Raw genomic sequence first — 113,310 nt, 5'->3', positions numbered from 1 at the left:
AACTGGTCCTCCCACTCCGGGGGATAGACCTCGGCCTCCTCCACCGCCCACTCCTTGATCCGGCGGCTGACCTCCGCCACGCGCGCCGGGTCGGGCTCCGGTACGGGGTGGTGGTAGAGGCCCGGAATGGGCGTGCCCTCCGCCGGCGCCTCGGGCTCCGGTTCGGCCGCCGGCTCCTCGCGCGGGGCCAGACGCAGCCCGGCCGTGCCCAGCCCGCTGGGGCCGCGCAGGATCCGCTCCAGGGCCAGGTTCGACTGCCTCGCGGGGGCGGCGCCCTCCCCCGCGTCCACCGCCTCCGGCTCGGCAGGGGCTTCGGCATCGGCTGCGGCAGCGACGTCCGTATCCGTACCGGCATCAACATCGGCGGGGGGTGTGCGGGCGGCAGCGCCGAAGCGGGCCGCGACATGGAACAGGCTCGACTGCAAAGGAGTGGTCCGCAGCGGAAAGATCCCGGGATCGGGCATTCGTGACTCCTTGGTGAGGTGGGTGTGCTGTCCCGGGGCCCCGGCGTGCTGCCCTGCACGGGGAGGTCCGGGCGTGACGACCGCCGGACGGGCCTAGTCGCGTCTGCGGGCCCGCCGCGCGTTCGCCGGCACGCCGAGCGCGCCGGGCACCAGGATGGCGGCGCGGGAGTGGGTGGGGAAAAGGTATGAATTGGCCGCCTGCGCACTGGGCCCCTCGGGCCGCGCCGGCAGCTCCGGCTCGCGCTCCCCCGCTGTCCGGCCGGCGTCACGATGCCCACCTCGCCGTAACGGTTCTTCCGTCACCGCCACCGCACCGGGACGGCCCGGAACCCCGACGCATCGAGAAACAACGGTCATCGGGCGAGCTCTCCTTCAGGCGATCGACGTGCGTGGTGCGGATCGGCGAATGAGAAAAGCGAGTACATATATCTGGTAAGCGGGAACGAATATCTGAGAATCCGCCGAGATCCCTGGAAACACTAACGGCCGATACGCCTGACTCGCCCAGGAGGCCGGGCGAGTTACCACGATGCAGTGATCTCGCTCCGCACCGGGTTTAGCGAGCCGACCGACGGCATTCGGACTATCTGCCCGGGGCCATGTTTGACGTGCGCCGCTGTCGATTTCCGCCCCACTCTCAACTCCTGCACCGCACAGCCGAATCAGCACCTCGGCAGACGCCACTCAAGCACCACGGGGACCAATAAGGATCACGCCATATCGGGAAGCCGTGACCTCCTCGGGAAGCCACGGCGAGAGGGAGCGTCGCGGGGCGGCGTCTTTTGCGAGACGCTCGGCCCGGCGGAGCACGTACCCGGCAGTGGTGACGGGGCGGGACGCCGGGGGAAGCACCGAAGCACCCGACCCTCGCGCATCACCTGAGGAAGGCGGGCTGTGATGAGCGATTCCGTTACGCATACCGCGGGACGGTCCCGGCACGGGACGACGGACCGGCTCTCGGCGGTCGAGTTGACCGTCAATGGCCGGGTGCGGCGGCTGACGGTGGATCCACGGACCACGCTGCTCGACGCGTTGCGCGAACACCTGGGCCTCAGCGGCACCAAGAAGGGGTGTGACCACGGGCAGTGCGGCGCCTGCACCGTGCTGGTCAACGGCCGGCGCATCAACTCCTGTCTGACCCTCGCCGTCATGCACGAGGGCGACGAGGTGGTGACGATCGAGGAGCTGGGCACCCCCGATGACCTGCATCCCCTGCAGCGTGCCTTCATCGAGCGGGACGGCTTCCAGTGCGGCTACTGCACTCCCGGACAGATCTGTTCGGCCGTCGGCATGCTCACCGAAGTGGCGGCGGGCTGGCCCAGCCACGCCACCGAGGCCACCACCACCGCAACTACCGCCGCGTCGCGCATCGCGCTGACCGACGAGGAGATCCGCGAGCGGATGAGCGGCAACATCTGCCGGTGCGCCGCCTACCCCAACATCGTCGCGGCCGTGCGCAGTGCGGCGGAAGGAGACGCGGGATGAGGGCCTTCACCTACGAACGCGCGAAGGACGCACGGGCCGCCGTGACCGCGGGGTCCCGCACCGGCGCGAAGTTCATCAGCGGCGGCACCAACCTGCTGGACCTGATGAAGCTCGACATCGAGCGGCCCGGTCATCTGGTGGACATCAGCCGGCTTCCGCTGCGGGACATCGAGGATCTGCGGGACGGCGGGCTGCGCATCGGCGCCCAGGCGACCAACTCCGAAGTGGCCGCCGATGCCCGCGTACGCAACCGCTATCCGGTGCTGTCACAGGCCCTGGTGTCCGGCGCCTCGGGCCAGTTGCGCAACAAGGCGTCCACCGGGGGCAACCTGCTGCAGCGCACGCGCTGCCCCTACTTCTACGACACCGCGGCGAGCTGCAACAAACGGCTTCCCGGCTCCGGTTGCGCGGCGATCGGCGGCTTCAACCGGATACACGCGATCCTCGGCGCCGGCGATTCCTGCATCGCCACCCACCCCTCGGACATGGCGGTCGCGATGACCGCGCTGGGAGCGCGGATCGCACTGCTCGGCCCCGATCATTCGGTACGCCACGTCGACATCACGGACCTCTACCGGCTGCCCGGCGACACACCGCACATCGAAACCGTGCTGCGCCCGGGCGAGATGATCACAAGCGTTCTCCTGCCGTCTCCCCCGCCGGGCCGGCAGCTCTACCGCAAGGTGCGCGACCGGGCGTCCTACGAGTTCGCCCTTGTGTCGGTGGCAGCGGTGATGTCGGTGAAACACGGCACCGTCCGTGCGGCGCGGGTGGCGTTCGGCGGTGTGGCGGCCAAGCCGTGGCGGTCGGTCGAGGCGGAGGCCGCGCTGACCGGGCGGCCGGCCACGATGGCCACGTACCGGGCCGCCGCCGGGGCCGCGCTGCGTGACGCGGTCGGGCGGGGACACAACGACTTCAAGATCGAGCTGGCCGAGCGCACCCTGTGCCGCACCTTGGCGCAGCTGGCCCGTCGAGCGGAGGAGGCGGGATGACCGGGCAGCAGATGTCCGGGCGGGGAATGGCCGGGCAAGGGACCATCGGGCGGGCCGTGAGCCGCGTCGACGGCCCGCTGAAGGTCACCGGCCGGGCCACCTACGCCTACGAGCACGGCCCGGACGACGCACCGCTCTACGGATTCATCGTCGGCGCGACGATCGGCAAGGGCCGCATCACCCGCATCGAGAGCAGGAGCGCCGAGCGCGCTCCCGGCGTCCGCCTGGTGATGACCCATCACAACGCACCGGAGCAGGGCCCGCGCGACGAGTCCGTTCCGTACGAGTACTGGCGTGCGCAGCCGATGCTGACGGGGCCCGACGTCCACCACTACGGCGAGCCGGTGGCGCTGGTCGTCGCCGCCACCTTCGAGCAGGCACGCGCGGCGGCGGGGCTCGTCGAGGTGACGTACGCGGCCAGGCCCGGGCGTTATGACTTCACCGCGCTGAAGGACGACACGTACACCCCGAAGATGGTCAACGCCGGCCTCCCCACCGACACCGCGGTGGGCGACTTCGACGCCGGCTTCCGCTCCGCGGCGGTGACGGTCGACCAGCGCTACACCACGCCGTACGGGTTCTCCATGCCGATGGAGCCGCACGCCTGCCTGGCGGTGCCGCGGGGCGAGGACCTGACCGTCCACGTCAGCTGCCAGATCGTCGACGCGGCGCAGGCCTCGGTCGCCCGCACGCTCCGGCTCGACCCGGCACGGGTCCACATCGTCTCCCCGTACGTCGGCGGCGGGTTCGGTTCCAAGCTGGGCGTCCATGCCGAGACGATCCTCGCGGCGCTCGCCGCCCGTGCGTTGCGCCGGCCGGTCAAGGTCGCACTGACCCGGCAGCAGATCTTCCACCTCGTCGGCCTGCGCCCCACCTCGCACCAGCGGGTCCGGCTGGGCGCGGCGCGGGACGGCCGGCTGGTGGCGCTCGCCCACGACGTCACGATGCACACCAACCCCGACATGGAGTACGCCGAGCAGACCGCCGCCACCACCCGCAGCCTCTACGCCGCGCCGCACCGGCTGACGAGCCACCGGCTGACGCCGCTGGACCTGCCGCGGGGCGAGGACGTCCGCGCGCCGGGCGACGCACCGGGCCTGCTGGCGGTGGAATCGGCGATGGACGAGCTGGCCGACGCGCTCGGGATGGACCCGGTCGAGCTGCGGATCCGCAACGAACCCACCGTCGATCCCGAGCGGGGCGTCCCGTACAGCGACCGGCACCTGGTCGAGTGTCTGCGCGAGGGCGCGCGCCGGTTCGGCTGGGACCGCCGCCCCGCCCGGCCGGCGAGCGTACGCGACGGGCAATGGCTGGTCGGTTACGGCGTGGCCGCCGCCATCCGCGGGCACTTCCAGTCGCCGACGACCGTGCGGGTCCGGCTGGCCGCGGACGGCACGGCCACCGTGCAGTCGGACATGACCGATATCGGGACGGGCACCTACACGATCCTGACGCAGGTCGCGGCCGACGGGCTCGGGCTGCCGCCCGACCGGGTACGCGTCGAACTCGGGCGCTCGGAGTTCCCGACCAGCTCGGGGTCCGGCGGCTCGTGGGGCGCCGCCAACTCCAGCACCGCGGTGCACCGCGCGTGCCGGTCCCTGCGGAAGAAACTGCTGGCCGCGGTGCGCGACGACACCCGCTCCGCACTGCGCGGACTGGAGCCGGAGAAGGCGGTGTTCGCCGACGGCCGGGTGCGCATCGGCGACGCGTCGGAGGCGATGGGCGACATCGTCGCCCGCCACCACCCCGACGGGATGCAGGCGACGGGCGAGACCCTCGCCATGAACGACGATCCCCACTACACGGCCTACTCGATCCACACCTACGGCGCGCACTTCGCCGAGGTGGCCGTCGACGCCGACACCGCCGAGATCCGTCTGCGGCGCATGCTGGGCGTGTTCTCGGTGGGCCGCGTGCTCAATGCCAGGACGGCACGCTCGCAGCTGATCGGCGGCATGATCTGGGGCGCCGGCGCGGCCCTGGAGGAGGAGGCCGTCGTCGACCCGCGCAGCGGCGCCATCGTCAACCGGGACCTCGCGCACTACCTCGTGCCCGTGCACGCCGACATCCCCGCCGTCGACGCCGTCGTCCTCGACGGGTACGACGACAAGGCCAACGCACTGGGCGCGAAGGGCATCGGCGAGCTGGGCATCTGCGGGGCCGGGGCGGCGGTCGCCAACGCGGTCTTCAACGCCACCGGCGTACGCGTACGCGACTTCCCCATCACGCTGGAGAAGGTGTTGCCCGGCCTGCCACTGCTGGACGCCTGAGTCCCGGCGAGGGTGCCCGGGCTCCCGGCCCGGCCGCCGGTTCCGTGGCGGCCGGGTCAGCCGATGGGCTCGGGCATCGGCACCACGTCGTAGGCCAGCTCGATGGCGTCGCCGGTCGCCGGGTCGGCCAGCTCGACCCGCCAGTGCCCGGCGAACTGGTCGACGCCCTCGCGCATCGGGATCGTCCCCGATATCAGCACCGTGCCGGGCTCCAGCTCCCCGCGCTCGCGCAGCACGTCGGCCCAGTACCCGGGCGGCAGCAGTTCCCCGGCGGTGCCGTCCTGCAGCAGCTGCTCGTCCCCGCCGCCGACCGGGGTGACCCAGGCACGCAGGGTCAGGGCGTCCAGCCGGTCCGCGACGTCCGCCAGCCGCCATGCCCGGCCGGCGAGCACGTCCGGGCCCGCGTTCTTGCTCCAGGCCACGCCGTGCGCCTCCAGCGCGCGGTCGGTGTGGTCGCACGCCGCCGTCAGGAGGAGGTCGCCGGTGGCGTCGACCACCAGCGCCCACTCGGCTTCCCCGGAGGTGCGCGCGTGCTGCACCGCGACGGTCGCGGTCTGCTGCCCGAGGTACGGCGAGACGGGGTACAGCGCCGGTACGGTCGAAGGCGCGGGGACGCCGAGCTCGGCCAGTTCCGCGACGTGCGCGGCGACGTCCTCCTGGCTGCGGCCGGCGTATCCGGCGTTGAGCAGCCGTGTCACCTCGACGGTGCGGTGGCTTCCGTCGGGCAGCTCGAAAGACAGGACGGTCATGAGTCCTCCAGATCACAGACGGTTGCGCATGGGTAAAACAGCCCCCGAGGGGTTGCGCATACGACCTGTATACAGCAAGTATGCCTAGCAGTGCAGCAACCGAGATCGTGAGGCCTTGACCCCATGGACAACGAACAACGCCCGGGCGCGGACGGGGACCACACGGGGGTGACCGCGACGCGGCCGGACCGCGGCGCGCTGATCCGTGCCTTCATCGCGAGCCTGACCGGCACCTCACTGGAGTGGTACGACTTCGCGGTCTACTCGGCCGCCTCGGCGCTCGTCTTCGGCAAGCTCTTCTTCCCCTCCGAGGACCCGCTGACCGGCGCCCTGCTCGCCTTCTCCACGTACGCGGTCGGGTACGTGTCGCGCCCGCTGGGCGGCTTCGTCTTCGGCCGGCTCGGGGACGTCATCGGCCGCAAGAAAGTGCTCGTGGCGACCCTCGTGCTGATCGGCGCCGCCACGTTCCTGATCGGACTGATTCCCACCCAGGCCACCATCGGGCCGGCCGCACCGGTGCTCCTCGTCCTGCTGCGCTTCGCACAGGGCGTCGGCGTCGGCGGCGAGTGGGGCGGGGCCGTCCTCCTGACCAGCGAATACGGCGACACCCGCAGCCGCGGCTTCTGGGCGTCGGCCGCCCAGATCGGCCCGCCGGCCGGCAACCTCATGGCCAACGGCGTGCTCGCGGCGCTCGGCGCCCTCCTCACCGAGCAGCAGTTCTTCTCCTGGGGCTGGCGCATCGCCTTCCTGCTCTCCGGAGTCCTGGTGCTCTTCGGGCTGTGGATCCGGGTGCGGCTGGAGGAGACGCCGGTCTTCAAGGCCATGGAGGCCGGCGGCGACCGGCCGCAGGCACCGATCAAGGAAGTGTTCACCACCCAGCCCCGGGCACTGATCGCCGCGGTGCTCTGCCGGGTCGCGCCGGACGTGCTGTACGCGATGTTCACCGTCTTCGTCCTCACCTACGCGACCCAGAAGCTGGGCATGGCCCGCGGCAGCGCGCTGACCGCCGTACTCATCGGCTCGGCGCTGCAGATCGTGCTGATCCCGCTGGCCGGCGCCCTCTCCGACCGCTGGAACCGGCGCCGGATGTACCTCGGCGCCACGGTGGCGGCCGGCGTGTGGCCGTTCGTCTTCTTCCTGATGACCGACGGCGGCTCGTGGGCGCTGCTGGTGCTCGGCGTGGTCGGTGCGCTGGTGATCCACTCGCTCCTGTACGGTCCGCAGGCCGCCTTCGTCGCCGAACAGTTCACCCCGCGGCTGCGGTACACCGGCTCCTCGCTGGCGTACACCCTCGCGGGCGTGATCGGCGGCGCGGTGGCGCCCCTGCTGTTCACCGCCCTCCTGGGTACCTTCGGCACGTGGCTGCCGCTGGCCCTGTACCTCGTGTGCACCGCCGTACTCACCATCCTCGGCGTGCTGCTCGGCCGGGACGCCGACCACGACGAGGACGAGCGCTACGTCGAGGAGACGGCCCACCGCGCACGGGAACACGCGGCCACGACCGCCCGGAACGACTGAAGAGCGACAACGGACAAGGAAGAGGAGCCGGAAGCCGCATGCGTATCGCGCTGTGCCAGATGACCAGTTCGACCGACACCAAGGAGAACCTCGCGGCCGTGCAGGACCACGTGCGACGCGCGGCCGAGGCGGGCGCCCGCCTCGCGGTCCTGCCGGAGGCGGCCATGAGCCGCTTCGGCGTTCCGCTCGGCCCGGTCGCCGAACCCCTCGACGGCCCGTGGGCCGACGGCGTACGCACCGTCGCGGACGAGACCGGCGTGACCGTCATCGCGGGCATGTTCACCCCGGCCGCCGACGGCCGGGTCGCCAACACCCTGCTGGCCACCGGGCCCGGCGTGGAGGAGTCCTACGACAAGATTCACCTCTACGACGCCTTCGGCTTCCGGGAGTCGGACACGGTGGCCGCGGGCGACCGCGTGGTGACCATTGACGTCGACGGCGTCCGCGTCGGGCTGGCGACCTGCTACGACCTGCGGTTCCCCGAGCTGTTCCGGGCACATGCGGACGCGGGCGCCGTCCTCTCCGTACTGCCCGCCTCGTGGGGCGCCGGGCCCGGCAAGCGGGAACAGTGGGAGCTGCTGGCGCGGGCCCGCGCCCTGGACGCCACGTCCTGGGTCGCCGCCGTCGGCCAGTCCGCACCGGAACCCGACGCCGACCCGGAGCAGCCCACCAAGGCCCCCACGGGCATCGGCCACAGCGCCCTCATCGGCCCGGACGGCACGGTACGGGCCCGGCTCGGCGCGGCACCGGAGCTGCTCACGGCCGACGTCGACCCCGCGGAGGCCGACCGGGTCCGGCGCGCGGTCGCGGTCCTGGACAACCGCCGGCTCTCCTGACCGGCGCTCACGTGCCTGGGGCGCCCGTGCCGGGCCCCGGCCCCGCGCCTCAGGCGGCCAGCAGGATGCGCTGGGTGGCCTGGAGATGGCTGTCGATGGCGGCGCAGGCGGCCGCGCCGTCGCCCGCCGACAGGTGGTCGAGGATCTCCTGGTGTTCCGCGAGCACCTCGTCCTGCCGGTTCCCCGCCCGGTACAGGGCGGTCACGCCGGCCCGGATCTGCCGGCTGCGCAGCGCGTCGTACTGACGGCTCATCAGTGTGTTGCCGACGGCCGCCACCAGCGTGGCGTGGAAGCGGTGGTCGGCGGCGATGAACTCGCGGGCCGAGTCCGCACCGCGCAGTGCGTGCTGTTCGGCCAGCACAGCGGCCATCTCCGCCACGGGGGCGGTGCCCTCCCGGGTGGTCCGCTCGGCGGCGAAGCGCTCGATGAGCGCGCGCATCTCCATCAGCTCACTGATCTCGCGGCCGGACAGCGGAGCGATGTGCGCACCGCGCTTGGGCACCAGCCGCACCAGGTCCTCGGCGGCCAGCAACAGCAGCGCCTCCCGGATCGGCGTGCGCGACACCCCGATCCGGTCCGCGATCTCCTGCTCGGAGAGGAACCGGTCCTGCATCTCCGGGTCGGTGAGCACGCTCTCCTTGAGGTACGCGTACGCCTTCTCTCGTCCCGACTGCACCGACTCTCCCCGCTCCCGTCGCATTGCATACAACCTGTATGCGAAATTACCACGAAGCGGGGAGCACGGTGGCCGACACCGCTCAGGTCAGGGCCTTGCGGACCTTCCGCACGAGCTTGACCAGACCCCAGACGGCGAGGCCCCCGAAGAGGAGCAGGACCAGGACGGCCTGCCACAGCGGCATCTTCCCGTGCCCGGTGGACGACGAGCCGCCGTAGCCCGGGCGGGAGGAGAACCCACCGCTCTTCGACGTCCTGGAGCCGCTCTTGCTGACGCCGCCACTGCCACCACTGCTGCCCTTGCCGCCCATGCCGCTCATCGACGTCTGCACGGCGTGCGAGGCGGAGTTGCCCACCGGCACCGCCTGGGCCGTGCCGGCCGTCGCCCCGAACAAGGAACCTATGAGGAGAAGTACGGCCGCCAAACGCATGAGAGAACCCCGTGGTGTGAGTGGTGTGATTCGTGTGGGTGGGACGTGATGGTGCGTTGTGCTGGTGCGTTGTGCTGGTAAGTCGTGACGCTGGACCTGCAGATGATCGCGCCGGGGCGCGGCGTTGCACCCTAGAGCATCAGGCGCTATCGGGGGAAACAGCGGTCACCCAACCGCTCCCCGCAGCCGGAAGGAGCCGGCGACCGAGGCGAACAGGTCCGTCTTCGCTTCGTGATCGCAGGTGGCGGCCGAGGCGGTCACGGTGAACCCCCGGTGCCCGGCGGCCCAGGACCACTGTTCCGCTGTGATGGCGCCGGCCTCGGGAAGAGCGTGGTGGAACAGCCGCCGTGTGCCCGGGCCCGCCGGCCGCTCGTCCACCAGCAGGTAATCCTGGAGGTGGTTCTCCAGCGCCCGGCCCACGGCCTGTTGCCACTCCCCCGCGTCCGCGATGTCCTCGGCCGTGACGACGACGTTGGTCCGGAACGCCGCGCCGTCCCCCGGCTCCACCACGATCAGGGCGACCGGCGGCCCCGGGGACTCCACCGTCTCCCAGTGCTCCGGCAGCACGAGGCGGAATTCCGGGTGGTCGTACGGCTGCCATGCGGTGCCGGTCATGCGAGCTGCCCGGCCTGTTCCTCGATGAAGGCGGCGATCCGGCGCGCTTTGCCCCTGGCCACGTCGAATACGTAGGCGTCGCTCGCGGTGCGGACCACCAGCCTGGGGAACGGCGAACGCCTCCGGACACCACGTCGCGGGCGGCCGTCAGCACCCGCCCGGGCCGGCACCACTTCCACACCGGTGAGCTGGTCCGCGGGAATCGTCACCACGGTCGTCCTGCCACGCAGCGCGTCCTCCCGCTCGGTGGCGGCGAACCCCAGCCCCTGCGGATACCAGGCGAGGGTGCCCTCGACCGTTCCCTTGCGCGCCAGTCCGTGCTGCTGTTCCGCGGTATCCGGATCGTGCACCCAGCCGCCCTTCCACCGGGCCACGGGCTCGGACACGTTCCCGAAATTCCTGCCCCGTTCCTCCTGGCTGCTGAGCACGCCGGGAGTCCGCGCTGCGGAGGACTCCACGAAGGTCCCCAGCGCTCCCCGGGAGGCGGCCCCCTTGAACTCCTTCTTGTGCTCGCCGCGACGGAACCAGCCGGGGCCCCACCACTTCGGGGGATCGGCCACCCCGATGAACACCATGACGAGGCAGAAGAGGGTGACCAGTCCGAAGGGGATGATGAGCACCTTGGGCAGCCCGAAGAACATGCACACCCCCGCCCCGAAAAGCGGAAAGGCGAAGGCGGGAATGGCGATGAGCGCCAGCGCGGGGCCCCGGTCGATGGCCGCCCACGCGCGGGCCGACGGTGACCGCCCGCCCCAGCACCAGGCCACGTAGGCGACCCCCAGGCCGCCCGTAACGGCCCAGATCAGTCCGCTGATGCCCCAGGATGTGCCGTACTCGGTCTCCAGGTAACCACCGAGGAACGTCAGCGCCATGACGACGACGGGTGAACGGGGCGAGAAGACCGAGGGGGGTCGCTGCCGTGTCACTGCGAAATCACTTCCCCATCAGGCTGTTGAACCCGTCCGCGATCTTGCTGCCGACCCCGGAACCGGCCGCGGCACCGACGAGACCGCCCACCACCGCGCCCACCGGCGCGCCGACCCCGCCGAACGCGGCACCGACCGCCGCACCGGCCGCGGCGCCGCCTTCCGCCCCGCCCCACGCGCCGAGCGTCGTCCCGGTGGCCTTGACTCCCGTACGGGCCACCCGCTTCCCGGTCGACATGTTCGGGTCCTGGGAGTCCTGGCCCCACTGGCCCAGCCCGGACGTGACGGCGGTGAAGCCCAGACTCACCCGCCCGCCCCACTTGCCGACCGTCAGCCACTTGTTCCGGCTCGCGGCGGCATAGCCCTTGGCCTGCCAGTTCGTGCTCGACATCCGCCGGTAGGTGTTCTTCCACAGCGGCTCGTCCTTCCACGGCAGGTAGCCGTAGCGGCCGCCCGGCAGATACCCCCTGGGGGCGTACGTGCCGAACTTGTACCGGGTGCGCCACACCGCGGCGGCGCCGAGCCCCGTCGTCCCGAAGCCACCGAATCCGAGGTACTGGCGCTGCCGTTCGGCCCAATTCGTTCCGGGCCCGTCGTTCGTGGCGTTGATCTTGCCGACCGCGGTCTGCCGCGCCTCGTCGTGGGCCGCCACCTTGACGCGTACGGCCGACGCGATGCGGTCGTTCTCCTCGACCAGTTCCGGCTTGTGCCGCCAGCCGTCGCCCAGCGGTTTCGCCCTGGCGACGAGGTGCTCGGCATCGCGCTTCAGCCGCTGGAGCGACTGCTTGATCGGCGCACCGGCACCGGCGTACTCCTGAAGGGCGCCGGCGGCGGACTGGGCGGCCTCGGCGATCTTGCTCGCCTGCTGCTTCACCGGGAGCAGCTTCTCGCCGAGGACCGCACCGTTCGGCACGAGGTAATTCATGCCGATGCCCGCGGCCCACGCGCCGTCGATCTCCCCGCCCCTGCGCGCCAGCTCGGAGGCGTTCTTCCGTATCTTCCGGACCGCATCCTCCACCTCCCCGAAATGCACCTCGGCCAGGGCGGGAATCTCCTCCGGGTCGACCAGTGCCTCCACCACTTACCGGCCACCCCGCCCGAACTCGCCGTGCCCCGGGGAATTCGCGCGGTCAATGCCCCGGCGGGCATTGCCTTTCATTTCGTGGTCCCCCTCGTCGAATGCATGCGTCGCCCGCCCGGCGCCGTCCACCGTGCCCGCCACCCTGGACGCCATGATGCCGGTCTTCTGCTCGACGTCCCCCGACAGTCCGGCCACCGCCCCGGCGACCGGGCCACCCGCCGCAGCCCCCGCGTCGTCGAGCGCGTCGAGCAGCGCCCGCACGTCCGCGTCGATGTCGCTGCCCTGCCCGGAGGCCTTGTGACCGGTTTCCCGCATACCGCTCGGCGAAATGTCGAATTTGAGGCTCACCCCGTTGCCCTCTCACTCGGCTGCACGGATGCGTCCATCCGTACCGCCCCAGTGAACCGGACAGCGCGACACAAGGACAACCCCGATCCCGAAAGGCCCGCCGGTTATTGCACGGGATGTCGGAAACCGAAGGGCGAGCGCGGCATCATTCCCGCTCGCGCGACTTCAATGGAAATACAACCGGAAGTAAACAGACCGCCAATGGCCCGCCCATGAAACCCGCACCGGAACAGCCCGGCACCGCGCAGCCCGTGTCCCAACTCGCCCGCCGGCGCTACGTCCTCGGCCGGGCCGCGCGCCCAGGACGCGCCCGCCCTCGGGCGCGGTGCCGGTGATGCCTCCGCGTGTCAGGTGCCGGCACCGAGGTCCACGTCGAGGGCCTCGGTCTCCGTCCAGAATCCGTCGTCCGCCTCCTGGAGCCGCGCCGCGGCGTGCTTCAGGTGGCGGCGTGCGGCGGTGCACGCCGCCTCGGCGTCGCCGGCCTCGATGGCGGCCAGGATGGCGTGGTGCTCCTGCCGGACCGCCTCGAAGAAGTCCTCCCGCCGCGCCTCGTTCGCGCGCGTGACACGGATGCCGCTGCGCAGCACCTCGCCGAGGTACCGCAGGGTCGAGACCATCACCGCGTTCCCGGTGGACTCGGCGATGGAGCGGTGGAAGGCGAGGTCCTCGTCCGCACCGTCGCCACCGGCCGCGACCGCGGCGTCGATGCCGTCCAGGGCCTGCCGCATCCGCGCGAGGTCATCGGGCGTGGCGCGGGTGGCCGCCAGCGAGGCGGCCTCGCCCTCGATGGCCCGGCGCAGCTCCACGATCTGCCGCACCTTCGCCGTGGTGTCGGCGGCCTCGGCCTCCAGGTCGAGCGGCCGCGTACGCCGGGGCATGACGAAGACACCGAGGCCCTGGCGCGGTTCGACCAGGCCGGCGTTGCGGAGCCTGGAGACGGCCTCGCGTACCACCGTGCGGCTGACACCGAGCTGCTTGACCAGCTCGACCTCGGTCGGCAGCTTGTCGCCCTCGGCCAGCCGCCCGGACTCGATCTCGTCGGACAGCACCGCGGCGACCCGGTCCGCCAGCCGCACGGGACCACTCAACTTGGACAGCATGGTTTCAGTCTACGGACGGGGGCTCGTCGCCACGGACGGGACGTCGGCGGGCAGCACGTGGGCGGTCACCGCGTCGGCATGGTCCCGCAGGTAGTCCCGTACCACCGATTCGAAGCTCGGGTCGGGCTCCAGCCCGAGCGCGGCGGCACGGGCGTTGTCGAAGCGGGCCGGCCAGGACCCCACGATCGCCTCGACATCGCGGTCCGGCGCGACCGTCACCAGGTCGGCGACCGCGCCACCGGCCACCCGCCGCAGCGTGTCCAGCATCTCGCCGACCGTGACCGTGAGCGCCGGCAGGTTGACGGGCAGCCGGCCGTCGAGCCGGCCGGGGCCGGTGCCCCGCTCGGCCTCCGCGACGCGCAGGATCCCCTCGACCGTGCGCCGTGGCGAGGCCAGGGCCACCGCCAGGCCGGGGTCGACCGGGCAGGTCGCCGGGGAGCCCGCGAGCGGCTCGCGGACGATACCGGAGAGAAAGCCGGAGGCGGCCGCGTTCGGCTTGCCCGGCCGCACCGCCACGGTCATGAGCCGGGTCACGCGCCCGTCGACGAAACCGCGGCGGGTGTACTCGGCGACCAACTGCTCACAGACGAACTTCTGCACCCCGTAGCTGGACCGGGGCGTCGGCAGGGTCGCTTCGCTGACCACCGGCGGCAGCGGCAGCGCGGGATCGGGGCCGTAGATCGCGACACTGCTGGAGAACACGATCCGCGGCGTGCGGTCGCCGGCGGCCGACTGTGCCCGGGCGGCTTCGAGCAGCGCGCGAGTGGTGTCCACGTTCGCGCTCATACCGAGGTCGAAGTCCGCCTCGCACTCGGCCGAGACCGCGGAGGCGAGGTGGATCAGTACGTCCACCGGCTCCGCGAACAGCTCCTGAAGGCGGTCGGTCAGGTCGCCCCGCACGACGTCCACGAGGGGATCGGCCGTCTCCGGAGCCGCGGACGGTACGAAGCGGTCGGCGAGCACCAGCCGGTCGATCGGCGCACCGCCGAAGGTGCGTGCCTGCAGCAGTGCGCCGGCGACCTGCCGTCCCAGGAAGCCGAACCCACCCGTGATGACGATCCTCATGCCTGCTCTCCTCGGTAGTCGTGCAGCCAGCCGAGGCCCTCGCTCGTGCCGGCGCGGGGGCGGTACTCGCAGCCGATCCACCCGTCAAAACCCACCTCGTCGACGACATCGAAGAGGTGGCGGAAGTCGACTTCGCCGCGGTCGGGTTCGTTGCGGTCGGGTACCCCCGCGATCTGCAGATGGCCGACCCGGCCGGTCGGTACGTCGCGGCGCAGGGTCGTGGTGAGATCGCCTTCGACGATCTGGCAGTGGTAGAGGTCGAGTTGCACCTTGAGGTTGGCGGCACCCACCTCCCGCACCACAGCGTGCGCCTGCGCCTGCGTGCGCAGGAAGTAGCCCGGCATGTCCCGGCCGTTGATGGGCTCGATCAGGATGTCGACGCCCGCCGCCGCTGCCCGCTCCGCGGCCAGGGCGAGGTGGTTCAGGTACGTCGCGTGGTGCGCGTCCCGCTCGGCCGGCGACGCGTCCGGCCGTACCAGCCCGGCCATCACGTGCACCCGCGGACAGCCCAGCGCGGCGGCGTACTCCAGGGCCCGATCGAGCCCGGAGAGCGCCTCGGCCTCGCGTCCCGGCAGCGAGGCGATCCCGCGCTCGCCCGCATCCCACGCTCCTGGAGGCGCGTTGAAGAGCACCTGCCGCAGGCCGTGGTCGTCGAGCCGGCGGCGCAGCTCGGTGGCGTCGTGGTCGTAGGGGAAGAGGTACTCGACGGCCTCGAAGCCGTCCGCCGACGCCGCGGCGAAGCGGTCGAGGAAGTCGTGCTCGGTGTACATCATGGACAGGTTCGCGGCGAACCTTGGCATGGTGGCTCCTGCGTTCGGGGCGGACCGGGTCCGGTCGACCGTTTCGTGTCGGACCGGCTCCGGTCAGTGGTTTCGCGCCGGACCGGCTCCGGTCAGCGGTTGACGACCTGCTTCTTGGTGGTGAGCACCGCGGCGGCACCGACCAGGAGGCTGAGCGCCAGGACGTACATCGGGATCGACGCCGAGCCGGTGGCGTCCTTGAGCGCACCGATCATGTAGGGGCTGACGAAACCGGCGAGGTTCCCCACCGAGTTGATCACGGCGAGACCGGCCGCCGCGGCGGTGCCGCCCAGGAACGCGGTGGGGAGTGACCAGAACAGCGGCGCGCAGGTGAGCACCCCGGCCGCGGCGAAGGACAGCGCGATCAGGGACAGTACGGTCGACCCGGCCCAGCCGGCCGCCAGCGAGAATCCGACGGCGCCCATGAGGGAGGGGATGACGAGGTGCCAGCGGCGCTCGCGGCGCTTGTCCGCCGACGCGCCGAACACATTCATCGCGACGAGTGCGACCACGTACGGCACGGCGCTGAGCACACCGATCGTGAGGTTGTCCTCGATGCCCGTGGACTGGACGAACGTGGGCATCCAGAAGGTCAGCGCGTACTGGCCCATCACGAAGCAGAAGTAGATGAGGCACATGAGCCACACCCTGGGTTCGCGGAACGCGTCCAGGACCCGCCCGTGCACCGTGTGGTGGGCGGCGTCCTTCTCCAGCGCCCCCTCGACGACGGCCTTCTCCTCGTCGGTGAGCCACTTGGCGCCGCGCACGCTGTTGTCGAGGTAGAACAGCGTCGCCACACCGACGGCGACCGCGGGCAGCCCTTCGAGCAGGAACAGCCACTGCCAGCCCTGCCAGCCGTTCGCGCCGTGGAACCGCTCCATGATCCAGCCGGAGAGGGGGTTCCCGAAGATGCCGGCGACCGGGATGGCCGACATGAACATCGCGATCACCCGGGCCCGGCGGTACGAGGGGAACCAGTACGTGCAGTAGAGGATCACTCCGGGGTAGAACCCCGCCTCCGCGGCACCGAGGACGAACCGGAGCACGTAGAACGTCGCCTCGTTGGTGACGAACATGAACGCCGCCGAGACCAGCCCCCAGGTGATCATGATCCGGGCGATCCAGGTGCGGGCGCCGACGCGCTGCAGCATGAGGTTCGACGGAACCTCGAAGAGGAAGTAGCCGATGAAGAAGAGACCGGCACCGAGGCCGTACGCCGCTTCGCTGAACCCGAGGTCCGCTGACATCTGCAGCTTCGCGAAGCCGACGTTGACCCGGTCCAGGTAGGAGACGACGTAACACAGCATGAGGAACGGAACGAGGCGTCTGACGACCTTGCGGAAGACGGCGTTCTCACGGGCGAGACCGGCGGCCTCGGGCGCCGTGGCGGCGGGAGTGGGCATGAGGAACCCTTCGTGCGGCTCAGGGACTCTCTGACGGGGGAACGGGAGTGGGAATGGGGGGGCCGGGGAGGGAGGACCGGGTAGGGAGGACCGGGTAGGCGGGGATCAGGGAGGGGGCTCGTCACCAAGCGGCGCCGAATGCCGCCCTCAGTTCCTCGATCGCGTCGGCGGGGAGCGGTTCGGGCTGACGTCCCGTGGTCAGCCAGAGGCGCGCCGTCTCCTCGAGTTCTTCGAGGACGGCGAGCGCCGCGGCCGGGTCCGGGCCCCAGACCACGGGGCCCAGCCGGTCGAGCAGAACGGCTCTGATCGGTGTGCCACTCGCCGCGCGATCGGCGATGCGAGCGGTCACCAGGTCGGCCACGCGCGGGTCGCCGGGCCGGTGGTACGGAATGAGGGGAACGTGCCCGACCTTCATCACGTAGTACGGGGTGAGGGGCGGGAGCACGTCGTCCGGGCGCCACACACCGGCCAGGGTCAACGCGACCAGGTGCGTGGAGTGGGTATGGATGACGAACCGGGCAGTGGGGTCGGCGGCGTAGATGCGCCGGTGGAGCGTCAGCGTCTTGCTGGCCCGGTCACCGGCGAGCTGCGCTCCACCACCGTCGACCAGCGCGAGGCGCTGCGGTGCGAGGAAACCGAGAGCGGCATCGGTGGGAGTGATCAGGTAAGAGTCGTCCACCCTGGCACTGATGTTGCCGGCGCTGGCGTGAACGTACCCCCGGCCGAACAGACTGGTGCCCACCCGAACGATCTCGTGCCGCGCTTCGTCGACGGCGGTACTGGAAGGCGTTTCGTCGACGACGGCCTCGGAACGCGTTTCATCGACGGCCGTCTCGGAATGCTGCTGGTTCACGAGGTCTCCCGGCCCAGGCGATCAAAAGCGTCGCGGTCAAAAGCGTCGGTGAAGAAAGCGGGGCCGCCGAAGTTCCCTGACTTCAGGGCCATATGAAGCGTTTCCCCGTCGGGAAGGGCGGCCGCGCACCAGGGCACACCGGGGTCGATCTGCGGCCCGATGCGCAGCCCGGTGACGCCGAGCGCCTGCACGACCGCTCCCGAGGTCTCGCCCCCCGCGACGACCAGCCGGCGCACACCGCGCTCCACCAGCCCCTGTGCGATACGGGCGAGGGTACGTTCCACAAGTTCACCGGCCTCGGCGGCACCGAGCCGGCCCTGGACGGTGCGGACCGCGTCGGGCGCCTCGGTGGAGTAGACGAGGACCGGCCCGTCGGCGAGGTGCGACGCGGCGAATTCCAGAGCCTCACCGGCCACGTCCTCGCCGTCCGCGATACGCAGCGGATCCACGCTGAACGCGGGCCGCCCACTGCGCAGGAACAGCCGGACCTGCTCGTTCGTGGCGGTGGAAACCGACCCGGAGACGACAGCCGCGTGCCCGCCGGCCGGCGGCAACTGCGCGGCGGCGCTGGACGGCTTGAACCCCCAGTTCGCCGGCAGCCCGATCGCCAGACCGGAACCGGCGGTCACCAGCGGCATCCCCTTCACCGCGGCGCCCAGGCGCACCAGGTCGTCATTGGACACGGCATCAACAACAGCGATCTGACGGCCTTCCGCGCGCAAGGCACCGATACGCCCCTGTATCGCCTCTTCCCCCTTCCCCACGACCGCATGGTCGATGAGGCCGACCGCTCGCGTCGTCTGCGCACCGAGGACGGAGACCAGGTTGGAGTCGGTCATCGGGGTGAGCGGGTGGTGACGCATCCCGCTCTCGCTCAACAACACGTCCCCGACGAAGAGATGCCCCTTGAAAACCGTACGCCCATTATCCGGAAACGCCGGAGTAGCCACCGTGAAGTCGCTTTCCAGGGCATCCAACAGAGCCTCGGTGACCGGCCCGATGTTGCCGGCCGGCGTGGAGTCGAACGTCGAGCAGTACTTGAAGTAGATCTGCTCGGCACCCGCGGACCGCAGCCAGGCCAGCGCCCTCAGCGACGCCTCGACGGCATCGGCGGCCGGCACCGTCCGCGACTTCAGCGCGATGACCACGGCATCCGCGTCCACCGCCCCCTCGGAGCCGACCGCCGGCACATCGATCAACTGAATGACGCGCATCCCTGCCCGCACCAGATTGTTGGCCAGGTCGGTAGCGCCGGTGAAGTCATCGGCAATGCAGCCGAGTCGGATTCCCATGTTCAGTCAGCCCTCCGTCGGCTCGGGGAGGTCGATCCCCGGAAAGATCTTGATGACCGCACTGTCGTCCTCGGCTCCCAGCCCGGACGCCGCGGCCTGCAGAAACATCTGATGCGCGGTGGCGGCGAGCGGGAGCGGGAACTTCTCCGGCCGGGCGGAATCGAGCACGATCCCCAGGTCCTTGACGAAGATGTCGACCGCGGAGAGGGGTGTGTAGTCACCGGCGAGCACGTGCGCCATGCGGTTCTCGAACATCCACGAGTTCCCGGCGCTGTGCGTGATGACCTCGTAGAGCGCATCGGCCGGAACACCGGCCTTGATACCCAACGCCATCGCCTCGGCCGCCGCGGCGATGTGCACGCCCGCGAGCAGCTGATTGACCACCTTGACCTTCGAACCCAGCCCGGCCCGCTCCCCCAGCCGGTAGACCGTACTGCTCACGGCCTCCAGCACCGGATCCGCCACCGCATACGCGGCAGCCGACCCCGAGGTCATCATGGTCAGCTCACCGACCGCCGCCCGAGCAGCCCCACCGGAGATGGGTGCATCCAGATACAGCACGCCCCTCTCGGCCAGCCGCCCTTCCAGCGCGGCGGACCACCCAGGATCAACCGTCGAACACATCACGAAGACAGCCCCGGGCCTCAGCCGGTCGGCCGCTCCCCCGGCCCCGAACAACACCGCCTCCACCTGCGCGGCATTGACCACCACACCGACCAGGACATCCACCCCGGCCGCCAGCTCCCCAACGGAGCCGAACGCCGTCCCGCCCTCCTCCGCGAAGGCCGTGGCCACCTCGGCCCGCAGGTCATGAACCCCCACGTCATACCCCGCGTCACGCAGACTCCGAGCCATCCCGAGCCCCATGGCCCCAAGCCCCACCAGCCCCACCCGCGGCCGCCCCGCCCCACCCAGCTCGCCCATACCCACCCTCGCACTCGCTACGTCGTCACTACGCCCCGCCGCATTCCGCCACGGCCAGGACCTCGCCCAACCAGAGGGGGCGACGCGGTCAGGTCATATGATGACCTGAGGATGTAGCTGGGTACATTGTGATGTCGGTCACGCCGATGCACTGAGGGGCTTCGCCGCAGACGCACGCGCAGTTGACCTGCCTTACGCGGGATTCCCACGCGATTTCGGCTTCCCGGGTCGCCCGTCCGCCCCCACTACGCCCGTCAAATCGCCTACGAATGCGCTCGCAACGTCTCCGAAGGCGACTCGCCGAATTGTTCGCGGTATGCGAGGGAGAAGCGGCCCGGGTGGTGGAAGCCCCAGCGGGAGGCGACGGCGGTGACGGTTGTGGCGCCCGGGTAGGAGGCCAGGAGTTCCTTGCGTACGCGGTCCAGGCGGACCTCGCGCAGGTACGCGAGCGGGGTCGTGTCGAGGTGCCGGCGGAAGCCTTCCTGGAGGGCCCGTACGCCGACGCCGACGCATTCCGCGACATCGGCGACCGTGAGTGGCTCCGCGGCGTGCCCCTCGATGATTTCCATGGCGCGGCGGACCGCGGGCGGTGCGACGCGCGGCTGCTCGCCGAGCAACGCCGGTGTGTAGTTGTTGGGCTGGGCCATCAACAGCTGGGTCATGAGGAGTGACTCCAGCTGCTTCATCACGAGCGGCTGGCTCGTCATGCCGCCGGGGCCCTCCGCCTCCCGGCGCATGAGATCGACGACGTTGAGCCAGGAGCGGGAGCCCGGTGCGGTGAGGTTCATGCCGAGCGAGAAGAGGATCGGGCGGCGCACGGTGCGGCCGAGCAGACTGCCCAGGTGCGATTCCAGGGAAGCCCGGTCGAACCACACGATGAGCTGCGGATTGCCGCCACCCCAGCGCATGTCCACCTTTCCGGTCGGAGAGGGGACGGAAGCGAGTTCGGGGGAGGAAATGATCTCCTCGCGGCCGCAGGTGATTTCGGCGTAACCGGCGAGCGGGATCTGGACGAGGAAGAAGCTCTCCAGGTCGCCCGGCGTGATCCGGACTTCCGTTCCGTAATCGAGGTAGTACAGGCCCGTCCGATCGAAGGACGCACCGTGCAGCCGGGCGTCCAGCGTCGCCGAGCGCTGCACGATGCGCAGCTCATGCGGACAGAAGGCGCGGCCGACCTCGGCTCGCGCCTCCCAAATGTCCGCTGTATGAAACTGCTGGTGGTTTGCAAGGGGGAGCTCTTCAGCGGGCATGTGAACCTCCACCGCCGAGATACGCGACCGGGACAGCAACCCGCGTGATCCGGATAGCGAAGGTGATCTTGCCATACCAAGGTTGATCCCTGACCGCCGCGGACCCGAGAAGAAGTCAGGGAATCACCAATGCAGGGAGTGCCGGGCCGGACTGTGCTCGTCACGGGCGGAGTCACGCCCAGCGGACGGCCTGTCGTATATGAGCGGCTCGTCGCATGCGGGCAGCCTTTGGCGCGTGGGCGGCTCCTCGCATATGGGCAGCCTTTCGCATGCGGACAGTCGTCCGTCGTATACGGGCAGCCCGCCGCATGCGGACAGCCCGTCGCCTACGGGCCGCGCGTGCGACGGGCGGCCGGCGCGGCGAGAGCCGCCGAGGCCGTACCCCCGCGGCGCATCGCTGCGCCTCTGCGGCGCCGACTGCCTCCGCTCGCCGAGTCGGCCGGTCCCCACTAGCCGGCCGGGTGCTCAGGGCCCGCCCCCCGGACCTGGGCACCCGGCTGCCCGCGGCTGCCCGCCGGACCCCCCGCCGGCGGGCAGCCGCCTTCCGTATGGCCAAAGCCCCTCTGACCAAAGCCCCACTCGTCGACGCCGCCACGTCACCGAAGCGCACGACCCGACCCCCCAACCACTCGTCCCCGCCCCGGAGGCCCCCTCATGCGCAAGATCACCATCGTCGGAGCAGGCCAGGCAGGCCTCCAGCTCGGTATCGGTCTGCTGAGCCACGGTTACGACGTCACCCTCGTGTCCAACCGCACCGGAGACCAGATCCGCGAGGGCCGGGTCATGTCCAGCCAGGCGATGTTCGGCACCGCGCTGGCCCACGAGCGCAACGTCGGCCTCGACTTCTGGGGCGACGCCTGCCCGCCGATCGCCGGGCTCGGCGTGAACATCTCCGACGGTCAGGGCGGCCGGGCGCTCTCCTTCGACGCCCGCCTCGATGCCACTGCCCGCTCCGTCGACCAGCGCGTCAAGATGCCCCTCTGGATGGGCGAGTTCGCACGCCGTGGCGGCCGTCTGGACATCCGCGAGGCCGGTATCGAGGACCTGGAGCGCTACGCCGCCGAGTCCGACCTGGTGATCGTCGCGGCCGGCAAGGGCGAGATCGCCGGGCTGTTCGAGCGGGACGCCGAGCGTTCCCCGTACGACGCTCCGCAGCGCGCGCTGGCCCTGGCGTACGTCACCGGCATGGCACCGCTGCCCGACCGCCCCGGCGTCAGCTTCAACGTCATCCCCGGTGTGGGCGAGTACTTCACCATGCCCAGCCTCACCACCAGCGGCCCCTGCGACATCATGTTCTTCGAGGGCATCCCGGGTGGCCCGCTCGACTGCTTCGACGGGCTCACCCCCGACCAGCAGCTGGCGAAGTTCCAGGAGCTGCTGCGGACGTACGTCCCGTGGGAGGCCGAGCGCTGCACCGATGTGTCGCTCACCGACCAGAACGGCACCCTCGCGGGCCGCTTCGCGCCTACCGTCCGCAAGCCCGTAGCCACGCTCCCCTCGGGCGCGCAGGTGCTCGGCCTCGCCGATGTCGTCGTCCTCAACGACCCGGTCACCGGTCAGGGTTCCAACAACGCCTCGAAGTGCGCGGCCGCCTACCTCGCCGCCATCCTGGACCACGGCGAGCGCCCGTACGACGCCGCGTTCATGCAGCTGGCCTTCGGCCGCTTCTGGGACAACGCGCAGTCCGCCACGGCCTGGACCAACGCGATGCTCGGCGCGCCGCCGCAGCACGTCCTGGAGCTCTTCGGTGCGGCGAGCGCCGACCCCCGTGTCGCCGCGCGCTTCGTCAACGGCTTCGACGACCCGCGCGACTTCTTCCACTGGTTCATGGACCCGGCCGCCGCGAAGAACTATCTGGCGGCCGTACACGCCTGAGGGCTCGTCAGGGTCAGCGCAGCTCGCTCGCCGCGCATCCCCTGACGATGCGTCAATGGCAGCAGCACGTACGTAACGAGAGCAGGACAGCAGGACCATGAAAAGGATCGCGGTGATCGGCGCCGGGCAGGCGGGGGCCCAACTCGCACTGGGTCTCCAGGCGCACGGCTACGACGTCACCCTGGTCACCGACCGCGGCCCCGACGAGATACGTCGCGGCCCGGTCATGTCCAGTCAGTGCATGTTCGACACCGCGCTGCAGAGCGAGCGCGACCTCGGCCTGCACCACTGGGAGGACCGGGCACCGGACATCACCGGCATCGCGCTCTCACTCATCGGTCCGCACGGCACTCCGGAAGTCTCCTGGCGTGCGCCGCTGGAGGGCCCCGCCCACTCCGTCGATCAGCGGGTCAAGTGCGCGGCCTGGCTGGAGCAGTTCGCGGAGGGCGGCCGCGGCGAGATCGTGCTGCACGAGGCGGGCGTCAACGACCTCGAGTGGTACGCCCGTACACACGATCTCGTCGTGGTCTCCACCGGCAAGGGCGAGCTGAGCCGCCTCTTCCCGCGCAACGCCGAACTCTCCCCGTACGACCGGCCACGCCGCGCGCTGGCTCTGACGTACGTCACGGGAACGGCACCGCGGGAGGGGGAGGCCGCCGTCCACTACCGGATGGTCCCCGGCGTCGGCGAATACTTCTCCTTCCCCGCGCTCACCACCACCGGACCGTGCGACATCATGGTCTTCGAGGGCGTCCCCGGCGGCCCGATGGACTGCTGGGACGACATCCGCACCCCCGAAGGTCATCTCGGCCGCTCCCTGGAGATCCTCCGCCGGTTTTTCCCGGACGAGTACGAACGCTGCCGGCACGCGCAACTCACGGACAGCGGCGGCGTGTTGCGCGGCACCATCACCCCGACCGTCCGGCAACCCGTCGCCCGGCTCGCCTCCGGACGGCACGTCCTCGGCATGGCCGACGCCGTCGTACTCAACGACCCGATCACCGGCCAGGGGTCCAACAACGCCGCCCAGGCAGCGACCCACTACCTCGACAGCATCCTCCGCCACGGCACCGCCGAATTCACCCCGCAGTGGATGCAACGCACCTTTGACAACTTCTGGCGAGGCTGGTCCCAGTGGGCCGTCGGCTGGACCAACTCCCTACTGACCGACCTGCGCCCCCACCATCGCGAACTCCTCTCCGCAGCGGCCGAAATCCCCTCGGTCGCCGGCGCACTCGCCGCCGGGTTCGACGACCCGCGCACCCTCTACCGCTGGTGGTTCGAGGAGGCCGAGGCACACCGCTTCCTCGCCGAGAAGCACGCCCAGCACGCCGCCCGCTTCGACAGCCGCGAGCTGCGCCGCGCGCTGGGCCAGTACGCCACCGGCGTCACCGTGGTGACGGCTCGTGCCCCCGACGGCCGCAACGTCGGCATGACCGCGAACTCCTTCACCTCCGTCTCCATGGAGCCGCCCCTCATCCTGTGGTGTCCCGGCAAAAGCGCCCCGAGCCTGCCGGACTTCACCGACGCCTCGCACTTCGCCGTCCACGTACTGGCCGCCGACCAGCACCATCTCTCCCGCCAGTTCGCCACCCCGGCCGACGACAAATTCCGCGGTGTCCCCACCACCCCCGGCATCGCCGGCACCCCGCTCCTGGACGGCGCGGTCGCCCGATTCCAATGCCGCACCGTCCAACGCCTGGACGCCGGCGACCACATCATCTTCCTCGGCGAGGTCGAACAGTACGAGGCCGACGGCGGCGCTCCCCTGGTGTTCCACTCCGGGTACTACCACGTGGCGACGAAGCATCCGGACCTGTGAACGAGAAGACGGGCGACACCGAGCCGGGCCGAAGGCCGACGGCTGACGGCCGATGGCTGTCGCGCAACCAGCCGACGCCCCACCAGGCGCCCCACCACCGCCCCACTACACACCCATCCCTGCGGACCGGGCCCCTACGGGCTCACTATCCCCGAGGGCTCTCCGCCGCCTGAGACGTCTTTCCTCAGGACCGCGACCCGTGGATGTACTGATCGGCCCAGGCGCTGATGATGTGGGCGGCGCGCTGTGCCTGTCCTCGTGTGGTCAGGAGGTGGTCCGCTCCTTCGAGCGAGACGAAGCTTCGCGGGTGCCGTGCCTCGTTGAAGATCTCCCCGGCGTTGTCGATGTCGACCGTGTTGTCGGTAGGGGAATGCAGGACGAGCAGCGGCAGGTCCAGATCACGAATTCGGTCGCGGAGGCGAGCACGGCGGACGTCTTCGACGAAGGCGCGCTTGAGGACCAGGGTCCGCCCGCCGACGAACCACTCGTGCGATCCTTCGCCGAGAACGCGATCGACGACCGCGTCGTACTGTCGTTCGACGTGACTGGGGTCAGCAGGCGCCCCGATCGTGGCGACCGCGCGGACGCCGGTTGCCTCGGCCGCTGCGGCGATGGCAGCGGCGCCTCCCCAGGAGTGCCCCACCAGCAGGTCCGCCGGCGTCCCCCGCTCCGCCATCAGAGCTGCCGCACGGACCGTGTCCTGGACCTTGACGGTGAAGGAACCGTCGCCCCAGTCGCCGTCGGAGTCCCCGATCCCGAGGTTGTCGTAGCGCAGCATTCCGATCCCCTCGCGTGCCAGCTGCTTGCTGACGCGCGAGGCGGCCGGCGAGTCCTTGCCGAGTGTGAATCCGTGCACGAAGAGCCCCCAGCCTCGGATCTCGCCGTCCGGCAGATCGATCGCTCCGGCCAGCTCGGGGCCGACGACACTCTGGAATCGCACTTTTTCGCTCATGTTGTGATCACCTGGTGAGAGGGCTGTTCGTGGGGAGAGGGCTGTTCGTGGGGCGGGGGGAAAGCGAGGGCGACACCAGGCCGAGCGAGGTCGACACCGCCCGGTTTCCCGCGCGCTCCGAGCAGTGAAGCATGAACGCGGTGCCTGTCGCCCTCGGCGCGTCAGAAGGTCGGCTTCTGCACGGTGGCCGACTCGGTGGTGAGCAGCTCGGTGATCTCGTCGGCGAGGCGCGGGCCGAGCGTGCCCCAGCCGTCCTTGTAGCCGTACACGCCGGCCAGCGTGCGGGCTTCGTAGTCGCCGTTCATGATCTCGATGTCGGTGGCCGTGATGAGTGCCGGGTGGGCGACGCCGACGGCCGCCGAGATCTTCATCAGCTCCTTGCGCAGGGTGCGCAGGTAGTCGGCGGTCCGGGTGGCCTTCGAGACCGGGTCGATGCCGCGGGCCAGCCGCGCGTTCTGGGTGGCGACACCGGTGGGGCACTTGTCGGTGTGGCACTTCTGCGCCTGGATGCAGCCGATCGACAGCATCGCCTCACGCGCCACGTTGATCATGTCGGCGCCCAGGGCGAAGGCGACCGCGGCGTTCTCGGGCAGGCCGAGCTTGCCCGAGGCGATAAAGGTCAGGTCGTCGGTCAGTCCCCGTTCGGCGAAGACGCCGTAGACCCGCGAGAAGCCCATCCTGAAGGGCAGCGACATCGAGTCGCTGAAGGTCAGCGGCGCCGCCCCGGTGCCGCCCTCACCTCCGTCGATGGTCACGAAGTCGACCCCGCGGTCACCACGCGCCATCAGCGTGGCCAGCTCCTGCCAGAAGTCCATCTCGCCCACCGCGCTCTTGATCCCGACCGGCAGACCGGTCTCGGTGGCGAGGAGTTCGACGAAGTCGAGCATCGAGTCGACATCGCTGAAGGCGGTGTGCCGCGACGGGGAGGCGCAGTCCTTGCCGAGCGGAATGCCGCGGATGTCGGCGATCTCCGAGGTCACCTTCGCGCCCGGCAGCATCCCGCCCAGCCCCGGCTTGGCGCCCTGGGAGAGCTTGATCTCGATCGCCTTGACCGGGGCGCCGGCGACCACGTCCTTGAGCTTCTCGAGATTGAAGCTGCCGTCCTCGTTGCGGCAGCCGAAGTACGCCGTACCGATCTGAAGGACGAGGTCGGCGCCGTTGCGGTGGTACGGCGAGAGGCCGCCCTCCCCCGTGTTGTGCATCGCGCCTGCCAGCGCCGCCCCCTTGTTGAGCGCCGTGACCGCCGCGCCGGAGAGGGACCCGAAGCTCATCGCCGAGATGTTGACCACGCTCGCCGGCCGGAACGCCTTGGCGCGCCCACGCGGCCCACCCAGCACCTTGGCCGAGGGCAGTGGGGCCTGCGGATCGTGCGCGTCGGGCAGCGCCCCGGCGAACGTGCGCTGCTTCAGGTACGCGTGCCCTTGCATGTGCTCGACGTCGTTGTCGGTGCCGAACCCGAAGTAGTTGTTCTCCCCCTTCGACGACGCATAGATCCAGGTGCGCTGGTCACGACTGAACGGGCGCTCCTCGTCGTTGGAGGTCACGATGTACTGCCGCAGCTCCGGACCGATCGTCTCCAACATGTACCGCGCATGCCCGACCACCGGGAAGTTCCGCAGCAACGCGTGCTTCTTCTGGACGAGGTCACGGGCGGCCACCAGCCCCAGTGCTGCTGCGGTGGCTACGGCTATGCTCCGTGCGCGCATGTACGAATCTCTCCTCAATGCTCGACTCCATCGCCATGCGGTGGACGTCGTCGTGCCATGGCAGGCGTTGGGCGGCGGACACATCAAGCAGTCGTCAAGGTCCGTCGGAGAACGCGAAACGATAGTAGAGGTCGCACAGACACCCACGTGGCCAGGGGCAGCAGCCAAGCTCCCACTCAATCGAAGAGCCGTCCCCGCCCGCCGGACCACCCGACGCCCGGCGACGACGGCACGCGCTCCACTGCACCGCGGGCCCTGCACCACGGGTGCCGTCACCGCCACGTCCAGCCGCGACGCCGAGAACGCCGATCCCAGCACCGCCAAGCATCGAACGGGCGCCCGGTCCCCTCTCCCTCCCCCACTCGAACAGCGAACCCGACGTGCAGCCTGAGGGAACTCACGCCTCGGGAACACCTCAGCTCTCGGGAAGGCCACGCCGCTGCCCTGTCGCAGGAGAGCGAGCGCTACCCTTCGAGTTGCAGCGGTGGGGACTCTGCTTCCTTGTCTCGCGGCGGAGGAGGCGTCTCGCGTTACACGCTACGCGTCATGGTCGGTCACGGCGCGACAAGGCGGTGCTCCGTGCCGATGCCTGAGGCATTGCCGTCGGCATAGAGGGTGAGTTCGCCGTCCGACCAGCGGACAATGGTGTCGTCGGCCCAAGGGTTGTCGGTGAAGTCGCCACCACTGACGATCAGGGCGTGCTTCCACAGGCCATTGGGGGCCTGCCACCTGTGCTCGCCCCAGGAGTCGCCGGTGCCGGTGAAATCCTGGTACTGGGTCAGCTCGCCGTCGGACCAGCGCACGATCAGGTCCCAAGTGTCGTCTCCGGCGTAGTCACCGGCTGTGATCTGGGTGGCGTGCTTCCACGTCCCCGCCTGGCCGGTGCCGGGAGCAACGACCCTGATCTCCTTGCCGAGGGCGGTCCCGGTGTTCTGGTAGAGGGAGACCTCTCCGTCCGACCAGCGCACGACGAGGTCGTCCTGCCACTTGTTGCCCCCGAAGCGGCCCGCGGTCAGCGCCTCGGCATGTTTCCAGGTGCCGTTGGGGGCGACCAGTTGCCGTTCGCCATGGAAGCCATTCTCGTCCACCGAGGGATAGAGAGTCACTTCGCCGTCCGACCAGCGGACAATGAGATCGGATCCGTTGTCCCCGGTGAAGTCGCCCGCGACGATCTGCTTGGCGTGGTTGCGCCACAGACTGTTGGCGCTCTGGACCTTGAACTCCTTGTCGAAGTAGCCCTTCTCCTTTCCGGCGCCGCGGTAGATGCTCAGCTCACCGTCGGCCCAGAGTACGAACATGTCCATCCGGTCCTCGGCGACCGGGCCGTCCAGCGCGAAGTATCCGTTGGCGATGTCCCGCGCGTACTTCCACGTACCGGCGCCCGGCAGTACCGGCTCTTTCATCGGTGGTGGATTGATGCTTGCCGGCTGCTTTCCGGCCTTCGCCGCCTCGTAGATGCGTTTGACGTCATTGTCGAAATACGAGGAGTAGGAGGTGTCGGCGCTGTGGCCGCCGGTCATCCAGCCGCCGGTGACTCCGATGAGCTTGGCCGTCTCACCGCCCGTGGTGATGAAGGGTCCTCCGGAGGTGCCACCGACGTAGCCATCGCAATGGATTTCGGAGAACGTACCGCCACGCCAGAGTCGTCCGCCGCTGTCCCGGGTGTTGCCGGTCCGGTATCGCTTCATCGGCGTGGTGCAGCTGAGCGGGTCCTGCTTCGGCTTGTAGTGGCCACCGCCATACAGGTAGGGATAGCCAATGGCTTGGACGGTGTGGTCGAAGCCTGTGTTGAAGCCCAACGGGATCGCACCGACGACCTGTTCAGCCTTTTTGCCGTCACTGCGCGGCTCGGTGGCGAGGAACGCGACGTCGACGTCGGTGTAGTTCTCTTCGCTCTTCTTGGTCCCGGTGTATCCGGGGTCCTTGAAGATGCTGCCCTTCTTGATGGGAAACAGCCCGTGCGGCATCGGCTTCGTCGCACTGTGCTGCGGAACGAAGATCAGGTTTTCCTTCTGATCATTGCTGTCGAAGCAGTGCGCGGCAGAAGCGACCAGGTTCTTGCCCGGTGACGGTACGACGGTGCCTCCGCAGAACCGGTAGTCGTAACGGTCGGGGAAGTCGTTGCCGGCTTTCTGCGCCCAGTAGAACGTGCCGACCTGCTTGAGGCCTTTGAACGTGTGGGAGGGCGAGCGAAGTTGAGGCCCGCTGAATCGCTCTGCGTCATCGGACGACGACCCCTCCTGCCGGTCCTGCCGGGACCATGCCTCGCGCGCTTGCTGCTCCTCCACCGGTTGGGCCTGGGCCATCCGCTCGGGCGTCCAGAACTTGGCCAGGGAGCGGGCCAGTGCACCGTCGTCTGCCGCGGGCGACTGCTCCGGCATGGCCGACGGTCGCGAAGTGGGCGAAGGGCCCAGGGTTACCGGCCACCCCGAGGGGCTTGGCCGTTCCGCGGTAGCGGAAGGGCTCGGAGTATCCGAGGGGTTCGGAGTACCCGAAGGGTTCGGAAGCTCTGGCGGGCCTTGTGCACCGGAGGCCTCGGGCGTGGCCGCCGGTTGCTTGGCGGCGGGTTGCGGAGTGCCCGGAGTCGCCGGCTGTTCGGCTGCCAGGGCTGGGCCGGCAGTGGCTGCCACGAGCACCGTCACTGCGGGCAGGATCGTTCCAACTATCAAGGTGGTGCGTTCCCCCATGGAACAAGGACGGGACTTGGTCAGAGGTCCCGATTGGTCTAGAGCAATGAGGAATGTACCCTATGCAAACAGTAAATACATGACCAATACGGGGTATGGGAGCGAACCGTGACCAAGGTTTGCCAACGAATGCGAGCTGGGCGAAAAGCGCTACTCGCGGGATTTGTCGCCCTCTTGGTGACGTCGTGCGCGTCCGGCAACGGGGGCCACTCGGTTTCGCGTCCGCCAACCGCTGACAGCACGCGGACGCAGCAAGAGAAGAAGCTCGATGAGCATGACGATCCCAACCTCTTGCGGGGTTTCCGGTCGTGGCTGAAGTCGAATGTCTCGGAGCACGATGACGAACTCGCCGGGCATGCGCTGTCACTGCGACTGCGCTACGACTCCGACAGCCGCCTCGGCACGGCCGACGTACTCACGGATTACGGCCCGTGGGGTTCCGCCGAAGACGAAGTCGGGCCACTCGCCGAAGCGTTCCAGGAGTGGTGGGACGACGACACCTCCGCCGGCACCGCGGTTTTCCGCAGCCAGGGCGGCAAGAACGTGAAAGAGGTGACACTGTACGGCGGGAGCAACCCCGTCAATCTCCTAACGGATTTCCAGACCTGGACCACTGCACACACCAAGAAGGGGCGGAGCCGGGCGGACCACATCACAGCCCTCAGCATCGGCTACGGCCGGCAGGGATCCGGCGCGGTGACCGTGTCCACTGATTACCTCGCCCGTGAAGACCCTCGGACGAGGGAATACATCGACGCGCTCGCAGAGGACTTCACGGAATGGTGGGACGGTGACGAAGGAGCTCACAACGTCAGCGTCACCAGCGAAGACCAATGCGTCCATGCGGAAAGGGACCTGGCGGCACACGAGTAACGCGACAAGCCCCGACGCGTACGGCGCCCGGGGCATGCGGCCGGCGGCCCGACCACCGAGAGATGGCGACGAACATTCCACCCCGCTCCCAGCATGTCGGTGACCCAGACGCGCGGCCCCTCGGGCATACAGGCTGCGCCATCTCCAGCACAGGGTGGGATACGGCCTCGCCGTAGCCCAGCTGTACCAGGACGACCAACACGGGCGCGGCGACCACGCCGCTGGACACCAGCGGGCCGAAGGCTGCCACCCAGCGCATCAGCAGGGGGCCGACGCCGACATGCCCGTCATGAATGGTGGCGAGCCGCCCGGTGGCGAGTGCGTGGTCCAAGAGTCGCGCGGCAGTTGCCGGGTTATCTTGCACCACGCGAACCAGTGCGTGGCCTCCCATGGGGAGGGCAGGAAGCAGGGTGGTGGCGAAGGCTGCGAGCAGCCACTCGACGCGAGCATGGCCGCCCCCCGCCTCGTTCCCGGGCCTGGGCAGGGTACGAGGCTGCGCGGCTGCGTCCCTGCTCGCCGGTCATCCTCGTGCGTCGTTACTCTGCGCGCGGCGTTGTCACTCCTGGACGTACCCCACCTTTCGATGGCCAGCGTGGTGACGCGGCCAGAGCGCGACGTCACACACCCGTAGAGCGCTGACGGTCTCCGGCACACCGGCGGACTGGCGCAGTGCCACCAGCGCACGGTGCAGAGCAGGCTGTCGGCTCGTAACGCGGCACGCAAATCGAGCCAGAAGGACCTTGGTCGACCGAAGATGCAGCGAACGACCTGGTCATGGACGGGCAACAGACTCAGACGCTTGCGGGCGAGGAGTTTGCCGACCGTGCCCCACCCCTATTCCGACCTGATCATTGAGAAGGCGCCACGCAGTGTCGGCCGACGGCCCTGGGGCCAGAACTGCAACCTCAGCATGGGCCATGCCGAAGTCACGGGGGATGCTGCTGAGCAGCTCGGACAGCAGATCACCGAGAGCTCCTTTAGGCCCTCGCATCGGCTGAGGCGCCCGGCACCGGATGGCCCACGGCTGCCACCAGCCTGATGTCCGGGTCCGCGGTGACCTGGACGTTCGCCGAGAACCGGTGATTGCGCGAGGACGTGCCCACCATACGGTCGCGGGCCGGGACAAAGGGCTGTCCACATCCACAACCGCTCGGCCGTCTCCTGCCGAGGCAAGCCCAGCTTCAAGGGCGAGCAGCAGCGACCCAGGACGCTGGGCACCCTCGAATCCGACGCCAACCCGACCCCTATCACCGAATGGCTGTCCAGGACCCATGAGAGACCTATGCCACCCGAGCCCGGCCTACCAGCCCCATACAACGACAAAACCCCACGGCCTACAGGAGACCGTGGGGAGATGATCAGTGTCCGAGGGGGGACTTGAACCCCCACGCCCGATAAAGGGCACTAGCACCTCAAGCTAGCGCGTCTGCCATTCCGCCACCCGGACTAGGTGTCGTCGGCGCGGGGCCTTGCCCGCGGCGACATGGACAACAATACCAAGGTTTCGGAGTGGGTTTCACATCCATATCCGGGCAGACATAAGGATGGCTTATGGCTCGGGTGTGGTGGCGGGCGACCGCGCCTCGTTCGACGTTTCCGCTGATCACAGCACGTGTGGGCGGGCTGTACGGATGGTGATCGACGTGACGGTCGGCCGTGCGGGAGTGCCGGGGCGGCCGGGCTGGCGCTGTTTCTGCGACCGGGCTGGCACTGTTCCCGCGGCCGGGCTGTCGCTGATTCTCAAGAGGGCGGCGGAACGCGCGGAGGGTGGGGTCTGATCACCGTACGCTCGTCGCATGAATGTGCGATCCATTGATCACGAATCGCCTCGGCCGTTCCCGCCCGGTCTCGCGGTGCGGCATCCGCGGGCCTCGGACCACGCGGTGCTTCAAGGGGCGCTGACCGACTGGTGGGGCGGGCAGGGGGGCGAGGCGGGTGCCCAGCAGCGGCGTCTTCTGGTGCCGCGGCTGTTCCTCCAGCACTTTGCGGGGACGAGCCTGCTTGTGGAGGAGCCCGTCGCGGCGGGGGCGGAGGGCGGGGCCGCCGAGGGGGCGGCGCTGCGGGCGTTTCTCATCGGGTTCTTGTCGCAGACCGACGCCGAGACGGCGTACATCCATTTCGTGGGCGTGCACCCTGAGGCGCAGCGTGGCGGCCTGGGCAGCGCCCTGTACTACCGCTTCTTCGACCTCGCTCGGGGGCACGGCCGGTCTCGCGTCCGCTCCATCACGAGCCCGGTCAACCGGAACTCGATCGCGTACCACTCCCGGATGGGCTTCCGGGTCGAGCCGGGCGACCGGCTGGAGGACGGGGTGGCGGTCCACACGGACTACGACGGGCCGGGGCTGGACCGCGTCTCGTTCGTGCGGGAGCTTTGAGCGCGCGTGCGGGAGCCTTGATCGCGCGGCCAGTCGCGATCGTACGTACGAAGCGGTGGCCGCCGCCCCTCAAGCCCCGGACAGTCTCCGGGGACGGGCGTCAGGCGCCGTTCGCTTCCGCTTCTGCGTTTTGGGCGATCGCTTTGTGGTGTCGGACGACCTCTTCGATGATGAAGTTGAGGAACTTCTCGGCGAAGGCCGGGTCGAGTTTGGCGTCTTCCGCGAGGCGGCGGAGGCGGGCGATCTGTGTGGACTCGCGGGCCGGGTCGGCGGGCGGCAGGCTGTGCCGGGCCTTGAGTTCGCCGACCTGCTGCGTGCACTTGAAGCGCTCGGCGAGCAGGTGCACCAGCGCGGCGTCGAGGTTGTCGATGCTGCCGCGCAGGTACAGCAGCCGCTCCCGCGCCGCCTCGTCCGATACGGAGGCCGCGTGGGAGCGCGGGTCTCCGCCGGCCGTGGTCGGCGTGGCGGGCGTCCACTCGCTCATGTCGTGTCGCCAATCTGGGTCGGGTAGTGCGTGATCGTGGGGCACACTACCCGCCCCGGACGAGGAGCACGTAAGGGACGGAACCGCCGTCTCACGGAGTGGCTGCCCCGAGCGGCGGCCGCCCTACCTGCACGAAGGCGGTGCTATCCGCGCAGGTGAAGGAGGTGCCGCGCGGAGCGGCTGGCTGTGGTGAGGGAGCCGGCGGGGTTGACGGCCGGGTCGACGGCGTCGTCGCGTTCGACGAGCCAGTTGTGGTGCTTGCGGCCGGAGAGGCGTTCCACGCGGCTGATGAAGCGGCGGTAGTCGAGGTCGCCGTCGCCCACGTCGACCATCCGGTAGCCGTCGCGCTCGGCCTCGTCGTGCTCGCCGTCCTTGACGTGGAAGAGCGGATAGCGGGCCGGGTCGGCGAGGACGTAGTCCAGCGGCTCGAAGGGCGCCGCCGTGCCGTCGGGGCGCTTGGAGAAGCGGTACTGCGCGACGTACGCCCAGTAGATGTCCATCTCCAGCTTCACGAGGCGCGGGTCGGTCTCGGCCAGCAGGATGTCGTAGAGCCGCACCTTCGGGTTGTCGGTGGCGAAGGCGAACTCCTCCGCGTGATTGTGCTGGTAGAAGTACATGCCGCGGGCCCTGGCGGCCGCTCCGTAGGTGTTGAAGTCCTCGGCCGCGCGCTTCCAGCCGTCGACGGTGTTGCCGTAGCGGTCGGGACCCGAGGCGGTGCCCACGTACGGCAGGCCGAGGGCCTCGGCGTCGTCGAGCACCTTCGTGAGGTTGGTGGCGAAGGTGTACGCGTTGGGGTCGGAGGAGTAGTAGCCGACGTGGCTGCCGATGCCACGCAGGCCGTTGTTCCGCATGAGGCGCTTCAGCTGGGCGAGCGTGATGGCTCCGGCCGAGCCCTGTGTGTACCCGGCGAACTCCACCTCGTCGTACCCGTAGCGGGCCAGTTCCTCGAAGACTCTGGCGAAGCCCAGGGATGAGGTCTTGTCGCGGAGTGTGTAGAGCTGGATGCCGAGGCGGCCGGGCGGGACGACGGGGCGGTGGCCGCCGGCACCGGCGGGCTCGGGGCGCGCGCCGGGCTGCGCGGCCTGGGCCTGCGAGGCGCCGAGGACGGCCGCCGCGGTGGCGCCGGCGGCCACGCCGAGGAATCCGCGGCGGGCGAGGGTGCGCGCGAGCTCGGGGTGGCGTGAGGTGCGCGGGTTGGGAACGTCGCTGGTCATTGCGGCTCCAAAGTCGATTGTCAGTGCCGTGCGGCAAGCTTGAGGAGCAAGGACTTCACTTCGGTCGCATCGAGGGGGGTGGTGAGCGTGCCTGCGGTGGAGCAGATCAGGACGGGCCCGTCGTCCTCGTGGTCCGGGATACGCCCGTGACTGCCGCGCACGGGCTCGGGGTCGAGGGGGACGACGGCCATGCGATAGCGCATGCCGGTCTTCTTGCGGGCCAGTGCGGTGGCGGCGCGTAGCCGTACGTAGGGGTCGCGCGGGTCCATGAAGAGTTCGGCGGGGTCGTAGCCGGGCTTGCGGTGGATCTCGACCAGGCGCGCGAAGTCCGGTGCGCGCGCGTCGTCGAGCCAGTAGTAGTACGTGAACCACGCGTCGGGTTCGGCGACGGCGACGAGTTCGCCGGCGCGCGGGTGGTCCAGCCCGTGCTGCTTCTTGCCCGTGTCGTCGAGGAGTTCGGCGATGCCGGGCAGGTCCGCCAGGGCTTCGCGGGTCACGTCGAGGTCTTCGGGGCGGCGTACGTAGACGTGCGCGATCTGGTGGTCCGCTACGGCGAAGGCACGGGACACGGTCGGGTCGAGGTATTCCATCCCGTCCTGGGTGTGCACCTCCAGCAGGCCGGCCCGGCGCAGTGCGCGGTTGATGTCGACGGGGCGGCGGGCGCGGGTGATGCCGTACTCGGACAGGGCGACGACGGTGACGCCGGCCGAGCGGGCGTCGTCGAGGAGGGGGGCGATGACGGTGTCGAGTGCGGCGGCGGCCGCGTGCGAGCGGGGGTCGTCGGGGCCGTACCGCTGGAGGTCGTAGTCGAGGTGCGGGAGGTAGCTGAGGGTGAGGTCGGGATGGCGGGTGCGCAGGATGTGGCGGGTCGCGTCGGTGATCCACCGGGAGGAGGCGAGGGAGGCCGTGGGCCCCCAGTAGGTGAAGAGGGGGAACGGCCCGAGCAGCTCGGTGAGTTCGTCGTGGAGGGCGGGCGGGCGGGTGTAACAGTCGGGTTCCTTGCGACCGTCGGCGTAGTAGACGGGCCGCGGTGTGACGGTCCAGTCGACGTCCGCGCCCATGGCGTACCACCAGCAGACGTTGGCGACGGTGTAGCCGGGGTGGGCGCGGCGGGCCGCGTCCCACAGCTTGTCGCCGCCGACCAGGGCGTTGTGCTGCCGCCAGAGGTGGACCTCGCCGACATCGCGGAAGTACCAGCCGTTGCCGACGATGCCGTGCCGGGAGGGGAGCGTGCCGGTGAGGATCGTGGACTGCACGGTGCAGGTGACAGCCGGCAGGACGGTACGCAGCGGAACGTACGAGCCGCCCGTGGCCAGCGCCTTGAGGTGCGGCATGTGATCGAGGAGGCGGGGGGTGAGGCCGACGACGTCGAGGACCAGAAGAGGCTGGGGCGGCGGCGCGGGGGCGGCCGGGGCGGCAGCGGTGTCTTCGCGGCTGTCGGGGTCGCCGGGGCTGCTGTCGTGCACGGTCATGGCAGTTCCTTGAGGCCGAGGTCGGTCAGCAGGTCGCGGGCGAGGGAGAGCTCGGCGGCGATGCCGTCGGCGAGCCGGGCACGGGTGCGCGGCCGGAGCTCGGGCGGCAGGGCCTGCCAGGTGTACGTCTCGACCTCCAGGTGGTGCGTACGCGGCGGGGCGGCCGGGCCGACGAGGCGGGCAAGGGTGTCCTGGAGCACCGGCAGCGTGGAGGTGAGGGGTGGCTGCGGCGGCGCGTGCAGCGGTACGTGGAAGTGGGCGCGCCACGGAGCTCCGGTGGGCAGTCCCGTACCGCTCCCCCGGTCACCGAGTGCCTCGTCCAGGTCGTCGGTGGCGAGCAGTGCGCCCTGCGTGGAGCGGGTGCGGGTCTGGTGCAGGAAGCGCGGTTCGGCGAAGGCACCGAGCGCGTCGCGGACGTCCGCACGCGCGGGCTCCTCGGCGTGCAGGGCGGCGGACAGCTGGGCCTTGACGACGGGGATGCCCGCGCGGTGCAGGGCGTCGAGCGCCGGGCCGGGCTCCTCGAAGGAGGTGGCGAGATGGCAGGTGTCGACGCATACGCCGATGCGGTGGGTGGGGACGGTGGCCGGCGCAGCCGGAGCGTCTGAGGTAACTGGGTTGCCTGGGGTGTTCGAAGTGCCTGGGGTGCCTGCTGTACCGGTCAGAGCCTCCAGGGCGTCGGCGAGCGTTTCGATGGTGCAGCCCGGCTCCGGTTCCAGGCCGACGCGGATGGAGCGGCCGGTGGTGTCCTGGAGCGCGTCCAGGCGCGCGCCGAGGGTGCGCAGTGCTTCCAGTGCGACAGTGCGCCGGTGCTCGTCGAAGTTCGTGCGCCAGGCGAGCGGAAGGGTCGAGATGGTGCCTTCGGTGGCGTCGTCGGGCAGCAGCGCGGTCAGCAGCCGGGCGAGGTCGGCGGTGTACTCCAGCCGAGCGGGCTCGGTCCAGTCCGGCCGGTAGACCCGGTATTTGACGTGACTGTCGCCGAACCCTTCGTACGGGAATCCGTTCAGCGTGACGACCTCCAGGCCGCGCACGTCCAGCTCCTTGCGCAGGAGGCGGAGGGCCGCGGGGTCGGCGGTCAGTACGCGGGCCGCGGCACGGGCGAGCCAGAGGCCGATGCCGAGCCGGTCGCGGCCGAGCCGTCTGCGTACGGGCTCGCAGTGGTCGCGCAGCTGGTCGAGGATGCCGTCCAGGGTCTCGGCCGGATGGACGTTGGTGCAGTACGCGAGGTGGACGGTGGAACCGTCGGGGTGCCGGAAGCGCATGGGTCCGCCCGCCTCCTCATTCCCCGCCGCGGAGGATGGAGTTGCCCTCGTGGAGGGCGCCGGGATCGGCGATGTCCAGGGTCAGGCGCCCGCTCTGGCCGTAGAACTCGACGGGGTTGCGCCACAGCACCTGGTCGACGTCGTCGTCCGAGAACCCGGCGGCGAGCATGGCCTCGCCGACGTGGCGGGTCTTGAGCGGGTCGCTGCGGCCCCAGTCGGCCGCGGAGTTGACGAGCACCCGCTCCGTGCCGTGCACGCGGAGGATCCGCACCATCCGCTCGGGGTCCATCTTGGTGTCCGGATAGATGGAAAAGCCCAGCCAGCAGCCACTGTCAGTGGCGTCCCCTACCGTTGTCTCATTGAGATGGTCCAGGACGACACGAGCGGGGGGCAGGTCGGATTCGCGCAGGACGTCGAGGGTGCGTTTGAGCCCGGCGGCCTTGTCGCGGTGGGGGGTGTGGACGAGGGCCGGCAGGCCGTGGTCCACGGCGAGTTGGAGCTGAGCGGCCAGGGCGTTGTCCTCGGCCGGGGTCATCGAGTCGTAGCCGATCTCGCCGACGGCGACGACCGAGTCTTTTACGAGGTAGCGGGGCAGTGCGTCGAGGACGGGGGTACAGCGGGGGTCGTTCGCCTCTTTGGGGTTGAGCGCGATGGTGCAGTGGTGGGCGATGCCGTGCTGGGCAGCCCGGAAGGGCTCCCAGCCGAGAAGGGAGTCGAAGTAGTCGAAGAAGCTCGCCGGTGAGGTCCGCGGCTGCCCCAGCCAGAAGGCCGGCTCGACGAGGGCGCGCACGCCCGCTGCGTACATGGCCTCGTAGTCGTCGGTGGTGCGGGAGGTCATGTGGATGTGCGGATCGAAGATACGCATCGGGGTTACGCCTCCTCGGAGGACGGGCCGGGGGACGGGCTGACGGACCAGCCGCGGGACGAGGTGCCGGACGGCTCGGTGGACGAGTCGGTGGACGGACCGGTGGACGGCTCGGCGGACGAGTCGGCGGACGGATTGCCTGGCGGGCTGCCGGGCGGGCTGACGGACCGGCCGGCGGAAGCGTCGGCGGACAGGGGGGACATCTGGGTGAGAGCGAGAACGCGAGGGAGATCGTCGGGTACGGGACGGCCGGCTGAGGTGCGTTCGCGGGCGTAATCGCCGAGCATGCGGGCGAGTTCGGCGTCGCCGCGGGAGCGTTCGGCGAGACCGGCGACGGCGTCCACCGGCACACCGGTGAACAGGCACTTGAGCACGGCGTGCCGCCAGGCGTGCGCATCGAGGTGCCGTGCGGCGTACGGGCCCACGGCCGCGGCGACCAGCCGCGTGTCGTTCGTCCGCAGGGCGTCCTCGATGAGCGGCAGGCCGGCACGGCCTCCGGTACCCAACGGCAGCTGCGGCAGTGCGAGGAGCACGGCCCGGCGCTCGGCGGCCGTGCCGTGCTCGTAGAGCCGGGCGACGGTGGGGCCGTCGGCGCGGGCGGTGCACAGGATCAGCACACGCGCGGCTTCGGTGGCCTCCGGGTCGGTATGGTGCGGCGATTCCTCCCGCACGCACCACCGCCCGGCGGACGCAAACCGCATCTCCCACACGGCGGGGGTGCCCGCGCCGGGCGCTTCGTTGGCTTCGTTTGCTTCGTTGGCGGCGGACTGGGCGAAGGCGTCGGTCGCGGGGCGACCGGTGGCTTGGGTCGCGGCGTGGGCGGTGGCGTCGGTCGCGGCGCGACCAGGGGCTTGGATCGTGGCGTGGGCGGTGGCTTCGGCGAGGGCCTCGTCCAGCCAGGCGCGGGCGTCACCACCGAGGCGGTCGCGGAGTGCCTTGTCCAGACGGGCGATCCAGGCGTCGTCGGGGGTCATCACGGTGCACCTCCGTTGCGGGTGATGGCGGCGGCGGTGGATCGGCGTGGGGCGCCTTCGGTGTGAGTGGTGGTCGCGGCGGTGCTGGTCGTGGCCGTGGCAGTGGTGGCCGTGGTGGCCGTGGCAGTGGTGGCCGTGGTGGTTCTGGAGAGAGTCGAGCGGAGGAAGTGGAGGGAGGTTTGGGCCTGGGTGGGGCCGGCGTGGGAGTGGCGGGGCAACTCGACGCTCACCAGGCCCTGGTAGGCGGTGTCACGGAGGGCGGCGAGCACCGGCGGGAAGTCGATCTCGCCGTCGCCGAAGGGGAGGTGCTCGTGGACGCCGCGGCGCATGTCCTCCAGCTGGACGTGCCGGGTCCAGGGGGCGGCGGCGCGTACGCAGTCGGCGGGCGGCAGCTGCTCCAGGCATTGGCAGTGGCCGATGTCCAGGGTCAGCCCGAGTACGTCCGGGTCGGGCTCGCCCATCAGCGTACGGAGGTGATGGAAGCCGGCCAGGTCGGAGAGGAGGTGGCCGGGCTCAGGTTCCACGGCGAGCGGCAGGCCGGCGTCGGAGGCCGCTTCGGCGACCGGGGCCAGGGCGGTGGCCAGGCGCTGCCAGGAGTCGGTGTCCGGACTGCCGGGATCGCGTACGCCGCTGAAGCAGTGCACGGCGGTGGCGCCGAGGTCGGCGCCGATGCGTACGGCGGTGCGCAGCAGGTCGACGCGGACGGCGCGGGCTTCCGGGTCGGGGTCGATGAGAGTGGGGTGGTGTTTGCGGCGGGGGTCGAGTACGTAGCGGGCGCCGGTTTCGATGGCGACGGCGAGGTTCGTGTTCCGCAGTGCTTCGGCCACTCGCGCGGTGCGGGCGGCCAGGCCCGGGGCGAGGGGGTCGAGGTGCATGTGGTCGAGGGTGAGCGCGACGCCGTCGTAGCCGAGGTCGGAGAGGAGGGCGAGGGCGTCGGTCAGGCGGAGGTCGGTGAGGCCGTTGGTTCCGTAGGCGAGACGGAGCGGTGACAGCGTTGTCGGGCTTACTAGCGTCGTCGACGTTGTTGGCGATGTAGGCGGTATTGGCGATGTCGGTCTCGTCGGTGTCGACGGCGTCGGTGTCGCCGGCGTCGGTGTGGGGGGTGTGTCCGGGGATGGTGGCCGCGGGGGTGTCGGGGTCATGTCGGGCTGACCTTCCGGGACAGGCGACGGGCGACGGGGATGAGCGCGAGCACCGCGGTCCCGGTGACCGGCGCACCGGCTCGTGCGGCGAGGGCCGCCTGCAACGGGATCATCGCGCGGATGCCGCCGCCGACGGCCCGTTGGAGGAAGTGGGGCGAGGGGTTGAGCGTGGCGAGGAGAAGGGGGCGGGCGGCGGTGGCTGCGTAACCAGCGGCGAGGATCCGAGCCGCCATGTCGGCGGGAGCGAGAGCGAAAGCCGGTGTGGGGGTGGGAGTGGGGGATGCGGGGAGGCGGACGAGGGAACGGGCGCCGCCTGCGGTGTGGGCGAGGGCGGTGACGGCTGCGAGGGACAGCAGGGGCAGGGACGAGGAGGAGCCCTGGGCCTCGCGGCGGGAGACGGTGGTGACGGTGTAGGTGTGCGCGCCGAGCAGGGCGGCTGAGGGGAGGGCGCGGCGAACGGCGGGGCTCGCGGATGAGCCGGGGGCGGTGGTGGCGACGGCGCCTTGGAGGAGGTCGAGGGTGCGGGCGCAGGCCATGGCCGCGGGGCCGGCGACGGTGTTCTTGAGGTGCAGGTCGTAGGCCCAGACCGTGGCGGCCAGGGCGGTACCGGTGACCAGGGCCGGGCGGCCGGCGGCTGCCGCGCAGGCGAGGCCGGCCGCCGTGAGGCCACCGGCTGCGACGAGGGCGGCGCCGGGGGTGATGCGGCCGGAGGGGATGGGGCGGTGCGGGCGTTCCACGGCATCGGTGTCGCGGTCGGCCCAGTCGTTCAGGGCCATTCCTGCCTCGTACAGGAAGAGGGAGGAGAGGGTGGCCAGGGCGGTACGGGTATTGGGGCGCAGGCCGGCGGCCGCGGCGCCGGCGAGGAGGTCGCCGGGGACGCTGGCCGGTGCGGAAATCCGGAGCAGCTCCGCCCAGGCCCGCAGCGATCCGGAGGAAGGAAGGGAAGGAAAGGAACGAAGGGAGCGGAGCGGGTGGAGGGAGCGGACGGGGAGGAGGGCGCGGAGAGCGGTTGAGCGACGGCAGCCGCATACGGCGGGGTGGGGTGCCGCGTCGTCGGCGTGCGAGTGCACGTCGGCGTGCGAGTGCGTATCGGCGTGGGCGTGCGTGTCGGCGTGGGGGTGGGCCGGCGCGAGGCGATCGCCGGACGCCGGGCCGAGGGACCCGAGGTCCGTAACGTTCGTAGGCTCCGGGGAACCCGCGGGGCCCGCGGAACCCGGGGAGCCCGCGGCAGCCAGGGAGCCCGCTGAACCCGCGGTACCCGAGGCGCTCGTGCGGCGCTTGAGGCCGTTCAGGCCCACCGGGGCGTTGAGGTCGGTGGGGCGGCGGGGCGAGGAACGGCGCGGCCGGGAGGACGGGCGGAGGAAGCGCGGGAGGGGGATCATGCGTGGGCCTCCCGGAGTCGGGTGGCGAAGGTGGTGGTGAGGGCCGTGTACTGGTCGGCCAGTGCGGCCGGGCCGCCGTCCGGGTCCTTGAAGTAGAAGCCGAGTTCGGGAAGCGGGCCGCTGAGGCCGGCGGCGTGGGCGGCGGCGACCAGGCGGGCCAGGTCGAGGACGAGCGGGGCGGCGAGGGCGGAGTCGCAGCCCTGCCAGATGGTCTGGAGGATCACCCGGCTGCCGAGGAAGCCGTCGACCGCGATGTGGTCCCAGGCCGTCTTCCAGTCGCCCAGAGCCGGGACGTTGTCGATGTGGAGGTCGCCGGGCGGGAGTTCGCCGAGGGTGTCGCGGAGTACGGCGGCCTTGCCCGCGTTCTTGGCCGCGGCGGCGGCCGGGTCGGCGAGGGCTGCGCCGTCTCCTCCGCCGAGGAGGTTCGTGCCGGACCAGGCCCGTACGGTCAGTGCGCGCTGGGCCATCATCGGTGCGAGGACGGAGCGCAGCAGGGTCTGGCCGGTCTTGCCGTCCCGGCCCGCGTACGGGAGGCCGCTGCAGCGGGCCATGTCCTGGAGGAGGGGGTGGTGCAGGCCGGTGGAGGGGGTGAAGTTGACGTACGCGCAGCCCGCCCGCAGAGCGGCGAGGGCGTAGCGGGAACTGGCGGGGAGACGATCGGCGGCGAGGCGCTCGCCGGGGATTCGCTCGGCAGCGAGCCCGTGCCCGGCCGGAGCACCGGCGCCCGGTGCTGCCTCTGTCGACGCCACGTTGATGACGACCACGCGGTCCAGGGCGTGTGTGCTGCGGAAGGTGCGGAGGTCCGCGGCGAAGGACGCGATCAGCGTCTCGTCGTCGCGGGTGTCCCCCGGTCCCGGGCCGCCGGGGCGGATCTCGGCGTCGGCCGCGGCGAGTTCGGTCTGTACGGAGCGGGGCAGGCCGTGGGGCAGGACGCCGCCGGCGGCCAGTTGCTCGGCGCGCTTCGGGAGCGGGCAGGAGGTGATGTCATGGCCGCCGAAGACCAGGGACTCCAGTGGCGGGAGCGGGACGTCGGCGAAGGCCGCCGACTCGGTGACCATGCCGGCCGGCTCGTGCAGGCCGGCGACGAGTGCGGCGCAGCCCGCGATGACGGTCGTGGCGACCGAGCCCCGCGCGCCGATCAGCCACACCCCGGTGCGGCCGGTGCGGCCCGGGCGGCCCGTGCCGGTGCCGCCGGTTCCCGAGGCGTCGGGTGCGTTGCCCCTCCCCGCCTCTCCCGTACCCGGCATCCCTGTACCCGGCGTCCCCGCGCCCGCCCCAGAACCCCTGCCCGTGCCCGTACCCATGCGCCCTCCCAAGTCCGTGCCTGTGCCTCTGTCCGTGCTCGCGTCCGTGCCTGTGCCCTGACCCCACGACCTGCCGCCGCACGCCTTGTCCGTGCCCCGCACCCGAACCCGAACCCGCGCCGTCACCGCAGGTCTCCGGTGTCCTCTCAGCGCAGGCCCCTGGGCCCTCACCCCGGCTGCGCGGAGGGAGGGCCCGTTCGCCCTCAGTCCACCTTCGAGACCAACGGCTTGATCCGAATGTTGCGGAAGGAGACCTTGTCGTCGGGGCCGTGGTTCTGGATGCCGATGTAGCCCTGGCGGAGGGAGCGCGCCGGGTCCTGGTTGGTGAAGTCGTTGATCTTGCGGCCGTTGAGGAACACCTTCAGGCGTTCGCCCTGGACGCGGAGTTCGTAGGTGTTCCACTCCCCCGGCGGGTTCAGGGCCGCGTCCCTGGCCTTGGTGTCGGCGGCCTGGAATCCGTAGACGGAGCCGGTGGTGTGGTCGGGGGTGTCCGTGGCGTCGATCTGGATCTCGTAGCCGTTGTTCACCGCGGACCAGGGGTCGTCGGAGGCCGGGAAGCCCACGTAGACGCCGGAGTTGTCGTCCCCGGACTCGCTCGCCATCTTCCAGTCGAGCTTGAGGGAGTAGCCCCGCTGCTCCTTGGCGGCGTACCAGAGCATGCCCATGCCGCCGTCGGAGGTGAGCGTTCCGTCGTCCTCGTTCAGGGTGAAGGTGCCGGGGCCCGCCTGCTTCCAGCCTTCGAGGCTCGTCCGGGTGCCGTCGAAGAGGGGGGTGTAGCCCTGCTCAGGGCGGCAGTCGGCCTGGGCGAGGCCCGTGGCGTAGCGGATGCCGCCGAGGAGGTGGGTGCGGAAGGCGGGATCGGCGTAGGACTCCTTGGTGTGCCCAGCGCCCGTGTAGAAGGCGCGGCCGCCGCGGTACTCCTGGCACCAGGCGAACGGGTGGTCCTCGCCCATCGAGCCGCCGGTGTACGTGGACTCGTCGAGGGTGGCGAGGACGTGGGCGCGGTCGCGCGGGTTGGTGCGGTAGTTGTACCACTCGTCGGTGCGCTCCCAGGCCGCCGGCAGGTGTGCGGTGGCGGGGTGGGCGCGGTCCTCGACGCGCAGGGTGGCGGGCTGGATCGCCGGGTGGGACTGGAAGTACGCGCCTGCCAGGCCGCCGTAGAAGGGCCAGTCGTACTCGGTGTCGGCGGCCGCGTGCACGCCGACGTAGCCGCCGCCCGCTGCGATGTACTTCTCGAACGCGGCCTGCTGGGTGGCGTCGAGGACGTCGCCGGTGGTCGACAGCCACACGACCGCGTCGTACTTGGCGAGGTTGTCGGGCGTGAAGGCGCCGGCGTCCTCGGTGGCGTCGACGGCGAAGCCGTGCTGGGTGCCGAGGTCCTTGACGGTGGCGATGCCGTCGGGGATCGAGTCGTGGCGGAAGCCGGCGGTCTTGGAGAAGACCAGGACCCGGGCGTCGTCGGCCGCGCTCCCGCCTTCAGGGGATGCGGCGGCACCGGGCAGTGCCATGGCGGCGAGGAGGGTTGCGGCCGCGGCAGCGGTGATGCCGAGCCGCCGTGCGGCCTGCCGTCTCGCCGTGGGCTGGTACGCGTGCATGTGCGGAGTCCTTCCTCCAGCAGCGGGGGGTGTGGCTGGGCAAGGGGCCTCTGAGCGGGTGTGGCCGTTGAACGGATGTGGCCATTGAGCGGGTGTGGCCGTTGAGCAGGTATGACCGTGCGAGGGGCGGGCGGGCAGACCACCCGCCCCTCCACACTCATGCGCTACGAAGCTGTGGAGCCACGGAGCTACCGAGCCACTGCGCTACTTCGTAGTGATGTCGAAGTCGTCCACGTCGTACAGCGCTCCCGTGCCGCTGCCCTTGAAGACGAGGTAGAGCGTCGTCGTCCCGGCGGGCGGCTTGGTGAGGGCGGTGCTGACGTCCGTGAACGTCTCCCAGCCGCCGGTGACCGGCACCTTGGCCGTGCCGAGCAGCTTGCCGTCGGGCTTGCCGGTGCGGATCTCCAGCGTGCCGCCGGCACCTGCCGAGGCGACCCGGGCGGTCAGCTTCGTGGCGTTGCCCACGCGGTACGGGGTGAAGCCGATCCAGTCACCGTTGTGAATCTCGCCCACGGTCTTGCCCCCGTGCGCCGGCGTGTGGTTCACGGCCTTGACGCCCTGGGACGTACCGAAGTGCTCGGCCTGCCGGTGCTTGGGCTGGGTCATGCTCTGGGCGTGCGTGGTCAGCGGCGGCTGGCCGTTGGCACCGTTGTCGGTGTACTCGGCGTCGAAGACACCGAAGATGTTGGCGTTGGCGTCGTGCTCGCCGTCGGCCAGGGTCTGGATGGTGCCCTCGCAGCCCTTGGCCGAGGTGACGGCGTGGCCGTGGCTGTCGTGGCCGAGGATGTGGGTGACGGTGACCTTGGAGCAGTCGATCTTCCCGTCCTCGGGGTCGGTCACCTTCACCTTGAAGGGAACCTTGTCGCCGAAGGTGAACAGCTGGCCGTTGCCGGGGAGTTCGAGTGTGACCTTGGGTGCGGTGTTGCCGACCGTGAGGTGGACGCTGGCCGAGCCGGTGCGGCCCGAGGCGTCCTTGGCGGTGACGGTCGCGGTGTAGGTGCCGTTCTTCTGGTACGTGTGGGTCGGGTTCTGCGCGGTGGACTTGGTGCCGTCACCGAAGTCCCAGGCGTAGGTGATCGCGTCGCCGTCGGCGTCGGTGGCGCTCGCGCTGAACTCGGCCGTGAGGGGTGCCTGGCCGGAGGTGCGGTCGACCTTGGCCTCGGCGACCGGCGAGTGGCCGTCGGTGGCGTTCTCGATGCGGTACAGCGCGGAGTTCTCGTCACCGTTGAAGTAGCCGGTGCCGTAGTCCAGGACGTACAGCGCGCCGTCGGGGCCGAAGGCCATGTCCATCACCTGGGTGCCGGTCCAGGGGAAGGCGTTGATGGACTGGACGGTGCCGTCGTCGCCCTTCTCGATGCGCTTGATCCAGCGGCGGCCGAACTCACCGGCGAAGAAGTCGCCGTCGTAGGCCTCGGGGAACTTCACCTTCGAGTCGAGGGCGGCGTCGTAGCGGTAGACCGGGCCGCCCATCGGGGACTCGGAGCCGCTGCCGAACTCCGGTACGGAGGCGTTGTCGTACGGGATCCACGCGGCCTGGGCCGGGGGCAGGTCGGTCAGGCCGGTGTTGTGGGGCGAGGTGTTCTTCGGCGCGGCGCAGTCGAAGGTCTCGCCGGACTTGCCGGTGGCGAAGTCATAGTCGACGAAAGGGTCGTTGTCGCCGGTGCAGTACGGCCAGCCGTAGTTGCCGGCCTTGGTGACGCGGGCGAACTCGACCTGTCCGGCGGGGCCGCGGGTGGGGCTGGCGGCGCCGGCGTCGGGTCCGTAGTCACCGACGTAGACGATGCCGGTGGGCTTGTCGACGCTCATCCGGAAGGGGTTGCGGAAGCCCATCGCGTAGATCTCGGGGCGGGTCTTCTCGGTGCCGGGCGCGAAGAGGTTGCCCTCGGGGATGTCGTACGAGCCGTCGTCCTTGACCTTGATGCGCAGGATCTTGCCGCGCAGGTCGTTGGTGTTGCCGGCGCTGCGCTGGGCGTCGTACGCGGGGTTGCGGTCGGCGCGCTCGTCGATGGGCGTGTACCCGTCGGAGGCGAACGGGTTGGAGTCGTCGCCGGTCGAGAGGTAGAGGTTGCCCTGCGCGTCGAAGTCGATGTCGCCGCCGACGTGGCAGCAGGTGCCGCGGGAGGTGGGCACCTCCAGGATCTTCTTCTCGCTGGCGGTGTCCAGCGTGCCGTCCTCCTTGAGGACGAAGCGGGACAGCCGGTTGAGGCCGTCGAACTTCGCGAAGTCGGCGGCGGTGCCGTTGTCGGGCGCGTCACCGGCGGGGGTGTCCAGCGGCGGTGCGTAGAAGAGGTAGATGAAGCGGTTGTCCTTGAAGCCGGGGTCGACTCCGACGCCCTGGAGCCCCTCTTCGTCGTGGGTGTAGACGGGCAGCTTGCCGGCGACCTTGGTGTAGCCGGTGGCGTCGGTCAGCCGCAGTGTGCCGTCGCGCGCGGTGTGCAGGACCGAGCGGTCGGGGAGGACGGCGAGCGTCATGGGCTCGCCCATCTCCGGCTCGCCCTTGGCGAGGGTGACCTGCTGGAAGTCCTCGGCCTTGGGGGCCGGGTCAGCGGCCGGGGCCGCGACCGAGGGGGTGCTGCCGAGCGAGAGCGAGCCGGCCGCGAGCAGGCCGCCGGCGAAGAGTGCGAGTGCGGAGCGGATTCTGAGACGTCTTCTGTGCACGCGGTGCCTCCCGGGCGGGTCGATTGCCGTGCGGTGGGCGGTGCTGGGGAGTTCAGTGCGCTGTGCGAGCCGTCATGTACGTGTACGTGACACCAGAGGCGAAGGTAGTCGCGTCGGCCCGCTACGGATAGACCTTTGACACGAGAGAGCGAGGACTTCTGCCCTCAGGAGGACAAAGGAGTGTGGTGCGTCAGGTGTCCGAGCGGCCGAACGCCGCGTCGAACGAGGCCGTGGGCGGCTCGAAGTCGTACGCCTTGAGGCGGGCCAGCGCCTCGGGCGCGCCCTGCCGGCGGTCCATGCCGGCGTCCTCCCACTCGACCGAGACCGGGCCCTCGTACCCGATCGAGCGCAGCATCCGGAAGCAGTCTTCCCAGGGGACGTCACCGTGGCCGGCCGAGACGAAGTCCCAGCCGCGGCGCGGGTCTCCCCAGGGCAGGTGCGAGCCGAGCCGGCCGTTGCGGCCGTCCAGGCGCTTCCTGGCCTCCTTGCAGTCCACGTGGTAGATCCGGTCGCGGAAGTCCCACAGGAAGCCGACCGGGTCCAGGTCCTGCCACACGAAGTGCGACGGGTCGAAGTTGAGCCCGAAGGCGGGCCGGTGGCCGACGGCTTCCAGGGCCTGGTGGGTGGTCCAGTAGTCGTAGGCGATCTCGCTGGGGTGGACCTCGTGGGCGAAGCGGACGCCCTCGGCGTCGAAGACGTCGAGGATGGGGTTCCAGCGCTCGGCGAAGTCCTCGTAACCGCGCTCGATCATGCCGGGCACGACCGGCGGGAACATCGCGACCAGATGCCAGACGGCGGAGCCGGTGAAGCCGACGACGGTGTCGACGCCGAAGGCGGCAGCGGCCCGCGCGGTGTCCTTGATCTCGGCCGCGGCGCGCTGCCGTACGCCCTCGGCCGCGCCGTCGCCCCAGATGCGGGCGGGCAGGATCGCCTCGTGCCGCTCGTCGATGATGGCGTCGCAGACCGCCTGGCCCACCAGGTGGTTGGAGATGGCCCAGCACTTGAGGCCGTACTTGTCGAGCAGCGCGTGGCGCGAGTCGAGGTAGGCGGGGTCGGCGAGCGCCTTGTCGACCTCGAAGTGGTCGCCCCAGCAGGCGAGTTCGAGTCCGTCGTAGCCGAAGTCGCGCGCCATGCGGCAGACCTCCTCCAGCGGGAGGTCGGCCCATTGACCGGTGAAGAGAGTGAACTGGCGTGGCACGGTACGGGACCTCCTCAGGCCGATACGGGGGTGTAGACGCAGTTCTTCGCGGCGCTCTCCTCCACGGCGGCCAGCACGCGCTGCACGCGCAGCCCGTCGGCGAAGGAGGGCGCCGGGTCGGTGCCGGCGGCGACGGCATGCACCAGGTCGCGGGCCTGGTGCACGAAGGTGTGCTCGTAGCCGAGGCCGTGGCCCGGCGGCCACCACCCCTCCAGGTACGGGTGGTCCGGCTCGGTGACCAGGATGCGGCGGAAGCCGGCCGCGACGGACGGTTCGGTGTGGTCGTGGAAGGACAGCTCGTTGAGGCGTTCCAGGTCGAAGGAGAGGGAGCCGCGGTCGCCGTTGAGCTCGATGCGGAGGGCGTTCTTGCGGCCCGCGGCGACCCGGCTGGCCTCGAAGGACCCCAGCGCGCCCGAGGCGAACCGGCCGGTGAACAGCGCGGCGTCGTCCACCGTCACCTCGTCCGTGCCCCCCGAGGGCAGCGGGCGCCGCGGTACGAACGTCTCGGTGACGGCCGAGACCCCTGTCAGTGGCTCCCCCGCCAGGTACTGCGCGAGGTCGACGATGTGGGCGCCGAGGTCGCCCAGGGCGCCGGAGCCGGCGCTCTCCTTGCGCAGCCGCCAGGTCATCGGGGCCTGCGCGTCGACCAGCCAGTCCTGGAGGTACGTGGCGCGCAGGTGGCGCAGCGTACCGATGCGGCCCTCCTCGACGAACCGCCGGGCGAGCGCCATCGCGGGCGTGCGCCGGTAGTTGAAGCCGGTCATGGCGATCCGGCCGCGGGCCCGGGCCGTCTCCGCGGCGGCCACCATGGCCTCGGCCTCCGCGACCGTGTTGGCCAGCGGCTTTTCGCACAACACGTGCTTGCCGGCTTCGAGGGCCGCGATGGCGATCTCGGCGTGGCTGTCGCCGGGCGTGCAGATGTCGACCACGTCGACGTCGTCGCGGGCGATCAGGGCCCGCCAGTCGGTCTCCGTCGCGGCCCAGCCGAGCCGGTCGGCGGCGGCCCGTACGGCGTCGGCGTCCCGGCCGCAGACGGCGTTCATGACCGGGCGCAGCGGCAGGTCGAAGACCCGGGCCGCGGTGCGCCAGCCCTGGGAGTGGGCGGCACCCATGAAGGCGTAGCCGACCATGCCGATCCCCAGTGCGGGGCGGCCGTCGGGGGTGGGGTCCTTCGTGTTGTCGTCCATGCATCACCTCATCGGTGGCAGTCGGGTGTGGGGGAACGGGGCGCGGCCGGGCGGCACGGTGGCCGGCAGGTGCGCCGCGCGCCGGCCGGGACCGGCCCTCGGTGGCGGCCGCGCGTCAGTTGAAGCCGGTCGGGAGGTAGTCGTCGACGTTGTCCTTGGTGACGACCGCGGAGTACAGGGTGATCGAGGCGGGGATCTCCAGCTCGGCCATGCCGCTGACGCCCTTGCCCTGGCCGAGCGCGCGGGCCAGGTCGATGGCGGAGGCGGACATGGTGGGCGGGTAGAGCACCGTGGCCTTCAGGACGGAGTTGCCGGCCTTGATGGTGTCCATGACCTTGCGGGACCCGGCGCCGCCGACCATGAGGAAGCCGTCGCGCCCGGCCTGTTCGATGGCCCGCTCGGCGCCCACGCCCTGGTCGTCGTCGTGGTTCCACAGGGCGTCGAAGTCCGGGTGCGCCTGGAGCAGGCCGGCCATCTTGGACTGGCCGGACTCGACGGTGAACTCGGCGGCCTGCCGCCCCACCTTCTTGATGTTGGGGTAGTTCTTCAGGGCGTCGTCGAAGCCCTGGGTGCGCTGCCGGGTCAGTTCCAGGTTGTCGATCCCGGCCAGCTCGACGACCTTGGCGTTCTTCTTGTCCTTGAGCTGCTCTCCGATGTAGTGCCCGGCGTTGAGACCCATGCCGTAGTTGTCGCCGCCGACCCAGCAGCGGTAGGCCTGCTGGGAGGCGAAGACCCGGTCGAGGTTGACGACGGGGATGCCGGCCCGCATGGCCTTCAGGCCGACCTGGGTGAGCGCCTTGCCGTCGGCGGGCAGGATGACCAGGACGTCGACCTTCTTGTTGATCAGGGTCTCGATCTGCCCGATCTGCTGGGCCGTGTCGTTGGAGCCCTCGGTGATCTCCAGCGTGACGTCCTCGTACTGCTTCGCGCGCTCCTTGGCGTTCTGGTTGATGGCGTTCAGCCAGCCGTGGTCGGCCTGGGGTCCGGCGAAGCCGATGGTGACCTTCTTGCCGGGCTTGTCGTCGACGCCGCCGGCCTGCTGCTTGCCGGTGCCGGCCGAGGCGTTGTTCTCGTTGCTGGTGCAGGCGGTGAGGAACGCGCCGGCGGAGACGGCCGCGGCGCCGAAGAGCATGTTTCTGCGGCTGGTCGACGGGGTCTGTGGGTTGCGCTCGGTCATGACTTGCGGCCCTTCTGTACCAGTACGGCGGCGACGATGATGGCGCCCTTGGCGATCTGCTGGACGGCGGTCTCCAGGTTGTTCAGGGCGAAGAGGTTGGTGATGGTGGTGAAGACGAGGACGCCCAGGACGGAGCCGGTGATGGTGCCGCGGCCGCCGCTGAGCAGGGTGCCGCCGATGATGGCCGCGGCGATGGCGTCGAGTTCGTAGAGGTTTCCGTTGGTGTTCTGGCCGGAGCCGGTCAGCACGATCAGCAGGAAGGCCGCGATGCCGCAGCACAGCCCGGACAGCAGGTAGAGCAGCAGCCGCTGGCGGCGTACGTCGATGCCGGCCAGCCGGGCCGCCTCGGGGTTGCCGCCGACCGCGACGGTGCGCCGGCCGAAGGTCGTACGGTTCAGCAGCAGCCAGCCGACGACGGTGACGGCGGCGAAGACCAGCACGATGGGCGGGATGCCGAGCAGGTAGGCGTCCCGGCGGCCCAGCGCGAGCACCGGTTCGACGGACACCACCTGGGTGCGGCCCTCGCTGATCTGGAGGGCGAGGCCGCGGGCCGAGGCCAGCATGGCGAGGGTGGCGATGAAGGGCACCAGCCCGCCGAGCGACACCAGCAGTCCGTTGACCAGTCCGCAGCCCAGACCCACGCACAGCGCGCACAGCAGGATGCCGCCGAGGCCGAACTGCTGGGTGGCCAGGGTCGTCGCCCACACGGTGGCCAGGGCCACCATCGCGCCGACCGAGAGGTCGATGCCGCCGCCGATGATGACGAAGGTGACGCCGACGGTCACCACGCCGATGACGGATGCCTGGGTGAGGACGAGCTGGAGGTTCTGCACGCTCAGGAACTGCTCGGGCTTGGTGAGCGCGCCGACCAGGACGAGCGCGGCGAGGACGCCGAGCAGCGAGAGCTTGTGCACGTCGGGGCGGTGCCGGGCGGTGCCGCGCCCGCCGTCCTTGGCCACCGGCGCTGCGGGGCCCGGCGGTGCGCTGCCCGCCTCGGCCGGGAGGGCGTGTCCTTCGGAGGTGTTCACGGGCGGTCTCCTCGCGGTGTCGGGGCCGGCGTCTCCTCGGGCGCTGTACCTGCCGGGGCCGGTACGGGCCCCGGTCCGTCGCTCATGACCAGGTCCAGGACCCGGTGCTCGTCCAGTGCGGCCGCGGCTCCCTCGTGCACGACCCGGCCCTCGCGCAGGACGAGCACCCGGTCGGCGAGCCCGAGCACTTCGGGCACCTCGCTGGAGACCAGCAGTACGGCCATGCCCTCGTCGGCGAGCCGCCTGATCAGCGCGTACAGCTCGGCGCGCGCGCCGACGTCCACACCGCGGGTCGGTTCGTCCAGGAGCAGGACCCGGCAGCCGCGGAGCAGCCAGCGGGCCAGTACGGCCTTCTGCTGGTTGCCGCCGGAGAGGGTGCGGACGGGGCGGTCGGGGTCGTCGGGGCGCAGCGAGAGGTCGCGGGTGGCGGCGCGGGCACCGGCCCGCTCGGCCTGCCGGTTCAGCCAGCCGGCCCGCGCGAAGCGGGGCAGCGAGGAGACGGTGACGTTGCGGCTGACGGATTCCAGGAGCAGCAGCGCCTGGGACTTGCGTTCTTCGGGTGCGAGGCCGAGCCCGGCGCGTACGGCGGCGGTGACGCTGCCGGGGCGCAGCGGCCGGCCGTCGACCAGGACCCGCCCTGCGGTGGGCCGCCGGGCGCCGAAGACGGTCTCCAGGATCTCCGAGCGGCCGGAGCCGACGAGCCCGGCGAGGCCGAGGATCTCGCCGGGGTGCAGGGCGAAGTCGACGGGCGCGAACTCGCCCTCGCGGGAGAGCCCTTCGACGCTGAGGACGGGTGCCGGGCGGTCGGTGGCCGCGCGCCGTTCGGGGAAGACGTACGCGACGTCGCGGCCGGTCATCAGGGCGACGATGTCGCGGGTGGGGGTGGCGTGCGCGTCCAGGCCGCGGGCCGCGGTGCGGCCGTCCTTCAGTACGGTCACCCGGTCGCCGATCCGGCGGATCTCCTCCAGGCGGTGGGAGATGTAGACGACGGCGACGCCGGAGGCGGTGAGGGAGGCGACGATGCGGAAGAGGTTGTCGACCTCGTCGGGGTCGAGCGCGGCGGACGGCTCGTCCATGACGATCAGCCGTACGTCGTGCGAGAGGGCGCGGGCCATGGACGCGATCTGCTGTCCCGCGGCGGAGAGCCGGCCGACCAGGGTGCCGGGGTCGATCTCGGGGTGGCCGAGCCGGGCGAGCAGCTCGGCGGTCCGTTCGCGGGCCTCCCCGGTGCGTACGAAGCCGCCGGTGGCGCGTTCGTGGCCGAGGAAGACGTTCTCCGCGACGGACATGTGCTCCACCAGGTCCAGTTCCTGGTAGATGGTGGCGATGCCCAGCCGCATCGCGGCGATCGGGGACTTCAGGGCGACCGTTTCGCCGCGCCAGCGGATCTCGCCGCCGTCCGGCTGGTGGGCGCCGGCCAGCACCTTGATCAGGGTGGACTTGCCCGCACCGTTCTGGCCGAGCAGACAGTGCACCTCCCCCGCCGTCACGTCCAGGTCCACACCGTCCAGCGCGCGGACGCCGGGGAAGGACTTGGTGATGCCGGTCATGGTGAGCAGGGGTCCGGTGGCTTCGTGCGCCGCGGACGGCGGCGGTGCGGGGCGGTGCGCTGGTGCCATGGCGGGCCTCCTCGGCGGTACGCCGGCGAGCGGGCAGGGCGGAGCGGTGCGCATGCGGGCATGCGGCATCGCGGAAGGGCGCGTGGGGCGTTGGTGCTGCGGTGCGGCTCGTACGGGTGCGGCGGCTCGTGCGGCTCGTGCGGCGTACGGATCGGGCGGGTGGAGCGGACGTACCGGTCACTCGGGCGGAGCGAACTTGCGGACGTGCGGGTCGCGCGGGCGGAGCGGTGTGGTGCCGTCGTGCGGGTCGAGCGCCGTTCCGGGTGACGGTGCGTCACCCGGAACGGAAGTCCGGGGCCGGCTCAGGCCGGCGAGAACAGGTGGTCGCTGATCAGCCGGGCCGCGCCGGTCACGCCGGCCAGCGGGCCCAACTCACCGAGCACGATGGGGAGATTGCCGGTCGCCAGGGGCAGCGACTGGTGGTAGACCTGCGTGCGGATCGCGGCCAGCAGCGTGTGACCGAGGCCGGTCACCCCGCCGCCGATCACCACGAGTCCGGGGTTGAAGAAGCTGACGAGTCCGGCGATGACCTGTCCGGTGCGGGTGCCGCCGGCCTTGATCAGCCCCAGTGCGGTGGTGTCACCGGCGGAAGCGGCGACCGAGACGTCCGACGCGGCGAGCGTGCCGGCGGCGGCGAGACGGTCGGCGAGCGCGGCCGAGCGGCCCTCGCGCGCCGCGTCCTCCGCGTCGCGGGCGAGCGCGGCGCCGCCGAAGTACGCCTCCAGGCAGCCGGCGTTGCCGCAGGCGCAGCGGCGGCCGTCCGGCTCGACCTGGATGTGGCCGATGTCGCCGGCGCTGCCGGTCGTACCGCGGTAGACCGCGCCGCCGACGACGATGCCGCAGCCGATGCCCGTACCGATCTTGACGCAGAGGAAGTCCTGCGAGGTGCGGGCCACCCCCGCGTGCTGCTCCCCCAGCGCCATCAGGTTCACGTCGTTGTCGACCATGACCGGGCAGCCCAGCTCCTGGCTGAGCGCCTCCCGTACGGGGAAGCCGTCCCAGCCCGGCATGATCGGCGGGGCGACGGGCACGCCCTCGGGGAAGCGGACCGGGCCCGGCACGCCGATGCCCGCTCCGTCGAATCCCTCGGCGAGACCGCTGTCCTTCAACTTGGCGGCCAGCGCGAGGACTTGCTCGAAGACGGCGACCGGGCCCTCGCGTACGTCCATCGGCTGGGTGAGGTGGCCGAGCACCTCCAGTTCGGCGTTGGTGACCGCCACGTCGACCGAGGTCGCGCCGATGTCCACGCCGAGGAAGCGCAGGGTGGGCGCGAGCCGGATGTTGTGGGAGCGGCGGCCGCCCCGGGAGGCGGCCAGTCCGTCGGCGACGACGAGCCCGGTCTCCAGCAGCCGGTCGACCTCCACCGCGAGCTTGGAGCGCGACAGGTCGACCTGGTCGCCGAGCTGGGCACGGGAGTTGGGCCCGTGATCGCGCAGCAGATGAAGGAGTCGCGCCTGGTGCGCGTTCGCGGGCCTGGCCGTCATGCGCCTCACGCCGCCCCTCCAGCCGTCCTCGGCATAGACCGACATCCACACCGGCGGGTGCAGACGGGCGTGTGTACGCCGTCTCGCCGGGCTTTCGAGGGGAACGTAGCAGCGCTTGTCCGCAGGAGGAAGTACTACGGACGGAATCCGCAGTGACTTTCTCCTGTCTCAGGACAAAGGGTGGGGTGCGCCGACTCCGGCGCTCCTGCCCCTACTTCGCACCCTCGCGCTCGTGGTACGAACGGCGGGTGTGCTCGGTGTGGGCGCGCATGATCTCGGTGGCGCGCCGTTCGTCCTTCTTGGAGATGGCATCGATCAGCTCGCGGTGCTCGGCCCAGGACCGCTTGCCGCGCTGCCGGGCGACCGGCGTGTAGTACCAGCGCACCCGCCGGCCGACCTGTTCGGCCAGCCCGGCCAGCACGGTGTTGCCCGCCAGCTCCATCACCTTGGCGTGGAACTCGGCGTTGGTGGCGACGGCGAGGTCCACGGCGTCCTCACGGACCGCCTGCTCGCCCCGGTCGCACAGCGCCGACAGTTCCTCGATGCCCGCCTTCGTGGCGTGCGCCGCGGCCAGCCGGGCGGCCTCGGCCTCCATCAGGGTGCGCACGCTGAGCAGCTGGTCGGCCTCCTCCTCCGTCGGCTCGTGCACGAACGCGCCCTGCGCGGGGCGCAGATCGACCCAGCCATCGGTGTTCAGCCGCTGCAGCGCCTCACGCACCGGCTGCCGGGACACCCCCAGATGCCCGGCGAGTTCGCTCTCGACCAGGTGCTGGCCCGGCTGGAGCGCACGGGTGGTGATCAGTTCGAGCAGTGCTTCATAGACCCGTTCACGCAGCGGGCCGGGGCGTTCGAGCTTCGGCACGGTCCCCTGCGGCAGTCCAGCGGACAGCATCGCGGTCCCCCTCTACGACTCGGATCCAGCACTCCGTGATTGGTTATCGTCTACAGTCTACCGAGCGCAACCTGCCTGCCACCGTACGCTCCGGTGATCTGTGTCACCCGGACTCACCGGCCGGGCCGCCGGATTGGCTGTGTTGACCTCCACTCGACGGGTACGCGGGGAGCCCTGGACGTTCCCAGAGAGGAGGAGCCCGGACCATGTCGAAGATCGAAGAGTCGGTCGAGGTTGCCGTCCCGGTGACGAAGGCCTACAACCAGTGGACGCAGTTCGAGGAATTCCCCCGCTTCATGGACGGGGTCGAACGCATCGAGCAGAAGACGCCGACGCTGACCCACTGGGTCACCAAGATCGCCGGAGTGAAGCGCGAGTTCGACGCGCAGATCACCGAGCAGATCCCCGACGAGCGGGTGGCCTGGACCACGGTGGAGGGAGAGGCCCGCCAGGCCGGCGTGGTGACCTTCCACCGCATCGACGACCAGCACACCAAGATCATGCTCCAGCTGGAGCACGACCCCGAGGGCATCGCCGACACGGTCGGCGACAAGCTCGGCTTCGTACGCAACAAGGCCACCTCGGACCTGAAGAACTTCAAGAAGTTCATCGAGTCCCGCGGTACGGAGACCGGCGCCTGGCGCGGCGAGGTCTGACGCGCCACCGCTGCCGCGGACGCGGACAGCGCTGCCGCGGAGCCACGGAACGGCGGCCCGGCCGGAGACATCTCCGGCCGGGCCGTCGGCGTGTTACGGGGCGGCCCGTAACGGCCGCCGCGCGCCGGAATAGCGCCCGGGGCACACGCGTTGCGGCGACCATGGAATCGCGACTGACGCTCCCGGACGGCGCCCGGCTCGCCCACGACACGACGGGTGCGGCCACCGGGTCCGAGGGGCCGCTCGCCGTGTACGCACACGGCATGCCGCTCAGCCGCCGCGTCGAGACCGGGATGGACCTGTACTCCTGGGACGCGGTGGCCGCGCTTCCCGGGATGCGGCTCATCCGCTACGACGCGCGCGGGCACGGCGAGTCGACGGGCGGCGCCGACCCGGCCGGCTACACCTTCGGGCACTTCGCCGATGACCTGCTCGCGCGCCTGGACCGGCTCTCCCCCGGCCGGCCCGTCACCGGCATGGGGTCCTCGCTCGGCAGCGCGACCGTGCTGACCGCCGCCGTACGGGAGCCAGCGCGCTTCGACCGGCTCGTCCTGATCGTCCCGCCGACCGCCTGGGAGACCCGCGTCGCGCAGGCGGACCTCTACCGCAAGCTCGCGGACGCGGCCGAGCGCGGCGGCCCGGAACTGCTCGCCAGGGCGCCGGCCGCCGCGCCCGTACCGGCCTCCCTCACCGGCGCCCCCGGCTACCCGGCGCGCTCGCTCGGCGTGCACCCTGAGGCGCTGCCGTCCCTGCTGCGCGGCGCGGCGCGGTCCGACCTGCCGGCCCGGGAGGAGATCTCCCGGCTGACCCAGCCGGCGCTGATCCTCGCCTGGGCCGACGACCCGGGGCACCCCGTTACCACCGCCGAGCAGCTGGCCGAGCTGCTGCCCGGAGCCCGGCTGCACGTCTCGGCGGACGCCGCCGCCATCCGCACCTGGGGCGACCGCGTCGCGGAGTTCCTGGCCGGCTGAGCGGGACGGACGGCGGCCGGACGGTGGGCGGGTCTCGGCCATTCGTGCCGCGTACAGGACAATGAGAGGACGGGCCGGTCAGCCGGCCGCCACCACGCACAGAACCGGGATGATCAGTTATGGGCAGGGTCACCGAGCGACGGCGCGTCATCCGCATCCGCGACGGAGCCGTGAGCACCCGCCCGGACACCCTGGTCGCCGAGGAGCCGCTGGAGATCCGGCTCGGCGGCAAGCCGCTCGCCATCACCATGCGCACCCCCGGCGACGACTTCGCGCTCGCGGCCGGCTTCCTGGTCAGCGAGGGCGTCCTGAGCAGTGCGGACGAGCTGGCCAACATCGTGTACTGCGCGGGCGCCACGGAGGACGGAAGTAACACCTACAACGTGGTGGACGTCCAGCTCGCGCCCGGTGTCGCGCTCCCGGACATCACCCTCGAACGCAACGTCTACACGACGTCCTCCTGCGGGCTGTGCGGCAAGGCCAGCCTGGACGCCGTGCGGACCACGGCCCGGTTCGCGCTGCGGGACGACGACGGCATGACGCTCACGCCGGAGACGCTCTCCGCCCTGCCCGACCGGCTGCGCGCCGCCCAGCGGGTGTTCGACCGTACGGGCGGGCTGCATGCCGCTGGGCTGTTCACGGCCGACGGTGAGCTGCTGGACCTGCGCGAGGACGTGGGCCGGCACAACGCGGTCGACAAGATCATCGGCCGTGCGGTGCAGCAGGGCCGGCTGCCGCTGTCCGACACCGTACTGATGGTCTCCGGGCGCGCCTCCTTCGAACTCGCCCAGAAGGCCGTCATGGCAGGCATCCCCGTCCTCGCCGCGGTCTCCGCGCCGTCCTCCCTCGCCGTCGACCTGGCCGCCGAGACCGGCCTCACCCTGGTCGGCTTCCTGCGCGGCAAGTCGATGAACATCTACGCGGGCGAAGAGCGCATCGCCCTGGATTCCGTCGACTGACGCACCGTCGGCATCCGCTTTCCCGCCCCTCCTTCGCCTCAAGGACAGTGGTTGTCCAGGCCCGGGGTGGCGATGCGGGTGAGCAGGTCGATGAGCTGGTCGCGTTCGGCGGGGGTGAGTGCCGCGGTCAGTTCCGCGTTGGCCGCGTCGCCGAGTTTCTGCGTACGGCGGAGCGTGCGGGTGCCGGACGGCGAGATGGTGATCGCGTTCTTGCGGCGGTCGCGTGGGTCGGGTGCGCGGGTCACCAGCTCCTCGGCCACCAGGTCGTTGACGATCGTCACCATGTCCTTGGGGTCGATGCTCAGGCTGCGGCCAAGGTCCGCCTGGGAGACCGGGCCCAGCTCGGCAACGGCCGACAGTACGGCGTGGTGCATCATCCGCATGCCTTCGCGGGCGAGCGCCTCGGCGACGAGCCGGTGGCCGCGGGCGGCGGCGCGGCCGAGGAGCCAGCTGGGAAGGGCGCGGATCCGCGTGGGTACGTAGGGGGTTTCGGCCATGCCTTCAGCCTATCGAGCGAACGCAAAAACATTGGGGAAACCAAGGGTTTTGGGAGTACCGTTGGAGCTACCAACGTTTCTGCCGAGTGCGGGAGGTATGCGTGCGGCGTGTCCGGTTCCATGAGTACGGCGGCCCCGAGGTGCTGCGGAGCGAGGAGGCCGAGGCGCCCGAGCCGGGCCCCGGCGAACTGCTGGTGCGCACCGAGGCGATCGGGGTGACGCTGCCGTCCGTGCGCGCGGTGCGCGGCGACGGCAACGGCGGCGGTCCGCCGCTGCCCGGCGTGCTCGGCGGCGAGGTCGCCGGGGAGGTCGTCGGTACGGGGCCCGGCGTCACGGCGTACGCGATGGGCGACCGGGTGACCGGCCTGCCGTTCACCGGCTCGTACGCCGAACTGGTCACCCTGCCGGTCGCCCTGACGAGCCGTATACCGGACGGCGCGAGCGCGGTGGACGCGGTGGCACTGGTGCGCGGCGGCCATGTGGCGCTGGCCGCGCTGCACACCGCGCGGGCCGTGGCGGGCGCGGCCGTCCTGATGACGGGCGCGGCCAGCGCGACCGGCCATCTCGCCGTGCAGCTGGCGCGGGTGCGGGGCGCGCGGCGCGTGATCGCCGCTGTGGGCCCATCGGCCGGTCCGGCCAAGGCGGAGTTCCTGCGCGGGCTGGGCGCCGACGAGGTGGTGTCGTACGCGGACGCGTCCTGGGGCGAGCCGGCCGAGGTCGTCCTCGACGGCGTCGGCGGCGACGTACTGCCGCGTGCGCTCGCCGCGTGCGCGCCGGGCGGGCAGCTGGTGTTCTTCAACTCCGGCGGCGGCACGGTACCGGCGTACGAACTGCTGGCCGGCGCGAAGACCATGACCGGTATGACGATGCGCCACTTCGCCGCGGGCCATCCGGAGGTGTACGCACGGCACGGGGGGGAGCTGTGGGCGCTGGCGGGGAGCGGCCGGCTGCGGCCGGCGGTGCACGCGCGGTTCCCGCTGGCGGAGGCCGCCCGCGCGCACGCGGTCATCGAGGCGCGCCGCAACCTCGGCAAGGTCGTACTGATCCCCTGACGCCGCGTCGGGGACGGGCGGCGGCTCCCGGCCAATCCGAGTGACGCACACTTCTTGCCGGGGCGCCTGCGGGACAAGTACCTTCCTCCGCACGAACATGGGACGTGGGATGTCCATACGTGGGATGTCCAGATGACCCGTCCGGCGGGTACCGGGGGCACCCCGGTACCCGCCGCGCGGCCGACGCCGATGCCTCGCCGATCTCTCGAAGGGCAGGTCGGACCATGACGTCAGATCCGAGCGCACACAACAGTCCCGGCCCGAGACCCGGGCGACGCCGCTGGTGGGCCACGCTGGCCACGGCGACGCTCGCCTTCCTCCCCCCGATCCCCGCCACCGCCCAACCCCCCACCGAGGCCGCCCCCGGCGGTCTCAGCCAGCAGGTGCTGTTCAAGGCCTCCCAGGAGAAGGGCTACGCCTGCTTCCGTATCCCCGCGATCGTGACGACCCCGCGCGGCACGCTCCTCGCCTTCGCCGAGGGCCGGGTGAACAACTGCGGGGACGCCGGCGACATAGACCTGGTGATGAAACGGTCCACCGACGGCGGCCGCACCTGGAGCCCGCTCCAGGTCGTCAATGAGGGCGGCGGCGACACGCACGGCAACCCGGCACCGGTCGTGGACCACCGCACCGGGCGCGTCGTCCTCGCCGAGACCTACAACAAGGGCCGCGACGACGCGGCCAACTGCGACGTGCCCTGCGACCGCAGACCGCACATGCAGATCAGCGACGACGACGGACGCACCTGGTCGAAGCCGAAGGACATGACCCCCGCGCTCCGGCCGCCGTCGTGGAACTCCTGGTACGCGACCGGTCCCGTGCACGGCATCCAGCTGTCCCGCGGCCGGCACGCCGGGCGGCTCGTCTACACCGTCAACGCCGAGAGCTACGGGGGCGGCCGCATAACGGCCAACCACGCCGCCCTCATGTACAGCGACGACGGCGGCCGGAACTGGCGCACCGGCGCGCTCGACACCTGGCGCACCGCACAGGACGGGACGTTCCGTCAGAAGCCCTCCGAGATGACGGTCGTGGAGCGCTCGGACGGCACCGTCTACGTCAACGGGCGGGAGCAGGACGGCACGGACCTGGGCCACCGCACGGCGGCCATCAGCCGGGACGGCGGCAAGTCCTTCGCCCGGCCGTTCGAGGCCATTCCCGACCTGTACTCCCCGATGGTGCAGGGCTCGATGGTGCGGCTGCAGTCGCGGTCGCCCGGCGGTCAGGGGCGGCTGCTGTTCGCCGCGCCCGCCGACCCCGACCGGCGCCGCACCATGACCATCCGTTCCTCCTACGACGACGGCCGCACATGGGAGGGTGCGGACAGGGGCGCGCGGATCACCACCGACTGGTCCGGCTATTCGGACCTCGCGAACATCGCGCCCGGCGAGGTCGGGCTGCTCTACGAGGGCGGCGCCGTGGACGCGCGGGACGAGATCCGCTTCGCGCGGTTCACCGAGGACTGGCTCGGGCCGCGCCGCGGCCCGGACCCGACGACCCCGGACCGCGGGTACGGTGCCCGTCCGGCGGCGGTCCTGGGCGGCGCCCGGGCCACCGACGGGCGCTTCGGGAAGGCGCTGGCGTTCGACGGCGAGGACGACGCCGTGCGGTTGCCGTTCCGCTCGTCACTGCCGCTGGGCGACCGCGACTTCACCTGCAGCCTCTGGTTCCGGTACGAGGCGAAGAGCGGTGAGCAGCCGCTGCTGTGGATGGGCGGCGTGGGCAGCAAGGCGCCTCAGGTGGCGCTGCGCGCCGACCCCGCCAAGGACCGGCTGACGGCGGACCTCACGGCGCTGACCGGCGCCGGGCCCGCGAAGTCGGCGCAGGTCACCGCGGCCGGCGCCGCCAACGACGGGCGCTGGCACCATCTGGCGCTGCGCCGGTCGGACGGCCGGCTGACGCTCACGGTGGACGGGACGAAGACCGCTTCGGCGGCGGACGTGCCCGGGTCGGTCAGCCGGAACGACACGTTCGGCGTACACCTCGGCCAGAAGCCGGACGCCCGGTCGCACTTCACCGGCGCGCTGGACGAGGTACGCGTCTACGGGCGTGCCCTGAGCGACGGTGAACTGGCGCTGGTCCGCGAGCACAACACACCGGCCGCGGCGCCGGCCGTGCTCCGGCTGCCGCTGGACCGGGTGCGCGGGGGCTGAGGAAAGGTGCGGAGGGGACGGCCGGTCAGCGGGTCTGGGTGCGCTGCGCCAGGTCCGGATAGCCGACGATCAGGCCGTCCCCGTCGCACTCCAGGTCACGCTGGAAGGTGCCCGAGGTGTAGCGCACCAGGGCGCCCCCGTCCGTACGGGCGAGGTGTTCGTACCGCTGCGGGGACGGCTGGACCGCCAGCTCCGGCACCGACACCCACGCCATCACGAAGTCGTGCGCGCCCGGCGAGCGGTGCAGTCCGTGGCGCAGCAGCGGCATGGTGTTGGTGAGCGGGCAGAGCCCGAGGTCGCAGTCGAGCGCCTCCTCCAGGCCCGCCAGCGGCTCGCCGCCCGCGGTCCACCGGCCCTCGTCGTCCCGCCGCAGATCCAGCTCGCGGCTGCCGGCCGCGCTCTCGGCGCGTACCCGCAGCCGCCGTGTCACGAAGTCCTCGCCGGTCTCCAGCTCGTACGTGATCCAGTAGGCCTCCGGTACGGTGCCCACCGCCCGGCCGTGCGCGGACAGGGTCCGCTCGCCGAGGTCCACCCACGCGGTCTCGATGCCCTTGCTTGCGGTGACGTCCCAGGTGAGGACGTGTTGGCCCGTCATGCACGCACCCTAGCGGCGCGCTCCCACCGCATCGTCGGCCGACACGGCGCGGGACCGGCCGTCCTCCTCCCCGGGCCCGGCGGCCGCCGGCTGCTCCGCGGTCCCCGGTATCTCCGCCGTCTCCGCGGCCTCCGCGGCCTCCGCCCGGCGCGCGTACCGCTTCGCGATCACCGCGCACACCATCAGCTGCATCTGGTGGAAGAGCATCAGGGGCAGCACCGCGAGGCTGGCCTGTGCGCCGAAGAGCACGCTCGCCATCGGCAGGCCCGCCGCCAGGCTCTTCTTGGAGCCGGCGAAGGTGATCGCGATGCGGTCGGCGCGGCGGAAACCGAGCTTCCGCGAGCCGTACGTGGTGAGCGTCAGCATCACGGCCAGCAGGACGGCCTCGACGGCCACCAGCTCGGCCAGCCGCCAGAAGGAGACCTTGCTCCAGATGCCCTGGACCATGCCGGTGCTGAACGCGGTGTAGACGACGAGCAGGATCGAGCCGCGGTCGACGTAGCCGAGAACCTTCTTGTTCCGGGTCAGGAAGCCGGAGATCCAGCGGCGCAGCAGCTGCCCGGCGAGGAACGGCACCAGCAGCTGGAAGACGATCGAGAGCAGCGAGTCGGCGGAGAATCCGCCGCCGTCACCGCCGAGCAGCACCGCGGCGAGCAGCGGCGTGATCACGATGCCGACCAGGCTGGAGAAGGAGCCCGCGCAGATCGCCGCCGCGACGTTGCCGCGCGCGATGGAGGTGAAGGCGATCGAGGACTGGATCGTGGACGGCACCAGGCACAGGAAGAGCAAGCCGGTGTAGAGCTGCGGCGTCAGCAGGTACGGCACGAGGGCGCGGGCCGCGAGGCCGAGCAGCGGGAAGACGGCGAAGGTGAACGCCAGGACCGTGAGGTGCAGGCGCCAGTGGCGCAGTCCGTCCATCGCCTCGCGGGTGGACAGCCGGGCGCCGTACAGGAAGAAGAGCAGGGCGACGGCGCCGGTCGAGGCGCCCTCGGCGCCGGTGGCGACGGCGCCTCTGGCAGGCAGGAACGCCGCCAGCACGACCGTGCCGACGAGCGCGAGGATGTATCCGTCCACGGGGAGCCAGGAAGGGATCTTCAGCTGAGGGCGGCGCATGGTCTCTCTATCGGTCGGCGGCTCGGGCCGGGGCGTGCGGTCTGTCGCGCCCCGGGGCATGGACGGTGCCCTCTCCAGAATGCTCCTGATCACGGCCATCGGGAAGCCCTCTGACCGTAGTCACTGTCATGTCGGAACGTGATGGGTGGGGGTACGCTCGGGGCGTGTTCGATCCCGTACAGCTGCGGACCTTCCTGGCCGTGGCGCAGACCCTGAGCTTCACGCAGGCCGCGCAGCGCCTCGGGGTGCAGCAGTCGACCGTCAGCCAGCACGTGCGGAAGCTGGAGGCGGCGTCCGGGCGCCGGCTGTTCGCGCGGGACACCCACGGGGTGGACCTGACGGAGGACGGCGAGGCCATGCTCGGCTTCGCGCGCACGATCCTGGAGGCCAACGAGCGGGCCGCCGACTTCTTCGCCGGGACGCGGCTGCGCGGCCGGCTGCGGTTCGGCGCGTCCGAGGACTTCGTGCTGACCCGGCTGCCGGAGGTGCTGGAGGGGTTCCGCCGGGACCATCCGGAGGTGGACCTGGAGCTGACCGTCGAGCTGTCGGGGACGCTGCACGAGCGGCTGGCGGCCGGGCGGCTGGACCTGGTGCTGGCCAAGCGGCGCCCGGAGGACCCGCGGGGGCGGCTCATCTGGCGGGACAAGCTGGTGTGGATCGGCAGCGAGCGGCTGCGGCTGGATCCGCAGCGGCCGGTGCCGCTGGTGCTGTTCCCGCAGCCGGCGCTGACCCGGGGCCGCGCGCTCCAGGCGCTGGAGGAGCAGGGCCGCGAGTGGCGCATCGCCTGTACGAGCGGCAGCCTGAACGGGCTCATCGCGGCGACCCGCGCCGGTCTCGGGGTGATGGCGCACTCGCTCGGCATGATCCCGCCGGGGCTGGTCCGTGTGGGGTCCCGGGCGGGCCTGCCGGACCTCGGCGGCGTCGACTTCGTCCTGGTGCACGGCCGCCCGGACGGGCCGGCGAGCGGCCCGGCCGAGGCGCTGGCCGCCGCGATCCTGGCGGGCGGCGACCGGCTGCACCTCTGAGCGCGCGGGCGGTGTCCGGCTGCGCCCCTGCGCGCCGGGCGGCGGGCAGGGGTGCAGGGGTGCAGGACGATCAGAAGCCGCTGTCGTCGAACTGGTCCAGGAGGACATCGGCCGGGGTCTCGACCGGTGCCACGCTCGCGCCGTTGAGCGGCTGCTCCGTCCAGATGACCTTGCCGCCGGGGACGTACCGGGTGCCCCAGCGCTGCGCCAGGTGCGCCACCAGGAAGAGTCCGCGGCCGCCCTCGTCCATGCTCGTCGCCCGGCGCAGGTGCGGCGCGGTGCTGCTGCCGTCCGCCACCTCGCAGATCAGGCTGCGGTCGTGGAGCAGCCGGAGGCGAACCGGCGCCGCGCCGTACCGGATCGCGTTGGTGATCAGCTCGCTGAGGATCAGCTCGGTGCTGAACCCGATGTCGGCCAGCCCCCATTCGTGCAGCTTCGCGCCGCACTCCGCGCGCAGCCGGCCCACCTCCGCCGGGTCCCGCGCCACCTCCCAGTCCGCCACCCGGGAGGGATCGAGCAGGCGGGTGCGGGCGATCAGCAGCGCGATGTCGTCGGACGGGCGATCGGGCACCATGGCCTCGACGGCCGCCCGGCACATCTCGTCCGGGCCGCGGCTCGCGGCGCCCGCCAGCGCCGTGCCCAGCATGTCGAGGCCGGTGTCGATGTCCCGGCCGCGGTCCTCGATCAGCCCGTCGGTGAACAGCACCAGGTCCGTGCCCTCGGGCAGCGGGAACTCGGTGGTCTCGAAGGGGTGGCCGCCCAGGCCGAGGGGCAGGGAGGGCGGTACGTCCGGATGGCTGACCGTGCCGTCGGGGGCCACCAGCGCGGGGCCCGGGTGGCCCGCCCTGGCCATGGTGCACAGCCCGCTGACCGAGTCGTAGATCGCGTACAGGCAGGTCGCTCCGGTGACGCCCTCCCAGCCGCGCAGCTCCTGGCCGGCCTCCTCCTCGCTGTCGATCCGGGTGACCAGCTCGTCCAGATGGCCCAGCAGTTCGTCCACCGGCAGATCCAGCGAGGAGAAGTTGTGCACCGCGGTCCGCAGCCGGCCCATCGTCGCCGCGGCGTGCAGCCCGTGCCCCACCACGTCCCCGACCACCAGCGCCACCCGCGCGCCCGGCAGCGGGATGACGTCGAACCAGTCGCCGCCCACCCCGGCCTGGGCCGGCAGGTACCGCCAGGCCACGTCCAGCGCGTCCTGTTCCGGGAGGCCGCGGGGCAGCAGGCTGCGCTGGAGGGTCACGGCCATGGCGTGCTCGCGGGCGTAGCGGCGGGCGTTGTCGATGCAGACGGCGGCGCGTGCGCTGACCTCCTCGGCGAAGGACAGGTCCTCCCCCTCGAACGCCGGGGAGTCCTCCGTCCGCCAGAAATTGACCATGCCCAGCACCACGCCGCGGGCCCGCAGCGGCACCGTCACCAGCGAGCGCACGCCGGCCTCCAGCAACGCGGCGCCCCGGGCCCGGTCCTGGTCGGACCACGCGACCGTCCGGGTCAGGTCCGCCACGAGCGCCGCCCGGCCCTCTTCCAGTGCCCGTACCTGAGGGGTGGTCGACACAAAGTGGATCAGCTCGCCGACGGGGTAGATGCCGGGCTCGCCCGGTCCGCCCCTGGCCGCCGTCCGCCGCATCCGCCAGCCGGCGTGCACCGAGGGCTCGTCGCCCGCCGTCACCGCCTCCAGCAGGTCGACCGTGACGATGTCGGCGAACCGCGGCACCGCCACCTCCGCCAGCTCCTCCGCCGTACGCACCACGTCCAGCGTCGTACCGATCCGCACGCCCGACTCGTACAGCAGCTTCAGCCGCTCCCTGGCGACCTCGGCGCGGCCGGTCAGCGCGGCGAGTTCGGTGGTGTCGCGCAGGGTGGCGACGCTGCCGCGCGGTCCGCCGGCACGTTCGGTGGACCGTACGTTGACGGCCAGCAGGCGGTTGCCCACGTGGTGCACCTCGTCGGTGGCCGACCGCCCGGACCGCATCAGCTCCTCCAGCCGGTCCGGCAGCCCGACCTCGTCGACGGCCCGGCCCTCGGCGAGGTCGGGCAGGTCCAGCAGGCGCTGTGCCTCGTCGTTGACCAGCTGGATCAGGCCGTCCGGGCCGAGGATCACCACGCCTTCCCGTACGGCGTGCAGGACCGCGTCGTGGTGTTCGTACATCCGGGTCATCTCGGCCTGGCCCAGGCCGTGCGTCTGGCGCCGGAGCCGCCGCGTCACCAGGCCCGTGCTGCCGGCGGCGAGCACCAGGCCGAGTCCGGCGGCGCCGAGCAGGACCGGCATCTGGCGGTCCACGGTGTTCTCCGCGCGCTCCAGGGTGATGCCGGCCGAGACCCCGCCGACGAGGGAGCCGTCGGGGCGGTTGATGGGGGCCGTGGTGTCCACGGCGGGCCCGAGCGGGCCGTCGTCGATGACCTCGGTGTACGGGCGGCCCTGGCGGGCGGCGCCGATGGCCTCGCCGAAGGCTCCGACCACGTGCTTGCCGATCAGCTTGCGGTCGGGGTGGGTGATACGGATGCCGTCCAGGTCGAAGACGACGAGGTAGTCCAGCTTGGCCCGCTTGCGCACCGCTTCGGCCTGCGGCTGGAGCACCGCCGTGGGGTCGGGGCTGTCCATCGCGCGGGCCACGGCGGGCGAGGAGGCGAAGGTCTCGGCGACGGACAGCGACCGCCGCTCGGCCGACTGCTTGCTGTCCCGCTTGGCCTGGAGGGCCAGGGCAGTCACCGCGGCGACCACCAGGAGCACCACGATCACGGCCTGGAGGATGAAGACCTGCCCGGCGAGGCTGCGCGGATTCAGCAGGGAGCGCGGCCACGCCCATGACTGCTGCCGAATCCGACGAAGTCCCGCCATACCCAATTTTTAACACTACTGCCTCCCTCCCGCCGCAGAGCCGCGCGTCCGGCTCACCGGTGCGGGCGCGGGGCTACCGGAGAGGGGCGTGCGCGTCCTGACCGGCCGTCACGCGGGGAGCGGCCGACAGGGGCTCGGTGGCGGGACCCGGACGGAGCCGGCTCAGCCCGAACATCAGTACGCAATTGAAGGTCACCGCGACCAGCCCGGCGTTGATGCCGCCGAGCCCGGGGTCGGTCACGTACAGCACGATGGACGCCGCGATCCCGCCGAGCATCCCCGCCGAGACCGCCCACGGCTGCACCCGGCGGCAGAACATCAGCGCCAGCCAGCCCGGTACGAGCTGTCCCAGCAGGTAGTACGTCAGGTTGAGCACCGTCAGCATCAGCGTCGAGGCGGTGAGCGTGAGGACGGCGGCGGCGACCAGGAAGACGGCGACCACCGCCGTGGTGGTGCGGCGCTGCGCCTCGGGGCGGATGTTCGGCGCGAGGTTGCGGGAGACGATGCCGCCGATGGTGAGCGCGGTGACGGCGAGGACCAGTACGCCGGACAGGCCGGCACCCGCGGCGACCACGCCCACCAGCCAGTCCGGGAGCCGGTCCTGAACGACCGCCATGAAGACGGTGTTGGGGTCCTTGACGTCCGGCCGGTCGGCGAAGGCGAAGTAGGCGGTGGCGACCAGGAACGGATACATCAGCATGTAGACCGGCATCCATACGGTCGAGGACTTGATGGCCCGCTCGGACTTGGCGGTGAAGATGTACGCCGCGGAGAAGCCCAGGTAGAAGGTGACGCTCTGGAAGACGATGGTGGTCAGCGCGAACACCATCGGCGAGCCGCTCATCGTCACCTGCGCGCGCGGCACCGAACCGGGACCGAAGACCTCCGCCGGACCGCCGCCCGCCGTCACCGCCACCACCCCCGCGACGATGATCCCCAGCACCATCAGCACGTCCTTCAGGATCGCGACGAAGGCGGGCGAGCGGACACCGGAGACGGCGAGGTAGAGGAAGGCGATCACGCCCGCCAGCACCACCGACTGCACCGGGCTGATCGGCAGCCCGAGCGCGCCGAGCACCACCTGCATGCCGATGAACTGGTACTGCCCCCAGGGCACCAGCGCCACCAGCAGCGCGCCCGCGGTGACCAGCTCCAGGCTCCGGCTGCGGAAGTGCCGCCCGAAGACGTCGGGCACGGTCATCGCGTCGTACCGCACCCCGGCCCGCCAGATCAGCGGCGCGATGTAGTACCCCAGCGGATACGCCAGCAGGATGTAGCCGAGGAACCAGACGCCGTAGCTCGCGCCTTCCGCGTAGATGCCCGCGGGGAAGCCGATCATGGTGCCGATGCTGTAGATCTCGCCGACCGCGAGGAAGTACAGCAGCCAGGGCGGGAAGGACCGGCCGCCGACGAGGTACTCGCCGATCGACATGTTCTTCATCCCGCGCCGCGCGCTGAAGGCGACCAGGACGGAGAGCGCCATGAAGCCGAAGAAGACCGCCGCCGTCATCTCCCGGCCCCCTCTCCCGCCGGCCCGGCCGCCGGTTCCTCCCGGTACCGCGGCTCGTCGATCCGCCAGGCCGCCCACAGGCACAGGCTGGTGAGCGGGAACCACGCGAACAGCCACAGCCACAGCAGCGGGATCCCGAGGACGTACACACCGGTGTCCGCGAGCAGCGGCATGACGACGAGGATCGCCACGACCGGCAGCCCGAGCCCGATGGCGAGGCTCTTCCGGCTCTCCTTCACCGGCCCTCCCCTCCCCCGGCCCGCCCCGCGGCAGCCGGCCCCGTGCCGCTCCACACGACCTCCCCGCCGATGACGGTGGCGTCCACCCGCAGGTCACGGAGCGTGTCCGGCGCGACGGTCCCCGGGTCGGCGGAGAGCACCGCGATGTCGGCGAGCTTGCCCGGCTCCAGGCTCCCCTTCGTGTCCTCCTCGAAGGCCAGGTGGGCGGCCTGGCTGGTGTAGCCGCGCAGCGCGGTGTCCACGTCCACCCGCTGCTCCGGCCCCAGTTCGTGGCCGTCGCGGGTCGTCCGGCGCACCGCGCACCAGATGCCCTCCAGCGGCGGCACGGGGACCACCGGGGTGTCCGAGTGCAGCCCGAAGGTGACGCCGTGCTTGCGTGCCGACGCGAGCGGGTCGATGCGGCGCGCCCGCTCGGGGCCGAGGAACCGGTCCCGGTGCCGGTCGCCCCAGTAGTAGACGTGCTTGATGAAGAAGGAGGCGAGGACGCCGGCCCCGGCCATCCGGTCCAGCTGCTCCTCGCTGACCATCTGGCAGTGTTCGATGCGGTGCCGCCGGTCGCCCTCCTCCGGGCCGAGGCCGAGCTTGCCGTACGCGTCCAGGACCGCCTGGATCGCGGCGTCGCCGTTGCCGTGGATCGCGACCTGCCAGCCCGCCTCGTGGAGGGTGGCCACCCGCCGGGCGAGGTCGTCCTGCGGGAAGATCAGCAGTCCGTTCTTGTCCGGCGCGCACGCGTACCCCTCCGAGACGCAGCCGGTCAGCCCCTGGAGCGAGCCGTCGGCCCACATCTTCACGCCGGCGATCCGGAAGAGTTCGTCGCCGAGCCCGGCCACCCCCGCCTCGACGGGGCTGAGCTCGCCGCGCGACAGGCCGGGGAAGAGGTCCTGCACGAGGTACGCCTGGATGCGGTTGCGCAGCCGTCCGGTGCGGCGCGCCAGCCGGTACGCGTCCAGCTCGGCGGGCCCGCCGACCAGGCCGAGACCGGTGTCGTGGACGGTGGTGACGCCGGCGGCCAGGTAGGCGTCGCCGGCCAGCCCGATCGCCTCGGCGAGGTCGGCGGCCGCCGGCTTGGGCATCGCGGCGTAGGCGGCGAACGCCGCGGTCTCCGCGAGCACCCCGTCCGGCTCGCCCGACGCGTCCCGGTGGATCGCGCCGCCCACCGGGTCGGGAGTGTGCCGGTCGATGCCGAGCAGCCGCAGTCCGGCGGAGTTCAGTACGCAGAAGTGGCCGGAGATGTGCTGGAGGCAGACCGGCCGGTCGCGGGAGACCGGGTCGAGGTCGGCGCGGGTGGGGTGCCGGTCGTCGGCGAGCAGGGTGTCGTCGTAGCGGTAGCCGCGCACCCAGGTGCCCGGCTCGGCGTCGGCGGCGGCCTGCTCCACCCGGGCAGCGATGTCGGTGATCGTGGCATTGGGCGGGCTGCCCGCGTCGACCTCGGCGGCCAGCGTGAGGCCGAAGAACGTGGGGTGGTTGTGGGTCTCGATGAAGCCGGGCACCGCACACCGGCCCTGGAGGTCGAGCACGCGGGTGCGCGGCCCGATCAGCCCGTGCACCGACGCGTCGTCGGCCACGGTGAGCACACGTCCGGCGCGGGCGGCGAGCGCGGTACGGGTCGTGCCGGCCCGGTCCATCGTGCGGACCGTGCCGTTCAGCAGGACGAGGTCGGCTGCCGTGCATGAATCGGCGGTACGGGGTACCTCGGACATCGGGCGGTCACCACCTGACGCAGGACGGGGCCTGCCTGTCGGGACGGGATTCCCGACATGCTGCCCGCTCCGCGCCCCTGGTGACAGGGCCAGATGAGGGGCGTCGGAAGGAGTCCAGCGGCCCGGGTGACCGCACCGGCCCGGCCCTTCCCGGGGTGCGGGCCGGCAAGGGGTGGGGCAGCGTGGTTGCCGTCCCGCCGAACGAGACGAAGGAGTTCCGGCATGGCCGACAAGGGCGCGATGGACAAGCTCAAGGGCAAGGCCAAGGAGATGGCCGGCAAGGCCACCGGCGACAGCCGGATGAAGGGCGAGGGCCGCGCCGACCAGACCAAGGGCAAGGCCAAGGACGCCGTGGACGAGGCCAAGGAACAGGGCAAGGGGATCAAGGACTCCCTGACGGACCGCGACCGGACCGACGCGTCCTGACCGTCGAAGTCCGACCGCACGGGCTCACACCGCGGCCCGTTCCCGCACAAGGATGCGGGAACGGGCCGCCGGCGCGCCGGGCCGCTCAGCGGGGTCCGGCCGTCCGGAATCCGCAGTTGCCGCTCGTGGACCCTGGCCGATCGGCCGGGGCCGCACCGCCCTTCCGGCCGGCTAGCCCTTCTGCTCGACGCGCACCCAGTCGATCTCGGCCTGGACGCCGCCCTGCGCTATCCGGTCGACGCTGGACTGCGGCAGGCCCCAGTACGGCTGGGTGACCTTGTTCCAGCCGGCCGGGTAGGCGCCGCCGAGTGCGAGGTTCAGGATGACGTACTGGTCGTGGTCGAAGACCCACTGGCCGCGGGTGGACTCCAGCTTGTTGCGGGTGGTCTCCTGCACCACCCGGTCGTCGACGGAGAACTTCATGCCCTTCGGGGTCCACTCCACCGCGTAGGTGTGCCACTGGTCGGCGCGGCCGCCGTCCGGGTAGTGCTGCTGGGCACCGATGTTGCCGTCGGCGGAGTAGCCGGGGCCGTGCAGGGCGCTGCTGGTCCAGTCGCCGTAGCCGATGTTCTCCATGATGTCGGTCTCACCGGAGGCCGGCCAGGACACGGACGGGTCGTCGACGTTGCTGCCCAGCATCCAGAAAGCGGGCCAGAAGCCGTCGCCGACCGGCAGCTTCATGCGGGCGCTGACCTTGCCGTAGGTGAAGTCGAACTTGGTGTTGGTGTCGATGCGCCCCGACGTGAAGTCGTACGTACCGCCGCCGGCCTTGGTGCAGCCCTTGCAGTACTTGGCCGTCAGGACCAGATTGCCGTTCGCCGTCCGGATGTTGTCGGCGGAGTCGACGTACGCCTGGGACTCGCCGTTGACGGACCCCATCTCGGTGCCGGTGCGCACCACCCGCCACTTCGAGCGGTCCAGGCCCGCGCCGGTGAAGTCGTCGAAGAACGTGGTGCGGTACGTCCCGCCCTGGTCCCCCGGCAGCGCCGGATAGGCGGCGTCGGCGCTGCCGCCCGTGCCCCAGACCTGGAACTCGTAGAGGGAGTAGCCGAACTGAGCCGTGGCGGGCGCCGGGTTGTAGAAGGACCGGCGCTCCTTGCCGAGCATGCGGACGTAGCGCCCGGTGGCGGGCGAGGGGAGCTTGACGGTGTCGTGCCGCCCGGTGGCCTCGGCGGGCGACTTCACATCGGCACGACGCGCTGCGGCCTCGGCGGCGGACGGGCGGTACACGGTCCGCCAGGTCCTGTTGTCGTCGGAGACCTGGAGTTCGTAGTCGACGGCGTAGGCGGCCTCCCAGTAGAGGTCGACGGTGTCGATGGTGGAACGGGCGCCGAGGTCGACGGAGACCCAGCGGTCCGCGTTCCAGTCGCTCGACCAGCGCGAGCGATCCGCCTTGAGGTCGGCGGGCCGGCCGCCGTCGGTGACGTAGGCGGGGGTGTTCCCGGCGTGCTGGTAGACGTTGCTGTAGGCCGGGTGGTGCAGGGCGAGGTTGGCGCGGGTGGTGGAGGCGGGCGCCGGGGCGCCGCCGTAGACCTTGAAGGCGTAGAGGGAGTAGCCGTAGGAAGTGGCGCGCTGGACGCCGCGCATCCGGACGTAGCGGCCGGTGACCTCCTGCGGATAGGTGCTCGCGGTCACCGAACCGCCGGTGCCGGCGTCCTCCGTGTAGAAGGGCCGCCAGTCGGTGCCGTTCGCGGACACTTCCAGGACGTACTTCTTGCCGTAGGCGGCTTCCCAGTCGAGGGTGACGCGGTCGATGCGCAGGGTGCTGCCCAGGTCGATACGGATCCAGGCGTCGTCGGCGGCGTTGCTGGACCAGCGGGTGGTCCCGCTGCCGTCGACGGCGCCGCCGGGCCGGGTGCCGTCGTTCTCGCTGCCGGAGGCGGTGACGGCGCCGGGGTCGGCGGCGTACGCGGCGGCCGCGAGATCGGTGTCCCAGGCGGCGGGCGCGGCGGCGGGCGGCGTGGCGCCGGTCGCCTCGGGGACGGTCACCGTCGCCAGCGCGGCGAGGGCGGTGAGGGCGGTGAGCAGGAGGGTGCGGGGCCGGACGGGTCTGGTGCGCGGAACTCTCGTGCGGGGACGCATGGCTCTCCTTCGATGGTGAGGAGGGGCACCGGTGATGAGGAGGGGCGCCGGTCGGAAAGACCCGGAGAGAGCGCTCTCAGCGCAACGTAGAAGGGGGTCCATGGACCGTCAAAGGCACGACTGTGACACCGATCACTTTCGACACCTTCTGAATCCGGCACCGGCACCGCTTCCGCCCGTCGGAAGACGCAGGCCCTGGTGGTGAACAATGTGAAGCACCAGGAACCACATCCACCCCCTCACCGTTCACTTCCCGAACGGCCACAGGGTTCGCGTTCGCGAGCGGCCCCGACGCTCCGCCACCCCACCCGATTCCCCCCGGGCAGGGGCGAACCGGGCGAAGCGCACGCCCCGCAACATGGCTTGTTCTGTTCGGCGGCGACGCGGGAAGCGTGAGACCGGCCGCGGCGGGCAGGTGTGCGTTCCCGGAACGGTTGGGTCCGGACATCGGGAAACGGAAAGATTTGGTGCAGAAAAAGTCCCTGTGGCGTGATCGATCCACATGTTACTGACGGGTTCATGTCCGGGGTTCTCCGAAGTAGCCCGTTTTCGCCGGATGACCTGGGCCTATGGCAACGGTTCGGACGTTTGGCAGCCACTGCCGTGAGGCGGTTTCCGTGGGGTACGGTCTCGGCGCTGCTAGGAGCACCATGAGGAGCGGGTCATTGCGCGAGTACTCCGTCCCCCCACTGGCGACGGCGCCCCGTGTCGGTGGTCTGGCGGACGCCATTTTCGAAAACGCCGAGTCCGGCCCCGAGCGGGTCGCGCTCTGCCGTAAGGACGATGCGGGACGCTGGCAGGACGTCAGCGCCGCGCAGTTCCGTGACGAGGTCATGGCGCTCGCGAAGGGCCTGCTGGCACAGGGCGTACGGTTCGGCGACCGCGTCGGGATCATGTCGCGGACACGGTACGAATGGACGCTGTTCGACTTCGCCCTGTGGTCGATCGGCGCGCAGCCGGTCCCGCTGTACCCGACCTCCTCGGCCGAGCAGGTCTTCTGGATGCTGCACGACTCGGCCGTCTCCTCCTGCCTGGTCGAGCACGAGGACCACGCCATGACCATCGGGTCGGTCATCGACCGGCTGCCGCACCTGCGCCTGCTGTGGCAGCTGGACGCGGATCCGGTCACCGAGCTGACCGAGGCCGGCCGGCACATCGAGGACGACGTGGTCCACCGGCACCGCATGGCGGTCACCCCGGACGCGCCCGCGACGATCATCTACACCTCCGGCACCACCGGCCGCCCCAAGGGCTGCGTGATCAGCCACGCCAACTTCATGGCCGAGGCCGACAACGTCGTCGAGCGGTACGAGCGGGTCTTCCACTCCAAGCCGGGTGACGAGGCTTCCACCCTGCTGTTCCTGCCGCTGGCGCACGTCTTCGGGCGCATGGTGCAGGTCGCCGCCATCCGCGGCCGGGTCAAGCTCGCGCACCAGCCGAACCTCTCGGCCACCGCGCTCCTCCCCGACCTCCAGTCCTTCAAGCCGACCTTCATCCTCGCCGTGCCCTACATCTTCGAGAAGGTGTTCGCGGCGGCCCGCCGGAAGGCCGAGTCCGACGGCAAGGTCGGCCCCTTCGACAAGGCCGTGGACGTGGCGCGGCGGTACGCCGAGGCCATCGAGCACAAGGCCTTCGGTACCGGCTCCGGGCCCGGCCCCGGCCTGCGCATGCAGCACCAGCTGTTCGACAAGCTCGTCTACAGCAAGGTGCGGGAGGCCATGGGCGGCCGGGTGCGGCACGCGATGTCGGGCGGCTCGGCGATGGAGCGCCGGCTCGGCCTCTTCTGGGAGGGCGCGGGCGTCACGATCTACGAGGGCTACGGCCTGACGGAGACCACCGCGGCCGCCACCGCCAACCCGCCCGAGCAGACCCGGTTCGGCACTGTCGGGCTGCCCGTACCGGGTACGACGGTGCACATCGCGGACGACAACGAGATCTGGGTCCGCGGCGGCCAGGTCTTCCAGGGCTACCTCAACAACCCCAAGGCCACCGACGCCACGCTGCACGACGGCTGGCTGGCCACCGGCGACCTGGGACAGCTCGACGAGGACGGCTACCTCACGATCATCGGCCGCAAGAAGGAGGTCCTGGTGACCTCCGGCGGCAAGACGATCTCGCCGGTGCCGCTGGAGGAGCGGGTGCGGGCGCACCCGCTGGTCGCCCAGTGCATCGTGGTCGGCAACGACCGGCCGTACGTCGCCGCGCTGGTCACGCTGGACGCGGAGGCGGTGACGCACTGGCTGCAGATGCGCGGCAAGCCGGCCATGCCGCCGACCGACCTGGTGCGCGACCCGGATCTGGAGACCGAGATCCGGCGCGCGGTGGTCGCCGCGAACACGCTCGTCTCGCAGGCCGAGTCGATCCGTACGTTCCGCATCCTGGCCAGCCAGTTCAGCGAGGAGCACGGGCTGCTGACGCCGTCGCTGAAGCTGAAGCGGAAGGCCATCGAGACGGCGTACGAGGCCGAGGTGGCGGCGCTGTACGGGTGACGGCGGGGTGTGTACGGGCGGCGCCAAAATCTATGGCCACGTATGGGAATGCATTGTTCCGCTCAGTGGTTGGATCTTGTAGAACCTGTACGCCGACCAAAGGATCGATTCGCTCGTGAGCAAGGTCCCCCACATCACCCTCAACAACGGCGTCACCATGCCGCAGCTCGGCTTCGGCGTCTGGCAGATCCCGGACGACGAGGCGTTCACCGCTGTCGGCCACGCCTTGGAGGCCGGGTACCGCAGCATCGACACCGCCGCGATCTACGGCAACGAGGAGGGCACGGGGAAGGCCCTCGCCGCGTCCGGCATCGCCCGCGACGAGCTCTTCGTCACGACGAAGCTGTGGAATTCGGAACAGGGCTACGACTCCACCCTCCGCGCCTTCGACGCCTCCCTGGCCAAGCTGGGCCTGGACTACGTCGACCTGTACCTCATCCACTGGCCGCTGCCGGCCCGTGACACCTACGTCGACACCTACAAGGCGTTCGAGAAGATCCAGGCGGACGGCCGCGCCAAGGCCATCGGTGTCTCCAACTTCCAGCCCCCGCACCTCCAGCGGCTGCTGAACGAGACCTCGGTCGTCCCCGCGGTCAACCAGATCGAGCTCCACCCCGAGCTCCAGCAGGCCGAGAGCCGCGCCTTCCACGCCGAGCACGACATCGCCACCGAGGCCTGGTCGCCGCTGGGCCAGGGCAAGGGCCTCCTGGAGAACGCCACGCTCGGCAAGCTCGCCGAGAAGCACGGCAAGACCCCGGCCCAGGTCGTGCTCCGCTGGCACCTCCAACTCGGCAACGTCGTCATCCCCAAGTCCGCGACCCCGTCCCGGATCAAGGAGAACTTCGACGTCTTCGGCTTCGAACTGGACGCCGCCGACATGCAGACCCTCGCCGGCCTCAACGCCGACAAGCGCCTCGGCCCGGACCCCGCCACCATGGACGTGGCCTGAGCCATCGGCTCAACACACACGGCGCCGCCGCCCACCACGCCTGGGCGGCGGCGCCGTCGTCATGGTCGAGGCCGATGCTTTAAATGCACCCTTCGGGTGGAATTGCCCTTATTCGCGAGTAGATGACGCGCAGCACGGTCATGCCGGTAGCACACCCTCACTCTTTGCTACCAGGAGGAACCATGCGCATCCGTACCGCCTTCGCCGTTGCCGCGCTGGCTGCCGCTTCTCTGCTGGGGGGCGCCGGCGTTGCCGCAGCCGACTCCGAGGCCCCCGAGAAGTTCGTCATCACCGATGTCGCCAAGCTGTCGGCCGAGGGCGGGATTCCGCCCTGCGACGAGGCGCTGTACTCCACGCCGTCCGCCGCGATCTGCTCGTGACCGCCTGAGCGAGGCCCGGACGGCTCATACGACGGCGCCGCCGCCCACGGTCTGTGGGCGGCGGCGCCGTCGTGCTGCCCGGGTCAGGCGTTGTTGACTCCGTTCCGGCTCAGGACGAGCAGCTCGCCGATGTCGATGAGCGAGCCCTTGTCGTCCTCGGCGGAGTCGGAGGACGAACCGGACGGCGAGCCGGAGGCGCCGGCCGTCTCGGGCGGAGGTGCCGCCGCGGCGGCGCCCGCGGCACCCAGGACGACGAGAGCCGAGAGCACGGTCGCGGTGACCGCTGTACGCACGCGCATGAGCGTTTTCTCCTTCAGTCGGATCGTCACTTCCTTGACCGGGTGGCGATCCGGGAAAACTGGCGCACCGCGCGGTCCACTCGAACAGCGGCGACGGAGGGCCCCGCGGCGCCGCCCTTCGCCTGAACTGTCATACGATCTACGGGCACCGGCGGAACGAGGGGGAGCGGATGTCGCGGCGGGGGAAGAAGTGGCTGGTCATTGCCTGGGGCGTGCTGGTCGCCGGAGGGGGCGGGCTGGCGCTGTGGCTGAACGGCGGGGCGGACACGCCGTCGCAGCAACCCGAGCCGGAGTTCGGTTGGTTCCCGGCGTCGCCCGAGCCCTCCCCGGCGGACCCGGGAGACACCGGGGAAGGGACCGCGGGCTGACGATGCGTCAGGGGCGCTGCCGGTTACTGTGCTCGGCCCGCGTGCACCGTTTGCGCCGAGAGCAGGAACGCGTCGGGGCGGTGGGCGATGGCGGCCTCGTCGCCGGGGTCGGTGAGGCGTGCCAGTACCGCTCGGTCGGACGCGTCCAGCAGCTCGGCGTACCTTTCGGCGGCACCGGCCAGCCGGTCCGCCACGTGGTCACGCGCGTCGCCCGTGAGCGGGGCCGGCAGGTCGAGGAGGAAGGTGCGGCTGCCGGTGTCGTGCAGCCCGGCGGCGGCCAGCATCGCGGGCCAGTCCTCCGCCGTCTCGCGGTGCCCCGGCAGGTCGGCGCGCATCCGCGCGAACCACTCCTCCTGTGCCGCGTCCATCCGCGCCTGCAGTCCGGGCCGCCCGATACCGATGTCCCGCGGCAGCATCCGGTCCGGCAGCCCGCCCTCGGCCACCGCGAGCACACCGCCCGGCCGCAGCCGCCCGGCCAGCAGCGCGACCGCGGCCGCCTGGTCGCCGACGTGGTGCAGCACCTTGCTCGTCCAGATGAGGTCGGCCGTGCCGAGCCCTTCGAGGCCGCCGGGCAGCTCGGCCTCATGGGTGCGCACCCGGTCGGCCAGCCCGAGCCGCGCGGCGCGGTCGCGGACCCGGGCCAGCAGCGCCGGCGCGGGATCGATCGCCACCACCTCGGCCTCGGGGAAGGCGCGTGCCAGCAGGCAGGTGAGGACGCCGGGCCCCGAGCCGACGTCCCAGAGGCGGCGGACCGGCACCGTCCCGGACGCGTGTTCCTCCGTACCGCCCAGGAGCGTGCGCAGCCAGTCGGCGGCCTGTTCGTACATCGGCGTGGCGATCTCGGCCTGGCGCTCCAGTACCGGGGCGTGCTCGTCCCAGTCCACGTGCGTGTCGTCGTGGCCGTGGCCGTGCGCGTGGCCGTGGGAGTGGTGGTGCGGGGTGTCGGTCATGGGCCGAGCCTCCGGCACGGCGCGCCGGAGGGCAACCACCTCGGCGGCGCGGTGGCGGGCACCGGCGAAGCCGGAGGGGACGCGCCGCTCAGGCCAGGTCCGTGACCGTCACCGTCACCGTGAGCCCCGCGATGCCGTGGCCTTCGGGGCCGTCCGGCGCGCACGCGCGGTGCACCGCTGCCGTCACCTCGGCGCGCACCGCGCGGGTGACGTCCAGCGCCCGGTGGCCGCGGCGTACGGCGAGGTGGATGCGCAGGCGCCACCGGCCCGAATCGTCCGGCTCGGCGCGGACGCCCGCGACGCGCTGCTCGTCGGCGGCGGCGAGCAGCGGTACCGCGCCCCGCACCAGGTCGCCCAGGCCGGGGCGGAGGTAGGCCACCCCGGGGGTGTTGCGCACGGCCTCGGCCGCGGTCCGCTGGAGGAGTGCGCGCAGTTCCCGGTCGGTCCTCCCCCGGCCCTCCGCCTGCTGTGCACCGCTCATGCCGGCTCCTCCGACTCGTCGATGAGGTCGACGACCGCGACGTCGACCACGGAAACGGTCAGGCCGACCGCCTCGTCCGCCGCCGCGCGCACCCGCCGGCGCACCTGTTCCGCCAGGTCCGGCAGCTCCCACCGCAGGCCCGCCGCGATCTCCATGCTCACCGTCATCGGGCCCTCGGGCGCCGTGAGGGTCACCCGGCAGCTCCCGGCGTGGACCGCGGGCAGCGTCTCGGCCGCCGCGCGGAACGCCTTCGCGGCCGCCGCCTCGGTGATCCAGGCGTCGTCCGCCGGCTCGCCCAGCGGCAGGGTGCGGCCGGGCCGCAGCTCGGTTCTGACCAGGTCCATCACCCGGGCCGTGAGCCGCTCGGCGGCCGCCGCGTCCGCCGCTTCGGCGGCCTCGTCGGCGGCGCCGGTCCGGGCCTCCCGTACGTAGTCGTCCAGCACGCCGAGCTGCGCCAGGGCCTCCTGACAGTGCGGGCACCCGGCCGTGTGCGGGTCGTCCGGCGACTCCTCGGCCGTCTCCCAGACCTCCGAGAGCGTGCGGCCGCAGGGCAGCGCCGGGTCCTCTTCGTACGCCTCGCCTACCGCCATGAGCTCATCGCCTCCGTCAGATGGCGGCGTGCCCGGAAAACCCGGCCGCGTACCGCCTGGTGCGTGCTGCCGACGATCTCGGCGATCTCGTCGTAGGGCAGCCCCTGGAGTTCGCGCAGGACCCAGCAGGCGCGCTGTTCGGGGGTGAGCCCCCGCATGGCATCGCCCAGCGCCTGCACGGCCGCGTGCGACTCGGCGGCGCGGACCGGCGACGAGGCGTGTTCTGGCGCGGGCGGCTCGGGGACCGAGCCGAGGTCCTGGGTGGGGCGGCGGGCCCGCAGAATGTTCAGGCAGCGGTTGGTGACGATGCGGTACATCCACGTCGAGAACGAGGCGTCGCCGCGGAATCCCGGCATCCGGCGCCAGGCGTTGACGAACGCGTCCTGCACGGCGTCCTCGGCGTCGGTCCTGCTGCCCAGGAGCCGGGTCGCCAGGCGCAGCAGCGACGGGCCGTGCCGCCGTACGAGCACCTCGAACGCCCCCTCGTCCCCCTCCGCGGCCCGTGCGGCCAGGAGGCCATCGCCGGGTTCGGGCACCCGTCCGCTCCTCTCCGTCCGTACCTCGGAACATCCGTGCCAGGCATCACTGCCCCGGGGCCCATTGGGGCACGCCTGGCCGCCGATGTCGCGGTACGGCACGCACAAAGCGCTCCGATTACGCCCATTATCCGATCCTTCGCCCGCCATCGCGGCCCCCGCGCGGTACGGAGAACCGCCAGGACCGGGCAGGATGGGGGCCTGGCCGGAACAGATCGGTCCGTACGGAGAGGAAGACCAGCGCGATGGAGGTCGGCGATGAGCGCCGGGTGCCCGGGCAGCAGACGCCGGAGCGGACCGGGCCGGGCACGGTGACGGGGCGCTCGCTGCCGACCTGGCGCCAGTGGCGCACCGCCCTGCGCCGTACGCCGGTCTCCGTGTGGAACGACGACCTGACGGACTGGGCCGCGAGCCTGACGTACTACTCGGTGCTGGCACTGCTGCCGGCCATGATCATCACGGTGTCGCTGATCGGCCTGGCCGATCCGCCCGCGACCGGGCAGCTGATCGCGCACATCAGCTCGCTCGCCCCGGCCCAGTCCGGCGACACGCTGCACCGCGCGCTGGTCTCGATGGCCCACCAGCGGACCGCCGCCTGGCTGCTGGTGGGCGGTGCGACGGTGAGCGCCGTGTGGTCCTCGTGCAGCTATCTCGCGGTGTTCCGGCGGGCGCTGCACGCCATGCACCGGGTCAAGGACGACCGGCCGCCGTGGCGGAAGGCGCCGCGCATCCTCGGCACCGCGCTGGTGCTGCTGGCCTCGCTGATCGGCAGTGCGGTGGCGCTGCTGGCCAGCGGGCCGCTGGCGCGTGCGCTGGGGCGGGCCGTGGGCCTGGGCCGGGCCGCCGAGGCGACCTGGAACGTGGTCAAGTGGCCGTTCCTGCTGTGCCTGGCGACCGTGCTGGTGCTGGTCCTCTTCCGGTCGGGGCCGCCGGCCTCGCGCGGGGTGCGGCGCGGGGTGCCCGGCGGCGTCCTCGCGGTACTGCTCTGGCTGGTCTCCTCGGCGGGCTTCGCGCTCTACGCGTCGTACGCCGGCACGTTCAGCCGGCTGTACGGCTCGCTGGCGGGACCGGTGGTGTTCCTCATCTGGCTGTGGTTCTCCCACCTCTCCCTGCTGACCGGCGCGCAGTTCAACGCCGAGCTGACGCGGGCGGCGCCGCAGCTCGCGCGGGGCAGGATCAACGCGCCCCGTGGCCCGCTGCGACGGCTTCGATCCGCTGTGCGAGGTCGAAGTCCCGCTCGGTGATCCGGCCGCCGGCGCTGTGCGTGTTCACCGCGATGGCCAGGGTGTTGTAGCCGAGGGCCTGCTCGGAGTGGTGGCCCAGTTCCTCCTGGAGCTGGGCCACGTGCACGACCATCGCGGCAGCCGGGAGGTGGCTGTCGAAGCGGTACGTGCGGGTGAGCCGGTCGTCGGCCACCGACCAGCCCGGCAGCTCCGCCAGCCGGTCCTCGATCTCCTTGTCGGTGAGCGGATCCACCTGACTGTTCATGCCGTGCCGCCTCTCAGCCGTCGCGTGCGTACGTGCGTTCCAGCTTTTCCCCCACCCTTGCACGGCGAACCCGCATTCGCGCCAATGTGCGGCTCCGGCGGGGTACGGGTGGCCCGCTGGCCCGCTCCCCGGTGGTCAGTCCTCCTGGCGCGCGGCGACCAGCGCGGCCACCCGCTCGACCGCGAAGGCGTAGCCCTGGACGCCGCAGCCCGCGATGACGCCGTCGGCGCGGTGCGAGACGTAGGAGTGGTGCCGGAACTCCTCGCGGTGGTGGATGTTGGAGATGTGCACCTCGATGACGGGCATGCCGTCGCAGGTGTTGAGGGCGTCGAGGATCGCGACCGAGGTGTGGGAGTAGGCGGCCGGGTTGATCACGATGCCGGCGTGCGCCGTGCGGGCCTCGTGGATCCAGTCGACGATCTGGCCCTCGTGGTTGGACTGCCGGCAGTCGACGGTGCCGCCGTGCGCCTTCGCGGTCCTGGCGCACAGCGCCTCGACGTCGGCGAGGGTGTCGGAGCCGTAGATCTCCGGCTGCCGCTGTCCGAGGAGGTTCAGGTTCGGGCCGTTGAGGACGAGGATCGGCGCGGTGGCGAGGGAACGGGCGGGCATCGGGCTCTCCTTCGGTGTACGGCTGCCACCTGGCGGTGTGCGGCTTCCACCGGAGATCTATCACGGACCCCGCGGCCGCCGGGCGGGTGACCGAAGGGTGATCGTCCGGGCCCGCCCGCCGGGCGTCAGGCCGTCGGTTCCTCGTGCTTCGGGGCGTCGGCCGCGTCCGCCGGGAGCCCCGCCTCGGCGGCCTCCCGCTCGCGTACGGTGCGCCGCGCCCGCATCCACGCGTAGACCAGGATGCCGGCGAAGAGGAACAGCACGCCCTGGTAGATCGCCGCGTACCCGGCGCCGGCCACCAGCCAGAAGGTGAAGCCGAAGGCGACCAGCGCGAGGATCAGGTCGCGGGCGAAGCGGCCGGGGCGCACCTCGTCGCGGCGCCCGGTGAGCAGGTAGTAGATCTGCGCGGCGGCGGCGAGGAGGTAGGGGACCGTGGCCGAGAAGGTGGTGATCAGGACGAGGATCTCGAAGACGCCGCCGGCGCCGGAGACGTAGTTGATGACGGTCAGCGCGCTGGCCAGGATCGCCGAGGCGAGCACGCCGAAGGTCGGCACGCCGCGCCGCTTCTTCTGGAAGGCGGCCGGGAAGAGGCCGTCCCGCGCCGCGGCGTACGGGGACTGGGCGCTCATCAGCGTCCAGCCGTTCAGCGCGCCGACGATGGAGATCACCGCGGCGGCGGCGACCAGCATGCCGCCCCAGTGGCCGCCGAACATCACGTTGATGGCGTCGGAGAACGGCGCCTTGGAGTCGACCAGCTTGTCGTGCGGGACGGTGCCGAAGACGGAGACCGTGCCGAGGAGGTAGACGACCGCGGCGCCGACGACACCGAGGACGGTGGCCCGGCCGACGTTCCGCTGGGGGTTGCGCACCTCGCCCGCGCTCATCGCGGCGGACTCCAGGCCGAGGTAGCTGTAGAGGAGGAACGCGGCCGCCGCGGACAGCCCGCCCAGCGCGCTGCCGCCGCCCGCGTTGAACGAGCCGAGGTTGTCCGCGTCGAAGAAGAACAGCCCCGCGACCGCGATGAAGAGGAGGGGGATGAACTTCAGGACGGTGGCGATCAGCTGGACCGCGCCGACGTAGCGGGTACCGGCGAAGTTGGAGATCGCCGGGAGCCAGAGCGCGGCCAGTGCGACGGCCAGGTCCAGGCCCGTGGAGGCGTGGCCGGGGAAGAGCACGTGGACGTACCCGACGGCCGCGACGGCGAGCGCCGCGTTGCTGACCCAGGCCATGGTCCAGTACGACCAGGCGGACAGGAAGCCGGCGAAGTCGCCGAACGCCTCACGGGCGTAGACGTACGGGCCGCCGGTGTCGGGGTGGCGCTGCGCCAGCCGCCCGAAGACCAGGGCGAGCGCGATGGCGCCCAGGGTCAGGACGCCGAAGGCGACGAGGCTGACGGTCCCGAAGGGGGCGACCGAGGCGGGCAGCAGGAAGATGCCGCCCCCGATGATGTTGCCCATCACCAGGGCGGTGGCGGTCCCCAGACCGAAGCGGCGGGTGTGCCGGTCGTGCATGGCGCGTGGTGGCTCTCTCTTGTGCTCTGCGCCCGAGGATCGCCGGACGCCCTGCGCACCGGGCCAGTGTCGGGCACCGGGCGCGCCGCGCCCGGCCGGACGGCCGCGGGCGCCCCACCATGGTCCGGGACCCCGGAGGCCGCCTCAAAATCAGCGCTGTTCCTCCTGCGTGCCTCCCCGGCCGGGCGAAAAAGCTTCGGGCGCCGCCCCTCGTGGCCGGATTTCGTTCACGGCGGGCCGGGACCCGTCGCCGGCCGGGCGCTGCTCCGCGGCGGGCGGCTCCCCGGCGGCCGGCGGCTCCCCGACCGGTACCGACGGGCCGCCGCCCTCGGTCAGCCAGCGCCGGAAGACGAGGTGGACCCGCTCGGCGCCGACCAGTTCCGTGCCCTCCCCCACGGGCGGCGTGAGCCCCTCGGGCCAGAGGAGGAAGGGGTGGGACTGCGGCCCGCCGAGCCCGCCGTGCGAGCCGATCTGCTCTTCAAAGGCGTGCACCTCGCCCGTCTCCGGGTCGCAACAGGAGTTGATCATGATGTCGGCGACGTGCGGGAAACCGTCGGTGCGGCGTACGGCGTCCGCGGCGCCCGGCCCGAACGGCGCGAGCGGGTCCTCGCCGGTCACCAGCCCGCTGTCGAGGTGGTGGGCGCCGCCGCGCGGCCCGAGCACCACCGCGCCGTGCTCGTCGGACCGGACGAGGAGGAAGCCGATCCCGGGGTGCTCGGCCAGCGTGCTCAGCAGCGCCGGGTTGCGCCGGTCGATCTGCTCGCGGGTCGCCCGGCCCGCGAGCGACGGAAAGGAGACCAGGCCGAGGTTGCCGGAGGCCAGCACGATCGGCTCGGCGGCCCGCCGGGCCCGCCGGGTGGTCTCCTCCGGCTCCTCCTCGGGGCGGCGCAGCGCGGCGCGCGCGGTGTTCCTGGCCTCGGCGCCGGTGGGGCTGCGGCGCGCCCGCCGCGGCACGGGCAGCCCGCAGCCGGCCCGCACCAGGTCCTCCAGCGTCAGCCCGTACCGCCCGTCGAAGGTCTCGCCGGGGCTCTGGCCGTGGTCGGAGAGGAGCACGATGCGGTACGGGCGCGGAGCGTGCCGGGCGACCTTGGCGATCAGCGCGAGCGAGCGGTCCAGGCGCCGCAGCACCAGCCGGGCGTCCCGGCTCGCCGGCCCCGAATGGTGCGCGACCTCGTCGTACGCGACCAGGTCGGCGTAGACGGCGGTACGGCCCACGAGCATGTCCCCGATCACCGCGGCGACCACCACGTCCCGCTCCACGACGGTCGCGAAGGCCCGTACGAAGGGGTAGAGGCCGCCGCGCTTGACCCGGGGGCCGGTCCCGCGGAAGCGGGCCCGCAGCGCCTGGCCGATCTCGCGGAACACCTCGACGACGAAGGAGGCGGCGGTGCGGGTGGCGTTCGCCGGGTCGGAGAAGTAGGCGAAGTAGCCGGCCCGGGAGCGGTTGTACCGGCCGCGCCGGGCGGCGACCGAGAGCACCAGGGCGAGCTGCGCCGCGCCGCCGCTGAAGAGGTTGCCGCGGCTGGCGCCGTCCACGCTGAGCAGGCCGCCGTCGCCGGTCCTGGCGATGGCGCGGCGCTGCAGCTCGGCGGCGCTGGTCGGGCGGTTGCTGACGACGACCTCGCCGGTGTCCTTCTCGTACCAGCGGAAGGCGGGCAGGTCGTGGTTGGTTCCGTGCAGGATGCCGAGCTGGCTGGCGCCGGTCTGGCTGGACCAGTCGGTGCGCCAGGGAGTGAGCGTGTGGGTCGTGCCGGCCCAGGCAGCGACGGTGGGCATGAGCGGGTCGGGGCCGGCCAGCGCGTCGGCGAGCACATCGTGCCCGACGCCGTCGAGCTGGAGGAAGACCGTGCCGGGCGGGGCGCCCGCCGGGTCCTGCACCACCGTGTTGCGGCGCCGCAGCGCGAGCCGGGCCAGCCGCCGGCGGTAGGCGTCGTCGTCGCCGACGGCGAGGGCCGCACCGGTCGCCGAGGAGACCGCCGACATCACGGCCGCGACCACCACCGCGGTCTCCGGGGACGCGGCACCGCGCCCGTCGGGGACCAGCCAGAGCGCGATCAGCAGCAGCGAGCCGTTGAGCGCGAAGACCAGCAGGCCGAGCACGAGCGCGGGCACCAGCAGCAGGGTGCGTACGAGCACCGGCCACACCAGCGCGCCGAGCAGGCCGTAGGCCCCGGCGGCGAGCGCGGCGGTGACCGCGATGCGGGTGGCGCTGTCGCCGTCGGCGGACTGGAGCCGGAAGTCGGGCAGCGCACCGGCCAGCGCGAGCATGGCGACGGTCGAGACCGCCCAGACCGCGATCACTCGCAGCAGGGCACCGCCCGCGCTCCGCCATCGGGGTCGCCGCACTCCGCACTCACCTTTCCTCACCGATGTCCGGTACGGGTGTCCGGTACGCGCCTCAGCGTGCCACACCGGCACGAGGGGCCGGATCGTGGCGTTACGTCACACGTGCGCATCGGGCATGAGGACGGTGACGGCAACCGGGGGCGGTCCTCGGGAATCGCCGCGCCGGCCGCCAGGTGGACATGATTTGGCAGGATGAAGCGTGATCACTTTGCATACGCAGCGGCTCGTGCTGCGCCGCTGGCTCCCCGGGGACCTCCAGCCGATGGCGACCGTGAACGCCGATCCCGAAGTGATGCGCTGGATCGGGAGCGGCGCGACACGCAGCCTGACGCAGACCGCCTCCGGGATCTCCTCCTGGGAACAGGAGTGGGACATCGAGGGCTTCGGGCTGTTCGCGGTGGAGCTGCGGGACTCGGGGAAGCTGGCGGGATTCACCGGCCTGTCCGTACCGCACTTCCTGCCGGAGGTGCTGCCCGCCGTGGAGATCGGCTGGCGGCTGGGGCAGCCGTACTGGGGCCGGGGCATCGCCACGGAGGCGGCGCGGGCCGCGCTGGACTACGGCTTCCGCGAGCGCGGCCTGGAACGGATCATCAGCATCGCCCAGCGCGGCAACGACGCCTCCGAGCGGATCATGCGGAAGCTGGGCATGCGCCCGGACCGCGAGACGGTCGACCCGACCTGCGGCCGGGCGGTCCGGGTGTACGTCATCGACGGCCCTGACGCGGAGCGGCGGGCGGGGTGAGAGCTACGCTCGGAGAAGCGGACGGAACGGGTACGGGCGGATGAGGCGAGGAGGTCTTCGGTGCCGGTGGAGGTCACCTGGTGGGGGCACGCCACCGCGACGGTCGAGGACTCCGGCGTCCGGCTGCTGACCGATCCGCTCTTCGTCCGGCGCCTGGCGCACCTGCGGCGCCGGCGCGGCCCCGTCCCCGACGGCCGCGCCGCGGTGGCCGACGCCGTGCTCATCTCCCATCTGCACTCCGACCACCTCCACCTGCCCTCGCTCGCCCGGCTCGCGCCCGGCACCCGGCTGATCGTGCCGCGCGGCGCACCCGCCGCCCTGCCGGGGCTGCGCCGTACCGCGGCCGCCGGTGACCTGCCCCTCACCGAGCTCGACGCGGGCGAGGAGACGGCGGTCGGGCCGCTGACCGTGCGGGCGGTGCGCGCCGCGCACGACGGCCGGCGGCTGCCGTACGGGCCGCACCGCGTACCGGCGCTCGGCTATGTGGTCCGGGGCACGGCCACGACGTACTTCGCGGGGGACACCGGGCTGTTCGACGACATGGCCGACGAGGTCGGTACGTGCGACGTGGCGCTGCTGCCGGTGGGCGGCTGGGGTCCGTTCCTCGGGCACGGGCACCTGGACGCGCACCGCGCCGCGGTAGCGGCGGCCCGGCTCGCGCCGCGCGACGCGGTGCCGGTGCACTACGGCACGTACTGGCCGATCGGCTTGGACGCGGTGCGGCCGCACGAATTCCACGCTCCCGGGCAGGAGTTCGTCCGGCAGTCGGCGCTGCTGGCACCCGAGGTGACGGTGCATCAGCTGGAGCACGGCGGGTCCGCACGGCTGGCTGCGGGCCGGTGAACGCGTACCGGGCATCCGAACCCCTGGCCGAACTGGCAGCGCAGGCGCCGCAGTTGATGGACCGGCTCGCGGCCGTCGTGCCGCCGGAGACCACCCAGCAGGCGGCCGGCTACCCCTCCCTCTTCGTCCTGGTGGTGCTCGGCTCGCTGGTCCCGGTGGTACCGACGGGTGCGCTGGTCAGCTCCGCGGCGGCGGTCGCCTTCCACCACACCGCGCCGTTCTCGCTGCTGCTGGTCTTCCTCATCGCGTCGGCCGCCGCCTTCCTCGGCGACCTGGGGCTGTACTGGCTGGGCGCGCGCGGGGTGCGGTCGAAGAACGGCTCGCGCTGGCTGGAGCGGCTGCGCGAGCGGTCGGCGCCGGAGCGGCTGACGCAGGCGCAGGCCCGGCTGGAGGAGCACGGCGTCCAGGTGCTCGTGCTGTCCCGGCTCGTGCCGGCCGGGCGCATCCCCGTCATGCTGGCCTGCCTGCTGGCGAAGCAGCCCGTCCGCTGGTTCGCCCGCGGCGACCTGCCGGCCTGCCTGGCCTGGGCGGCGACGTACCAGCTCATCGGCATCCTGGGCGGCTCGCTCTTCAGCGAACCGTGGCAGGGCGTGGCCGCGGCGGTGGGCCTGACGGTCCTGCTCAGCGCGGCACCGGCCGCCTGGCGCCGCATCCGCGGGCCGCACGACCGCACGTCCTGAGGCCCCGTCACGCCCCGGCCGCGGGGCCGCCCTCCGATTTCAGTACGGCGTCCAGTTCCCGCAACGACGCGGCGACGGAGGGGACCTGGAGCGGTTCGGGGGCATCCAGGAGGAGCCGACGGTCGTCGGCGTCCTCGGCGAGCAGCGCCTCGGTGCTCAGCCGGACGCGCAGCGCCTTGGGGTCGTCGCCGAAGCGGTGGCCGCCGCGGGCCGCCCAGGGAGCCAGCACCCGCTCCAGTGCGGCCGGTCCCGTCACCCCGCGGGCGGCGAACGCCGGGCGCAGCGCTTCGAGGTCGGCGTAGAGGTGGTTCCCGGCGTGCGGCGGGCGGCACACGGCGCCGGCGCCGGTGAGCGCGCGGTGCAGCCCGGCGGCGAGCCGGCCGTGCAGCCGGGCCGCCGCCGCGGTCCGCTCCCGTACGGTGGCCGGCTCGGTGAGCGCGTGGCCGACGGCGGCGGCGAGCGGGCCCGGCAGCGGGGTCGCGAGCCCGGACAGCGCGGCGAGCGCCGCGGCGCACAGGGCCTCACCGGGACCGGTGGCGGGGAACCGGGCGAGCGCGGCGGGCCAGGCGGCCGGGACGAGCGTCACCCGCAGGTCGGCGAGGACGACGACGCTGCCGGGCAGCATCTCGGCGGGGCTGAGCACCACCGTGTCGTGCGGGTCGTGCAGCAGGTCGCGGCGGGTCTCGTCGCTGACGATCCACAGCCCCTCGTCGGCCGCCGCCTCGCACACCTCGTGCAGCTGCTCGGGCGGCGGGCAGGTGCCGGTGGGGTCGTCGGCGACGGACAGCAGCAGCACCCGCGGGTCGCCGCCGGCGTCCCGCGCCCGGTGCACGGTCTCCAGGAGCGTGAACGGGTCCGGTACACCGCCGGACTCGGCCGGTACCGGCGCCGGGTGGACGGCCCGGCGCAGCAGCCGGGCCTGCGGCGCGTACCACGCGGCGCACGGGCGGGGCACGACGATGTCGCCGCCGGCCGCGGCGAGCAGCGCGAGCAGCAGGGCGGGCGCGCCGGGCCCGGCCAGTACGCGGTCCTCGGTGGTCACCAGGCCGCGGCGCTCGAAGTAGCCGCAGGCGGCGGCCCGCAGCGGCCGGGCGCCGCCGGGCGGTTCGGGCGCGGTGCGGTCGGCCGCCGCCGCGAGGTGCGCGGCCAGCTCCGGGAGGACGGGCAGCCCCATGGGCGGATCCGGATCCGGGTGCGGCTCCGGGGCGCTCGGCTGCATCCGTACCTCCACTCTCCACGGCAGGTCGTGGGCCCGCGCGGTGCACGGGCCGCGACCACCCTCGCAGATCGGGGAGGTGCCGGGCGGGAGGACACGTCACCGCCCGGGCCCCGGCCGCCGTCAGCGCCGGCCGTTCCCCTCGCGCAGCACGCGCAGCTCCCGCTCCAGGCCGCGGCCACGGGTCCGGACGACGGCGACGGCGAGGTCGTGCAGCTTGCGGTTGGTCCGCTGGGAGAGCCGGCGAAGCATGTCGAAGGCGTCGTCCGCGTCGCAGCCGAGCACGTACATCATGATGCCGCAGGCCTGGTCGATGACCGGGCGGGAGCGCAGCGCCGCGTCCAGCCGGCCGACCTCGGCCAGGGCCCGGCGGTAGTTGCGGTCGCGGGCCAGCCCGGTGGCGGCGAGGTCGCCGAGCGCCGCGGCCGCGCAGTCGCCGGGCTCGACGGAGAGTCCGGGCCGGAAGCCGTAGACCGTGACGGTGACCGCCAGTCCGTCGCGGAGATACGGCAGCGTGGTGCTGGAGCGTACGCCGGTCTCCAGGGCCTCGGTCCGGTACGCGGGCCAGCGGTCCTCGTGCAGCAGATCGTCGGAGGTGACGGGGTGTCCGGAGGCGAGGGCGGCCCGGATCGGCCCTTCGCCGGTCTCCCACTGGACGCTGACCAGAGTGGACAGGTCGGGGTGGGTGACGGCGGCGGGCGGGTCGTCGGCCGCTTCGCCTGTCGTGACGGTGGCCGTGGCGCCGCAGCTGTCCGGGGTGCATCGCGCGGCCACGTCCGCGAGGTTCGCGAGGCTCCGGGCGGACGAGCCCTGGGAGTCGCCGGGTTCGTCCACCGGGCAGAGGGTGTGGGTCACCATTTCCAGTCAGTCCCTCGGTCGGTGCGTCGGGCGGGCGTCACGGCGGAGCGCCGCGGCCGTCCCCGCATATGTCGGGGGCCCTGCCCGTAGGGACTCGAATGCCCGGCACGCGGGTGCGGAAAACGCCGCTATCCCGTCGTTCGAACGCTGTTCACCGGGCTCCGGCCCATCCTCCCCGCCCGTCTCTCGCATGCGCCGCGCCAGGGCCGGTTCCGGCCCGGCGCCGCCCTTTCCCCATGAACCGTCGGGCGACCGCGACCTGCTGCTTCTCCGAACGCCTGGGGGGTCTTCCGGACGTGATGGGTTACGGGCGGGGCCGGTACCGGCCGGTCCGGATACGGTGTGGGCATGGCCGGGGTAGAGCAGTCAGCCGGCGGAGAGCTCGCCGACTTCCGCAAGCGGGTGGAAGAACTGCGGAGCGCGCGCACGCTCCCGTCGCACGAGCAGCAGCCGACGCTGGACGCTGCGCTCTTCGAACTGCAGCACGTCGTCGACGTGCTGCTGCCGCGGTACGAAGGGCTGGCGGGGGCCGACCGGAACAACCACTCCCGGGCGGGGACGGAGGAGCAGCAGCTGCTGCGCGCGCTGTTCCAGCGGACGCCGTGCGTCGTCGCGTTGCTCGACCCGGACACGGTCGTACGGCGGCTGAACTTCGCGGGCACGATCCTCTTCGGGATGCGCGCGGGGTACGCCACCGGGCGCCCGCTCACCGGCTCGCTGGCCCCCGAGGTGCGGGCCGCCTTCCGGTCCCAGGTCGCCGCGGTGGCCCGCAACGAGGGCGACCGCAGCATGGTCGTCCGGCTGCTCCGTACGCCGGACGGGCCCGGGGAGCCGCTGCGGGCGACGATGACGGCGCTGCGCCCGCCGCAGGAGCCGGGCAACGCCGTCCTCACCGTCTTCCACACCGGCGGCGCCCCGCCCGCGTACGACCTGCCGTCGGTCAACGGCACGGAACGCGAGGACGAACAGCGGGAGAACCGCGGGGCACGCCAGCGCGGGAGCACTCCGGCGCCGCCCGCGCAGCGCGCCGCGCCGTCGGCCCGACGGGTGCCCGACCCGCCACGCCCGCTCTCCCGTGCGCACCTCGCGGAGGTCACGCAGGGCGCGGAACTGATGGACCTGCTGGACGACACCACCACGGCGCTGCTGTCCGGACCGCCGGCGGGTGCGGAGCCGGACGGCGAGCGGCCGCCGGCCGCGGTGGAGCGGGCCCTGCGGGAGCTGCACGGGCGGTTCGCCGACTGGGTGGTCCTGGACCAGGAGTCCCCCGGGGCCGATGCCGCGCGGGACGGGCACGCGCCCGGTGCGCTGCGCCGGTCGCTGGTGCTCGGCCCCGAGGACAGCGACGACCTCGCGGCGGCCCTGGCGGGACAGGACCCGGCCGGCTGCCCGCTCGCCGAGGACACCGCCCGTACCGGCAGCTCGGCCGTCCAGGTACGGCCGGACGACATGGCGGCATTTGGGCACGACGCGGCGGGCGCACCACTGCTGGCGCGCGCCGCCGTGACGTCGTTGCTGTGCGTGCCGCTGCGCGAGCCGGGCGGCCCCGTACGGGGTGTGCTCACGCTCTTCCGTACGGGGGCCCGGCGCGCGTTCAGCCTCGCCGAGGCCGGTGCCGTCGACCGGCTGTCGCGCCACCTCGGACTGGCGCTGCGCGACAGCCGGCCCTGAAGCACCGGGCCCCGGCCCCGGCCCCCCGGTCAGGATGTCGCGTACTCACCCTGGCGGGCGCCGACCTGGTCGGCGAGGCGCCGGCAGGTCCGGCTGATGATGCGCGAGACATGCATCTGGGAGATGCCGAGCCGGTCGGCGATCCGGCTCTGCGTCATGTCGCAGAAGAAGCGCATGTAGAGGATCTCCCGCTCGCGCTCGGGCAGTTTGCGCAGCTTCGGCTTGACCGCCTCACGGGCCAGCACGAGGTCGAAGCCGGACTCGGACGAGCCGAGCGTGTCCGCCAGCGAGTAGCCGTCGTCGGCACCCGGCAGCTCGGCGTCCAGCGACAGCGTGGTGAAGCTGTCCAGCGCCTGGCTGCCGAGCAGCACCTCCTCCAGGGACATGCCCGTGTGCTCGGCGATCTCCTCGGGGGTGGGCCCGCGGTCGTCCACGCTGCGGGTCAGCTCCTGCCGCGCGGCACGGACGCGGTTGCGCAGCTCCTGCACCCGGCGGGGTACGTGCAGCCCCCACATGTGGTCGCGGAAGTGGCGCTTGACCTCGCCCACGATCGTCGGCACGGCGAAGCTCTCGAAGGCGCAGCCGCGGTCGGGGTCGTACCGGTCCACGGCCTTCACCAGGCCGAGCGCCGCGACCTGCTGGAGGTCCTCGGCGGCCTCACCGCGGTTGCGGAACCGCAGCGCGAGCCGTTCGGACATCGGGAGCCAGGCACAGACCACGCTCCGCCGCAGCTCGTCACGCTCGGGGCCGTCCGGCAGCGCGACCAGCCGCCGGAAGTCCCCCGCGGTGTCGGGCGCGTCGTGGTGGGAGTGGCGGCCCCGCTGCCGGGGTGTGGGCGGGGGCTTGTTCGCGGAGACGCGGCGCTGCTTCGTGCGGCGGCCCGGCTTGCCGGGCGGCCTGCTCGGCGCCTGTTCGTTCCGCCGGCGGGTGCTGCGCTGCTCGGGGGTGGGTTCTATGGGGGTGTGCGCTTCTTCGGCATGGGATGTCATGGGCATGGTCTGGGCTCCCTGATCCGTCGACTCAGAGTCCGTCGAACCCGCGGAAGCGCGACCGGCCAGGCGCGCCCGACACAGGAGTCATACGACTTCCACGGGCGTGCCTCCGGTCCGAAGCACGGTTAATCGCGTGCCCGGCCCCCTGACCCGTAAACACCTTTGGCGAAACACAGTTCGCCCTGCGCGCCGTGCGTGCGCTCCCGCACGCCCTCGACCGGCAGCACTTGCCTCCGGGGTAACCATCCGCAGGCATCCCACACCCGCCGGCCGGTACGAACAACCGCCCCGCGCGGCCTCCTTCGCCGGACCGAGCCGGTTCAGCCGTCCGTCCGGGGCGGGGCGGCGGGTGCTTCGTAGAACCGGACGGTGACCGGCGCCGGGCCGCCCCAGTCCTGCTGTTCGGTGCCGGCGGGCCGCCAGCCGTGCCGCTCGTAGAGCGCGATCGCCGCGGTGTCGGTGGCGTTGACTGCCAGTACGGGCCGCAGCCCGGCGGCCGTCGCCGCGTCCGTCACCGCGCGCAGCAGCCGGCCGCCGAGTCCCCGGCCGCGGGCCGCCGGGGCCACGTACAGCCGGCCGACCTCGCGCCCGCACAGCGCGACGTGCCCCGCCACACGGCCGGCGCCGTCCTCGGCGACCCAAGCACCGGTCAGCCCGTCCGGGGTCAGCCAGCCCGCCGGATCGGCCGGCCAGGCGTAGGGATATCCGCTCTCCACGTGCACTTCACGCAGCACCCGCACGCACGCGGGAAGGTCCGCCGCGCCCCGTCGTCTGATCATCCGCTCATCGAACCACGCGACGGGCATGGCGGGGAGCGTGCCGGGTACAGCCTCCACCATCCCCGCAGCAGGCCGGCCGTCGGAGCAGGACCAGGAAGAAGGCGATCAGGCAATGGCACAGTTGGTACGGGAAGTCATGACGCCGACCGTCACCACCGTCCACCCCGACGCCTCGCTGGTGGAAGCGGCACAGCTCATGCGCGCGCACGACATCGGCGACGTGCTGGTGGCCGAGGACGGCAAGCTGGTCGGCGTGGTCACCGACCGGGACATCGTGCTGCGCGCCGTGGCGAACGGGGTGGATCCGCTCGGCGTGCCCTGCCTCGCCGTGTGCACTCCGGAACCGGTCACCGTCGGGCCGGAGGAGCCGGTTTCGGCCGCGGTGTCGCTGCTGCGCCGGAAGGCGGTGCGGCGGCTGCCGGTCGTCCGCGACGGCGCTCCGGTGGGCATCGTGAGCATCGGGGACCTGGCCCGGGCGCAGGACCCGGACTCCGCGCCGGCGGACCTCGGCCGGGCCGCGGAGGGCGGGCCGGACCGGCGCTGAGCCGTCCGGGACCCTGTCGTCTGCGTCGGTCCCGTTGGGGTACATGTGGCTCATGCGCACTGTACTGAGCACCTGGGACCGCAAGACGTTCAACGGGGTCGCCACCCGGCACTGGCCCGGCGCGGACCGGGTACTGCCGAAGCTGAGCCGGGCCGCCGACCACGGGCTGCTGTGGCTGGGGTCGGCGGCGGCAGCGGCGGCGTTCGGCGGCCGCCCCACGCGCCGCGCTGCGCTGCGCGGCGTCGCCTCACTGGCGGTGGCGTCCCTGACCGTGAACACCCTGGCCAAGCGCTCGGTGCGCCGGGAGCGGCCGCTGCTGGACACGGTGCCGGTGATACGGCAGCTCACCAAGCAGCCCTTCACCACCTCCTTCCCCTCCGGGCACGCCGCCTCCGCCGTGGCCTTCGCGACGGGTGTGGCGTTCGAGAACAAGTGGTGGGGGCTGGCGCTGGCGCCCATCGCCGCCTCGGTCGCCTTCTCCCGCGTCTACACGGGCGTCCATTACCCGGGCGATGTGGTGGCGGGCGCCGCGCTGGGCGCGGGCGCGGCCTTCGCGGTACGCGGATTCGCGCCGACCCGGGCCCAGCTGGCGCCGCCCGCCAGGCCGCGCGCCGACGCGCCCGCGCTGCCGGACGGGGACGGGCTCTTCGTCGTCACCAACCAGGGCTCCGGTCAGCGCACCGGCTCGCACAGCGACCAGGCCCAGGTCATCCACGACGTGCTGCCGCGGGCGGAGGTGACCGAGTGCGGCCACCAGGGCGCCGCGCCGCTGGACAAGGCGCTGGAGGCGGCGGCCGAGCGGGCCGCCGAGCGCGGCGGCGCCCTCGGCGTACTGGGCGGGGACGGCACCATCAACGCCGCCGCGGCGGTCGCCAGGCAGCACCGGGTGCCGCTCGCGGTGCTGCCCGGCGGCACCCACAACCACTTCGCGTACGACCTGGGCGTGGAGACCATCGCCGCGGCGGCCCGCGCGGTGGAGACGGGCGAGGCCGTCGCGGTCGACCTGGCCCGGTTCCGGCCGGGTGCCGGGCAGGAGTCGACGCACTTCCTCAACACCTTCTCGATCGGTGCCTACCCGGAGCTGGTGCGGATACGGGAGAAGTGGGCCGGGAAGATCGGCGCCTGGCCGGCCGGGGTGCTGGCGGCCTGGCAGGTGCTGCGGACGGCCGAGCCGGTGACCGTGGAGATCAACGGCCGGCGGCGCGAGCTGTGGACCCTGTTCGTGGGCAACTGCGCGTACCGGGGGCTGGGTTCGGCGCCGGTACGGCGGCACGACCTCGCGGACGGCGTGCTGGACGTGCGGATGGTGCACGGTGGCCGGCTGGCCCGCACCCGGCTGCTCGCCGCCGCGGTGACCGGCGCACTGCGGCACTCCCCCGTACTGAGCGAGGCGCGGCTGCGGACACTGCGGATCGGCGGCCTCGCGCCCGGTACCGACCTCGCCTACGACGGCGAAGTGTCGCCCGCCTCCGAGGAGTTGACGATCGAGAAGGACAACGAGGCGCTGATCGTGTACCGCCTGCTCCCCGAGTGAACCGGCCACGACGGCCCGGACTCGGTCCACATGCTGATACGTGACTCTCATACTTCGAGATCGCGGCGTACGGTGTGATCACGGCGCGGCAGCGCGCCGTGACCGCATCGAGCATGCGAAGGAGCAGCCATGTCGCAGGAGTCCGCCGTCTACACGCACGGCCACCACGAGTCCGTACTGCGCTCGCACACCTGGCGCACCGCCGAGAACTCCGCCGCCTACCTGCTGGACGCACTGAAGCCGCACATGACGGTCCTGGATGTCGGCTGCGGACCCGGCACCATCACCGCCGACCTGGCAGCGCTGGTCCCGGACGGCTCGGTGACCGGCCTGGAGCACGCGCCCGGCGTACTGGAGCAGGCCCGTGCGGTCGCGGACGAACGCGGCCTGAGCAACGTCCACTTCGCGGTCGGCGACGTCCACGCACTGGACTTCCCGGACGACACCTTCTGCGTCGTCCACGCCCACCAGGTACTGCAACACGTCGGCGACCCCGTACAGGCGCTGCGCGAGATGCGCCGGGTCACCAAGCCCGGTGGGATCGTCGCCGTGCGCGACAGTGACTACGCCACCATGACCTGGCACCCGGCGGTCCCGGGCATGGACGAGTGGCTGGACCTGTACCGGCGGGTGGCCCGCGCCAACGGCGGCGACCCGGACGCCGGGCGCCGGCTGCGCTCCTGGGCGCTGGCGGCCGGCTTCGCGCCGGAGAACGTCACCTCCACCGCGAGCGCGTGGTGCTACGCGACCGACGAGGAACGCGCCTGGTGGAGCGGGCTGTGGGCGGACCGCACCCTGGCCTCGACGTACGCGCGGCGGGCGACCGAGGGCGGGCAGGCGACACAGGCGGAGCTGGCGGCGATCAGCGCCGCCTGGCGCGAGTGGGGCACCAAGGAGGACGGCTGGTTCGCCATGCTGCACGGCGAGATCCTGTGCCGCGTGTGAGGACTCTCTGAAGGTCCGCGCGCCGATCCGATCGGATGATCGCGCCGCCCCGCCGCGCCAACTAGGCTCGTCCCATGGACATTCTGGGAACCTCACTGCGCGTGTGCGTCAGCGATCTCGATGCCGCGATCCCCGTGTACGAGCGGCTGACGGGCGCGCAGGCGCAGCGCTTCCAGCGCGGCGGCGTGGCCGTCGCGGCGGTCGGCTGCTTCTTCCTGATGAGCGGCCCCGAGACGGAGCTGTCCGTACTCCGCAAGATCACCGCGACGATCGCGGTGACCAACGTGGACGAGGCCGTGGACGATCTGAAGGCGGTGGGCGGGGAGATCATCGCGGGTCCGCTCGCCAGCCCCGCCGGCCGGAACATGGTGGCGCGCCACCCGGACGGCTCGATCTTCGAGTACGTCGACCGGGTGGCGATCACCTAGCGGCGGTCAGGAGAGGTCGAGCACGATCTTGCCGCGGGCCCGGCCCGACTGACTGCGGCGGAACGCCTCGGCCGCCTGCGCCAGCGGCAGCGCCGTGTCGATGTTGACGGTGAGCTTCCCCGCGTCGGCGAGGTCGGCGAGCGCGGTGAGGTCGGCGCTGTCGGGGCGCACCCACACCAGGTGGCCGCCCTTGCCGACGACCTCGTTGTCGACGACGGACGCCACCCGCTTCGGGTCCTTGAGCACCTGCTGGGAGACGTCGACCGCGTCGCCGCCGACGAAGTCCGCCGCCGCGTCCACGCCCTCGGGGGCCAGCGCGCGCACCCGCTCCGCCAGGCCCTCCCCGTACGTCACCGGCTCGGCGCCCAGCGAGCGCAGGAACTCATGGTTGTGCTCGCCCGCCGTGCCGATGACGCGGGCGCCCCACGCCACGGCGATCTGCACGGCGAACGCGCCGACGCCGCCCGCCGCCGCGTGCACCAGCACCGTCTCGCCGCTGCCCACGCCGAGCCGCTTCAGCGCCTGGTACGCCGTGAGCCCGGCCAGCGGCACGCCGGCCGCCTGCCGCCAGTCCAGCGCCGCCGGCTTGCGGGCGAGCGTCCGCACCGGCGCGGCGACCAGCTCGGCGAACGTCCCGTGCTGGACCTCGTCCTTGCGGACGTAGCCCATGACCTCGTCGCCGACCCGGTATTCGGTGGCGTCCATGCCGACCGCCTCGACGACGCCCGCGACGTCCCAGCCGGGGATCAGCGGGAAGTGCACGTGCATGATCGGGTCGAGGTAGCCGGCGAGGATCTTCCAGTCGACCGGATTCACGCCGGCCGCCTTCACCCGGATCAGGACCGAGTCGGGCGCCAGCTTCGGGTCCGGCTGGTCGGTGAGGGCGAGGACGTCGGGGTCGCCATAGCTGTCGGTGGTGATTGCCTTCATGCCGCGTACAACGAGCGGGGCGGCCCAGTCATTCCGTTCGCCGCGCGGCCGGGTGACGCGCGGCGCCCGAACAGCCCTCAGGCCGGCCGCATCCGGTACTCGTACCGCTCCGGAAGCGGGTGGTCGGCGCGGGCCCGCGCACGCACCGCGCCGGTCACCGGGCCGTCCCCCGCGACGAGCCGTTCGGCGATCGCGTACCAGGTGTCGCTGAGCGTCTCGTCGCCCTCCCGGAGGTCCGCGACCTCGAACCCCTCATCGAAGACGGCACGGGCGGCGGCCACCTCCCCCCGCGCCAGCAGCACCTGTGCCGTCAGCAGCCGGAACCGGCCGCGTGCGCGGTCCTCGGGGCGCAGCCGGGCCAGGACCGCGGCCGCGTCGTCGGCCCGGCCCGCCCTGATCAGCGCGGGCACCGCCTCGCGGGCGAGCGCGGGCAGCACGGTGTGCCGTACCTCCTCGGCCGTCTCCCCCGCGCACGCGACGGCCTCGGCGTACCGCTGGGCCGCCCGGCCGGTCTCGCCCGCGACGGCCTCCGCAACCGCCAGGCAGTACAGCGGCCAGCAGCTCCGGCCGCGGGCCAGCGCACGCTCCCAGCTGCGCACCGCCTGGGCCCGGTCGCCGGCGTGCCACTGGGCGACGCCCAGGTGGAAGTCGGTGGTGGGACCGGGCCGCGCGGATTCCAGGAGGTCGCGCCAGGCCGGGGCGACCGGTGACGGGCCCGGTACGCCCGGCTCGTCGGGGAGGTCGCCGGTGCGCAGCAGCTCGCGCCACGGCCGCTGCTCCTCGCCCAGCGTGTCCTCGGTGAACGGCAGGCCCGGCAGGTCGTACCCGGCGCGGGCCACCTCCAGCGCGCCCCAGCCGGAACCGGTGGCGAGCCGCTCCTTCGGCTCGGCGTCGGCGTACGGGCGCCAGGCGGCGTACGCGGCGTCCACGGCGGCGCGCGGCAGCACCGCCTCCAGCCGGTCCGTCACCGCACCACGGGCCGCGCCCCAGTCCGCTCCGTGCACGGCTCGTGGGTCGGCCGCCAGCGGCCCGTACGCCTCCAGCCACGCGAACTCCGCGCCCGCTTCGAGGGGTACGTGCTCCAGCTGGGTGCGCGCGAGCCCGGCCTGGATCTCGGCGTACCCGGGGGTGCCCGGCTCGGTCAGCCACTCCTGCCAGTGCCGCCCCGCCCGGCCCGCGCCCCAGAGGAAGAGCTTGCGGCCGCGCAGGGTGTCGTTGGAGGTGTGGACGAGACCGCGGCCGTCCGCGTCGAGCGAGGCGATCCAGCGCCGCTCCCCCGGCGCGATCTCGTAGAAGTAGTCGGCGGGGTACTCACTGCGCAGCGGGTACGTGCGATCGACACCGCCGGATTCGGGGACGGGGACGCGGCTCAGGGTGCGCTCGTAGCCGAAGTGGAAGGCTTCTTCGGCGGGGGCGAGGACGCGGGTGCGCGCGTCCTCGGGGACGGCGATGTTGGACCACCAGTACACCGGCGCGGTGTGGTGGTGGGGGTTGCGGACACGCACGCCGACGTACAGGAAGTCGGAGCCGTCGGGGAGCCAGAGGTCGACCTGGAAGGGGAGGTCGCGCAGCCGTTCCCACTCCCACAGGCGCAGCATCTCCCCGCCGTCCGGTGCCGGCACGCGCGCGGCGTGCACGGGCGCGCAGGAGAGCGTGGTGTGTCCGGTGGCACCGATGTTCCATTCGATGCCGCCGGAGAACCACGCGCCGTTGAGGGCGAAGTCCGCGGGCTGGAACACCGGGTTGCGGTAGAGGAGTTCACGTCCTGTGGGCTTGTGGTGCAGGGAGTGGACGCGGCCGCCGAGACCCGGCAGGACGGTGGCGCGCAGCCGGTCGTTCTCGATGACCAGCGCGTCGAGGGCGGTGGGGGTGCGGTGCCGGGCGTACCCGTCGCGGCGGCGTACGGGGAGCAGCGAGTCCAGCGGGCGGTAGGCCAGTTGCCGGGCCATGTCGGCGGGCACGTCCGCGCCTTCGGGGACGGTGACGCGGTGGACGTCCCGGGGGCCGGCCAGCGCGGGCAGCGGATTGTCGGGGCCGAGGGCCGCCGCGGGCAGGGTGAGGGTCGTGCGTCGCACGCTCGTGGTCACGGCGCCTCGCAGTCGGAGCGGGCCGCCCCGGTCGCGGCGGCCGTCTGATCACCATGGAACCCTCTTGCGCCCGCCCTGAACAGGGCGTCCTCCGGTCAGGGTTGCGCAAAAAGAAATCGCGCGACAGGGCGCCGGAGGATGATGGATGCTGGCCTCGTACACCGTATGAGGCAGCGTGGCGCCACGACGAAGGCGAGGACGGACGAGATGGCCACCGAGCACACCTACCGCGTGATCGTGCGCGGCACGTGGGACGGGCTGACCGAGGAGGCCAGGGCCCGGCTGCTGGCCGAGGCCGACGACCACGGCCTGGCGCAGCTGCGGTTCACCCCCGAGGGTTCGCTCGCGTACGACCGGTCGCTGACGTCCTTCACCTACCGCTACGCCGTCGTCTCGGACGCGGCCGACGGCGAGGAGATGGCGGCCGCCCTCGCGGAGGAGAAGGCCGAGCAGGCGCTGCGCGCTGCCGGGCTCGGCCACCGCGGCCTGCGCTCCTCGGCGACGGACCTGGACACGATGAAGGTCAACCGGAAACGGCGCTGAGGGGGCGGGCCGGATGGGCAGGTCACGGGGCTTCGGGCGGCAGCATCTCGCTGGTGATCGCCCAGCGCTCGTGGTCCCGCCAGGCGCCGTCGACGAAGAGGAAGTCGGGCGAGAGGCCCTCCTTCCGGAAGCCGTTGCGCCGGGCGAGCGCGATCGAGGCGGTGTTCTCCGGCTGGACGTTGACCTCGATGCGGTGCAGCCCGAGCCGCCCGAAGGCGTACCGCAGCACCAGCTGCAGGCCCTCGCTCATCAGGCCGCGGCCCGCCGCGTGCGCGAAGGCTCCGTAGCCCGCCGCGCCGCAGCGGAAGGCGCCGTGCACGATGTTGTTGACCGTGAGGTAGCCCGCGATGGAGCCGCCGTCCAGCTCGCAGATGAGGAAGCCCTCGCGCTCCGGCTCCTGGAGCCGCTCGTAGTAGGCGTCGTAGCCCGCCTCGTCGACGGGCGGGAAGAGCCAGGGCCGGTGCAGCGCCGCGCTCTCCCGGGCCCGCGCGGTGAACTCCGCCCGGTCCGCACGCCGGAACGGCCGGATGCCCACGCGCGGACCGCTGGCGAGGTAGCGGTCGGGTTCCGGTACGGATGCGGTCGGAGAGCGTCGGTCGTCGGTCACCGTCGGATGCTATCGGTCGGCCGCGCTGCGTGCCCCGCGCCCGGTGCCTCCGTGTCCGCACCCCCAGGCGGGTGTGTCGGCGCCCCACTCCCCCGGCGGCCGGGCCCAGTTCGCGGGACCGCCGGCGAAGGAGACCGGCGGCAGCGCGTGCCGCAGCCGGCCCAGGGGCCCGGTGGTCTCCGTGAGCCGGACGGCCGGGTCGTACGCGTCGGCGGGGCCCGATGCACGCCGCGGCAGGACGTCGGTGAGCAGCGCGGCGGTCTGCGCGAGGGCCAGGGTCGCCAGCCGCGCGCCGCCCGTACGGGACCGTTCGGTCAGCGCCCGCAGCACGGCCGCGGCCAGCAGATAGCCGGTGCCGTGGTCCAGGGCCTGGGCGGGCAGCACCCCGGGGGTGCCGTCGGCCGCCGCCTCGGTCACGGCGATGCCGGTGGCGGCCTGTACGAGACTGTCGAAGCCCCGGCGGCCGGCCCAGGGGCCGTAGTCGCCCCAGGCGGACAGGCGCGCGACAACGATGCCGGGGCGGCGCTCGGCGAGCGCTTCCGGCGCCAGGCCGAAGCGGTCCAGGGCACCCGGCCGGTAGCCGGTGACGACCACGTCCGCGGACGACAGCAGCTCTTCGAACGTCGCGCGCCCCGCCCGCGAGTCCAGGTCCAGAACCGCCGAGCGCTTCCCGAAGCCGGTGTCGGCGTGCGCGTCACGGCTCTCCGGCAGACCAGGCGCGTCGATCCGCAGCACGTCGGCGCCGAGCAGCGCGAGCGTACGGGTGGCGACCGGCCCGGCGATCACCCGCGTCAGGTCCAGCACGCGCAGACCGGCGGCGGGCAGCAGCGGATCGCCCGCCGAGAGGGGCGCGCGGAGGGGCGGCGTGGCGGCGCCGAGCGGTTCGAGGCGGAGCAGCGGCCGGCGGGCCACCGCGGCGCCCTGCGGGCCGTCGCCCCACTCCTTGCCGTCCCGTACCGCGACGGCGAGGCCGCCCGCCGCGTACACCGCCGCCTCGGTCTCCGCCGCGCTCCGGCCCGCCAGTTCGGCGGCGAGCGCCTCGGGCCCCGCGGGCTCCGGCAGGCCGAGCGCGGCGAGCAGCCGGTCGCGGTGGTGGGGGTAGTTGGCGTGCGTGCGCAGCCATCCGTCGGCGGTGTGCCAGAAGCCGGAGAGCGGCGCGAAGTTCTCGGGCGCCCGGCCGTCGATGCGCAGGTGCCGTTCGCTGAGGAAGGCGGCGGCCACGGCGCCGTCGTCGACCTCGACGGCCGGCAGGGCACCGCCGCTACGGGCCGCGGCGAGCTCAGCGCCGGCCAGCGCGCACACCGTGACGGTCGCCCTGGCCAGGTCCATGACCGGCAGCCGCGCGGGCAGCAGCCCGCGCGCACCGCCGTGGCGCACCCGTCCGGTCAGGCCGGCCTCGCCCCCGAGCGCGGCCCAGGCCAGGGCCGCCGCGTCCCCTTGGTACCGCGCGTCGTCGTTCACGGCGTCAGTGTGGCACTGAGTGCCACCTGCGAGAAGTGCGCAGCGCCGGGACGACGGCCGGAGCGGTTCGGCGCGAACCCCTCGCCGTACCCGGTGCTTCTCGGCCACGCCGGGGCCGACCGGGCAACGTTCTTGAGGGGCCGCGGACTCCGCCCGGCCTCCCGGTCGACGCCACGAAGCCCCACACCCCACCGGAACGCCCTGTTCAGCCACCGCGTACCAGAAGAGGAGGCAACTCATGGCAGTAGCTGCCCACTTGGCTGAACTTGACGTAGTGATTTCTCCTGGCATGACATGAAATGAGAAGTGGCACAACCGAGTCAGCGCACCGGAGGTACGCCGTGTCGGAAGTCATATCGGAAGCGGCCACGGAAACCGTCAAGTTTCCGCAGGACCGCGCCTGTCCCTACCACCCGCCCACCGCCTACGCGCCCCTGCGTGACCAGGGGGAGCCCCTCAGCCGTGTCCACCTCTACGACGGACGGGAGGTGTGGGTCGTGACAGGGCATGCCGAGGCACGCGCCCTGCTCACCGACCAGCGGCTGTCGTCCGACCGCCTGAACCCCGACTTCCCGGTCCCCAGCGCCCGGTTCGAGGGGCTGCGCACCGAGGACCGCAAGAGCCGCACCACGCTCCTCGGGGTCGACGACCCCGAGCACAACGTCCAGCGGCGGATGCTCATCCCCAGCTTCGGCCTGAAGCGGATCGCGGCGATGCGCCCGCGCATCCAGCAGATCGTCGACCGGCTGCTGGACGACATGGAGGCCGGCGGTCACCCGGCCGAGCTGGTCTCGGCGTTCGCGCTGCCGGTGCCCTCCATGGTCATCTGCGAGCTGCTGGGCGTCCCGTACACCGACCACGAGTTCTTCGAGGACGCCTCGCGCCGGCTGCTGCGCGGCCCGGCCGCGGCCGACTCCCGCAAGGCGCTGGACGACCTGGAGGAGTACTTCGGCGAGCTGATCACCCGGAAGGAGGCCGAGCCGGGCGACGGGCTGCTGGACGAGCTGATCGCGGACCGGCTGCGCACCGGCGACCTGGAGCGCGACGAGCTGGTGAGCATGGCCATGATCCTGCTGGTGGCCGGGCACGAGACGACCGCCAACATGATCTCGCTGGGCACCTTCACGCTGCTCCAGCACCCCGAGAAGCTGGCGGCGCTGCGCGCGGACGCCTCGCTGATGCCCGCGGCGGTCGAGGAACTGCTGCGGTACCTCTCCATCGCGGACGGCATGCTCCGGGTGGCGACCGAGGACATCGAGGTCGGCGGCGTGACCGTCAAGAAGGGCGACGGCGTGGTGCTCTCCACCTCGCTCGTCAACCGTGACGCCACGGCGTACGCGGCGCCGGACGAGCTGGACTGGGACCGCTCGGCGCGGCACCACATCGCCTTCGGCTTCGGCATCCACCAGTGCCTGGGGCAGAACCTCGCCCGCGCCGAGCTGGAGATCGCGATGCACTCGCTCCTCACCCGGTTCCCCGGCCTCCGCCTCGCGGCGCCGGCCGAGGAGATCCCGTTCAAGCCCGGCGACACCATCCAGGGCATGGTGGAACTCCCCGTCGCCTGGTAGCAGTTGACCGCACCGCTCAGCACCACCGGAGCCGGCCCCGTCCCCGACACGGCAGCACCACCACCGCGCCGGGCCGGCCCCTCCCCCACACGCCACTCACGGACTCAGGGACCGACCATGCCGACCACCCAGCACATCAGCATCGACACGGACCGCTGCATCGGCTCGGGGCAGTGCGCCCTGACCGCTCCGAAGACGTTCACGCAGGACGACGACGGCTTCAGCGCCCTGCTGCCGCCCGACGAGAGGGCGTCCGAAGACCCCCTCGCGCGCGAGGCGGCCCGCGCCTGTCCGGTGCAGGCCATCACGATCGCGGAGGACTGACCCGCCCGGCTACCGGCCCGCCAGCGGGAGTTCCAGCGTGCCCGTGTCCTCGGGCGCGCTGACGACGGTGACCGGCTTGACGCCCTTGTTGCCGTAGTACGCCGTGTCGCTCGCCGCGATGACGAACCGCAGGCGGTGGCCGGGCTGGTAGCGGTGCACGATGGCGGGCAGCTCGACGGTGAACGGACGGGTCACGTCCGGCACCCGCGCGGGCGCCACCAGCCGGTGCACCAGCGTCTTGGACCCGTCCGGCGCGATGTCGTACAGCTTCGCGAAGAGGACCAGCTTGTCGGCGGCGTCACCGGAGTTCTGCACCTGCTCCGTACGCGGCGAGACCACCTTCAGCGTGGCCTTCGGCGCACCGACCACGTCGACCGGCCGGCCCTCGACCGGTGCGGAGGTCCAGTCCAGGTACGTGCCCTTCAGGTCGTACGGCGCGGGGTCCGGCAGCCCCAGGATGCCCGCGAGCTGGGACTCCGAATGGCTGGTGGGCAGCAGCCGGTTGCGGTACTCGCGGCTGCCGCGCGCCACCTTCGCGCGGTCGTCGACGAGCTTGCCGTCGCCGGAGAGGTACAGCTTCCAGGAGTCGCCGTCCGCGGGGAACGTGGCGGACGTGCCGTACGTCTGCCCGGCCGGCATCCAGTCGCGGTAGTAGGCGAAGGCGGGACCGGTGTCGGTGTCCTTCTTGTGCTGGAGGTAGCGGTCGAACCAGGCGAGGATGCGCTGCCCGACGTAGCTCGTCTCCAGATTGCCCTCGGACAGGTTCAGTTCGCCGGAGGCCGGGTCGGTCATGCCGCCGCTGTGCCCCCAGGACTGCCAGATCATCTTGGTGTCCGTGCCCTGCGCCTTGAGCGTCCGGTAGGTGGCCGCCGCCTCGTTGAGGTTGAACAGGCTGTCCGCCTGGCCCTGCACGAGCAGCGTCGGCGCCTTCACGTCCTTCAGGTACGAGACCGGGCTGACGCTGCGCGCGTAGTCGAGGATCGGCTTCGTGCTGTCGGCCGGATACCGGCCCGAGTCCAGCCAACGCTTGGTCTCGCACGCCTTCGCGACGAAGTGCAGGCAGCCGGCGCCGCCGAGGCGGGACGGGTCCAGGCTCGGGTTCAGCAGCCCCTGCGCCTCGCCGATCAGGAAGAAGCCGTTCGTCCACTGCTTCTTGTAGACGCCGGGGACGTCGTTGCTGACGCTGCCCGCCGGCTGGTCGGCGTTGTTGGGGTCCAGCGCGTACGCCAGGTCGTTCCAGGTGATCAGCGGTACGAGCGCGTCCACGCGGCGGTCGACGGCGGCGGTGGCCAGCTGGATCGCGCCGCCGTACGAGCCGCCGATTATGCCCACCCGCGGATCGGCGGCCTCCGCTCCGTCCCTGCCTTCCTTGGTGACGTAGTCGACGCGGGTGCCGTCGTCGGCGGTGCGCGTACCGGCGAGGAAGTCGATGAGCCGGCTCGCGGCCTTGCCGTCGACGGTGGGGTCGTCGAGCGAGATCGGGCAGCCGGACTTGCCGAAGCCGAGGCCGGAGTAGGAGAGCGCGACATAGCCGCGCGCGGCGAACGCCTGGGCCGTGGCGGCGGTCGAGCCGTCCGCCTTGTCGCCGCCGAAGCCGTTGGTGGTCAGGACCGCGGGGGCGGGATGTGCCGCGTCGACGCCGACCGGGCGGTAGAGGTCGGCGTCCACGGTGCAGTCGCGGTCGCCCGCCGGCACGGTCAGCCTGACGGCGGTGACGTCGTACGGTGCGGCGGCGGCTGCCGCGGGGGCCGCGAGGCCGAGCGGGGCGGCCACGGTACCGGCGGCCAACAGGGCGAGCGACGTGCGCAGAACGGGGCGGGACACTGCTCGGTACACGCTGACCTCCACAGAGACACGCCATACCTACCAGTCAGTACGGCGCGCTCATGGTCCGGCATGCGTTTTGGACATGTCAACGGAGTTGACGAAACTTCTTACCGACGCGTCAGTTACCGCTGGTCACACGGATGTTGGAGGCGCGCCCACGGTGTTGCGGGTGCGCGCAGTGTTGTTGCGGGTGCGCCCCACGGTGTTGCGGGTGCGGCGGCGCCCTCGTCGGAGCGGTGTCAGAGCAGCGGAGGTACGTCGAACGTCAGGGTCCCCGCGACCGCGTCCAGCGTGGCCGGGACGCCCAGCGGCACCGTGAGCGCCGAGTCGCCGTGGCCGAACCCGAACTCCTCGACCACCGGCACCCCGAGCCCGGCCAGCCGGTCCGCCAGCACCGCCCGGATCCGGTCGTACGGACCGCAGCGCGCCCAGGAGCCGAGCACGATCCCGGCGACCCCGGCCAGCGTCCCGGAGCGCAGCAACTGGGTCAGCGCCCGGTCGACCGCGTAAGGCTGCTCGCCCACGTCCTCCAGCAGCAACAGGCCGCCGGCCGCGTCGCGCCGGGCGTCCGGCGTGCCCGCCTCGCTCGCCAGCAGCGCCAAACAGCCGCCGAAGGTGACGCCGTGCGCCCGGCCCGGCACCAGCGTGCGCGCCGTACCGGGCGCCAGGGTCGTCACGGCCGCGTCCTCGGGGGTGAAGAGCGTGCGCCGCAGGTGGTCCCTGGTCGGCTCGTCCTTGAGGAAGACCTCGCCCGCCACCGCGGGGCCGTGCAGCGTCGCCACCCCGGCGCGCAGCGCGAGCGCCTCGTGCACCACCGTCACATCGCTGAACCCGACCAGCGGCTTGGGCCGCGCCGCCCGGACCGCCGGCCAGTCCAGCAGGTCCACCATCCGCTGGGCGCCGTACCCGCCGCGCGCGGCGAACACCGCGGCCACCCCGGGGTCGCACCAGGCGTCCTGGAGGTCCCGGGCCCGGCACTCGTCCGGCGCCGCGAGGTACGCCAGGCCGGCGTGCCCGGTGCGGACGTGCGGCGCCAGTACGGGGTCGAGGTCCCAGCCGCGCAGGATGTCCAGGCCCGCGTCCAGCCGCTCTGGGGCGACCGGGCCGCTGGGCGCGACCACCGCCACCCGGTCCCCGGGCCGCAGCCGCGACGGTCTGGCGCCCGCCCGCACGGTCACCGCGGCCCCTCCGCCGCGCGTCCGTCGCTCACTTGCCCAGCTCCAGCGCGGGCACGTCCGTGCGCTCGATGCCGAAGACCTGCGCGTACAGGGACAGCTCCGCCTCGACGGCACGGACGATGGTGTCCTCGCGGCGGAAGCCGTGCCCCTCCCCCTCGAAGGTCAGACAGGCGTGCGGAATGCCGCAGCGGGTGGCCTCGGCGAGGAACCGCTCGGCCTGCGCGGGCGGGCAGATCACGTCGTCCAGCCCCTGGAGCAGCAGGAACGGCACGGAGATCCGGTCCACCTGATGCACCGGCGAGCGGTCGCGGTACCGGCCGGGGACCTCGTCCGGCGGCCCGACCAGCGAGTGCAGGTACTGCGACTCGAAGTCGTGGGTCTCGCCGTCCGCCCAGGACGTCAGGTCCAGGACGGGGTAGGTGATCGTGCCGCAGGCGTAGAGGTCCGTACCGGCCAGCGAGGCCGCGGTGGTCCAGCCGCCCGCGCTGCCGCCGCGGATGGCGAGCCGGGAGCGGTCGGCGGTGCCCTCGGCGGCCAGCGCCTCGGCGACCGCGGCGCAGTCCTCGACGTCCACCACGCCCCACTGCTCGCGCAGCCGCTCGCGGTACTCCCTGCCGTACCCCGTCGAGCCGCCGTAGTTGACCTCCACGACGCCGAAGCCGCGCGAGGTGAAGTAGGCGATCTCCAGGTCGAGGACGAGCGGGGCGTGCCCGGTCGGGCCGCCGTGTGCCCACACCACGAAGGGGGCCGGCTCGCCGTCCGTCGGGGCGTGCGTGGGGCTGTACGGCGGATGGACATGGGCGTGGATGTCCCGGCCGTCGGGGCCGGTGAAGGTACGCATCTGCGGTTCGGGGTAGTACGCCGGGTCCAGCGCGTCGGCGTGCCGCGCCGCTATCACCCGCGCCCGGCCCGTCACCGTGTCCAGTTCCACGATCTCGTACGCGCTGCGCGGGCTCGCGGCGATGCCGATGACGCGGGTGCCGTGCACGGCGAGCGAGGGTGCCCACTCCGTCCACGGCCCGGCCGCGTCGACCAGCTCGCCGCCGACCGGGTCGAGGATGCCCAGGCAGTTCGCGCCATGGCCGTGCAGCGTGGCGATCGTGCCGTCCGCCAGCGGCAGGAACCAGCGCAGCCCGACCTTCCACAGCGGCCCGCCGAACTCCTCCCGGCGGGACGGGCACAACCGGCTGCTCCGCGCGCTCCCGTCGCCCGCCGCTCCGGGGTGGACGCGCCGCAGCTCCCACCAGCCGTCGGCGTCGGACACGAACAGCAGCGAGCCGTCCGCTGCCCACTCGATCTGGGCGACTGCCTCGTCGGCGCCTCCGACCAGCGGCCGGATGCCGGTGAAGCCCCCGTCCTCGGCGACGTCCGCGTGCATCACGACCGTGCCGTCCCACGGCATCCGCGGGTGGTCCCAGGCGATCCAGGCGGCGCGCCGGCCGTCCGGCGAGAGCCGCGGGCCGGTGACGAAGCGGTGCCGGTCGTCGCTGAGCTCGCGCACGGCCGCGCGGTCCTGCGCCGCCGAGCCGTCCAGCGGTACGGCGGCGATCAGCCGACGCACGTCCGACGGTCCCTCGCCGGTGAACTCCTCCAGCACGCACCAGACTTCACCGCGGTCCGGCAGCACCACCGGGTCCGCCCACCGCAGCCCGCCGCCGACCGCGGAGAGCGGGGTGAGCGGCCGGGGCTCGCCGCCCCCGCCCGGCGCGTAGGCGTACAGCCGCTGATCGGCGAAGTGGACGAAGACCAGGAGCGTCGCCCCCTGCGCGTCCTGGGCACCGGCCCAGGGCTGGCCGCCGTACTCGATGACCCGGCTGCGGACGTTCCACGGCGGCGGCAGCACCGACTCCTCGGCGCCCTCGGGGCCGCGCCGGATCAGCGCGCGGCGGCCGCCCTCCTCGGGCCGCGGCTCGGTCCACCAGACCTCGTCGCCCACCACGCCGAGGTACTCCGGACGGCCGTCGTTGGCGGCCACCAGCCGGGCGTCGATGGGTGACGGCCAGGTCCCGTAGGGCGCCGTGGTCACCATGGCGGTGTTCCTCTCAGTCCGTTCGTCTCCGTCAGCGCGGCGGCGGGCTGCTCCCGCCCGCGCTCATCCCCCGCTGTGCACCATGAAGTCGTCCAGCACCCGGACCCCGAAGTGCAGCGCCTCCACCGGCACCCGTTCGTCGACGCCGTGGAAGAGCGCCTGGTAGTCGAAGCCCTCGGGGAGCTGCAGCGGCGAGAAGCCGTACCCCCTGATGCCCAGCCGGGAGAACTGCTTGGCGTCCGTGCCGCCCGACATGCAGTACGGCACGACCTTGGCCCGCGGGTCGAAGCGCTCGATCGAGGCCCGCATCGCGGCGTACGTGGGACCGTCCACGGGAGCCTCCAGTGCCACCTCGCCGTGGTCGACCTCCCACTCCACCTCCGGGCCCGTGAGCCGGTCAAGGGTGGTGCGGAACTCCTCCTCGCCGCCGGGCAGCACCCGCCCGTCCACGAAGGCGGTGGCGCTCCCGGGGATCACGTTGACCTTGTAACCGGCCGCCAGCATCGTCGGGTTGGCGCTGTTGCGCACCGTCGGCGCGACCAGGTCGGCGGCCGGGCCGAGCGCGTCCAGCAGCGCGTCGACGTCCCGCGCGAGGTCCTGCTGCCCCGTGGCGTCCAGCCGGGCGTCGACGCCCTGCAGCGCGGCCAGCTCGCGCAGCGCGGCCCGGACGGTCGGGGTGAGCCGCACCGGCCATTCGTGTGCCCCGATGCGGGCGACGGCGGCGGCGAGCCGGCTCACGGCGTTGCTGCGGTTCACCTTGGAGCCGTGGCCGGCCTTGCCCTTCGCGGTGAGCTTCAGCCAGGCCGTGCCCCGCTCCCCCGCCGCGATCGGGTACAGCTGGAGCCCGTCGCCCGCGTGGAAGGTGAAGGCGCCGGACTCGCTGATGCCTTCCGTGCAGCCCTCGAAGAGGCCGGGGTGCTCGTCGGCGAGGAAGCCGGAGCCGTCCTCGGCGCTGGCCTCCTCGTCGGCGGTGAAGGCCAGCACGATGTCCCGCCGGGGCCGCACCCCGGCCCGCGCCCAGGCCCGCACCGCGGCCAGCACCATCGCGTCCATGTTCTTCATGTCGATCGCGCCGCGGCCCCAGACCACCCCGTCCCGGACCTCGCCGGAGAAGGGGTGCACGCTCCAGTCCTCCGGCGCCGCGGGCACCACGTCCAGATGGCCGTGGACCAGCAGTGCGTCGGCGCTCCGGTCGGTGCCCTCGATGCGCGCCACGACGTTCGTCCGGCCGGGGCTGCGCTCCAGCAGGGTGGGCTCGATCCCCGCGTCGGCCAGCCGCTCCGCGACGTACTCTGCGGCCGGCCGCTCCCGGCAGTCCCCGCCGCCCCGGTTGGTGGTGTCGATACGGATCAGTTCGGAGGTGAAGCGGACCACCTCGTCCAGCGCCTTGGCGTCGACGGCACTGTCCGGCCGGGCGCCGCGCGCGGGTCTTTCGCCGTCGACCAGCTCCTCGACGTCGATCATCTGCTCAGCCATACTGCTCCTCCACATGGGACGAGACGAGGGTGGTGACCGCCTTGAAGCAGCGGATGCCTTCGTACATGGTCGGGCTCTCGTAACGGACGCGGCGGGTGCCGCTGGGCTCCACGCCCGGCACGACCGTGGCCGCTCCCACGAGGTGCTCGGCGTCGAACTCCACCTCCACGGTGAACGGGCCGCGCCGCGCGGGCTCGTGCCGCCGCGCCAGCGCCGCCGCCTCCCGGGCCCCGGCCCTGATGTCGGCCGCGGTGCGCGCCGGCGGGCGGCACACCGCCGCATACCGCGACACGTAGTCCTTCACTGCGATGCCCCGGGCCTCGGGTGCGTACCCCTTCGCGTCGGCGCACGTCCGGTCGTCCCCGGTCACCAGCACCACCGGAACGCCGTACTCGGCGACCACGAGGGCGTTCAGATAGCCCTCGCTCGCCGCCACGCCGTCGACCCACACACCGGTGATCGAATTGGCGAGGTAGGTGTGCGCGAGCACGCCTTCCGTCCCGGCGCCCGTGTGATAGCCGACGAACGCCATGCCGTCGACGTCGCCGTGCTGCACGCCCTCGACCATGCTCAGCGACTTGTGCCGGCCGGTCAGCATCTGCGCCCGCTCGTCGAGCTTCTCCAGCAGCAGATTGCGCATCGTCCAGTGCGCCTCGTTCACCAGCACCTCGTCGGCGCCGCCGTCGAAGAATCCGGCGATCGCGGCATTGACGTCGGAGGTGAACAGGTGCCGGCAGCGCTCCCACTGGCTCGCTCCCGGCAGCACGTCGGCGGGCCAGGTCACGCCGGTGGCGCCCTCCATGTCGGCGGAGATGAGGATCTTCACCATGCACCAGTCCTATCGCAGGTCAGGGACGTGACGCGGGCGATCCCCGCACGACGCGGGGATCTTCACACCCCGTCACGTTACGCGACCCCACCGGACCGGGCCACGCCT

At 72.2% G+C, this 113,310-nt stretch carries 99 protein-coding genes, 1 tRNA gene and 2 pseudogenes (1 of these 102 only partly in view); 32 read left to right on the top strand and 70 right to left on the bottom strand.

Annotation, left to right across the window (positions count from 1 at the left end; genetic code table 11):
• Positions 1-464, bottom strand: the 5' end (the start) of a protein-coding gene (locus tag ACZ6WH_RS30675) for a family 2 encapsulin nanocompartment cargo protein terpene cyclase (RefSeq protein ID WP_469732353.1). Its footprint begins 841 nt before the window's first position; 464 of the gene's 1,305 nt are visible here — the first part of the coding sequence; its start codon is at positions 462-464; its stop codon lies beyond the left edge, outside the window.
• Positions 465-1,361: 897 nt separating this feature from the next.
• On the opposite strand from ACZ6WH_RS30675, the gene ACZ6WH_RS30670 reads away from it, so the two are divergent.
• Genes ACZ6WH_RS30670 through ACZ6WH_RS30660 form a run of 3 tightly spaced genes read left to right on the top strand, consistent with a single transcriptional unit; the run spans position 1,362 to position 5,211 of the window.
• Positions 1,362-1,949 carry a 2Fe-2S iron-sulfur cluster-binding protein gene (locus ACZ6WH_RS30670; RefSeq protein ID WP_469732351.1) on the top strand — a complete coding sequence of 196 codons (588 nt, stop codon included), beginning with the start codon at positions 1,362-1,364 and terminating at the stop codon, positions 1,947-1,949.
• A complete protein-coding gene (locus ACZ6WH_RS30665; RefSeq protein WP_469732349.1) occupies positions 1,946-2,941 on the top strand; it encodes an FAD binding domain-containing protein in 996 nt (331 codons plus the stop codon). The genes ACZ6WH_RS30670 and ACZ6WH_RS30665 overlap by 4 nt, the downstream gene beginning before the upstream one ends.
• Positions 2,938-5,211 carry a xanthine dehydrogenase family protein molybdopterin-binding subunit gene (locus tag ACZ6WH_RS30660; RefSeq protein WP_469732347.1) on the top strand — a complete coding sequence of 758 codons (2,274 nt, stop codon included), beginning with the start codon at positions 2,938-2,940 and terminating at the stop codon, positions 5,209-5,211. The genes ACZ6WH_RS30665 and ACZ6WH_RS30660 overlap by 4 nt, the downstream gene beginning before the upstream one ends.
• Before the next feature lie 56 nt (positions 5,212-5,267).
• Here ACZ6WH_RS30660 and ACZ6WH_RS30655 read toward each other — a convergent pair whose 3' ends face one another.
• Positions 5,268-5,960: a DUF2848 domain-containing protein gene (locus ACZ6WH_RS30655; protein ID WP_432860311.1), complete on the bottom strand. Its 693-nt coding sequence runs from the start codon at positions 5,958-5,960 to the stop codon at positions 5,268-5,270.
• 201 nt (positions 5,961-6,161) lie between these two features.
• Here ACZ6WH_RS30655 and ACZ6WH_RS30650 point away from each other — a divergent pair, with 201 nt between their 5' ends.
• Both ACZ6WH_RS30650 and ACZ6WH_RS30645 read left to right on the top strand, forming a co-directional pair.
• Positions 6,162-7,478, top strand: coding sequence for an MFS transporter (locus tag ACZ6WH_RS30650; protein WP_469732709.1), 1,317 nt, complete (start codon positions 6,162-6,164; stop codon positions 7,476-7,478).
• A 38-nt stretch (positions 7,479-7,516) separates the two neighbouring features.
• The gene (locus ACZ6WH_RS30645; RefSeq protein WP_469732345.1) at positions 7,517-8,314 is read left to right on the top strand and encodes a carbon-nitrogen hydrolase family protein; all 798 of its coding nucleotides are present in this window, start codon (positions 7,517-7,519) and stop codon (positions 8,312-8,314) included.
• 49 nt (positions 8,315-8,363) lie between these two features.
• On the opposite strand, the gene ACZ6WH_RS30640 is transcribed toward ACZ6WH_RS30645, so the two are convergent.
• From ACZ6WH_RS30640 to ACZ6WH_RS30575, 14 genes are all read right to left on the bottom strand, one after another.
• Positions 8,364-8,990: a GntR family transcriptional regulator gene (locus tag ACZ6WH_RS30640; protein ID WP_399713043.1), complete on the bottom strand. Its 627-nt coding sequence runs from the start codon at positions 8,988-8,990 to the stop codon at positions 8,364-8,366.
• Positions 8,991-9,072: 82 nt separating this feature from the next.
• Positions 9,073-9,384 carry a hypothetical protein gene (locus ACZ6WH_RS30635; RefSeq protein WP_469732342.1) on the bottom strand — a complete coding sequence of 104 codons (312 nt, stop codon included), beginning with the start codon at positions 9,382-9,384 and terminating at the stop codon, positions 9,073-9,075.
• A gap of 201 nt (positions 9,385-9,585) precedes the next feature.
• On the bottom strand, positions 9,586-10,035 hold the full coding sequence (locus ACZ6WH_RS30630) for a hypothetical protein (RefSeq protein ID WP_469732340.1): 450 nt from the start codon (positions 10,033-10,035) through the stop codon (positions 9,586-9,588).
• Positions 10,032-10,961, bottom strand: a complete 930-nt coding sequence (locus ACZ6WH_RS30625; protein ID WP_469732338.1) for a hypothetical protein — start codon at positions 10,959-10,961, stop codon at positions 10,032-10,034. The genes ACZ6WH_RS30630 and ACZ6WH_RS30625 overlap by 4 nt, the downstream gene beginning before the upstream one ends.
• Before the next feature lie 7 nt (positions 10,962-10,968).
• The gene (locus ACZ6WH_RS30620; RefSeq protein WP_469732336.1) at positions 10,969-12,042 is read right to left on the bottom strand and encodes a hypothetical protein; all 1,074 of its coding nucleotides are present in this window, start codon (positions 12,040-12,042) and stop codon (positions 10,969-10,971) included.
• Positions 12,043-12,390, bottom strand: coding sequence for a DUF6507 family protein (locus ACZ6WH_RS30615; protein WP_469732334.1), 348 nt, complete (start codon positions 12,388-12,390; stop codon positions 12,043-12,045).
• Positions 12,391-12,737: 347 nt separating this feature from the next.
• Positions 12,738-13,490, bottom strand: coding sequence for a FadR/GntR family transcriptional regulator (locus ACZ6WH_RS30610; protein ID WP_469732332.1), 753 nt, complete (start codon positions 13,488-13,490; stop codon positions 12,738-12,740).
• A gap of 9 nt (positions 13,491-13,499) precedes the next feature.
• A complete protein-coding gene (gene denD, locus ACZ6WH_RS30605) occupies positions 13,500-14,555 on the bottom strand; it encodes a D-erythronate dehydrogenase (RefSeq protein WP_469732330.1) in 1,056 nt (351 codons plus the stop codon).
• Positions 14,552-15,355 carry a 2-oxo-tetronate isomerase gene (gene otnI, locus ACZ6WH_RS30600; protein ID WP_432860294.1) on the bottom strand — a complete coding sequence of 268 codons (804 nt, stop codon included), beginning with the start codon at positions 15,353-15,355 and terminating at the stop codon, positions 14,552-14,554. The genes denD and otnI overlap by 4 nt, the downstream gene beginning before the upstream one ends.
• 92 nt (positions 15,356-15,447) lie before the next feature.
• Entirely contained in the window at positions 15,448-16,758 is a 1,311-nt protein-coding gene (locus ACZ6WH_RS30595) for an MFS transporter (protein ID WP_469732327.1), read from the bottom strand.
• Between the two features lie 121 nt (positions 16,759-16,879).
• Complete coding sequence (locus tag ACZ6WH_RS30590) at positions 16,880-17,611, bottom strand: class II aldolase/adducin family protein (protein WP_469732325.1); 732 nt, start codon at positions 17,609-17,611, stop codon at positions 16,880-16,882.
• Positions 17,608-18,903: a 3-oxo-tetronate kinase gene (otnK, locus tag ACZ6WH_RS30585; protein WP_469732323.1), complete on the bottom strand. Its 1,296-nt coding sequence runs from the start codon at positions 18,901-18,903 to the stop codon at positions 17,608-17,610. Before otnK ends, ACZ6WH_RS30590 begins: the two co-directional genes overlap by 4 nt.
• 6 nt (positions 18,904-18,909) lie before the next feature.
• On the bottom strand, positions 18,910-19,827 hold the full coding sequence (gene ltnD / locus ACZ6WH_RS30580; protein ID WP_469732321.1) for an L-threonate dehydrogenase: 918 nt from the start codon (positions 19,825-19,827) through the stop codon (positions 18,910-18,912).
• Positions 19,828-20,090: 263 nt separating this feature from the next.
• Entirely contained in the window at positions 20,091-21,077 is a 987-nt protein-coding gene (locus ACZ6WH_RS30575; protein ID WP_469732319.1) for an AraC family transcriptional regulator, read from the bottom strand.
• Positions 21,078-21,731: 654 nt separating this feature from the next.
• Here ACZ6WH_RS30575 and ACZ6WH_RS30570 point away from each other — a divergent pair.
• A complete protein-coding gene (locus tag ACZ6WH_RS30570; protein WP_469732317.1) occupies positions 21,732-22,952 on the top strand; it encodes a styrene monooxygenase/indole monooxygenase family protein in 1,221 nt (406 codons plus the stop codon).
• A 97-nt stretch (positions 22,953-23,049) separates the two neighbouring features.
• Positions 23,050-24,774 carry a styrene monooxygenase/indole monooxygenase family protein gene (locus ACZ6WH_RS30565; protein WP_469732315.1) on the top strand — a complete coding sequence of 575 codons (1,725 nt, stop codon included), beginning with the start codon at positions 23,050-23,052 and terminating at the stop codon, positions 24,772-24,774.
• A gap of 184 nt (positions 24,775-24,958) precedes the next feature.
• Here the strand turns inward: ACZ6WH_RS30565 and ACZ6WH_RS30560 are convergent, their stop codons facing one another.
• The 3 genes from ACZ6WH_RS30560 to ACZ6WH_RS30550 form a co-directional block, all read right to left on the bottom strand.
• On the bottom strand, positions 24,959-25,726 hold the full coding sequence (locus ACZ6WH_RS30560; RefSeq protein WP_469732313.1) for an alpha/beta hydrolase family protein: 768 nt from the start codon (positions 25,724-25,726) through the stop codon (positions 24,959-24,961).
• 161 nt (positions 25,727-25,887) lie between these two features.
• Positions 25,888-27,432 carry an FMN-binding glutamate synthase family protein gene (locus ACZ6WH_RS30555; RefSeq protein ID WP_469732311.1) on the bottom strand — a complete coding sequence of 515 codons (1,545 nt, stop codon included), beginning with the start codon at positions 27,430-27,432 and terminating at the stop codon, positions 25,888-25,890.
• Between the two features lie 554 nt (positions 27,433-27,986).
• Positions 27,987-29,813, bottom strand: a complete 1,827-nt coding sequence (locus ACZ6WH_RS30550) for a trypsin-like serine peptidase (protein WP_469732309.1) — start codon at positions 29,811-29,813, stop codon at positions 27,987-27,989.
• A gap of 414 nt (positions 29,814-30,227) precedes the next feature.
• On the opposite strand from ACZ6WH_RS30550, the gene ACZ6WH_RS30545 reads away from it, so the two are divergent.
• Positions 30,228-30,992 carry a hypothetical protein gene (locus tag ACZ6WH_RS30545; protein ID WP_469732307.1) on the top strand — a complete coding sequence of 255 codons (765 nt, stop codon included), beginning with the start codon at positions 30,228-30,230 and terminating at the stop codon, positions 30,990-30,992.
• A gap of 556 nt (positions 30,993-31,548) precedes the next feature.
• Here the strand turns inward: ACZ6WH_RS30545 and ACZ6WH_RS30540 are convergent.
• The 3 genes and pseudogenes from ACZ6WH_RS30540 to ACZ6WH_RS30530 all read right to left on the bottom strand — a co-directional run bounded on the left by ACZ6WH_RS30540 (position 31,549) and on the right by ACZ6WH_RS30530 (position 32,439).
• Positions 31,549-31,778: pseudogene (locus ACZ6WH_RS30540) on the bottom strand (DUF6308 family protein).
• Between the two features lie 194 nt (positions 31,779-31,972).
• Positions 31,973-32,116 (bottom strand): annotated as a pseudogene (locus tag ACZ6WH_RS30535) (IS5/IS1182 family transposase); the annotation flags it as partial.
• A gap of 238 nt (positions 32,117-32,354) precedes the next feature.
• Positions 32,355-32,439, bottom strand: a tRNA-Leu gene (locus ACZ6WH_RS30530).
• A gap of 349 nt (positions 32,440-32,788) precedes the next feature.
• Between ACZ6WH_RS30530 and ACZ6WH_RS30525 the strand changes: the two genes are divergently transcribed.
• On the top strand, positions 32,789-33,367 hold the full coding sequence (locus ACZ6WH_RS30525) for a GNAT family N-acetyltransferase (protein ID WP_469732305.1): 579 nt from the start codon (positions 32,789-32,791) through the stop codon (positions 33,365-33,367).
• Between the two features lie 100 nt (positions 33,368-33,467).
• Here the strand turns inward: ACZ6WH_RS30525 and ACZ6WH_RS30520 are convergent, their stop codons facing one another.
• The 18 genes from ACZ6WH_RS30520 to ACZ6WH_RS30435 all read right to left on the bottom strand — a co-directional run bounded on the left by ACZ6WH_RS30520 (position 33,468) and on the right by ACZ6WH_RS30435 (position 56,301).
• Positions 33,468-33,851 carry a chorismate mutase gene (locus ACZ6WH_RS30520; RefSeq protein WP_432860256.1) on the bottom strand — a complete coding sequence of 128 codons (384 nt, stop codon included), beginning with the start codon at positions 33,849-33,851 and terminating at the stop codon, positions 33,468-33,470.
• 143 nt (positions 33,852-33,994) lie between these two features.
• Positions 33,995-35,065 (bottom strand): sugar phosphate isomerase/epimerase family protein, encoded by a 1,071-nt coding sequence (locus tag ACZ6WH_RS30515; protein ID WP_469732303.1) that lies wholly within the window; start codon positions 35,063-35,065, stop codon positions 33,995-33,997.
• 20 nt (positions 35,066-35,085) lie between these two features.
• Positions 35,086-36,537 (bottom strand): nucleotide pyrophosphatase/phosphodiesterase family protein, encoded by a 1,452-nt coding sequence (locus ACZ6WH_RS30510; protein WP_469732301.1) that lies wholly within the window; start codon positions 36,535-36,537, stop codon positions 35,086-35,088.
• The gene (gene eboE / locus ACZ6WH_RS30505) at positions 36,534-37,796 is read right to left on the bottom strand and encodes a metabolite traffic protein EboE (protein ID WP_469732299.1); all 1,263 of its coding nucleotides are present in this window, start codon (positions 37,794-37,796) and stop codon (positions 36,534-36,536) included. The genes ACZ6WH_RS30510 and eboE overlap by 4 nt, the downstream gene beginning before the upstream one ends.
• Before the next feature lie 16 nt (positions 37,797-37,812).
• Positions 37,813-38,661, bottom strand: a complete 849-nt coding sequence (locus ACZ6WH_RS30500) for a TatD family hydrolase (RefSeq protein WP_469732297.1) — start codon at positions 38,659-38,661, stop codon at positions 37,813-37,815.
• A 5-nt stretch (positions 38,662-38,666) separates the two neighbouring features.
• Positions 38,667-39,614, bottom strand: a complete 948-nt coding sequence (locus tag ACZ6WH_RS30495) for an EboA domain-containing protein (RefSeq protein WP_469732707.1) — start codon at positions 39,612-39,614, stop codon at positions 38,667-38,669.
• A 20-nt stretch (positions 39,615-39,634) separates the two neighbouring features.
• On the bottom strand, positions 39,635-40,777 hold the full coding sequence (locus ACZ6WH_RS30490; RefSeq protein WP_469732295.1) for a sugar phosphate isomerase/epimerase family protein: 1,143 nt from the start codon (positions 40,775-40,777) through the stop codon (positions 39,635-39,637).
• Complete coding sequence (locus ACZ6WH_RS30485) at positions 40,774-41,700, bottom strand: SCO3242 family prenyltransferase (RefSeq protein WP_469732705.1); 927 nt, start codon at positions 41,698-41,700, stop codon at positions 40,774-40,776. The genes ACZ6WH_RS30490 and ACZ6WH_RS30485 overlap by 4 nt, the downstream gene beginning before the upstream one ends.
• Before the next feature lie 455 nt (positions 41,701-42,155).
• Positions 42,156-43,406, bottom strand: coding sequence for an inositol-3-phosphate synthase (locus ACZ6WH_RS30480; RefSeq protein WP_469732293.1), 1,251 nt, complete (start codon positions 43,404-43,406; stop codon positions 42,156-42,158).
• 260 nt (positions 43,407-43,666) lie between these two features.
• A complete protein-coding gene (locus tag ACZ6WH_RS30475) occupies positions 43,667-45,058 on the bottom strand; it encodes a ThuA domain-containing protein (RefSeq protein ID WP_469732291.1) in 1,392 nt (463 codons plus the stop codon).
• Positions 45,059-45,262: 204 nt separating this feature from the next.
• Positions 45,263-47,716: a PQQ-dependent sugar dehydrogenase gene (locus ACZ6WH_RS30470; RefSeq protein WP_469732289.1), complete on the bottom strand. Its 2,454-nt coding sequence runs from the start codon at positions 47,714-47,716 to the stop codon at positions 45,263-45,265.
• Between the two features lie 190 nt (positions 47,717-47,906).
• A complete protein-coding gene (locus tag ACZ6WH_RS30465) occupies positions 47,907-48,914 on the bottom strand; it encodes a sugar phosphate isomerase/epimerase family protein (RefSeq protein WP_469732287.1) in 1,008 nt (335 codons plus the stop codon).
• Positions 48,915-48,928: 14 nt separating this feature from the next.
• Positions 48,929-50,101 carry a Gfo/Idh/MocA family protein gene (locus tag ACZ6WH_RS30460; RefSeq protein WP_469732285.1) on the bottom strand — a complete coding sequence of 391 codons (1,173 nt, stop codon included), beginning with the start codon at positions 50,099-50,101 and terminating at the stop codon, positions 48,929-48,931.
• A 115-nt stretch (positions 50,102-50,216) separates the two neighbouring features.
• Positions 50,217-51,278, bottom strand: coding sequence for a substrate-binding domain-containing protein (locus tag ACZ6WH_RS30455; RefSeq protein WP_432860237.1), 1,062 nt, complete (start codon positions 51,276-51,278; stop codon positions 50,217-50,219).
• The gene (locus tag ACZ6WH_RS30450) at positions 51,275-52,237 is read right to left on the bottom strand and encodes an ABC transporter permease (RefSeq protein WP_469732703.1); all 963 of its coding nucleotides are present in this window, start codon (positions 52,235-52,237) and stop codon (positions 51,275-51,277) included. The genes ACZ6WH_RS30455 and ACZ6WH_RS30450 overlap by 4 nt, the downstream gene beginning before the upstream one ends.
• 65 nt (positions 52,238-52,302) lie before the next feature.
• Positions 52,303-53,925, bottom strand: a complete 1,623-nt coding sequence (locus ACZ6WH_RS30445; protein ID WP_469732283.1) for a sugar ABC transporter ATP-binding protein — start codon at positions 53,923-53,925, stop codon at positions 52,303-52,305.
• 302 nt (positions 53,926-54,227) lie between these two features.
• Positions 54,228-55,409: an ROK family transcriptional regulator gene (locus ACZ6WH_RS30440; RefSeq protein WP_432860235.1), complete on the bottom strand. Its 1,182-nt coding sequence runs from the start codon at positions 55,407-55,409 to the stop codon at positions 54,228-54,230.
• Positions 55,410-55,620: 211 nt separating this feature from the next.
• Positions 55,621-56,301: a GntR family transcriptional regulator gene (locus tag ACZ6WH_RS30435; RefSeq protein ID WP_432860233.1), complete on the bottom strand. Its 681-nt coding sequence runs from the start codon at positions 56,299-56,301 to the stop codon at positions 55,621-55,623.
• A 206-nt stretch (positions 56,302-56,507) separates the two neighbouring features.
• Here ACZ6WH_RS30435 and ACZ6WH_RS30430 point away from each other — a divergent pair, with 206 nt between their 5' ends.
• The 3 genes from ACZ6WH_RS30430 (at position 56,508) to fdhD (ending at position 58,887) form a co-directional block, all read left to right on the top strand.
• Positions 56,508-56,957 carry an SRPBCC family protein gene (locus ACZ6WH_RS30430; RefSeq protein WP_432860231.1) on the top strand — a complete coding sequence of 150 codons (450 nt, stop codon included), beginning with the start codon at positions 56,508-56,510 and terminating at the stop codon, positions 56,955-56,957.
• Positions 56,958-57,118: 161 nt separating this feature from the next.
• Positions 57,119-57,928, top strand: coding sequence for an alpha/beta fold hydrolase (locus tag ACZ6WH_RS30425; RefSeq protein WP_469732280.1), 810 nt, complete (start codon positions 57,119-57,121; stop codon positions 57,926-57,928).
• A gap of 119 nt (positions 57,929-58,047) precedes the next feature.
• On the top strand, positions 58,048-58,887 hold the full coding sequence (fdhD, locus tag ACZ6WH_RS30420; protein ID WP_469732278.1) for a formate dehydrogenase accessory sulfurtransferase FdhD: 840 nt from the start codon (positions 58,048-58,050) through the stop codon (positions 58,885-58,887).
• 38 nt (positions 58,888-58,925) lie between these two features.
• Here fdhD and ACZ6WH_RS30415 read toward each other — a convergent pair whose 3' ends face one another.
• Entirely contained in the window at positions 58,926-59,384 is a 459-nt protein-coding gene (locus ACZ6WH_RS30415; protein WP_469732276.1) for a MarR family winged helix-turn-helix transcriptional regulator, read from the bottom strand.
• Positions 59,385-59,485: 101 nt separating this feature from the next.
• Here ACZ6WH_RS30415 and ACZ6WH_RS30410 point away from each other — a divergent pair, with 101 nt between their 5' ends.
• Both ACZ6WH_RS30410 and ACZ6WH_RS30405 read left to right on the top strand, forming a co-directional pair.
• Complete coding sequence (locus ACZ6WH_RS30410; RefSeq protein ID WP_469732274.1) at positions 59,486-60,436, top strand: quinone oxidoreductase family protein; 951 nt, start codon at positions 59,486-59,488, stop codon at positions 60,434-60,436.
• A 224-nt stretch (positions 60,437-60,660) separates the two neighbouring features.
• Entirely contained in the window at positions 60,661-62,589 is a 1,929-nt protein-coding gene (locus ACZ6WH_RS30405) for an exo-alpha-sialidase (protein ID WP_469732272.1), read from the top strand.
• Between the two features lie 25 nt (positions 62,590-62,614).
• Here ACZ6WH_RS30405 and ACZ6WH_RS30400 read toward each other — a convergent pair whose 3' ends face one another.
• On the bottom strand, positions 62,615-63,184 hold the full coding sequence (locus ACZ6WH_RS30400) for a putative glycolipid-binding domain-containing protein (RefSeq protein ID WP_432860219.1): 570 nt from the start codon (positions 63,182-63,184) through the stop codon (positions 62,615-62,617).
• Between the two features lie 9 nt (positions 63,185-63,193).
• Positions 63,194-64,297 (bottom strand): bile acid:sodium symporter family protein, encoded by a 1,104-nt coding sequence (locus tag ACZ6WH_RS30395; protein ID WP_469732270.1) that lies wholly within the window; start codon positions 64,295-64,297, stop codon positions 63,194-63,196.
• 164 nt (positions 64,298-64,461) lie between these two features.
• Between ACZ6WH_RS30395 and ACZ6WH_RS30390 the strand changes: the two genes are divergently transcribed.
• The gene (locus ACZ6WH_RS30390; protein WP_469732268.1) at positions 64,462-65,322 is read left to right on the top strand and encodes a LysR substrate-binding domain-containing protein; all 861 of its coding nucleotides are present in this window, start codon (positions 64,462-64,464) and stop codon (positions 65,320-65,322) included.
• 70 nt (positions 65,323-65,392) lie between these two features.
• On the opposite strand, the gene ACZ6WH_RS30385 is transcribed toward ACZ6WH_RS30390, so the two are convergent.
• The 4 genes from ACZ6WH_RS30385 to ACZ6WH_RS30370 form a co-directional block, all read right to left on the bottom strand.
• Positions 65,393-68,158: a SpoIIE family protein phosphatase gene (locus ACZ6WH_RS30385; protein WP_469732266.1), complete on the bottom strand. Its 2,766-nt coding sequence runs from the start codon at positions 68,156-68,158 to the stop codon at positions 65,393-65,395.
• A 73-nt stretch (positions 68,159-68,231) separates the two neighbouring features.
• Complete coding sequence (locus tag ACZ6WH_RS30380) at positions 68,232-69,668, bottom strand: sodium:solute symporter family protein (protein WP_469732264.1); 1,437 nt, start codon at positions 69,666-69,668, stop codon at positions 68,232-68,234.
• Entirely contained in the window at positions 69,665-69,907 is a 243-nt protein-coding gene (locus tag ACZ6WH_RS30375; RefSeq protein ID WP_469732262.1) for a DUF3311 domain-containing protein, read from the bottom strand. Before ACZ6WH_RS30375 ends, ACZ6WH_RS30380 begins: the two co-directional genes overlap by 4 nt.
• Entirely contained in the window at positions 69,904-71,607 is a 1,704-nt protein-coding gene (locus ACZ6WH_RS30370) for an amidohydrolase (protein WP_469732260.1), read from the bottom strand. Before ACZ6WH_RS30370 ends, ACZ6WH_RS30375 begins: the two co-directional genes overlap by 4 nt.
• A 222-nt stretch (positions 71,608-71,829) precedes the next feature.
• Here ACZ6WH_RS30370 and ACZ6WH_RS30365 point away from each other — a divergent pair, with 222 nt between their 5' ends.
• Positions 71,830-72,033 carry a CsbD family protein gene (locus ACZ6WH_RS30365; RefSeq protein WP_469732258.1) on the top strand — a complete coding sequence of 68 codons (204 nt, stop codon included), beginning with the start codon at positions 71,830-71,832 and terminating at the stop codon, positions 72,031-72,033.
• 171 nt (positions 72,034-72,204) lie between these two features.
• On the opposite strand, the gene ACZ6WH_RS30360 is transcribed toward ACZ6WH_RS30365, so the two are convergent.
• A complete protein-coding gene (locus ACZ6WH_RS30360) occupies positions 72,205-74,115 on the bottom strand; it encodes a discoidin domain-containing protein (protein ID WP_469732256.1) in 1,911 nt (636 codons plus the stop codon).
• A 665-nt stretch (positions 74,116-74,780) separates the two neighbouring features.
• Here ACZ6WH_RS30360 and ACZ6WH_RS30355 point away from each other — a divergent pair.
• From ACZ6WH_RS30355 to ACZ6WH_RS30345, 3 genes are all read left to right on the top strand, one after another.
• A complete protein-coding gene (locus ACZ6WH_RS30355) occupies positions 74,781-76,604 on the top strand; it encodes an AMP-dependent synthetase/ligase (protein ID WP_469732254.1) in 1,824 nt (607 codons plus the stop codon).
• A gap of 115 nt (positions 76,605-76,719) precedes the next feature.
• The gene (locus ACZ6WH_RS30350) at positions 76,720-77,553 is read left to right on the top strand and encodes an aldo/keto reductase (protein WP_469732252.1); all 834 of its coding nucleotides are present in this window, start codon (positions 76,720-76,722) and stop codon (positions 77,551-77,553) included.
• A 182-nt stretch (positions 77,554-77,735) separates the two neighbouring features.
• Complete coding sequence (locus tag ACZ6WH_RS30345) at positions 77,736-77,933, top strand: hypothetical protein (RefSeq protein WP_469732250.1); 198 nt, start codon at positions 77,736-77,738, stop codon at positions 77,931-77,933.
• Between the two features lie 83 nt (positions 77,934-78,016).
• Here ACZ6WH_RS30345 and ACZ6WH_RS30340 read toward each other — a convergent pair whose 3' ends face one another.
• Complete coding sequence (locus ACZ6WH_RS30340; RefSeq protein WP_432860191.1) at positions 78,017-78,232, bottom strand: hypothetical protein; 216 nt, start codon at positions 78,230-78,232, stop codon at positions 78,017-78,019.
• 170 nt (positions 78,233-78,402) lie between these two features.
• On the opposite strand from ACZ6WH_RS30340, the gene ACZ6WH_RS30335 reads away from it, so the two are divergent.
• A complete protein-coding gene (locus ACZ6WH_RS30335; protein WP_469732247.1) occupies positions 78,403-78,600 on the top strand; it encodes a hypothetical protein in 198 nt (65 codons plus the stop codon).
• A gap of 23 nt (positions 78,601-78,623) precedes the next feature.
• Here the strand turns inward: ACZ6WH_RS30335 and ACZ6WH_RS30330 are convergent, their stop codons facing one another.
• The 4 genes from ACZ6WH_RS30330 to ACZ6WH_RS30315 all read right to left on the bottom strand — a co-directional run bounded on the left by ACZ6WH_RS30330 (position 78,624) and on the right by ACZ6WH_RS30315 (position 81,157).
• Positions 78,624-79,550: a class I SAM-dependent methyltransferase gene (locus ACZ6WH_RS30330; protein WP_469732245.1), complete on the bottom strand. Its 927-nt coding sequence runs from the start codon at positions 79,548-79,550 to the stop codon at positions 78,624-78,626.
• A gap of 88 nt (positions 79,551-79,638) precedes the next feature.
• Positions 79,639-80,031: an Asp23/Gls24 family envelope stress response protein gene (locus ACZ6WH_RS30325; RefSeq protein ID WP_361567251.1), complete on the bottom strand. Its 393-nt coding sequence runs from the start codon at positions 80,029-80,031 to the stop codon at positions 79,639-79,641.
• Positions 80,028-80,621 carry an Asp23/Gls24 family envelope stress response protein gene (locus tag ACZ6WH_RS30320; protein WP_469732243.1) on the bottom strand — a complete coding sequence of 198 codons (594 nt, stop codon included), beginning with the start codon at positions 80,619-80,621 and terminating at the stop codon, positions 80,028-80,030. The genes ACZ6WH_RS30325 and ACZ6WH_RS30320 overlap by 4 nt, the downstream gene beginning before the upstream one ends.
• The gene (locus ACZ6WH_RS30315; RefSeq protein ID WP_432860181.1) at positions 80,612-81,157 is read right to left on the bottom strand and encodes an RNA polymerase sigma factor; all 546 of its coding nucleotides are present in this window, start codon (positions 81,155-81,157) and stop codon (positions 80,612-80,614) included. Before ACZ6WH_RS30315 ends, ACZ6WH_RS30320 begins: the two co-directional genes overlap by 10 nt.
• Positions 81,158-81,402: 245 nt before the next feature.
• Between ACZ6WH_RS30315 and ACZ6WH_RS30310 the strand changes: the two genes are divergently transcribed.
• Positions 81,403-82,401, top strand: coding sequence for a YihY/virulence factor BrkB family protein (locus tag ACZ6WH_RS30310; protein ID WP_432860179.1), 999 nt, complete (start codon positions 81,403-81,405; stop codon positions 82,399-82,401).
• Here ACZ6WH_RS30310 and ACZ6WH_RS30305 read toward each other — a convergent pair.
• The 4 genes from ACZ6WH_RS30305 to ACZ6WH_RS30290 form a co-directional block, all read right to left on the bottom strand.
• Entirely contained in the window at positions 82,334-82,645 is a 312-nt protein-coding gene (locus ACZ6WH_RS30305) for a 4a-hydroxytetrahydrobiopterin dehydratase (RefSeq protein ID WP_469732240.1), read from the bottom strand. The two genes, ACZ6WH_RS30310 and ACZ6WH_RS30305, sit on opposite strands and share 68 nt — an antisense overlap.
• Before the next feature lie 135 nt (positions 82,646-82,780).
• On the bottom strand, positions 82,781-83,254 hold the full coding sequence (aroQ, locus tag ACZ6WH_RS30300; RefSeq protein WP_432860175.1) for a type II 3-dehydroquinate dehydratase: 474 nt from the start codon (positions 83,252-83,254) through the stop codon (positions 82,781-82,783).
• 125 nt (positions 83,255-83,379) lie between these two features.
• Positions 83,380-84,765: an amino acid permease gene (locus ACZ6WH_RS30295; RefSeq protein WP_469732238.1), complete on the bottom strand. Its 1,386-nt coding sequence runs from the start codon at positions 84,763-84,765 to the stop codon at positions 83,380-83,382.
• Positions 84,766-84,915: 150 nt separating this feature from the next.
• Positions 84,916-87,111: a phage holin family protein gene (locus tag ACZ6WH_RS30290; RefSeq protein ID WP_469732236.1), complete on the bottom strand. Its 2,196-nt coding sequence runs from the start codon at positions 87,109-87,111 to the stop codon at positions 84,916-84,918.
• 202 nt (positions 87,112-87,313) lie between these two features.
• On the opposite strand from ACZ6WH_RS30290, the gene ACZ6WH_RS30285 reads away from it, so the two are divergent.
• The 3 genes from ACZ6WH_RS30285 to ACZ6WH_RS30275 are packed head-to-tail and all read left to right on the top strand — an operon-like array spanning position 87,314 to position 89,376.
• Positions 87,314-87,853, top strand: a complete 540-nt coding sequence (locus ACZ6WH_RS30285; protein WP_469732701.1) for a GNAT family N-acetyltransferase — start codon at positions 87,314-87,316, stop codon at positions 87,851-87,853.
• 60 nt (positions 87,854-87,913) lie between these two features.
• Positions 87,914-88,696, top strand: a complete 783-nt coding sequence (locus tag ACZ6WH_RS30280) for an MBL fold metallo-hydrolase (protein ID WP_469732234.1) — start codon at positions 87,914-87,916, stop codon at positions 88,694-88,696.
• A 56-nt stretch (positions 88,697-88,752) separates the two neighbouring features.
• Complete coding sequence (locus ACZ6WH_RS30275; protein ID WP_469732699.1) at positions 88,753-89,376, top strand: DedA family protein; 624 nt, start codon at positions 88,753-88,755, stop codon at positions 89,374-89,376.
• Positions 89,377-89,383: 7 nt separating this feature from the next.
• Here the strand turns inward: ACZ6WH_RS30275 and ACZ6WH_RS30270 are convergent, their stop codons facing one another.
• Both ACZ6WH_RS30270 and ACZ6WH_RS30265 read right to left on the bottom strand, forming a co-directional pair.
• Positions 89,384-90,595, bottom strand: a complete 1,212-nt coding sequence (locus ACZ6WH_RS30270) for an aminotransferase class I/II-fold pyridoxal phosphate-dependent enzyme (RefSeq protein ID WP_469732232.1) — start codon at positions 90,593-90,595, stop codon at positions 89,384-89,386.
• A gap of 120 nt (positions 90,596-90,715) precedes the next feature.
• Positions 90,716-91,450, bottom strand: coding sequence for an ANTAR domain-containing protein (locus ACZ6WH_RS30265; RefSeq protein WP_432860163.1), 735 nt, complete (start codon positions 91,448-91,450; stop codon positions 90,716-90,718).
• Positions 91,451-91,798: 348 nt separating this feature from the next.
• On the opposite strand from ACZ6WH_RS30265, the gene ACZ6WH_RS30260 reads away from it, so the two are divergent.
• A complete protein-coding gene (locus tag ACZ6WH_RS30260; RefSeq protein ID WP_469732229.1) occupies positions 91,799-93,121 on the top strand; it encodes a PAS domain-containing protein in 1,323 nt (440 codons plus the stop codon).
• 29 nt (positions 93,122-93,150) lie between these two features.
• On the opposite strand, the gene ACZ6WH_RS30255 is transcribed toward ACZ6WH_RS30260, so the two are convergent.
• Positions 93,151-94,116, bottom strand: coding sequence for a SigB/SigF/SigG family RNA polymerase sigma factor (locus ACZ6WH_RS30255; RefSeq protein ID WP_432860159.1), 966 nt, complete (start codon positions 94,114-94,116; stop codon positions 93,151-93,153).
• 317 nt (positions 94,117-94,433) lie between these two features.
• A complete protein-coding gene (locus ACZ6WH_RS30250) occupies positions 94,434-94,919 on the bottom strand; it encodes a GNAT family N-acetyltransferase (RefSeq protein WP_432860157.1) in 486 nt (161 codons plus the stop codon).
• An 85-nt stretch (positions 94,920-95,004) separates the two neighbouring features.
• Between ACZ6WH_RS30250 and ACZ6WH_RS30245 the strand changes: the two genes are divergently transcribed.
• The 4 genes from ACZ6WH_RS30245 to ACZ6WH_RS30230 all read left to right on the top strand — a co-directional run bounded on the left by ACZ6WH_RS30245 (position 95,005) and on the right by ACZ6WH_RS30230 (position 98,343).
• Complete coding sequence (locus ACZ6WH_RS30245) at positions 95,005-95,436, top strand: CBS domain-containing protein (protein WP_469732226.1); 432 nt, start codon at positions 95,005-95,007, stop codon at positions 95,434-95,436.
• Between the two features lie 52 nt (positions 95,437-95,488).
• Positions 95,489-96,970 carry a phosphatase PAP2 family protein gene (locus ACZ6WH_RS30240; RefSeq protein WP_469732224.1) on the top strand — a complete coding sequence of 494 codons (1,482 nt, stop codon included), beginning with the start codon at positions 95,489-95,491 and terminating at the stop codon, positions 96,968-96,970.
• A 129-nt stretch (positions 96,971-97,099) separates the two neighbouring features.
• Positions 97,100-97,915, top strand: a complete 816-nt coding sequence (locus ACZ6WH_RS30235) for a class I SAM-dependent methyltransferase (RefSeq protein WP_469732222.1) — start codon at positions 97,100-97,102, stop codon at positions 97,913-97,915.
• Positions 97,916-97,989: 74 nt separating this feature from the next.
• Entirely contained in the window at positions 97,990-98,343 is a 354-nt protein-coding gene (locus ACZ6WH_RS30230; protein WP_469732220.1) for a VOC family protein, read from the top strand.
• A gap of 6 nt (positions 98,344-98,349) precedes the next feature.
• Here the strand turns inward: ACZ6WH_RS30230 and ACZ6WH_RS30225 are convergent, their stop codons facing one another.
• Together ACZ6WH_RS30225 and ACZ6WH_RS30220 are read right to left on the bottom strand one after the other, a co-directional pair.
• Complete coding sequence (locus tag ACZ6WH_RS30225) at positions 98,350-99,273, bottom strand: NADP-dependent oxidoreductase (protein ID WP_432860149.1); 924 nt, start codon at positions 99,271-99,273, stop codon at positions 98,350-98,352.
• A gap of 77 nt (positions 99,274-99,350) precedes the next feature.
• Positions 99,351-101,360: a DUF5107 domain-containing protein gene (locus tag ACZ6WH_RS30220; protein ID WP_469732218.1), complete on the bottom strand. Its 2,010-nt coding sequence runs from the start codon at positions 101,358-101,360 to the stop codon at positions 99,351-99,353.
• 207 nt (positions 101,361-101,567) lie between these two features.
• Here ACZ6WH_RS30220 and ACZ6WH_RS30215 point away from each other — a divergent pair, with 207 nt between their 5' ends.
• Positions 101,568-101,903 carry a DUF6204 family protein gene (locus ACZ6WH_RS30215; protein ID WP_469732697.1) on the top strand — a complete coding sequence of 112 codons (336 nt, stop codon included), beginning with the start codon at positions 101,568-101,570 and terminating at the stop codon, positions 101,901-101,903.
• Between the two features lie 22 nt (positions 101,904-101,925).
• Here ACZ6WH_RS30215 and ACZ6WH_RS30210 read toward each other — a convergent pair whose 3' ends face one another.
• Both ACZ6WH_RS30210 and ACZ6WH_RS30205 read right to left on the bottom strand, forming a co-directional pair.
• Positions 101,926-102,510, bottom strand: a complete 585-nt coding sequence (locus ACZ6WH_RS30210) for a GNAT family N-acetyltransferase (RefSeq protein ID WP_469732216.1) — start codon at positions 102,508-102,510, stop codon at positions 101,926-101,928.
• Between the two features lie 9 nt (positions 102,511-102,519).
• The gene (locus ACZ6WH_RS30205; protein WP_469732695.1) at positions 102,520-103,839 is read right to left on the bottom strand and encodes a CoA transferase; all 1,320 of its coding nucleotides are present in this window, start codon (positions 103,837-103,839) and stop codon (positions 102,520-102,522) included.
• A 431-nt stretch (positions 103,840-104,270) separates the two neighbouring features.
• Here ACZ6WH_RS30205 and ACZ6WH_RS30200 point away from each other — a divergent pair, with 431 nt between their 5' ends.
• Together ACZ6WH_RS30200 and ACZ6WH_RS30195 are read left to right on the top strand one after the other, a co-directional pair.
• Positions 104,271-105,539 carry a cytochrome P450 gene (locus ACZ6WH_RS30200; protein ID WP_432860139.1) on the top strand — a complete coding sequence of 423 codons (1,269 nt, stop codon included), beginning with the start codon at positions 104,271-104,273 and terminating at the stop codon, positions 105,537-105,539.
• Between the two features lie 117 nt (positions 105,540-105,656).
• Positions 105,657-105,863, top strand: a complete 207-nt coding sequence (locus tag ACZ6WH_RS30195) for a ferredoxin (RefSeq protein WP_469732214.1) — start codon at positions 105,657-105,659, stop codon at positions 105,861-105,863.
• Between the two features lie 9 nt (positions 105,864-105,872).
• Here ACZ6WH_RS30195 and ACZ6WH_RS30190 read toward each other — a convergent pair whose 3' ends face one another.
• From ACZ6WH_RS30190 to ACZ6WH_RS30170, 5 genes are all read right to left on the bottom strand, one after another.
• Positions 105,873-107,672, bottom strand: a complete 1,800-nt coding sequence (locus ACZ6WH_RS30190; protein ID WP_469732693.1) for a CocE/NonD family hydrolase — start codon at positions 107,670-107,672, stop codon at positions 105,873-105,875.
• Positions 107,673-107,929: 257 nt separating this feature from the next.
• Positions 107,930-108,868 (bottom strand): S66 peptidase family protein, encoded by a 939-nt coding sequence (locus ACZ6WH_RS30185; protein WP_469732212.1) that lies wholly within the window; start codon positions 108,866-108,868, stop codon positions 107,930-107,932.
• Between the two features lie 28 nt (positions 108,869-108,896).
• On the bottom strand, positions 108,897-110,897 hold the full coding sequence (locus ACZ6WH_RS30180) for a S9 family peptidase (RefSeq protein WP_469732210.1): 2,001 nt from the start codon (positions 110,895-110,897) through the stop codon (positions 108,897-108,899).
• Between the two features lie 63 nt (positions 110,898-110,960).
• Positions 110,961-112,373, bottom strand: a complete 1,413-nt coding sequence (locus ACZ6WH_RS30175; RefSeq protein WP_469732208.1) for a M20/M25/M40 family metallo-hydrolase — start codon at positions 112,371-112,373, stop codon at positions 110,961-110,963.
• Positions 112,366-113,199 (bottom strand): M55 family metallopeptidase, encoded by an 834-nt coding sequence (locus tag ACZ6WH_RS30170; protein ID WP_469732691.1) that lies wholly within the window; start codon positions 113,197-113,199, stop codon positions 112,366-112,368. The genes ACZ6WH_RS30175 and ACZ6WH_RS30170 overlap by 8 nt, the downstream gene beginning before the upstream one ends.
• Positions 113,200-113,310 lie beyond the last annotated feature (111 nt).

This window comes from Streptomyces sp. NPDC050806 (genome assembly GCF_055586425.1).
This window is presented reverse-complemented; position numbering and strand designations above follow the sequence as displayed.

Coding starts and splice junctions, on each gene's coding strand:
- ACZ6WH_RS30670 (WP_469732351.1), top strand. CDS start 1,362: ATGAGCGATTCCGTTACGCATACCGCGGGACGGTCCCGGCACGGGACG.
- ACZ6WH_RS30575 (WP_469732319.1), bottom strand. CDS start 21,077: ATGCCCGCTGAAGAGCTCCCCCTTGCAAACCACCAGCAGTTTCATACA.
- ACZ6WH_RS30250 (WP_432860157.1), bottom strand. CDS start 94,919: ATGCCCGTCGCGTGGTTCGATGAGCGGATGATCAGACGACGGGGCGCG.
- ACZ6WH_RS30435 (WP_432860233.1), bottom strand. CDS start 56,301: ATGCTGTCCGCTGGACTGCCGCAGGGGACCGTGCCGAAGCTCGAACGC.
- ACZ6WH_RS30425 (WP_469732280.1), top strand. CDS start 57,119: ATGGAATCGCGACTGACGCTCCCGGACGGCGCCCGGCTCGCCCACGAC.
- ACZ6WH_RS30565 (WP_469732315.1), top strand. CDS start 23,050: ATGAAAAGGATCGCGGTGATCGGCGCCGGGCAGGCGGGGGCCCAACTC.
- ACZ6WH_RS30595 (WP_469732327.1), bottom strand. CDS start 16,758: ATGCCCACTCCCGCCGCCACGGCGCCCGAGGCCGCCGGTCTCGCCCGT.
- ACZ6WH_RS30475 (WP_469732291.1), bottom strand. CDS start 45,058: ATGCACGCGTACCAGCCCACGGCGAGACGGCAGGCCGCACGGCGGCTC.
- ACZ6WH_RS30395 (WP_469732270.1), bottom strand. CDS start 64,297: ATGCGCCGCCCTCAGCTGAAGATCCCTTCCTGGCTCCCCGTGGACGGA.
- ACZ6WH_RS30480 (WP_469732293.1), bottom strand. CDS start 43,406: ATGCCGGGTACGGGAGAGGCGGGGAGGGGCAACGCACCCGACGCCTCG.
- ACZ6WH_RS30385 (WP_469732266.1), bottom strand. CDS start 68,158: ATGGCGGGACTTCGTCGGATTCGGCAGCAGTCATGGGCGTGGCCGCGC.
- ACZ6WH_RS30320 (WP_469732243.1), bottom strand. CDS start 80,621: ATGGCGGTAGGCGAGGCGTACGAAGAGGACCCGGCGCTGCCCTGCGGC.
- ACZ6WH_RS30665 (WP_469732349.1), top strand. CDS start 1,946: ATGAGGGCCTTCACCTACGAACGCGCGAAGGACGCACGGGCCGCCGTG.
- ACZ6WH_RS30310 (WP_432860179.1), top strand. CDS start 81,403: ATGGAGGTCGGCGATGAGCGCCGGGTGCCCGGGCAGCAGACGCCGGAG.
- ACZ6WH_RS30370 (WP_469732260.1), bottom strand. CDS start 71,607: ATGTCCGAGGTACCCCGTACCGCCGATTCATGCACGGCAGCCGACCTC.
- ACZ6WH_RS30610 (WP_469732332.1), bottom strand. CDS start 13,490: ATGCTGTCCAAGTTGAGTGGTCCCGTGCGGCTGGCGGACCGGGTCGCC.
- denD (WP_469732330.1), bottom strand. CDS start 14,555: ATGAGGATCGTCATCACGGGTGGGTTCGGCTTCCTGGGACGGCAGGTC.
- ACZ6WH_RS30555 (WP_469732311.1), bottom strand. CDS start 27,432: ATGCGCGCACGGAGCATAGCCGTAGCCACCGCAGCAGCACTGGGGCTG.
- ACZ6WH_RS30260 (WP_469732229.1), top strand. CDS start 91,799: ATGGCCGGGGTAGAGCAGTCAGCCGGCGGAGAGCTCGCCGACTTCCGC.
- ACZ6WH_RS30510 (WP_469732301.1), bottom strand. CDS start 36,537: ATGACCGTGCACGACAGCAGCCCCGGCGACCCCGACAGCCGCGAAGAC.
- ACZ6WH_RS30225 (WP_432860149.1), bottom strand. CDS start 99,273: ATGAAGGCAATCACCACCGACAGCTATGGCGACCCCGACGTCCTCGCC.
- ACZ6WH_RS30455 (WP_432860237.1), bottom strand. CDS start 51,278: ATGACCGAGCGCAACCCACAGACCCCGTCGACCAGCCGCAGAAACATG.
- ACZ6WH_RS30195 (WP_469732214.1), top strand. CDS start 105,657: ATGCCGACCACCCAGCACATCAGCATCGACACGGACCGCTGCATCGGC.
- ACZ6WH_RS30440 (WP_432860235.1), bottom strand. CDS start 55,409: ATGACGGCCAGGCCCGCGAACGCGCACCAGGCGCGACTCCTTCATCTG.
- ACZ6WH_RS30645 (WP_469732345.1), top strand. CDS start 7,517: ATGCGTATCGCGCTGTGCCAGATGACCAGTTCGACCGACACCAAGGAG.
- ACZ6WH_RS30520 (WP_432860256.1), bottom strand. CDS start 33,851: ATGAGCGAGTGGACGCCCGCCACGCCGACCACGGCCGGCGGAGACCCG.
- ACZ6WH_RS30515 (WP_469732303.1), bottom strand. CDS start 35,065: ATGACCAGCGACGTTCCCAACCCGCGCACCTCACGCCACCCCGAGCTC.
- ACZ6WH_RS30500 (WP_469732297.1), bottom strand. CDS start 38,661: ATGCGTATCTTCGATCCGCACATCCACATGACCTCCCGCACCACCGAC.
- ACZ6WH_RS30295 (WP_469732238.1), bottom strand. CDS start 84,765: ATGCACGACCGGCACACCCGCCGCTTCGGTCTGGGGACCGCCACCGCC.
- ACZ6WH_RS30400 (WP_432860219.1), bottom strand. CDS start 63,184: ATGACGGGCCAACACGTCCTCACCTGGGACGTCACCGCAAGCAAGGGC.
- ACZ6WH_RS30660 (WP_469732347.1), top strand. CDS start 2,938: ATGACCGGGCAGCAGATGTCCGGGCGGGGAATGGCCGGGCAAGGGACC.
- ACZ6WH_RS30430 (WP_432860231.1), top strand. CDS start 56,508: ATGTCGAAGATCGAAGAGTCGGTCGAGGTTGCCGTCCCGGTGACGAAG.
- ACZ6WH_RS30630 (WP_469732340.1), bottom strand. CDS start 10,035: ATGACCGGCACCGCATGGCAGCCGTACGACCACCCGGAATTCCGCCTC.
- ACZ6WH_RS30380 (WP_469732264.1), bottom strand. CDS start 69,668: ATGACGGCGGCGGTCTTCTTCGGCTTCATGGCGCTCTCCGTCCTGGTC.
- ACZ6WH_RS30560 (WP_469732313.1), bottom strand. CDS start 25,726: ATGAGCGAAAAAGTGCGATTCCAGAGTGTCGTCGGCCCCGAGCTGGCC.
- ACZ6WH_RS30550 (WP_469732309.1), bottom strand. CDS start 29,813: ATGCCGGAGCAGTCGCCCGCGGCAGACGACGGTGCACTGGCCCGCTCC.
- ACZ6WH_RS30360 (WP_469732256.1), bottom strand. CDS start 74,115: ATGCGTCCCCGCACGAGAGTTCCGCGCACCAGACCCGTCCGGCCCCGC.
- otnK (WP_469732323.1), bottom strand. CDS start 18,903: ATGGGAATCCGACTCGGCTGCATTGCCGATGACTTCACCGGCGCTACC.
- ACZ6WH_RS30275 (WP_469732699.1), top strand. CDS start 88,753: ATGGACCGGCTCGCGGCCGTCGTGCCGCCGGAGACCACCCAGCAGGCG.
- fdhD (WP_469732278.1), top strand. CDS start 58,048: ATGGGCAGGGTCACCGAGCGACGGCGCGTCATCCGCATCCGCGACGGA.
- ACZ6WH_RS30270 (WP_469732232.1), bottom strand. CDS start 90,595: ATGCAGCCGAGCGCCCCGGAGCCGCACCCGGATCCGGATCCGCCCATG.
- ACZ6WH_RS30345 (WP_469732250.1), top strand. CDS start 77,736: ATGCGCATCCGTACCGCCTTCGCCGTTGCCGCGCTGGCTGCCGCTTCT.
- ACZ6WH_RS30205 (WP_469732695.1), bottom strand. CDS start 103,839: ATGGACCTGGCCAGGGCGACCGTCACGGTGTGCGCGCTGGCCGGCGCT.
- ACZ6WH_RS30265 (WP_432860163.1), bottom strand. CDS start 91,450: ATGGTGACCCACACCCTCTGCCCGGTGGACGAACCCGGCGACTCCCAG.
- ACZ6WH_RS30325 (WP_361567251.1), bottom strand. CDS start 80,031: ATGAGCGGTGCACAGCAGGCGGAGGGCCGGGGGAGGACCGACCGGGAA.
- ACZ6WH_RS30215 (WP_469732697.1), top strand. CDS start 101,568: ATGGCCACCGAGCACACCTACCGCGTGATCGTGCGCGGCACGTGGGAC.
- ACZ6WH_RS30445 (WP_469732283.1), bottom strand. CDS start 53,925: ATGGCACCAGCGCACCGCCCCGCACCGCCGCCGTCCGCGGCGCACGAA.
- ACZ6WH_RS30525 (WP_469732305.1), top strand. CDS start 32,789: ATGAATGTGCGATCCATTGATCACGAATCGCCTCGGCCGTTCCCGCCC.
- ltnD (WP_469732321.1), bottom strand. CDS start 19,827: ATGGGCGAGCTGGGTGGGGCGGGGCGGCCGCGGGTGGGGCTGGTGGGG.
- ACZ6WH_RS30340 (WP_432860191.1), bottom strand. CDS start 78,232: ATGCGCGTGCGTACAGCGGTCACCGCGACCGTGCTCTCGGCTCTCGTC.
- ACZ6WH_RS30305 (WP_469732240.1), bottom strand. CDS start 82,645: ATGAACAGTCAGGTGGATCCGCTCACCGACAAGGAGATCGAGGACCGG.
- ACZ6WH_RS30175 (WP_469732208.1), bottom strand. CDS start 112,373: ATGGCTGAGCAGATGATCGACGTCGAGGAGCTGGTCGACGGCGAAAGA.
- ACZ6WH_RS30180 (WP_469732210.1), bottom strand. CDS start 110,897: ATGGTGACCACGGCGCCCTACGGGACCTGGCCGTCACCCATCGACGCC.
- ACZ6WH_RS30255 (WP_432860159.1), bottom strand. CDS start 94,116: ATGCCCATGACATCCCATGCCGAAGAAGCGCACACCCCCATAGAACCC.
- ACZ6WH_RS30570 (WP_469732317.1), top strand. CDS start 21,732: ATGCGCAAGATCACCATCGTCGGAGCAGGCCAGGCAGGCCTCCAGCTC.
- ACZ6WH_RS30415 (WP_469732276.1), bottom strand. CDS start 59,384: ATGGCCGAAACCCCCTACGTACCCACGCGGATCCGCGCCCTTCCCAGC.
- ACZ6WH_RS30335 (WP_469732247.1), top strand. CDS start 78,403: ATGTCGCGGCGGGGGAAGAAGTGGCTGGTCATTGCCTGGGGCGTGCTG.
- ACZ6WH_RS30405 (WP_469732272.1), top strand. CDS start 60,661: ATGACGTCAGATCCGAGCGCACACAACAGTCCCGGCCCGAGACCCGGG.
- ACZ6WH_RS30245 (WP_469732226.1), top strand. CDS start 95,005: ATGGCACAGTTGGTACGGGAAGTCATGACGCCGACCGTCACCACCGTC.
- aroQ (WP_432860175.1), bottom strand. CDS start 83,254: ATGCCCGCCCGTTCCCTCGCCACCGCGCCGATCCTCGTCCTCAACGGC.
- ACZ6WH_RS30200 (WP_432860139.1), top strand. CDS start 104,271: ATGAGAAGTGGCACAACCGAGTCAGCGCACCGGAGGTACGCCGTGTCG.
- ACZ6WH_RS30240 (WP_469732224.1), top strand. CDS start 95,489: ATGCGCACTGTACTGAGCACCTGGGACCGCAAGACGTTCAACGGGGTC.
- ACZ6WH_RS30230 (WP_469732220.1), top strand. CDS start 97,990: ATGGACATTCTGGGAACCTCACTGCGCGTGTGCGTCAGCGATCTCGAT.
- ACZ6WH_RS30490 (WP_469732295.1), bottom strand. CDS start 40,777: ATGACCCCGACACCCCCGCGGCCACCATCCCCGGACACACCCCCCACA.
- ACZ6WH_RS30330 (WP_469732245.1), bottom strand. CDS start 79,550: ATGACCGACACCCCGCACCACCACTCCCACGGCCACGCGCACGGCCAC.
- otnI (WP_432860294.1), bottom strand. CDS start 15,355: ATGCCAAGGTTCGCCGCGAACCTGTCCATGATGTACACCGAGCACGAC.
- ACZ6WH_RS30365 (WP_469732258.1), top strand. CDS start 71,830: ATGGCCGACAAGGGCGCGATGGACAAGCTCAAGGGCAAGGCCAAGGAG.
- eboE (WP_469732299.1), bottom strand. CDS start 37,796: ATGCGCTTCCGGCACCCCGACGGTTCCACCGTCCACCTCGCGTACTGC.
- ACZ6WH_RS30460 (WP_469732285.1), bottom strand. CDS start 50,101: ATGGACGACAACACGAAGGACCCCACCCCCGACGGCCGCCCCGCACTG.
- ACZ6WH_RS30655 (WP_432860311.1), bottom strand. CDS start 5,960: ATGACCGTCCTGTCTTTCGAGCTGCCCGACGGAAGCCACCGCACCGTC.
- ACZ6WH_RS30235 (WP_469732222.1), top strand. CDS start 97,100: ATGTCGCAGGAGTCCGCCGTCTACACGCACGGCCACCACGAGTCCGTA.